Raw genomic sequence first — 112639 nt, 5'->3', positions numbered from 1 at the left:
AAGAAAAACCGAAAAAAGAAATGCCGAAAAAAGAAGAGCCAAAGAAAGAAGAGCCGAAAAAGGAAGAGCCAAAGAAAAAAGAGCCAAAGAAAGAAATGCCTAAAAAAGAAGAGGCGATTGAAATTCCAAAAGTAGAGCCGATGCCAATACTCGATTTTGAAGAATCTTATGAGGACAATGAAAGCTTCGAAATGCCAATGATGAACCAACAGATGCCAGTGATGCCGCAAATGCCGATGCAACATTGCATGCCGGTGCCGTTAACACCAGTAATGCCAGGATGCGGATTTAATTATATACCATGTTATAACCCATGCATGCCGCCGATGCCTGTTCACATGCCAATGAATGCTCCGTATCCGAATACACCATATCCGTATGAACATCAAATGCCTAATATGGGAATGCATTATATGGAGGATGAAAATGATAATGACAGTGATGAATACGTAATGGGAGCACAGCATGATTACATGCCGATGCCACAGCACTACCACCATCCTGTTCAAAATCCATATATGCCAATGCACCACATGCCTGTTCAAAATCCATATATGCCAATGCACCACATGCCTGTTCAAAATCCATATATGCCAATGCCTCACTATGGAGAACAGATGGGAATGCCGTATCACGATCCAAACGAACAGATGCATCAATACGGCATGATGCACGCTCAACAGGAGGATTGTGGGTGTGGTGGTATGTCACAGCCTTATTATCCACAGCCGCAAAGTGAACAAGGATATTACCCACAAAATTTTGCCAATATGGGATATGAGCAGCCAATGCCACAATCGCCAGACCATCAAATGTTCGGTATGCCTCGTTATGAGGAAGACGATGATTAATAATAGGAAATTAGAAAAAGGCGAGATCGTTTACGATCGCCTTTTTCTCTATCTTTTAAAAAAGAAGGGAATCGAAGTTGAAAAAGTAAATCGTATTAGGCCTCATGTTTTGAAATTAGAGTCCAAAACAGGAAGATATGTAATGAAGAGGTACAAAGAAAAGGAAAAGATTATTCACACTTATAACTTATTACAAGAAGCTTCAAAAAAGTCTTTCACCAAAAGTATAAATTTTATTCCTTATCCTGATGGAACGCTCACCTTTTCATATGAGGGAGCGTATTGGGCACTTATGAACTATAGAGAAGGACGAGCGCTTAATTATTATAAGAGAAGCGAGCGAAAGGAAGCACTTAGCCTTTTAAGCTCTTTTCATAACAGCACAAAGGCAAACAATACGTACAATCTTGCACCTTTATTACTTGAGGAGATATGGGAAAAGAGACTCTCTTACTTCGAGCAGAACTCCACTTTTCTTCATCAAAGAGAGCGAGAAGACATTCTATATGATGGAGCTTTTCTTCTTGGAAAAATACGAGAAACTTCATTGATTCACCCTTCTCTACAAGCAATTAATCATGGTGATGTTGCTTCACATAACTTTTTAAAAAGTGCAGATATGGTGCGTTTAATTGATTTTGACCGTGTCCACTATGATTCTGTCTTCTATGATTATTTACAATTGACAAGGCGTTTTTTATGTTATACAAATGCTTCTCTAACTCCTTTATTCCTACATAATGAGCTTCTTTCATGGTTTAGAGAGCCTCGCTTCCTATATGCTTTGCTCTATCAAGATGATCTTTTCAAAGCATGGCCAAAACTTCTTCAAAAAAGCAATCGAAATGAAATAGAAAAATCCCTTATTTTAAATAAATCAAGGAAGAGAATGCTTATGCCACAAATTCAGTTTTTTCTTAGCAGGATTCGGTGAATCTGTACAAATGGATAAAGATATTAAAAGAGGAGAAGCTATAACTAGATTGTTTTTAAAAGTTTTTAAAGAGGTGAAGATACGATGAATCGAACCTATCAAAGCGCACTTCTTCTTTTAAGCTTGTCACTTTTTCTATTTGTAGGTTCACAAGCTTTAGCCAAAAATGGTGAAGGTGAGAAAATGACCATTTTATTAGAACGCATCTATGTAGATGGAGTAACAGAAGAAGAGATTATAGAAGTTAATAGTGAAAATAGAGAAGGAATGTATGACAAATTCAAAAGCTGGGAGCTTATTGACGAGCAAGATGATCAAGTGGTTTTTCAAAAAGAAGTGGATGATATCTCACCGCTTTTAAAAGAGAACGGATATATTGGGATGGACAGAGAAGGAATTCTCTCTATTTATGAAGGTGAACCACACCAGAAATCAACGCGGGTTATTCAATCGTTTTTTCAACTTGATGTAGAAATGATGCAAAGCTTTGATTATAAAAAGCTAGAAGATGGTATTCGAATTCAAACGAAAGAGCAATACACAGCATTGCTTAATTTTTATAAAACCTTCTCCAAAAAAACAACAGCAACAAAAACAGGGTAGTGAAAGACACTGCCCTGTTTTTTGTTGTTTGAAACTACGCTAATATTATGAAGTTATGATAAAATAGAACACAGTGAATGTTAGCTCACACGGACGCACGAGCTCTCAATTTGTTAAAGGAGAGGAATTTTTTGTTTGACTATATTAAAGGATATGTAACATACCTTAATCCTGAATATGTAACGGTAGAAAACGGAGGGATAGGATATCAGATTTTTACCCCAAATCCGTTTTTATTCCAAATTAACGAGATGGAGGAAATTACGGTATATACGTACCATCACGTACGTGAAGATATAAGCGCGCTTTTTGGTTTTTTATCGCGCCAAGATAAAGATTTATTCAAAAAGCTCCTTAGCGTCTCAGGAATTGGGCCGAAGGGAGCGCTTGCTGTCCTTGCTTCAGGTGATACGGCAGGGCTTATTCGAGCGGTAGAAGAAGAAAATGAAAAGTTTCTGGTGAAATTTCCTGGCGTTGGTAAGAAAACGGCTCGCCAGATGATTTTAGATTTAAAAGGAAAGCTAAATGATCTAGCTACAGACGAAACGTTTACACTATTCACTCATGAAAAACATGAGCAAAGAACAGAAAATGAAAAAGCAATGGAAGAAGCAAAAGAAGCGCTTAAAGTACTTGGATATGCAGAACGTGAAATCAATAAAGTACTGCCAACACTTGCAGGAGAGAATTTAGCGACGGATCAATACATTAAGAAAGCATTGCAAAAGCTTTTAAAATAAAGGGTGATTAAATGGACGAAAGAATTGTGACAGGAGATGCTTTGAACGAAGAAGCGCTCGTGGAATATAGCTTACGCCCACAAACTTTACAGCAGTATATTGGACAAGATAAGGTGAAAAGTCATCTATCGGTTTTTATTAAAGCGGCGAAAATGAGGGAAGAAACACTCGATCATGTTTTGTTATATGGTCCACCTGGTCTCGGTAAAACAACACTTGCAGCCATTATTGCAAACGAGATGGGCGTAAATTTACGGACAACTTCAGGTCCTGCAATTGAACGCCCAGGAGATCTTGCGGCTGTATTAACGAGTCTTGAGCCAGGAGATGTTTTGTTTATTGATGAGATTCATCGTCTTCATCGTTCAATTGAAGAAGTTCTTTACCCAGCGATGGAAGATTTCTGTTTAGACATCGTTATTGGAAAAGGGCCAAGCGCTCGTTCTGTAAGGCTTGATTTACCGCCGTTTACGCTCGTTGGCGCCACAACAAGAGCTGGGCTTCTTTCAGCACCTTTACGCGATCGTTTTGGTGTATTAAGCAGATTAGAATATTATAAGGAAGAAGATTTACAAAATATTATTGTGCGTACAGCTCAAATCTTTGATGTGGAAATGGATCCACAGGCTGCTACCGAGATTGCAAGACGGTCAAGAGGAACACCCCGAATTGCTAACCGTCTATTAAGACGTGTTCGAGACTTTGCCCAAGTCGAAGGGGAAGGTGTAATCACAAAAGAGCTGGCAGATACGTCTTTAGAGCTTCTGCAAGTAGACCGTTTAGGCCTCGATAATATTGACCATAAATTATTAATGGGGATTATTGAAAAATTCCGGGGAGGGCCTGTTGGTCTTGATACCATTTCCGCTACAATTGGAGAGGAAGCTCATACGATTGAAGATGTGTATGAGCCCTACTTGCTTCAAATTGGTTTTTTACAGCGAACTCCGCGTGGACGCATTGTAACAAATTTAGTTTATGAACATTTTGGAATTGAGGTTAATGAATAGTGGGCGAAATTGCAAAGTTATTAATGGGTGCTGGAGCAGTTTTACTTTTGCTTGGGATACTGATACAATTTATCGGCAAGCTTCCCGGAGATATCTTGATTAAAAAGGGAAATACAACATTTTATTTTCCGATTGTAACATGCATTATTGTCAGCGTTATTTTATCGCTCGTTTTTTTCGTGATTAATCGATTAAAATGAATATGTAATATAATAGGAACAGGTGAAAGAGATGAAAGTAGATTTATTTGATTTCCACTTACCAGAAGAGTTAATTGCGCAAACTCCATTGAAAGAGCGCGATAAGTCACGCTTAATGGTATTAGATAAAAAAACAGGTGAGCTTGCTCATGATCACTTTTACAATATTGGAGACTACTTACAAGAGGGAGACTGTCTTGTTTTAAATGATACAAGAGTATTGCCTGCTCGGCTTTTTGGCACGAAAGAAGAAACAGGTGCAAATATCGAAGTTCTTCTTTTGAAACAGGAAGAAGGCGATGTATGGGAAACGCTTGTAAAACCAGCAAAACGTGTGAGAAAAGGGACAGTTATTACGTTTGGGGATGGTCGTTTGAAGGCCATTTGCCAAGAAGAAATGGATCAAGGCGGAAGAATGCTAGAGTTTCACTATGAAGGCATTTTTTATGAAGTATTAGAAAGCCTTGGAGAAATGCCTCTTCCTCCATATATTAAAGAACGTCTAGAAGACCGTGAACGATATCAAACTGTTTATGCTCGTGAGCAAGGTTCTGCGGCGGCTCCAACAGCTGGCTTGCATTTCACTGAAAATTTGATTGAACAATTGAAAGAAAAAGGAGTTCATATTGCGTTTATTACGCTTCATGTTGGTCTTGGCACGTTCCGACCTGTAAGTGCTGAAGATTTAGAAGAACATGATATGCATGCTGAATTTTATCAGATGACAGAAGGAACAGCTGCTCTTTTAAACAATGTAAAAGAGCAGGGAGGACGCATTGTGTCTGTTGGTACAACGTCAACTCGTACACTTGAAACAATTGCTTCTAAACACGACGGTCAGTTTGTAGCTTCTTCTGGATGGACGAGCATTTTTATCTTTCCAGGCTATGAGTTTAAAGGGATTGATGGTATGATTACAAACTTCCATCTTCCAAAGTCAACGCTTATTATGCTTATTAGTGCACTTGCAGGGAGAGAAAATGTTCTTCATGCTTACAATAAGGCAGTTGAAGAGAAATATCGTTTCTTTAGCTTTGGTGATGCAATGTTTATTCGATAAAACTTAAAAAGGGAACTTTTGATGAGAAAGGAAAACAGCAATGACAGCAATAAGATATGAACATATAAAAACATGTAAGCAAACAGGAGCGCGTCTTGGCCGTGTGCATACGCCACACGGAACTTTCGAGACGCCAACTTTTATGCCTGTTGGAACACTTGCAACTGTAAAAACAATGTCACCTGAAGAGTTAAAACAAATGGGAGCAGGTATCATTTTAAGCAACACATACCACCTTTGGCTTCGTCCTGGACATGAAATTGTCAAAAAAGCAGGTGGTCTTCATAAGTTCATGAATTGGGATCGTCCAATTTTGACAGATTCAGGTGGTTTCCAAGTGTTTAGTTTAAGTGAATTCCGCAAGATTCAAGAAGAAGGAGTTCATTTCCGTAATCATCTAAGTGGTGAAAAACTTTTCTTATCACCAGAAGGTGCGATGGAGATTCAAAATGCTTTAGGTTCTGATATTATGATGGCTTTTGATGAATGCCCTCCATACCCGGCTTCATATGAATATATGAAGAAGTCTGTTGAACGTACAAGCCGTTGGGCTGAGCGTTGTCTTGAGGCCCATGCTAGACCAAATGATCAAGGGTTATTTGGAATTGTTCAAGGGGGAGAATATGAAGAACTTCGTAAACAAAGTGCGAAAGATTTGATTTCTCTTGATTTCCCGGGTTACGCTATAGGAGGTTTGTCTGTTGGTGAACCGAAAGATGTAATGAATCGCGTACTTGAATTTACAACACCTCTTCTCCCAACTGATAAACCTCGTTATTTAATGGGAGTAGGATCGCCTGATTCACTTGTAGATGGTGCTATTCGAGGCGTTGATATGTTTGACTGTGTTTTACCAACACGTATTGCCCGTAATGGAACTCTCATGACAAGCGAAGGTCGTCTTGTTGTACGTAACGCGAAGTTTGCTGAGGATTTCAGACCAATTGATGAAAATTGTGATTGCTATACATGCCAAAATTACTCAAGAGCATATATTCGTCACTTAATTCGTTCGAATGAAACATTTGGTCTTCGATTAACGTCTTACCATAATCTCTATTTTCTGCTAAAATTAATGGAACAAGTTCGTCAAGCAATCCGCGAAGACAGACTTGGAGATTTCCGAGACGAATTCTTTGAACAATATGGATTTAATAAACCAAACGCTAAAAACTTCTAGGGAACAGCAGGTTACTTCTATAACTAGAGATTGCCTGTTCAAGAATATACTTTCAAGGAGGAAACACCATGCAAATTCTAAATACCATTTGGCCCCTTTTATTGATGTTTGTTATCTTCTACTTCTTGCTGATTCGCCCTCAGCAAAAGCGCCAAAGAGCTGTACAAAACATGCAGTCTGAACTTAAAAAAGGCGATCGTATTGTAACAATCGGAGGCCTTCACGGTTCAATTGATGCAATTGATGAGAACAAAATTGTTGTGAAAAGCCTAGACGGTTCAAAACTAACATTTGATCGTCAAGCAATTCGTGAAGTAACACAAGTTAAACAAGAAGTAACAAATTCATAAAAAAAGCGCAGCCTTAAGGCTGCGCTTTTTATGTTTTATTTGTAGCAATATTTACTCCAATGATGCCACCAAAGCAAGCCGCAACGAGAAAGCCTCCATGATAAAGAAGTTGAAGAAGAGAAAACTGTTCATCATAGCCTAAGAACTGAAGAAGAAAGACGAGGCATGAAAATAAAAGGGCAGTAGCGCCTCCTAAGAGCCAGCCTTTTTCTCCCCCTGATTTTCCGGAAATAAAACCGCCAATAAAAAAAGCGATAAACGAAAGAGCGGTGATTATCCACTGAAGTGAATCTTCTGCAATCGTTGTAAATTTAAGGAGAAAAGCAAACACAATGCTTGTTAAAAAGGCAATCATAAAAATCGCAATAACCCCTTTTAAGATGGCTTGCGGTATTCCTGACCTCTCCATATAAAGCCTCCTTTAATAAAAGTATTCTAGTACGAGCATATTCAGGTGAAAGGGAATTTAGAATTCATGTTTCAGCAGAAAAGGTACAAACTATAAAAAACAGTTGGAAAGGATCGAAAAGATGGAACTTCTTTTACTTGTTGGTCGAACTGTTCTTCTTTACTTAGTCATTGTGTTTATCTTCAGGCTAATGGGAAAGAGAGAAATTGGTGAACTTAGCATTCTAGATTTAGTGGTCTTTCTAATGATTGCAGAAATAGCTGTTATAGCAATTGAAGACACAGAGTCTCCACTCCTTAACAACTTTCTTCCAATGGCAACGTTAACAGTTCTTCAAATCGGATTTGCAGTCTGGGCTCTTAAAAATCAGCATATCCGGAGAATTCTAGATGGCAGAGCTTCTATTATTATTGAAAATGGTCAAATCAGGGAGAGAGAGATGAAAAAGCAGCGTTATAATTTTAACGATTTGCTTATTCAACTTCGTGAAAAAGATATTTCAAATATTGAAGATGTAGAATTTGCAATTCTAGAAACCTCAGGAAAACTCTCCGTAATTAAGAAAGATCAAGATGTGAAATCACTTACTCTTCCTCTAATATTAGATGGGATTATTCAATTTGATCATTTAGAGCGATCAGGCAAAGATCTGTCATGGCTTCAAAAAGAAATGGGGAAAAGAGGATATAGCAGTTTTGAAAAAATTTCGTACTGCAGTTTTAATCAGGGGAAGTTTTACATTGATGAAAAAGACATAGAAACACACTAAACATTTAGCGTTTAGTGTGTTTTTTAATGAACCGAAGCGGAGAAAATCGCCTTAGTTCTTCTTGACTTACAAGCCTAAATCCTTTCAGAAGAATAATGTAGATAAAACTAAGCACAATGATGGAAAAGATTGTTCGTAATGAAAGTGAAACAGATGAGGGAATAGTTTCGTATATATAGTGCCCTGCAACCCCTGTTATCACCATTACAATAAAGCTTTTTATATAATCTCTTATATATACAACAAAAGAGATTGCCTTTATAACAGTTGCAAGATGAAGAAATGTAACAATAGTCATTCCCGCCATAATGCCTAATGCTGCTCCTTTGATGCCAAAATGAGGCTGTGTTGCAATCGCAAAAATAAGGCTAAGCTTAGCAATCGCTCCAATAAGGCTGTTAATCATGGCGGCTTGAGCCAAATTTAAGGCTTGAAGCGTTGCTTGAAGGGGCCCTTGTAAGTAATAGAAAATAAACAAAGGGGCCATAATTTGAATAAAAAAGGCACCATTTACTGTACCATACATAAGCAGCATAATCGGTTGGGCAAAAACGTATAAAACAACAACAGAAAGTCCACCAGTTAGAAAAGATAAGCGTAGTGCTTGATGAAGGCGGTATTGAATAAGTCTGTTTTTATTTTCTGCTGCTGCTTCACTAATAGCAGGAACAAGTGATGTTGAGAGCGAGTTTGTAATAAAGGATGGAAGCATAAGAACAGGAAGAGCAAAACCTGCTAACATCCCATATTGTTTTGTAGCAAGAGCCGTGGCGACTCCTGCAATGGCAAGTGAATGCGTAACAACAATGGGCTCTAGAAACCAAGAAAGGGAGCCAATCATCCTACCACCTGTTGTAGGAAGTGCAATTTTCAATAAATCATAAAGAGGCTCTTTTCCACCTTTCAGAGTATGAAAGAAACGCTTTCGCACCTTTATTCGCTTTTTCTTCTTAAATGTGTATACCATATAGAGAAGAGATGCAAGTTCTCCAAATACCGAAGAAAGCATAGCTCCTGCTGCTGCGTATTCTACTCCATATGGGGCGAAGAGAGTAATACAGAATGCTACGAGCGTAATGCGGACAACTTGCTCAATAATTTGTGAATAAGCAGCAGGTCGCATTTGCTGTCTTCCTTGAAAATAACCACGAATAACGGCTGAGACAGCAATAATAGGAATCACTGGGATAATGGCCATTAGTGGGTAATAGGTTCTTTCATCTGTTAAAAGGGTTTGAGCAATTGCTGGAGCAAAAAATAGCATAGCAGTTGTAAAAATAAGACTAATGCTAAGAGTGATGGAGAGTGAGACAACAAGTACTTTCTTGATTCGTGCTCTATCTCCCTTAATCTCTGCTTCTGCAACCAGTTTTGAAATCGCAACGGGTAGTCCAAGTTGTGTAATGGTGATGGCTAAGATAAATGTGGGCACTGCCATCATATATAAACCAACGCCTTCTTCACCGATGAGTCGAGCAATGACAATTCTGTTAACAAATCCTAATATTTTAGTTATAAAGCCTGCGATGATAAGGATTATTGTGCCTTGTAAAAATTTTGACATATATTCGCCTGCCTTCTCAAACGAATTAATATTGTATACAATAAAACATATGCAATATAATAGGCCAAGCATGACAAGTATGAGGAAATCTTTTTAGATATTAAAGATAAAGTAAAGGTAGGAGAATGCGAGCATGGGACAAGCTGTTAGTAGAACGTCGCGAAGATTAGTAGAACCTGCTATGAGAAGCAAGATGGAAGAATTTCGACTTTTCGGCTATGAAGAGGTAACAGAAGAAATTGTTTGGCAGTTTCTTCAGCAAAAGAAGTGGAAGAACCGAAAAATCGAAGAATTGAAGCTTTATGAACTTGTGAATGATATTCTTGCTGTGAAAATATCTGAAGTGATGAACTTTATGACAATCGAAGTATTCAAGAATGATCGTTCTAAAAAAGGACTTGAAGATATTTCAGACCTTTTGTAAATAAAGCTTGTTTGACACTTTATAATCTATCGAACATAATAGGAATGTTGAGTAAATTTTGCTTTAAATATTCATTTTTTGTAATGTTTGGTACTGATTAGAAAATCATCATGTTTTTTTTACATAACGAAGGAGGATTTTAAACTCATGGTAAAGAGAGGTCGGATTGTCGCTTTCTTTCTTTTGGTTATTTTGTTGTTTAGTACCATGGGATCGACAGTCAATGGGATTGCCAACCGTATTAACTTAGGATTGGATCTACAAGGTGGTTTCGAAGTTCTCTATGACGTCAAGCCAATTGATGGTCAGAAACTGACAAAAGACACCCTAGAAAGCGCGGCAAGTGCGCTTGAAGAGCGTGTTAATGCACTCGGTGTTAGCGAACCGAATATTCAAATTGAAGGAGATCATCGCATACGTGTTCAGCTCGCGGGCGTAAAAGATCAGAATGAAGCACGGGATTTGCTTTCAACGCAGGCGAACTTAACGTTTCGAGATGTGAATGACAAAGTTCTTCTTAACGGTTCTGAAATTGAAGGTGCCAAACAAGCATATACGCAAAATAATCAGCCTAACGTAGTGCTGACGCTGAAGAATCCGAAAAAGTTTGGAGAAATTACGCAAGAGCTATCGCAAAAAGCTGCGACTCGTGAAAACTTACTTGTGATTTGGCTTGATTATGAAAAAGGCAAGGATTCCTATAAAGCCGAAAGCCAAAAGCAAGATCCAAAATATTTATCAGCAGCAAGTGTAAATCAGAAGCTAAGTCAAAAGGAAGTAACGATTGAAGGCGGCTTTGATATTAAGGAAGCTCAAAATTTAGCAAAGCTCATTAATGCTGGTGCTCTTCCAGTTCAGCTTAAAGAAGTATATTCAACGTCCGTTGGAGCTCAGTTTGGTCAAACAGCTCTTGAAACAACGGTGTATGCTGGAATAATTGGTATTGGGCTTGTGTTCTTGTTCATGCTAGCGTTCTATCGCTTCCCAGGATTTATTGCTTGTATTACATTAGCGATTTACGTTTTCCTTATTCTACTCGTATACGATTGGATGGGAGCTGTTTTAACACTGCCAGGAATCGCGGCGCTTGTTCTGAACGTTGGGATGGCCGTTGATGCGAACATTATTACGTATGAGCGAATTAAAGACGAAATTAAGCGTGGCCGCTCAATACCTTCCGCTTACAAAGCAGGTAACAGACGCTCGCTTATCACTATTTTTGACGCAAACATTACGACTCTTTTAGCAGGAGCAGTTCTTTTCTATTTTGGGACAAGTTCTGTTCAAGGTTTTGCAACAATGCTTATTGTCGGGATTTTAATTAGTTTTATTACATGCGTATATGGTACACGTTTATTCTTAGGATTATGGGTGAACAGCCGCGCATTAAATAAAAAACCAAGAATTTTTGGTGTTAATCCAAAAGATATTGAAGATTTATCTGAGGATAAAGGAAATCATTTTCCAAAGACAAAGTTTGATAAAGTGGACTTTGTTAAACATAGTAAAAAGTTTTTCACGCTCTCTATTGTGATTACTATTGCTGGAATTATTCTGCTTTCCACAATGAAGTTGAATCTTGGAATTGATTTTGCAAGCGGTACGCGTGTTGATATTAAAGCTGATTCTGCTTTAACACAGCAAGAGGTTACAAAAGAATTAGCTGAGATTAATATGGAAACAGAGGATATTACCCTTTCAGGTCAAAATAATGAACGTGCAACAGCACAATTCAAAGGAGCTTTAAGTAAAGACGAAATTGCTAAGATTAAAGACCATTTTGATGAGAAATACGGAACAGAACCAAGCATCAGTACGGTTTCTCCAACAATTGGCCGAGAGCTTGCTAAAAATGCCCTTTACGCGGTCTTAATTGCATCGCTTGGAATTATAATTTACGTATCCATTCGTTTCGAATGGAAGATGGCACTTGCCGCTGTTATTGCGTTGCTTCATGATGCATTTGTTATCATTACGCTCTTTAGCTTATTCCAGCTGGAGGTTGATGTAACATTCATCGCTGCCGTTCTGACTATTATTGGGTATTCAATCAATGATACAATCGTATCGTTTGACAGAATACGGGAAAATATGGGGATTTTCAAACCGAAAACAAGTAAAGAGCTTGCAAATATCGTGAACTTAAGTTTACGAGAAACATTTACTCGTTCTATTAACACAATCGTAACGGTTGTTATTACTGTCATTGCTCTTCTTATTTTTGGAAGTGAATCAATTCAGAACTTCTCTATTGCTCTTTTAATTGGGTTAATCATTGGAGCTTATTCTTCACTATTTATTGCTTCTCAGCTATGGTTAGTGTGGAAGAAAAAAGAAATGAAAAAAGGTCCAAAAAAGAAGATAGAAAAAGAAGACACTCTTTAATAGAAAAAGAGCTAAGGAATTTTCCTTAGCTCTTTTTTTTGCTTTTAAGGTCGTTCATTGCCGGACTCTCTTTCCTCTAGTATAATGTATGAGGTTAAGGGGTGAAAAGGAAATGTTACATTCAAAAAAGCGATGGAGAGTACAGGAAACAGACGCTGCAAAGGCAGAGGAGTTAGCAAATCAGCTCTCTGTTTCACCACTTGTTGCCTCTCTTTTGATAAATAGAGATATTACAACAGTAGACGAAGCAAGACACTTTTTATATTTAACAGATGAAAATATGCATGATCCATATCTTTTAAAAGATATGGACATTGTTGTTGAACGCATTCAGCGCGCTATTCGGGATGAAGAAAAAATTATGATTTATGGAGATTACGATGCGGACGGAGTAAGTAGTACCTCTGTTATGTTAACAGCGCTTAGAACGCTTGGAGCTCACGTTGATTTTTATATTCCAAATCGTTTTACAGAAGGATATGGCCCAAATGAAGGAGCTTTCCGTCATATTGGTGAGCAAGGATATACGCTCGTTATCACGGTTGATACAGGAATCTCAGGTGTAAACGAAGCTGACGTTGCCGAAGAGTGCGGCTTTGATCTTATTATTACAGATCATCATGAACCAGGCCCAGAGCTTCCAAAAGCTTTTGCTATTATTCACCCAAAACTTTCTGAACGGTATCCTTTTAAAGAGCTAGCAGGAGTAGGGGTTGCTCTGAAAATTGGTCAAGCTCTTTTAGGAGAAATAAGCCCTGCCCTTGTAGAGCTTGCAGCAATTGGAACTGTAGCAGATTTAGTTCCTTTGCAAGATGAAAATCGTTACATTGTTCAAAAGGGGCTTCACTATCTAAGACATACAAATCGCCCAGGAATAAAAGCTCTTTTGAACGTTTGTGGAGTAAACCAGAAGGAAATTACAGAGGAAACGATTGGGTTTGCCATTGGTCCTCGTATTAATGCTATTGGACGTCTAGACCAAGCAGATCCAGCTGTGCACCTTTTAATGACCACAGATCAAGAAGAAGCAGAAAACCTCGCGGAAGAAATTGATCAATGCAATCAAGAACGAAGAAATATCGTAAAAGAGATTACGGATCAAGCGATTGAAATGGTAAAAACACAGTTTCCTCCAGAGGAGAATGCAGTTCTTGTACTTGCAAAAGAAGGATGGAATCCTGGCGTTATTGGTATTGTTGCTTCAAGACTTGTAAACGAGTTTTATCGTCCAACAATTGTGCTTGGTATAGATGAAGAGGGGAAAATCGCTAAAGGCTCTGCAAGAAGCATCGAAGGGTTCGATCTTTTTGCTAACTTATCAAAATGTCGTAATATTTTACCTCATTTTGGAGGACATCCCATGGCAGCTGGAATGACCTTAGAGCTAGAAAATGTGCCCTTTTTACGCGAAAAAATGAACAAATTCGGTCACGAGCTCCTCAGTGAAGAAGACTTTATTCCAGCAGTGAATATTGATGTGAATGCTTCCCTTGATGAAATTACAACAGAGTCTATTGAGGAATTAAATAAGCTTGCCCCTTTTGGTGTTAGCAATCCAAAACCAAAAGTTCTTATTAAGGATGTCCCGATTTCCTCAATGCGCAAAATTGGAGCGGATAAAACTCATCTGAAAGTTGTTGTAGGAGATTCAGACTGCTCGCTTGACGGAGTTGGATTTGGACTTGGCTATCTTCATGACAGAATATCGCCGCTTGCTCATGTTTCTCTAGTAGGGGAGCTTACCATCAACGAATGGAACAATCGACGTAAGCCACAAATTATGCTTGAAGATGCTTCTGTAGAAGAATGGCAGCTTTTTGATGTAAGAGGAGTTCGGAAAGTATCAACGTTTTTAGCCGACTATATTACAAGAGATATGCTTCTTATTGCATTTAACGAAAAGACGGTTCAAAAAGAAGAGTTTGCTTCATATATTGATCAAGTGAGACTTATAAACTCAACAGAGTACATCAAAGAGCTACAAGGTTATGAAGGAGACATTGTTTTATTGGACGTTCCTCCTTCATTAACGATTTTAAAAACATTAATGAGCGGATGTAAACCAGCTCGAGTGTATATGCTATTTTTAACAGAGGAAGATCATTTCTTAAATACAGTCCCAACCCGAGACCATTTTAAATGGTATTATGGCTTCCTTTTTAAAAAAGGACCGTTTGATCTTAAACGATATAAACAAGATCTTGCCCTCCACAAAGGATGGTCAAAGGAAACGATTGACTTTATGTCACAGGTGTTTTTTGAGCTGGAATTTGCTACAATAGAAAATGGTGTGATTTCTTTAGTGCAACATACACCAAAACGTGATTTAATAGAGTCTGTCACTTATAAAAAGAAACAAGAACAACTAAAAGTGGAAAAAGAGTTAATTTACCGTTCCTACGGTGAATTGAAAGAGCTTTTTGAGCATTTTAGAAAAAGCTCTGTGATCAATGAGGAGGAAATAAGCTAATGGATTTCAAAAAATATATTACCATTGTCCCTGATTACCCAAAGAAAGGTATTCAGTTTAAGGATATTACAACACTTATGGACAATGGCGACGTGTATCGTGCAGCAACAGACGAGATCGTCAAATATGCAAAAGAGAAAGAAATTGATGTGATCGTGGGACCTGAAGCTCGCGGTTTTATCATTGGATGCCCTGTGTCATATGCAATGGGCAAGGGATTTGTTCCTGTTCGTAAAGAAGGAAAACTTCCTCGTGAAGTTGTTAAAGTTGACTATGGTTTAGAATATGGAAACGACGTTTTAACAATGCATAAAGATGCTATTAAGCCTGGACAGCGTGTCCTAATTACAGATGACCTTTTAGCAACAGGGGGCACAATTGAGGCAACAATCAAACTTATTGAGCAACTAGGTGGGGTTGTAGCAGGGATTGCTTTCTTAATTGAGTTAACGTACCTAGATGGCCGTAAGAAGTTAGACGGTTATGATGTATTCACTTTAATGCAATATTCTGGTGAATAAATAAGAAAAGAGTGCCCCTTGGTGCTCTTTTTTTCTTTAATGACTTTACATCTTTGAAAATTTTGATGATAATAGTTACAATATTAATCAAATTGTCATTTTAGGTAGAAATGTGGCGCTCAAAAAGAGAGAAGGCGTAAAACATCTTCTAACCTTTGTCAAAAGTTTAAAATAAAAAGGTGATTGCATGGCAAATGAACAAGTGCTAACAGCGGAACAAGTCATTGACAATGCAGCAAAATATTTAGTAGGTGAAGACTTACTATTTGTTGAAAAAGCATACCAATTTGCAAAAGAGGCTCATCAGCATCAGTATCGAAAATCAGGTGAGCCTTATATTATTCATCCGATCCAAGTAGCGGGTATTCTCGTTGATTTAGATATGGATCCGTCAACAGTAGCGGCTGGCTTTTTACATGATGTTGTAGAAGATACAGAAGTTACTCTTGAAGAAATTGAAAAAGCTTTTACAGCAGAAGTTGCAATGCTTGTTGATGGCGTAACAAAGCTTGGGAAAATTAAATATAAATCGAAAGAAGAACAGCAAGCAGAGAATCATCGCAAAATGTTTGTAGCAATGGCGCAGGATATCCGCGTCATTTTAATTAAGCTTGCAGACCGTCTTCATAATATGAGAACGTTGAAGCACCTTCCACAAGAAAAACAACGCCGCATTTCTAATGAAACGCTGGAGATTTTTGCACCGCTTGCTCATCGATTAGGGATTTCAAAAATCAAATGGGAGTTAGAAGATACGTCTCTTCGCTACCTAAACCCGCAACAGTACTATCGTATTGTAAACTTGATGAAAAAGAAACGTGCAGAACGTGAAGAATATTTAGAAGAAGTTATCGGTGAAGTTCGAGCACAAGTTGAAGATGTGAAGATTAAAGCTGAAATTTCTGGGCGCCCAAAGCATATTTACTCAATTTACCGAAAAATGGCGCTTCAAAATAAACAGTTTAATGAAATATATGATCTTTTGGCTGTCCGCATTATCGTTAACAGTATTAAAGACTGTTATGCTGTGTTAGGTATTATTCATACATGTTATAAACCAATGCCAGGACGGTTTAAAGATTATATTGCCATGCCAAAACCAAATATGTATCAGTCTTTGCATACAACTGTTATTGGACCAAAAGGTGATCCGCTTGAAGTTCAAATCCGTACGAGTGAAATGCATAATATTGCTGAGTACGGGATTGCCGCACACTGGGCGTACAAGGAAGGTAAAGCAGTTGGTGAAGGCTCTTCGTTTGAAGAGAAATTAACATGGTTTAGAGAAATCTTAGAGTTTCAAAATGAATCAACAAATGCAGAAGAATTTATGGAATCTCTAAAGCTGGACCTTTTTGCTGATATGGTATATATTTTCACACCAAAAGGAGACGTCATTGAGCTTCCTTCAGGGTCTGTTCCAATTGACTTTTCTTATCGAATTCACTCAGAGATTGGGAACAAAACGATTGGTGCTAAAGTAAATGGTAAGATGGTGACGCTTGATTATCAGCTGAAAACAGGCGATATTATCGAGATTTTAACATCTAAGCATTCTTATGGGCCAAGCCAAGACTGGCTTAAGCTTGCTAAAACAACACAAGCTAAAAATAAAATTCGCCAGTTTTTCAAGAAACAGCAGCGTGAAGAAAACATTGAAAAAGGACGCGAGCTTGTTGAGAAAGAAATTCGTCAAATGGAGTTTGACTTGAAAGAAGTTCTAACAGCTGAAAACTTAAAGCGTGTTACAGAAAAATTTAATTTTTCAAACGAAGAAGATATGTATGCAGCTGTTGGATACAATGGGATTACCGCTTTACAAGTTGCTAACCGACTTACAGACAAATGGCGTAAACAACGTGATTTAGAGCAGCAAGAAGCAGCTTTGAAAGAAACGGTTGAAGAAGTGAACAGAACGAACAAAGTTCAAAAGAAGAAAAGACGCGATTCGGGTGTACGGGTAAAAGGCGTCGATAATTTGCTTGTCCGCATCTCAAAGTGCTGTAATCCTGTTCCAGGGGACGAGATTGTTGGATTTATTACAAAAGGCCGGGGTGTCTCTGTACACCGTGACGACTGTCCGAACGTGCACGTAGAAGAAGCGCAAGAGCGACTTATTCCTGTTGAATGGGAATCAGATATCAAAGAAGGTCGCGAATTCAATGTTGAGATTGAAATTTCAGGTTATGATCGTGCGGGCTTATTAAATGAAGTGCTTCAAACGGTAAATGAGAGCAAAACAAATATTTCCGCCGTTTCTGGCAAGTCTGACCGTAATAAGATGGCAAGTATTCATATGTCACTGGCGATTACAAACATTAGTCATCTTCATAAAGTAGTCGAAAAAATTAAGCATATTCCAGACATCTACTCTGTTCGTCGGATTATGCATTAAACAAGGAGTTTCGGGATGAAAGTAGTATTACAACGAGCAAAAGATGCTAAAGTAACAGTAGAAGGTGCGACAGTTGGAGCAATAAGTAAAGGACTTGTTCTTTTAGTTGGTGTTACACATGAAGATACAGAAGAAGACGTAAAGTACTTAGCTGAAAAAATTCCTAACCTTCGTATTTTTGAAGATGAAAGTGAAAAAATGAATTTATCGCTTTTAGATGTTGAAGGAGCTATTTTATCTGTTTCGCAGTTTACACTCTACGGCGATTGTCGAAAAGGTCGTCGTCCAAACTTTATGGGAGCGGCTAAACCAGACAAAGCTGAACTTCTTTATGAAAAGTTTAATGGAGCACTTAGAGAAAAAGGAATCATTGTAGAAACGGGAACGTTTGGAGCAATGATGGACGTTTCATTTACAAATGATGGACCTGTAACACTTATTTTAGAAAGTAAAGACAAATAGGAAAAATCCTATTTGTCTTTTTTAATGAAAATAAGCTGCTAGTCCTTCTGAAATAGAGGAGGCCATTTTTCTTTGAAAATCAGAGGAAGTAATCGTTTCTTCTTCTTTTCCATTACTCAAAAAGCCGAGTTCAAGGAGAATGGAAGGTTGCTCATTTTCTCGAAGTACAAAGTAATCACCAAAGCGTGTCTTTCCATCTTTTAATGGGGAATTTTTTACAATCCCTTCATGGATTGTATGAGCTGCACTTGGACTTTCATAATAGTACGTAATAAGCCCGTTAATAGAAGGATTCTTATGGCTATTGTAGTGCAGACTAACAAATAAGTCTGCTTCATTTCGATTAGCTAAAGCAACGCGTTCTTTTAAAGATACTGTTTTGTCACTTGTTCTAGTTAGAATAACATGGGCCCCATGAGTTTCAAGTGTCTGTTTTAAAAGAAGAGCTGTGTTGAGATTAAGCGTTTTTTCATATGTTCCAAATTTCCCTGTTGTTCCTCTGTCATCTCCGCCATGACCAGGATCGATAATAATGGTTTTACCTGAAAGAGCGTCATACGGAATAGTGGGTGATGTTGATGCTTGAGCTTTCCCGTCAAGAAGAGGTGTCATTTCTTTTAAATAAACATTTGATACCCATCCTTTCTTTCCATTCAAAAGTTGAACGTACGACCAGCTTATATCACGTTTAATAAGTGATAAGATATCTCCATTGTGAACAACAGTTACAATGGAATGATCTGTGCTTGGTCCACTTCGAACGTTAAGTGTACTTGCATTAACTGTTAAAAACTCACTTTGTGCCTCAATTGGCTTTTCAACGTTTAGCGTCAAGGAGCAAAAGCCAAGAATAAGGGCTAAAAGAAACAGTCGTCTTAATTTACTCAATCAAACACGCCTCCATTTTTTAAACTCCACATCATATTCTTTTCATTTGTATAAATTCCTGTTAAAAAAGGAAAAATAGAAAGAGTATTTATTCGACATAGAAAAGAGGGGTTTGATGAAATTTAGCGAACATGGAGAGCGGAAGTTTGGATATCATCAGTCATTACACGATATTAATTATCATGAGAAATCACTTGAAAATAACCCACTTTACGTAGGAATGGAGTTTGGGGTCACACCACGAGAAATTCAGAAGTTAAAAAGCCATTTAGAGCGCTCATAAAATTGAAAGGTTCTTGACAATCTTCCTGTTCCTTCGTAATATAGAAGACAATTGCTAGTTTACGAAAAAACAATATTATATATTGCCGTTGATGGAGAAAAGTAGCTATAATCCCACAAGAAAAGAGAGAAAATGCCTTGGGCTGAAAGCATTTTTACTTGCTGTATAGTGAACGAACACTTCTGAGGTTTCACTTTGAAAAGAGTTATTCTTAGTAGGAGATGAACGCATAATTTTTGCGTTATAAAATAGAGTGGGAGCCCAATATGGCTTCAACTAGGGTGGTACCACGAAAATACTTTCGTCCCTACATATATGTAGGGGGTTGAAGGTATTTTTTTTATGGATTTTATAAAGGAGGAACAAAAATGAGCATTGATATCCCAAGAGGAACCCAAGATATTTTGCCAGGAACAGTTGAGAAATGGCAGTATATTGAACAGAAAGCAAGAGAAATTTGCCGTGCGTTTCGTTATCAAGAAATTCGCACGCCAATGTTTGAACATACAGAATTGTTTAAACGCGGAGTAGGGGATACAACAGATGTTGTTCAAAAAGAAATGTATACGTTTGAAGACAGAGGTGGGCGCAGCATTACGCTAAGACCAGAAGGTACAGCAGCTGTTGTACGTTCATTTGTAGAGAACAAAATGTTTGGAAATCCAACACAACCTATTAAACTTTTCTATACTGGTCCAATGTTTCGCTATGAGCGTCCACAGGCAGGTCGTTTCCGTCAGTTCGTTCAGTTTGGAGTAGAAGCAATCGGAAGCAATGATCCAAGCATTGATGCAGAAGTATTGTCGCTTGTGATGAATTTCTATCAATCGCTTGGATTGAAGAAACTGAAGCTTGTTTTAAATAGCCTTGGAGATACAGAAAGTAGAATGGCTCATAGAGATGCGCTTATTAATCACTTCAAACCAAGAATTAACGAGTTTTGTTCAGACTGTCAAAATCGTCTTGAAACAAACCCACTTCGTATTCTTGATTGTAAGAAAGATCGCAATCATGAGCTTATGAAGACAGCTCCATCTATTCTTGATTATCTAAATGATTACTCAAAAGAATATTTTGAAAAGGTACAGCAATACTTAACAGACTTACATATTCCGTTTGAGGTAGATGCAAATCTTGTTAGAGGCCTGGACTATTACAATCACACAGCATTTGAAGTAATGAGCGAAGCAGAAGGCTTTGGCGCTATTACAACGCTATGTGGAGGAGGTCGTTACAACGGTTTATCCGAGCAAATTGGGGGACCTGAAGCTCCTGGGATTGGATTTGCCCTAAGTATTGAGCGTCTTCTAGCAGCTCTTGAAGCAGAATCTGTTGAGCTTCCAATCGAGCAAGGTATTGACTGCTACGTTGTTACACTTGGCGATAAAGCAAAAGATAAGTCTGTTTCACTTGTAAATGATCTTCGCCTAAGCGGAGTTGCAGCGGAGAAAGACTATCAAGATAAAAAAGTAAAAGCACAATTTAAAGCAGCTGATCGACTTAGTGCAAAATATGTTGCAGTCCTTGGAGATGATGAGCTTGAGCAAAATGTTATCAATGTAAAGAACATGGAAACAGGTGAACAAGAAGAAGTTTCGCTTTCGTCATTTGTTTCATATGTGAAAGAAAAATTATTATAGGGGGAATTAAGATGACAAAAAGATCATACTTTTGCGGAGAAGTAACTGAAAAAGCTATTGGCGAAAAAGTACACTTAAAAGGTTGGGTACAAACGCGCCGTGACTTAGGCGGGCTAATTTTTATTGATTTACGCGACCGCACGGGGATTGTACAAGTTGTATTTAATCCAGATCTTTCGAAAGAAGCGCTTCAAACGGCTGAAGGCATCCGAAGCGAGTTTGTCCTACATGTAGAAGGTGAAGTTGTTGCACGTGCAGCCAATACAGTAAACGAGAACCTTGCAACAGGAAAAATCGAAGTTCACGTTCAAAATGTTGAAGTTATTAACAAATCTAAAACACCTCCTTTTGCAATTGATAACAAAGTGGAAGTTTCAGAAGATGTTCGATTAAAATATCGTTATTTAGACCTTCGTCGTCCTGTTATGTTTGAAACGTTCAAAATGCGTCATCAAACAACAAAAGCTATACGTTCATTTTTAGATGATCAAGGTTTCTTAGATGTTGAAACACCAATGCTTACAAATGATACACCTGAAGGAGCGCGAAGCTACCTTGTTCCAAGTCGCGTGCATCCTGGTGAATTTTATGCACTGCCACAGTCTCCACAGCTTTTTAAACAGCTTCTAATGGTTGGCGGCATTGAACGCTATTACCAAATTGCGCGCTGTTTCCGAGATGAAGACTTACGTGCAGATCGTCAGCCAGAATTCACACAAGTGGATATTGAAATGTCATTCCTAGAAATCAACGACATTATCGAACTTGGTGAACAAATGATGAAGAAAGTGATGAAGGAAGTAAAAGGACTTGATATTCCAACACCATTCCCTCGTCTTTCATATGAAGAAGCAATGAATCGTTTTGGTTCTGACAAACCTGATACGCGCTTTGAGATGGAGTTCATTAATATGGGTGAGCTTGCTGCAGATTGTGGTTTTAAAGTATTTAAGAGTGCAATTGAAAATGGTGGAGCTGTAAAAGCTCTTAATGTAAAAGGAGCAGCTTCTAAATATTCTCGTAAAGACATTGATGGCTTAACAGAGTATGCAGCTCGCTATGGTGCAAAAGGTCTTGCATGGCTAAAAGTAGAAGATGAAATTAAAGGGCCAATTGCTAAATTCTTCAGTGATGAAGAAAAAGAACAAATTATCAAACTAGCTGAAGCAGAACAAGGAGATTTATTGCTGTTTGTCGCTGACAAATCATCTGTTGTTGCAAGTGCACTCGGTGCTCTCCGTCTAAAACTAGGAAAAGACCTTGAGCTTATTGATGAAAGCAAATTTAATTTCCTTTGGGTAACAGATTGGCCACTTCTTGAGTATGATGATGAAGAAGGACGCTATTTTGCAGCGCATCATCCATTTACAATGCCTGTTCGTGAAGACGTGGAGAAACTTGAAACAGCTCCTGAAGAAGTAAAAGCACAAGCATATGACCTTGTTCTAAATGGATATGAGCTTGGCGGAGGATCACTTCGAATTTATGAACGAGATATTCAAGAGAAGATGTTCAAGGCACTTGGAATGAAAGAAGAAGATGCACAAGAACAGTTCGGTTTCTTGATGGAAGCTTTCGAATATGGAACACCTCCACATGGTGGAATTGCACTTGGTCTTGATCGCCTTGTTATGCTTCTAGCAGGACGTACAAACTTGCGTGATACAATTGCTTTCCCGAAAACAACAAGTGCAAGCTGTCCATTAACAAATGCTCCAGGACCTGTCAATGAAGCACAGCTTGAGGAATTATCGTTAAAAAGTACCGCTAAAAAAGAAGACTAATTTGCGAGCGTCAACTCTTGCAAAGGGTCATTCTATGTGATACTATACTAATACATTAACAGTCCTGATGTGTTCGTCTCATTGCCTGTTGTTTTGACCGAACAGCTATACATTAGGGAGCTTGAAGTTTTTAACTGGAGTACATGCCTTTCATAAGGACGTACAAAGGTTAGATCAGAGCACCCACCTGCCGAGAGCGGGTTCAAAACTTAGGAACTTAAGGACGGCACGATTGGGACATGTAACTTAACCTATTCAACCCTATGCAATTTAGTTGCATAGGGTTTTCTCATGAATTAGACAAGATGTTATAATAACACTGCTAACTTGACTAATATAAATAACGGAGTGTGAAATACATGCTACACCAGTTTTCTCGTAATGAATTAGCAATTGGAAAAGAAGGACTAGAAACATTAAAAAACAGTACTGTTGCTGTGCTTGGTGTTGGTGGCGTTGGGTCATTTGCAGCTGAAGCACTAGCACGTACAGGCGTTGGAAAAATCGTGCTTGTGGATAAGGACGATGTGGACATTACAAACGTTAACCGCCAAATTCATGCGCTCTTGTCAACAGTAGGGCAACCAAAGGTAGACTTAATGGCGGCACGTATTCACGACATTAATAAAGAATGCGAAGTCGTGAGTTTGAAAATGTTTTATACAGAGGAAACATACGAAGAGTTTTTTGCTCATAATTTGGATTATGTTATCGATGCCTCTGATACCATTTCATATAAGATTCATCTTATGAAAGAGTGCTTAAAACGAAACATTCCGATCATTTCAAGCATGGGAGCTGCAAATAAAACAGATCCAACAAGATTCCGTATTGCAGACATTTCAAAAACACATACAGACCCAATGGCAAAAGTCATTCGCACACGTTTACGAAAAGAACGAATTCATAAAGGGATTAAAGTTGTCTTTTCAGACGAAAGACCAATTGTCATCCGTGATGAAGTGAAAAAATATGTAGGAAAAGAAGACGCGAAGATTCGTAAGGCCCAAATGCCACCTTCTTCAAATGCTTTTGTTCCATCTGTAGCAGGGCTCATTATGGGAGGACATGTTATTAACGATCTTTTAAAAGATATTAAAATTAAGCGTGTTGGTGACGAATAAGCCAGGGGAACCCCTGGCTTATTTTTTATATCCTTTTTTAGAGAGTTCTTCTTCACTCCACTCCCAAAGGAGCTGGGCTAGATAAGGATCTTTAGCTCTTTTTGAAACACGGGCAGGTTTCTGTTTATAAAAGTAGCCTCCTGTTACGTCATCAACTTCAGCACTTTTAGCAAGATAGAGAGCTGTCTCTGCTCCTTTATCAGGAGATTGAAAGAAAGGATTTAATACTTTATAAACGCTTTTTCCAAATCCAGTAGAGCGGTTAATTCCTAAGTTTGTGCTCACTGCTCCTGGGTGAAGAGCATTTACTGTAATATCAGTATGTGAGAGACGTTTAGCTAGCTCTTTTGTAAATAAGATATTGGCGAGTTTAGATTGCCCGTATCCTTTCATAACACTGTAATTAGTTTCTAAATTCATATCTTCAAAGTGAATTCGTCCCCATTTATGGGCACCAGAGGAGACGTTAACAATCCTTGCTTTTTGAGCAGCTTTTAAAGAATCTAAAAGAAGAAGGGTCAACAGAAAATGTCCAAGATGATTAACACCAAGCTGTGCTTCATATCCTTCTTTTGTTACTTTTCTTTTCAGAGAAATAACGCCAGCATTATTTACAAGAACATCTAGCACTCCCCATTTGTTTGTAAACTGTTCGACAAAGTGGGATATACTATCAAAGTCTTCCAAATCACAAAGTAAAAGTTCGATATGAGAAGCTCCGCTTTTTTCCTTTGCTAGTCGAAGCGCTTCTTCTCCGCGCTGTTGATTGCGACAAGCCATTACAACATGTATGTTTTCTTTTGCTAAACCGACTGTTGTTGAAAGCCCCATGCCAGAATTTGCACCTGTTACAACAGCTATCTTTCTTTTCATATTCATCTCCTTCTTACTTCTTTATTTTATTATTAATATTAGCATACACTTGGCTCAAAGCTTGCTCATATTTTCCGGTATGCTTTGGTTTATAATACTGTGCTCTAATAAGTGAATCAGGCAAGTATTGCTGATTTACCCAACCTGATTGAGCATCATGAGGATACTTGTATTCAACGCCGCGGCCGAGTTTTCCAGCTCCTTTATAATGCGCATCTTTTAGATGGAGAGGAATTTCCCCGCTTTTTCCGTTTTTTACATCCTCAATTGCCTTATCAAGTGCTTTGTAAGCTGAGTTTGATTTAGGAGAAAGACACAAGTCAACAACAGCATTCGCAAGCGGAATGCGTGCTTCTGGAAAACCGAGCCGCTCAGATGCTTCAATGGCGGAAAGGGTACGTGCTCCTGCCTGTGGGTTGGCAAGTCCAACATCTTCATAGGCAATAACGAGCAATCTTCTGTTTAAGCTTTCCAAATCACCTGCCACAATAAGGCGAGCAAGATAGTGAAGAGCTGCGTTTACATCACTGCCTCGAATGGATTTTTGAAAAGCAGACAAAACATCATAGTGAGCGTCACCATCTTTATCGTGAACGAGCGCTTTTTTTTGAAGGCATTCTTCTGCAACATCAAGGGTAATTTCAATTTCTCCTTGTTCATTTTGTTTTGTTGAGAGAGCAGCGAGTTCAAGTGCTGAAAGGGTTGCTCGAACATCACCATTTGAAGCTGTTGAAAAATGTTCCAATGCTTCATCAGTAATTATAATTTTCTCTTTACCAAGGCCTTTTTCTTTATCTTCAATTGCTCGTGTTACGGCAAGTTTGATTTCTTGTGAAGAAAGCGGTGTAACCTCAAAGATTTGACAGCGGCTTCTTATTGCTGGATTTATAGCATGATATGGATTGCTCGTTGTTGCTCCAATTAAAATAATCTGTCCGTTCTCTAAAAAAGGAAGCAAATAATCTTGCTTTCCTTTATCAAGTCTATGGACTTCATCAAGAAGTAAAATGACACTTCCAGACATTTTAGCTTCTTCTGCTACAATGGCTAGGTCTTTTTTTGCGTGTACAACGGCATTAAGCTGTCGAAATGGCTTTTTAGTACTTCGAGCTATTGCTGTAGCAATCGTTGTTTTCCCTGTTCCAGGGGGGCCATAAAGAATCATGGAGCGAAGCTGATTTGCTTCAACCATACGACGAATGATTTTCCCTTCTCCAACAAGCTGTTCTTGTCCGATCACTTCGTCAATGGAAGAAGGGCGCATTCTGTAAGCTAATGGGTTGTGATTCATTAAACAATCTCTCCTAATTAAAATGTATTTTGATCCCTTCTCATATAAGGGTCTAAAACATGCACGATATCTTCATAATATGCTATAATGTCAAAGGTTGAAGGCTATAATGAAATAGTATAAAATATATTATTTACATTAACATATTACATTAGCTTAATCATATTAGTTTGTTTATATTGTTTTTTAGTTAAAGATGTGAATCGTTTATAGATAAAAAGAACAAGTGTATATATTAGTGAATTATGAAGGGGTGCTGAATTTGAAAATTTCAACAAAAGGACGTTACGGCTTAACAATTATGATTGAATTAGCAAAAAATCATGGTGAAGGTCCAATCTCGTTAAAAAGTATTGCAAAAGCACATGACTTATCAGAGCACTATCTAGAGCAGCTTATTTCCCCTCTTCGCAATGCGCGACTTGTGAAAAGTATTCGCGGAGCGTATGGTGGCTATTTACTTGCCAAGGAGCCAGGAGATATTACAGCTGGAGATATTATTTCCGTTCTTGAAGGACCAATTAGCCCTGTAGAAGGAATTGAACAGGAAGAGCCAGCAAAGCGAGAGTTATGGTTGCGAATTCGTGATGCTGTGAAAGAAGTGCTTGAAAACACAACGCTTGAAGATTTAGCAAATCACAGCGAAGATGGCGATAATGACGCCTATATGTTTTATATTTAGGAAACTGTTTTTAAGGGAGTGAACCGGAGTGGAAAAAATTTATATCGATCATGCGGCAACATCGCCTCTTCATCCTTCTGTCATTAAAGTTGTAACGGAAGCTATGCAAACAACGTTTGGGAATCCTTCAAGCATTCATTCATTTGGAAGAGAAAGTAGGCATTTGCTTGATGAATCACGCCAAACAATGGCAAGTAGCATTGGAGCAAAACCAGATGAGATTATCTTTACAAGCGGTGGAACGGAAGCGGACAACCTTGCTATTATTGGTACAGCTTTGCATAACAAAGATAAAGGGATGCACATTATTACAACAGAAATTGAGCACCATGCTGTTCTCCATGCCTGTGAATATCTTGAAAAGCAAGGGTTTCGCGTAACTTACTTGCCTGTTGATAATAAAGGAAGAGTAAGCATTGAAGACATTAAAGCAGCGCTTACAGATGAAACTATTCTTGTGTCGATTATGATGGGAAATAATGAGGTAGGGACAATGGAGCCTATTGAAGCTATTGGCGCTCTACTGAAAAACCATCAAGCTTTTTTCCATACTGATGCAGTACAAGCCTATGGTGTTGTTCCTTTCCGAGTAGATGAGCTTGGTGTTGATTTACTGTCGGTTTCTTCTCATAAAATTAATGGACCAAAAGGGCTTGGCTTTTTATATGTCAGAAATAGCGTTTCTTTTACACCGCTTTTATATGGTGGGGAACAAGAGCGTAAGCGAAGAGCTGGTACAGAAAATGTTCCAAGTATTGTTGGGTTTGCAGAAGCAGTGAAAATTGCGATGGACACGTTAGAAAGACGAACAGAGCAGTATAATGAATGGAAAAGATTGTTTATTGATACACTTGTAAAAGAAGAGGTACAGTTTGAAGTGAACGGAAATCCACAATTTTCATTGCCTCATATTTTAAATGTGTCATTTGAAGGAGTAAATATTGAGTCCTTGCTTGTTAATCTTGATTTAGCAGGAATTTCAGCTTCGAGTGGTTCAGCATGTACGGCAGGATCGATTGAACCTTCCCACGTTTTAGTGTCACTATTTGGAAAAGGTTCAGAACGTGTTACATCTTCAGTCCGATTTAGCTTTGGGCTTGGAAATACAACCGAGCAAATTGCTCGCGCAGCGTGTGAGACAGCTGCTATAGTAAAGAGATTAAAAATATAACGGAGGAAGAGAAAAAAATGAATAAAGCACCAAAAGATACCCGTGTTGTCGTTGGAATGAGCGGTGGCGTTGATTCTTCTGTTGCGGCTCTTCTTTTAAAAGAGCAAGGCTATGATGTCATCGGCATTTTTATGAAAAACTGGGATGACACAGACGAATTTGGAGTTTGCACAGCAACAGAAGATTACAATGATGTCATTCGAGTCTGTAATCAAATTGGCATTCCATATTATGCGGTCAACTTTGAAAAACAGTATTGGGACAAAGTATTTACGTACTTTTTAGAAGAATATAAAGCAGGACGTACACCAAACCCTGATGTTATGTGTAATAAGGAAATTAAATTTAAAGCTTTCCTTGATCACGCAATGACCCTTGGAGCAGATTATTTAGCAACAGGTCACTATGCGCGCGTTGCTTATCGTGATGGGGAATACAAAATGTTGCGTGGCATTGATGAAAACAAAGACCAAACGTACTTTTTGAATCAGCTTACACAAGAGCAACTTTCAAAAGTGCTATTTCCAATTGGTGAACTTGAAAAATCACGTGTGCGCGAAATTGCAAAAGAAGCTGAGCTTGCAACAGCAACGAAGAAAGATAGCACAGGTATTTGTTTCATTGGAGAGCGTAACTTTAAAGAGTTCCTAGGTCAATATTTACCAGCACAGCCTGGTGAAATGCGTACGTTAAGCGGGGAAGTAAAAGGCAAACATGACGGCTTAATGTATTATACAATTGGCCAACGTCAAGGTTTAGGTATTGGTGGAAGCGGCGAACCTTGGTTTGTTGTTGGAAAAGATCTTGAAAAAAATATTCTTTATGTTGATCAAGGCTTTCATAATGATCTTCTTTACTCTCATTCTCTTATTGCCACAAATGTCAGTTGGGTAAGTGATAAGGAAATGGGTGATGAGTTAACATGTACGGCGAAATTCCGCTATCGTCAAAACGATTATGGAGTAAAAGTGGAAAAGATTGATGAAAATCATATTCGCGTTGTGTTTGATGAGCCTGTTCGTGCAATAACGCCAGGACAAGCTGTTGTACTCTACAATGGAGACGAATGTCTCGGTGGTGCAACAATTGATGAAGTGTACAAAGAAAGTGAACGACTAACTTACGTATAACAACAAGCCCTAGCCTTTTAAAGGCTAGGGCTATTGTGTATGATAGACATATGGATTTAGAAACTATAGGTATTTACATAAATTTTATTTGGAGTGAAAAATAGTGGGCGATTTAAATGCAAAAGGAATTCAATATATGCAAGAAGGTAAGCTAGAGGAAGCAGCTAAAGCTTTTACAGAAGCAATTGAAAAAGAACCAGGAAACGCGGTTTCTTATATTAATTTTGGTAACTTGCTTGGAGCTGTTGGAGAAAATGAGCGAGCTTTGCGTTTTTTTGATAAAGCACTTGAGCTTGATGAAACAGCAGGAACAGCACATTACGGGGCAGGAACGATTTACTTTGAAGGCGAACAGTTCCAAAAGGCACGTGTAGAGTTTCAAAAAGCGCTTCAAAAAGGGGTAGATTCAAGTGATGTTCACTTTATGCTTGGTTTAACATTCATGAATGAAGATCAAGTGAAACTGGCGCTTCCGTATTTACAGAGAGCAGTTGAATTAAACGAAGAAGATATAGAAGCAAAATTTCAATATGGTTTGTGCTTAGCACGTCTTGAAATGGTAGATGAGGCAATCCAACAATTTTCAAGCGTTATTGAAAAAGATAAAAACCATGCTGATGCTTACTATAACTTAGGTGTTGGTTATGCCTATAAAGAAGATGGAGAAAAGGCATTAGAAATGCTGGACCGGGCGCTTGAAATTGATGAAGGTCACCTGCTTGCAGGCAATGCAAAACGAATTTTAACACAGTCCGAATAGAGGGGGTGTGTGCCATGCAGGAAGAGTTAAAAAATGTTGTAGACAAGAGTGATGACCGTCCATTTGTGAAGGGAAAGATTTCAGCAACTATTTTTCATAATGAGGATAACTTATATACGGTAGCTAAAATTTCGGTTGGAGAAACGAATGTTCATATTAGTGATGACAACCTTACTGTCACCGGTTATCTTCCTCCTTTACATGAAGGAGAACGATATACATTTTATGGACAGTTAAAAGAACATCCACGTTTTGGATGGCAGTTTCAAGCGGATATGTTTCAAAAAGAGCTTCCACATTCAAGAGAAGGCGTTATCTCTTATCTTTCAAGTGACCTATTTAAAGGAATCGGAAAAAAAACAGCTGAAAAAATTGTGGATACACTAGGAGACCAAGCTATTTTACGTATTCTTCAAGATCGTGAGAATTTGCGAGGTGTAGCAAATCTATCAAGTGAAAAAGCTGATGCTCTTTATGAAGCGCTTGTCGAAAACCGTGGTTTAGAAGATGTTATGATCAAGCTTTCTCAATATGGATTTGGCCCTCAGCTTTCCATGAAAATTTTCCAAATGTATAAGCATGAAGCGCTACAGATTATTAATGAAAATCCATATCAGCTTGTGGAGGATATTGACGGGATTGGCTTTAAACGGGCAGATGAGCTTGGAGGAAAACTAGGTATTAAAGGAGCTCATCCAGATCGGATTCGAGCGGGACTTGCTTTTGTAGTTGAAAAACAATGTGTACAAGATGGGCATACGTATTTATCTCAAACACAGCTTTTTGATTGGACTGTTGAACTTCTACGTTCAGATGAGGAAATCAAGATAGAGGATTTAGAACAAGGTCTCGCGGCATTAACAAAAGAAAAGAAGCTTTTTGTAAAAGAAGAAAGAATCTACATTCCATCCCTCTACTATGCGGAAAAAGGAATAGTGAACGTTATTGAGGATATTTTAGCTCAAACTCAGTACGAAGATCAATTCCCAGAGTCGGAGTTTCTCCTAGCGCTTGGTGAACTTGAAGAACGCTTAGATATCCAATATGCGCCGTCTCAGCGTGAAGCAATTCAAAAAGCGCTGATGTCACCAATGATGGTTCTCACAGGAGGCCCTGGAACAGGAAAAACAACGGTTATTAAAGGAATTGTTGAACTGTATGCTGAGCTTCATGGCTGCTCTCTTGATCCAACTAGCTATAAAAAAGATGAACCTTTTCCAGTTCTTCTTGTAGCACCAACAGGTAGAGCCGCAAAGCGGATGAGCGAAGCAACAGGGTTACCTGCTGTTACAATTCATCGACTTTTAAAATGGAATGGACAAGAAGGATTTGATCATGATGAAGAAGATCCAATTAAAGGGCGTCTTCTCATTGTTGATGAAGTCTCAATGGTAGATACGTGGCTCGCCCATCAGCTTTTCCGTGCTCTTCCAGAAGATATGCAAGTAGTTCTTGTTGGAGATGAAGATCAGCTTCCATCAGTTGGTCCTGGGCAAGTATTAACAGACTTGCTAACATCAGATATTGTACCCGTTGTTCGGCTTGTGGATATTTACAGACAAGAGGAAGGGTCTTCAATTATTGAACTTGCTCATATGATTAAAGATGGAAAAATGCCTGATGATATTCGCAAGCCACAAGGAGATCGATCCTTTCTAACCTGTCATCAAGGACAAATTACCGAAGTTGTCAAACAAGTATGTCAGAATGCGATTAAGAAGGGATTTACAGCTCGGGATATTCAAGTGTTAGCTCCTATGTATAAAGGAAATGCAGGAATTGATCATCTCAATGTGGCCCTTCAAGAGCTTTTTAACCCTTCGTCACATAAAAGACGAGAAATTCAGTATGGAAGTGTTTCATATCGCGTTGGAGATAAAGTATTGCAGCTTGTGAATCAGCCAGAAAGCAATGTATTTAATGGAGACATCGGAGAAATTGTATCTGTTTTTTACGCAAAAGAAAATACAGAAAAACAAGATATGCTTGTTATTTCTTTTGATGGAAATGAAGTATCATATACAAAAGCAGATTTTAACCAAATTACTCATGCCTATTGCTGCTCTATTCATAAATCCCAAGGAAGCGAATTTCCAATCGTTGTACTGCCTGTTGTAAGAAGCTATTATAGAATGTTAAAACGCAATCTAATTTATACAGCTATCACTAGAAGTAAACAGTTTCTTATTCTATGTGGGGAAGAAGAAGCATTGAAAATTGGAATAAGTCGAGCTGATGATGGTAAAAGACAAACAACTTTAGCTTCGTTCTTAAAAGCAGACGAGCAAGAGTGGGATGAGAATGAAGCTCCTTTCATGAAAGATGCAATGATTGGGATGGAAAACGTTACCCCATATGATTTTATGGAAGTAGATTGAAAAAAGTCCACAAGGAAGGGGAAACTTCTTTGTGGACTTTTTTATGAAAAATTATTTAATAAAAGAGACACGAGTAGCCCAAGCGAAGTAATAAGTCCTGTTGTTGAACCGCTATCATCATATGCTTCAGGCATCATTGTTGAAGCGACCATTGCAATAATTCCGCCTCCGGCAAATGCGGCAATACTAGCCATAACAGCTTCAGAAGCACCATCAAGAAAGAAATATCCTGACCATGACGCAAAGGTGGAAATAGCAAGAACGGCAATCCATAAAATTAAGATTTTCCGCTTGGAGTATCCGTTATCTTTCATGCCTGCTGTGCTTGAAAGCCCTTCAGGAATATTGCTAATAAAGATGGCAATAACGAGCAGAAAACTTACAGAGTGTCCCTCTAAAAGACTTGCTCCAATCATAATGGATTCTGGTATTGCATCGATAATGGTTCCGATAAAGATAGCAATACCGCCGCTTGTAGCTGCATTTTGTTCTGATTGTTTCCGTTCTGCGGCTCCTTTTCGGGAAACCATATAATTGCAAAAAGTAAAAGTAACAGCTCCTGCTATAAACCCAATGCTTGTTGGAAGCACTCCACCGCTATTGAGGGACTCACCGAGAAGCTCATATGCCGCAGCTCCAATTAAGACACCTGTCCCAAAGGCCATAATATAACCAATTATCTTTTTTTGAATAGGAAGAAGCATCGCAGCTAGCGCGCCGATTAAAACTGCAGAACCTGAAATTCCGCCCCACATTGCTGCATTCCACATATAAATTGACCTCCCCTCAATGTACGAATACCCTGTAATCTTAGAGATAAACGGCTAGAGAGTGCTAAAAGAAATAGAACAAGTACATTTTTATTTTTTTAGGTTACCCTTGTAACATTAAAACATAACGAAATAATCCATATGAATGGAAAAGGTTACAGTACATGATTTTACCCAAATTCCATAACCTAAATGTAATCGAAGAAATAACTTAGGTGTTCAGGTTCTTCTGTTATGTAGTATGTTTTTCCATTATGGTGGAAACAATGGATAACACTTATAAACGAACAAAGAGGTGTTGTACATTGTTACGCTGTCCAAATTGTCAAAGTATTGATGTTGGGAAAATTGGAGTCAATCAATATTACTGCTGGGGCTGCTTCATTGAGATGACAATTTCAAAAGGGAAAATTAATACACATCAAGTTGAAGAAGATGGGAGCTTAAGTTCACTCGATGACTTGTTTTCAGATGAAGATCGAACAATTAATTTTTAATTTGGAGGAGTCGACATGAACAAAGTTTTTTCTTCTGTCCTTGCTTTAGGTGTTGGCTTATATGCATATAATCGTGTTACAGATGGTCAAAGCGATCTTTTTTCAAAACGAAATATGAAAAAAATGCGCAAGCGCGTTATGAAAAATTTTTCTTAACTAAAGCCTTTTGAATCAAAATGATTCAAAAGGCTTTTCTTTTGTGCATGTTTTTTTTCATTTAATCAAAACTATAGTTTGAAGGGAGGGAAGATATGATGAAAGCTGTATCTTTTCGCTGGCTTTATCGATTAAGTGTTTTATTACTACTGTTTTTAACGCTGTTTATCTTTTTTAAATTACAACATATATGGATGCCACTTTTATTTATGTTATTAAAAGTACTGTCTCCATTTATTGTAGCAGCACTTATTACATATTTGCTTCATCCAACAGTCGAGAAATTGCATAAAAGCGGGATTCAAAGACCTCTTGCTCTTTTTATTATTTACTTGCTCTTTTTTGGAGGAGTTGGATATGGACTTTATAAGGGAATTCCACTTTTTCTTGTTCAGGTAATGGAAGTGGGCGACCAGCTTCCTCTTTTTGTAGGAACATACAAGGAATGGGTAAGTGAAGTTCATTACCATACATCTTCCTTACCAGACGGTATTCATACAAAAATTGAGGGAGCAATTGATGATACAGAAAAAATGCTTGAAGGGATATTAAATCGAATTGCAGACAGTATTCGCTCTGCTTTTAGTATGTTTTTTCTTCTCATCCTCATCCCTTTTATTGCTTTTTATATGTTGAAAGACTTTGATAAAATAAAGCACTTTGTTTTTATCCTCACTCCTGCAAAATGGAGAGATAAAGGAAAGAGTTTTCTTAAAGATGTAGACCATTCCCTAGGGAGTTACTTAAGAGGTCAATTTCTTGTCTGTTTTATTATTGGAGCATGTGCAACAATCCTTTTATGGATTTTTCATATGCCGTACCCCTTTTTTCTTGGGACAATTATTGGTGTTACAAACATCATTCCATATTTCGGACCTGTTATTGGAGCGATTCCATCTGCTGTTATTGCTCTTACGATCTCAGTGAAAATGGTCATAATTGTAGTTATTATTATCTTCGTGCTGCAATTTTTAGAAGGCAATGTATTGTCTCCTCTTATTGTCGGGAAATCCTTGCACATTCACCCGCTTCTCATTATGCTAGCTCTTTTACTTGGAGGAGAAATTGGAGGGGTATTAGGATTAATTTTAGCTGTCCCGCTGTTAGCTATATTGAAAGTAACAATCACTTATATGAGATCCCCCTCTCCAAGTGATTGACAACCACATGGAAAGTTGTCTATAATAGCGCCATAATGGTTATAATATATAACAAAACGATGATGGAAAGAGTATGCTAAAGCCCGCTTACAAAGAGAGGAATATTCAAGGCTGTAAAATGTTCCAAGCGAAGAGTAGCAGAAAGCTAATCCGGAGTGTAGGCTTATAAACCTATCGTGCAGGCTACGTTAGTGCTCTATCGAGGTGACGAACGAAAGAGTTCGTAATCAGGGTGGTACCGCGAGTAATGCTCTCGTCCCTGCTATTAATGAGGGATTAGGGCTTTTTTTGTGTTTTCATTTACATAGTATACAAGGAGGAATTAGCATGAAAAAGCTAAGTTCAGCTGAAGTTCGCCAAATGTTTTTAGACTTTTTTAAAGAGAAGGGACACAGCGTTGAACCAAGTGCATCACTTGTGCCGCACGAGGATCCGACGCTGCTTTGGATCAACAGTGGGGTTGCTACTTTAAAGAAATATTTTGATGGTCGCGTTATTCCAGATAACCCTCGCATTTGTAATGCCCAAAAAGCAATCCGTACAAACGATATTGAAAATGTAGGGAAAACAGCACGTCACCATACTTTCTTTGAAATGTTAGGTAATTTCTCAATTGGGGAATACTTTAAAGAAGAAGCAATTGAATGGGCATGGGAGTTTCTAACAAGTGAAAACTGGATTGGATTCCAGCCAGAAAAGCTTTCTGTAACAGTTCACCCTGAAGACCATGAAGCTTTTGATTACTGGAAAGATAAAATTGGAGTACCTGAAGAGCGCATCATTCGTTTAGAAGGGAACTTCTGGGATATTGGAGAAGGCCCTAGTGGACCAAATACGGAAATTTTTTATGACCGTGGACCAGAATATGGTAATGATGAAAGTGATCCAGAACTATATCCAGGTGGGGAAAACGAGCGTTACTTAGAAGTATGGAACCTTGTGTTCTCTCAATTTAATCACAATCCAGATGGCACATACACACCACTTCCAAAGAAAAATATTGATACAGGTATGGGTCTTGAGCGTATGTGCTCAATCATCCAAGAAACAAAAACAAACTTTGAGACTGATTTATTCACGCCAATCATTAATGCAACAGAACAGATTTCAGGCTTGAAATACGGTGAGAATACAGATCATGATGTAGCGTTCAAAGTAGTTGCAGACCACGTTCGTACTGTAGCATTTGCTGTTGGAGATGGAGCTCTTCCATCAAATGAAGGCCGTGGTTATGTATTACGTCGTTTATTACGTCGTGCTGTCCGTTATGCAAAACAAATTAATATTAACCGTCCATTCATGTATGAGCTTGTTCCAACAGTTGCTGAAATTATGGTTGATTTCTATCCAGAAGTAAAGGAAAAAAGCGAATTCATTCAAAAAGTGATGAAAACAGAAGAAGATCGTTTCCATGAAACACTTCATGAAGGATTAGCAATCTTAAATGACGTCATTGCTAAAGAAAAAGAAAAAGATAGTACAGTCATTTCTGGTGAAGATGCGTTCCGTCTTTATGACACATATGGTTTCCCAATTGAGCTTACAGAAGAATATGCTGAAGAACATAACATGACAATCGATTATGAAGGCTTCAAAGCAGAAATGGAAGCACAGCGTACAAGAGCGCGTGAAGCACGTCAAGATGTGGGCTCAATGAAAGTTCAAGATGCACTTCTTGGGGATGTTAAAGAAGAAAGTACGTTTGTTGGTTATAGTCAAGAAAGCCTTCATACAGCTGTATCAGTTATTATTCAAGATGGTGAACTTGTGGAGGAAGCATCAAGTGGCGAAGTTCAAATAATGCTAAATGAAACGCCATTTTATGCAGAAAGCGGTGGACAAGTAGCTGACAAAGGAACAATCACAGGAGAAGGTGTAAAAGCTCTTGTCAAAGATGTTCAAAAAGCGCCAAATGGACAAAACCTTCACACAGTAGAAGTTGTAGAAGGAACACTAACAAAAGGTCAAGCCGTTTTAGCAGAAATTTCGACTGATAAACGCAACAGTATCGTGAAAAACCATACAGCAACACATCTTCTTCATCAAGCATTAAAAGATGTATTAGGTGAGCACGTAAACCAAGCAGGTTCTCTTGTAACACAAGATCGTCTTCGTTTTGACTTTACACACTTTGGTCAAATTCAACCTGAAGAGATTGAAAAAATTGAAACAATTGTTAATGAAAAAGTATGGGAAAGTATTCCTGTAACTATTTCAAACAAATCGCTTAATGAAGCGAAGAAAATGGGGGCAATGGCTTTATTCGGAGAGAAGTATGGTGATATTGTACGCGTTGTTCAAGTTGGCGATTATAGTCTTGAACTTTGCGGCGGTTGTCATGTTGAGAACACTTCTTCCATCGGTATTTTCAAAATTGTTTCAGAGTCAGGAATTGGAGCAGGAACACGTCGTATTGAAGCTGTAACAGGTCAAGCTGCTTACAAAGTGATGAATGAGCAAGTATCACTGTTACATCAAGCAGCAAGTGTGCTAAAAGCAAATCCTCGCGATGTTGTAACGCGTGTAGAAGGACTAAAAGACGAAATTCGTACACTACAACGTGAAAACGAATCTCTTGCAGCAAAGCTTGGAAACATTGAAGCAGGGAACTTAATCAATGAAGTGGAAGAAGTAAACGGTGTGAAAGTGATTGCTCATAGCGTTAATGGAGCAGACATGAATAACTTGCGTACGATGGTAGATGACTTGAAGAACAAAATTGGGACAGGTATTGTAGTCTTAGCTTCTGCTCAAAATGAAAAAGTAAATATTATTGCAGGAGTTACAAAAGACTTAATTTCGAACGGCTATCATGCTGGTAAGCTTGTTAAAGAAGTTGCTGCTGTATGTGGTGGCGGCGGTGGTGGACGCCCAGACATGGCTCAGGCAGGCGGGAAAGACCCAAGTAAAATTCAAGATGCTTTGTCCGCAGCGAAACAGTGGATAAAATCCGTTTAATTCATAGTACTTTTCGTGTACAATGAAAATAAGCATTAAAACTGTTTCTTTTGTTGACGATGAGTGAGGTGGAAAAAATGAGTTCATTTGATCGAACGATGAAATTTGATTTTCATGAAGACCCAGTAGACACAAACGTAAATGAAGTGCTTTTTACGGTTTATGAGGCACTAAAAGAAAAAGGCTACAACCCAATTAATCAAATTGTCGGTTATTTGCTATCTGGGGACCCAGCTTACATTCCAAGACATAAGGATGCACGTAACATTATTCGCAAGCTTGAACGAGATGAATTAATTGAAGAGCTTGTGAAATCCTATTTAAAGAACCACCGAGAGGAAGCGTAAATTGCGAACATTAGGATTAGACGTTGGTACAAGAACAATTGGTGTGGCAGCAAGTGATGCAATGGGATGGACAGCTCAGGGGATTGAAACAATTAAGTTCCCAGAAAACCAGCTGAACAAAGCATTGCCACGCTTGGAAGAACTTATTAAAGAACACGAGGTAAGCAAAATTATCGTTGGATTACCTAAAAATATGAATAATACAATTGGTCCAAGAGGTGAAGCTTGCCTTTCCTTTGCAGAAAAGCTAAAATCAACATTTGACCTTGAAGTTGAAATGTGGGACGAGCGTCTTTCAACAATGGCTGCACAGCGCATGCTTATTTCTGCTGATGTAAGCCGTAAAAAGCGTAAACAAGTAATTGATAAGATGGCAGCTGTCGTTATTCTGCAAGGTTATTTAGATAGCAAGCAATTTTAAAAAATATAATGAGGTGACAAAATGGATCACGGAGAACAACATATCACAGTAATTGACGAAAATGGAGACGAGCAGCTTTGTGAGGTTATTACAACATTCCACTCTGATCAGTTCAACAAAGCGTACGTTCTTTATTCTCCAATTGCTCAATCAGAAGAAGAAGGCGAAGTAATCGTTCATGCATCTAGCTTCATTCCAAATGGAGAAGGCGAAGATGGCGAACTTCAGCCAATCGAAACTGAAGAAGAATGGAACATGCTTGAAGAAGTGCTATATGCACTTGATTCAGAAGAAGAGTAAAAAAGTAAAAGTCGCTTCCTAAGCTTAGGAAGCGGCTTTTTTATGTGCCATAATTTGTATCTTGAGCAGAACAGAGTAAATTTAAGCATAAAGAAAAATTATGCAAGAAGGGAGAGGTGTTTTTTGTCTAATATTGGCGAAAAATAGTTAAAGATGTAGTATAATTAATCGCGGAAAGGGAGGAGTGACGATTGGCACGAAAAAATAAACCGATTGATTTTTCACAAACGTTAATGCAGCAACAAAATGAAGCTAAAAAAGTGCGCAAAGCGGTTTTGTGGGTGTTGTCGATTTTATTTGTTTTATTCGTTGGTTTAGCGCTTGGGCTTTATATTTATATTCACTCAGCTCTAAGCCCTGTAGACGAAGAAAACAAGAAAGAAATTATTGTGTCTGTGCCAACAGGCTCAACAGTTTCTACAATTGCTCACACGCTAGAAGATAAAGATTTAATAAAAAACGCTACTGTGTTTCGCTACTATGCTAAGTTTTCTAACTTAAATGACTTCCAAGCAGGAAACTATGAGTTCACAAAGGCAATGAGTCCAAAAGAGATGATTAATCGCCTGCAAGAAGGAAAAGTATCAAACAAAGCAACTGTTAAAATTACTGTTCCAGAAGGTCGTCAGCTTGATGAAATTTCTACTCTTATTTCAAAGGGAACGAAGTTCTCAAAAGAGGAAATAGAGCAAAAGTTAGATGATAAAGCTTTCATTAACAATATGAAAAAGAAATATCCGGATTTAGTTACATCTGAGATTGATAACGCAAAGATTAAGCATCCTCTAGAAGGCTATTTATATCCTGCTACATACTCTTTTTATAAGAAAGATGTTCCATTAGAGGAAATTCTAGAAGCGATGATTAAAAAAACAAACAATGTGATTGCTCCATATCAACCAGAGATTAAAAAACAAAAAACGACGGTTCATAAAATATTAACAATGGCATCTCTTGTCGAAGAAGAAGCAACAGACCAAACCGATCGCAAAAAGATAGCGAGCGTATTTTATAATCGACTAGAAAAGGATATGCGTCTTCAAACAGATCCAACTGTTCTTTACTCACTAGGAAGTCATAAAGATCGAGTACTTTATAAAGATTTGGAAGTGGACTCACCTTACAATACGTATAAGGTAAAAGGTTTAACACCGGGACCAATTGCAAATGCTGGGAAAGAATCGATTGAGGCTGCTTTATCTCCTGAACAAACGGATTATGTATATTTCTTAGCAACAGAAAGTGGAGAGGTCATCTTTACAAAAACGCTTGAAGAACATAACAAGGAAAAAGAAAAGCATATTACAGAAGAACGTTTTCAAAAATAAATACGACAAAAAAGGTTGTGAATCTTTCACAGCCTTTTTTGTGAGAAAGATTATTTTCGTAGTATAAAGGTTTACTCTATAGGGGAAAACCTTTATAATATTAGAATTGTAGTTCTATATCAATCAACAGGACTGAAATGATCGGAGGAAAGACAAGTGCTTTCTCATGAAATAAACGCTTATATTGAAAATCTAGTTCCAAAAAGAGATGATTTGTTCCTAGAAATGGAGCAGTATGCTTTAGAAAATCACGTTCCAATTATGGAGCTTGTTAGCATTGAGTCTCTTCTGCAAGTTTTACGCCTTTATCAGCCAAAACGCATTTTAGAAATTGGCACAGCAATTGGCTATTCGTCTTTAAGAATGGCAAAAGAGCTTGGAGCAGAGGTTGTAACAATAGAACGTAATGAAGAGCGATACAAGCAAGCAAAACGCTTTTTAGCTCAATCAGATCAACAAGAAAATATTACCCTTATCTTTGGTGATGCTTTAGAAGCTGTGGAAAAAGCAAACGCCAAAGCACCTTATGATGTCATTTTTATCGATGCGGCCAAAGGTCAATATAAGCGTTTTTTTGACGCTTATACACCAATACTTTCTGAACGAGGAATTGTTGTCAGTGATAACGTGCTCTTTAAAGGATATGTAACAGGAGAAATCCAAGCTGAAACACGTCGTAAGCGAAGTTTGATTAAGAAGATAAATGACTATAATGAATGGTTAATGGGTCATTCAGATTTCCAAACGGCAATATTACCAATTGGAGATGGAATCGCAATTAGTACACAAAAGAGGTGAAACACGTGAAGAAACCGGAGATTTTACTTACTCCCACATGTGTTGGGGACATTGAGAGATTAGCTTTAGCAGGAGCGGATGCTTTTTTAATTGGGGAGGCTCGTTACGGTTTACGCTTAGCAGGAGAATTTAAGCGTGAAGACGTTGTAGAAGCTATCAACGTTGCTCATCGGCTTCATAAGAAAGTGTACGTAGCTATGAATGCTATTTTTCATAATGACAAAGTAGATGAATTAAAAAACTATATTTTGTTTTTACAAGATGCAGGTGTTGATGCCATTGTTTATGGTGATCCAGCTGTCTTAATGACAGCACGTGAAGTAGCTCCAACTATGACTCTTCATTGGAGTACGGAAACAACAGGAACAAACTGGTATGTTTGTAACTATTGGGGACGCAAAGGCTCAAAACGTGCTGTTTTGGCGCGAGAGCTAAACATGGATGCTATTGTGGAAATTAAAGAAAATGCAGATGTAGAAATCGAAGTTCAGGTTCATGGAATGACATGCATGTTCCAATCAAAACGCCCGCTTTTAGGTCACTATTTCTTGTATCAAGAAAAAGCGATGGAAATTGAAAATCGAAAAGGTACTAAAAATATGTTTTTGTTAGATAAAGAACGTGGAAATAAGTATCCGATTTTTGAAGATGAAAATGGAACACATATTATGAGTCCAAATGATGTTTGTATTATTGATGAACTTGAAGAAATGATAGATGCAGGCGTTGATTCGTTTAAAATTGACGGGATTTTAAAATCTATCGATTACCTTGTAGATGTCACAAAGAAATATCGTCAAGCTATTGACTTATGTGTTGAAAATCGAGAGAAATATGAAGACATTAAGGAAACATTATTAGAAGATTTAGAAGCAATTCAGCCGAAAAATCGTATGCTTGATACAGGATTTTTCTTTAAAGAAACCGTTTATTAAAGAGGAGTGAAGAGGGAATGGCAATTAAAGTAGCCGAGGTTGTAGATGGAAAACGCGTTATTACTAAAAAACCAGAACTGCTTGCTCCAGCGGGGAATTTAGAAAAATTAAAAGTAGCCGTTCATTACGGAGCAGATGCGGTTTTTATCGGTGGACGTGAATATGGCCTCCGTTCAAATGCAGATAACTTCTCAATGGAAGAAATGGCTGAAGGGGCGGCTTTTGCACGGAAATATGGAGCACGCATCTATGTTACAACAAATATTTATGCACATAATGAGAACATCGATGGTCTTGAAGAGTATCTAGAAGGTCTTAACAAAGCAGGAGTAGCAGGTATTATCGTTGCTGATCCACTCATTATTGAAACCTGTCGTAGGGTAGCTCCATCACTTGAAGTACATTTAAGTACCCAGCAGTCGCTTGCTAACTGGAAAGCTGTCCAGTTTTGGAAAGAAGAAGGATTAGAGCGCGTTGTACTTGCTCGGGAAACAAGTGCAGAAGAAATTCGTGAGATGAAAGAAAAAGTAGATATTGAAATTGAATCGTTTATCCACGGTGCAATGTGTATTGCTTATTCTGGTCGATGTGTATTAAGCAATCATATGACAGCGCGGGATTCAAATCGTGGTGGTTGCTGTCAGTCATGTCGCTGGGACTATGGCTTATTCGAAATGGATGAAAATAACGAAGAAGCTCCTTTGTTTAACGAGGGAGATGCTCCATTTGCAATGAGTCCAAAAGACTTGAATTTAATTCAATCTATCCCTAAAATGATTGAGATGGGCATCGATAGTTTGAAAATTGAAGGACGTATGAAATCTATTCACTACGTTGCAACCGTTGTAACAGTTTATCGCAAAGTTATTGATGCTTACTGTGCAGATCCTGACAATTTTACAATTCAAGAAGAATGGCTAAGAGAGCTTAATAAATGTGCAAATAGAGAGACAGCAACAGCTTTCTTTGAAGGCGTACCAGGACACGAAGAGCAGATGTTTGGAGAGCATAGCAAAACAACAACACATGATTTCTGTGGACTTGTGCTTGATTATAATGAAGAAACGAAAATGGTGACTTTGCAACAACGTAATTTCTTCAAACGTGGACAAGAAGTCGAGTTTTTTGGACCAGAGAGTGGGACATTTACAACAGTTGTAGAGCAAATTTGGGATGAAAAAGGCAATGAGCTTGATGCAGCTAGACACCCATTGCAAATTGTTCAATTTAAAGTAGAACAACCCCTTTACCCATACAACATGATGCGGAAGGAGATTTAAAATGGGGAAAAAACCAGTTGTTATTGGAATTGCAGGAGGCTCAGGCTCAGGCAAGACGACCGTAACAAAAGCAATTTATGAACATTTTCAAGGGCATTCTATTATGCTTTTAGAACAAGACTTCTATTATAAGGATCAAAGCAGTGTACCGCTTGAGCAGCGTTTGCAAACCAATTATGATCATCCACTTGCTTTTGATAATGATCTTTTAGTAGAACAGCTTGAAAGTCTTCTTCGCTACGAGAGTATTGAAAAGCCTGTATATGACTATACAATGCATACTCGTTCTGAAGAAATCATTATTGAAGAACCAAAAGATGTAATTATTGTAGAAGGAATTCTTGTACTAGAAGATGACCGCCTGCGTGACTTAATGGATATTAAACTTTATGTTGACACTGATGCGGATTTACGAATTGTGCGTCGTCTTCTACGTGACATTAAAGAACGTGGTCGCTCACTGGAATCTGTTATTGATCAATACGTACAAGTTGTTCGTCCAATGCACAACCAGTTCATAGAACCAACAAAACGATATGCAGATATCATTGTGCCAGAAGGTGGACAAAACCATGTCGCAATTGATTTGATGTGTACTAAGATTCAAACAATTCTTGAACAAAATGCTATTTTATAATACGATATGGTAGATAACATTTAAAACGTATTTGTATAGAGAAGATGCATATGATAAACGATAAGAATGAAGAATGGCGCCTAATAGGCGCCATTTCACAAATTTTCTTTCTTATAGTACATAGCCTGTTTATTTACAAGCATCTCTTTACAAAGTAGAGACACGCTTATATATGAAGGAGTGAAGAGTTATGGCAACGGAAAAAGAATATCCAATGACTCAAGAAGGGAAAGAAAAGCTTGAGACGGAGTTAGAGCAACTGAAAACAGTAAAACGTAAAGAAGTTGTAGAGAGAATTAAAATTGCACGTAGTTTTGGAGATCTTTCAGAGAACTCAGAGTACGATGCTGCAAAAGATGAGCAAGCTTTCGTTGAAGGTCGCATTTCAACTCTTGAAACAATGATTCGTAACGCTAAGATTATTGAAGGAGACGAAAATTCTTCAACAGTCTCTCTTGGTAAAACGATTACATTTGTAGAGCAACCTGATGGAGATGAAGAACAATATACAATTGTAGGAAGCGCAGAAGCAGATCCATTTGAAGGCCGCATTTCTAACGATTCTCCAATTGCAAAAGCGCTTATGGGCAAACACATTGGTGATGAAGTTCTTGTTCAAACACCAGGTGGAGAGATGCTTGTTAAGATTACAGCTGTAAATTAATAAAAAAATGATTGAAATAAGAACACCTCGTCGACAATTGTAACGAGGTGTTTTTTTATGAAACCATATAAACGAATGAAAAAATTAGCTTTTATCCTCTTATGTTTTATGCTTATTCTTGTAGCACGTCTTGCACAAATACAGCTTATTCAAACAGAATCTTTTTCACGTCATCATATTAATTTAATAGAAGCAAGTGTAAGACAGCGTACTCAAGAAATGGTAATTGATGATGGAAGAGGAAAATTTGTAGATCAAAATGGAGAGCCGCTTACACACCATTCTTCATTATCTCTTGTTATGTTTCCTTTTTTAAAAGAATTGAAGTGGCCAAGTGATAAGGTGGCGTCCTTTGTTGGTATGTCTGAATATGCGCTCAAAGACAAGTTAAACAAAGCAAGTGAGCCTGTTGTCATTGAGAAAGAAATCACAGAAACTGAAATGAAAAGCATCAATAGTTTAAAGATTCCTGGCCTTTTTGCTGTTCCTCTTCAAAAGGATGACGGAGGACATTTTGCAGAACATTTAATTGGTTTAACAGGACAAAACAGAGATCTCCTTGTCGAACGTTATGATGAGAGACTAAAAGAAGGCGAACTTTCTACTCAAACGTCTGTTGGTATTACAGGACTGCAGTCAGCTTTTGATGAATTTTTAATTCAGGAAGAGGAGTCGAAGCTTCTCTATCATGTAGATCGGCAAGGAAACCCTTTGTTTGGCTTAAACGTAAAGTATACAGGAGCTCCTAATCCTTTTTATCCTGTTAAAGTGAAAACAACGCTCAATAAAGAAAAGCAAAGTGCAGTGGAGAGAATTGTAGACAGCAGCGGTTTGAAGCAAGGTGGAGCAGTTCTTGTGAATATTGAAAATAATACTGTTGAAGCACTTGTAAGCCGCCCTGAGATTAATGAGGTCAAGCCTTATGGAGATGGTGGAGTTTATAACCGTATGCTTATTCCTTATACCCCTGGATCTGTTTTCAAAACCGTTATTGCGGCTGCAGCTCTTGAACAATTACCAAACGTGGAAAACCGAACATTTAACTGTTCAACAAATATTTACGGAAAAAAAGCTCAAAAAGATCAAGGCACATTATCTTTTCACGATAGTTTTGCAGAAAGCTGTAATGCCACATTTGGACAGCTCGGAAAAGACATAACGGCAAAAGACGAGCATATGATAGAAACGTATGCTAAAAAGCTAGGATTAACAACGAAGGCAGGATGGAGCGGGGAAGTGTTTCATCTTCAAAACTTTGCACAGCTTCCAGAAGAGAAAAAGGGGATGGTGTGGACAGATAATACGACTAAAAGTCCAAATGCGATTTCCCAAACATCAATCGGACAGCTGAATGTCAAAGCTTCACCATTAGAGCTTGCAAACATGATGGCGACTATTGGACGTGGAGGGAAGGCATATGAAGTGAGAGCGGTTGATAAGATTCAATATAAAAATGGAAATACGCTCTTCTCCTTTCCAAAACAAGAGTTAGAAGGTGGTGGGATTAAGAAAGAAACGGCTGAAAAGCTTCAAACGCTTCTTACTGGTGTTGTAGAGGAAGAGAAAGGAACAGGACGTCGCTTTGCTTCTCTTCCATATGAAGTAGCTGGAAAATCGGGTACTGCACAAATTAGTGATAAAAAAGCGCTTGTTAATAAGTGGTTTGCTGGCTATTTTCCAAGGGAAAATCCAAAGTATGCTCTTGTGGTCGTTGATTTATCTGTAAAAGATGAAGAGGCTAAAACAAATGGTGTATTTTATGATATAGTAAACAATGTGTATGAGCTCGATCAACAGAGTGAACGTAAATGAAATATTACAATTATGCTTCAACTTATTAAAAACCGTTCATGAAGCAGGAATATAATGTTACAATAATTCATTATGTAATGAAGATGGAGGAAAGCAACAAATGGAAAATAGACGATCACAAAGACACGATAAAAATCGTAAAATGAATCGCGTTTATAACGTGCTTATTGCTGTTGTGGCTGTCTTAATTGTCCTTATTGCTGGAACAATGTTTATGAATGGGAAAGACGATAAGCAAAGTACTACAGCGAATAGTGACCAAAAGTCAGCAAACGTTCAAAACGATAAGAGCAATAGTGACGAAGATAACGCAGAGCAAAATAAAGATAATGAATCATCAGATGATTCTTCAACAAGTGATAGTGAAGATGAAGCAACAGATGATTCTTCAGCAAGTGATAGTGAAGATGAAGATCAAGTAGCAACAAACGATGATGAAGACGAATCATCAAATGATGCAGAAGAAGAAAAATCTTCAAAAGAAGATGATGAAACAGCAACAAAAGAGGACGATAACGAAGACGAAAAAGAAGATTCTTCATCAGCCGATTCAAGTAAGGAAGAAATTAAAGAAAATAAAGAAAAAGAAGCAGGAAGTCATACAGCATCATATGACAAAGGTTCTTCTGATTGGAATGCACAGCTTCAAGCTGTAAGTGGAGCAACAGGTGTTTCAACAGATGATATGACAGTTCTTTGGTTAGGACGTAATCCTGGTGGAACTGTTGGAAGTGAATCACAAGCAACAATCAAATCCAAATCAACTGGTGAACAATATAAAGTTCAAATCCGCTGGGTTGAAGGTGAAGGCTGGCAGCCGATTGGAACAGAAAAAGTAAACTAATAGAAATAGCGCAGGAGTATTCCTGCGCTATTTTTTAAATTTAAAATGAACAACCGCTGTATAAAGGCGAGCACCTGTCTCAGGGTGAACGATTGTTTGATGTCCAACATGATGTACTTCTAGAAAAATAGCTCGGTTATTTTCAATTTGCTCATTGATTTTTGATTCGAGTTTTTCGATGCTTGTCTCCTCAAAAAATTCGACTTTATCTTGAATCATTTGTAGCTGTAACCCCATCCACTCTTCACCTCCTGTTTGGTCAGTACGTTTCTTTATTTTAGCATGTGTTTTAGGAAGAAATATAGCGACTTCCTCTTTATAATGTTAGAATAAGCACTATATGCAAAATTTGTTGAAGGAAAGAGGTTAAAAAATGAAAATCGCAATTATTGGAGCAATGGAAGAAGAAGTGACAATCTTACGAGAAAAATTAACAGACCGCGATGTAACGGTTATTGCAGGCTGTGAATATACAACAGGAAAATATGAAGGAAAAGAAATTATCTTACTAAAATCAGGTATTGGAAAAGTAACCGCAGCTTTATCAACAGCTGTTTTACTTGAAAGATTCAAGCCTGATTATATTATTAATACAGGCTCTGCTGGTGGTTTCAATCCAGAGCTAAACGTTGGAGACGTTGTTATTTCTTCAGAAGTTCGCCATCATGATGTAGATGTAACCATCTTCAACTATGAATATGGTCAAGTGCCAAATATGCCTGCAGCATTTTTACCAGATGAGAAGCTTGTTGCTGTAGCAGAGAAAAGTGCGGAAGAAATCCAAGGCATGAAGATTGTTACAGGACTTATTGCAACAGGAGACTCATTTATGAACGATGCTGATCGCGTAGAGTTTGTGCGTTCTAAATTTCCAGCGCTTCAAGCAGCTGAAATGGAAGCTGCCGCTGTTGCTCAAGTTTGTCATCAGTTCGGAGCACCGTTTGTTATTATTCGTTCTCTTTCAGATATTGCTGGAAAAGAATCAAATATTTCATTTGATCAGTATTTACCAAAAGCAGCGAAAAACTCTGCAGACCTTATTTTGAGAATGGTTGAAAAAATCTAATGTCAAAGTTGCCAACAGTGGTGGATATTGCTATCATTTCACACGTATATTCTATGTTATAGTAGAAATAGAGAAATTACGTGGGGTGATTTGATTTGAAAACAAATACAGCACGTCAAGTACGAGCGAAAATTGAAGATTATACACGTTTTATTTATATTTTACTCGCATTGAGCGGATTCTTATATATTGGCACTTTAATTAGCAATCATGAACACCATGGTGGCACAATGACAATTATGATGAGTGGAACTTTTATACTTCTACTCGTTTCTTTTCTATTTAGTTACAAAGTCAAAAAGCTGCGTAGCTCTTTAGAAGAATAAAAAACAGCCTTGAAATTAATCAAGGCTGTTTTTCTTTTTCTTCTTTTCTTTTTCGGCACGATAAAATTCATGAAACATCTTCATTAGAGCTCTCTTCTCAATTCGTGATACATAACTCCTTGAAATTCCGAGCTCTTTTGCAATTTCACGCTGTGTTTTCTCTTTCTTTAAATCAAGTCCGAATCGTCCAACGATCACTTCTCGCTCTCTGTCGTCCAGAATATCGATATATTCACGAATCTTTTCAAGTTCCATATTAAGCTGAATCGTTTCAATTACGTCGTCTGCTTCAGATTTTAACACATCAATTAAAGAAATTTCGTTTCCTTCCTTATCTTGCCCGATTGGATCATGAAGAGAAACATCTTTCTTCGTTTTCTTTAGAGCACGGAGATGCATTAAGATTTCATTTTCAATACATCTAGCAGCATATGTCGCAAGTTTCGTTCCTTTGCCTTGTGAATAGCTCTCAATTGCTTTAATAAGCCCGATTGTTCCAATAGAGATAAGATCTTCTGAGTCTTCTCCTGTATTTTCAAATTTCTTTACTATATGTGCCACAAGACGTAAGTTATGTTCAATTAACATATTGCGAGCATGTGCGTCCCCTTGCTCCATAAGCAGTAAGTATTTTTTTTCTTCTTGCGGCGAGAGAGGTTGTGGAAAAGCGTTGTTCTTAACGTAGGAAACAAGGAAAACGAGCTCTTTAACAAAGTAACCTAAAGTCGTAAAAAAGCCGGGCATCATACCACCTCCGTAGAAATTACCACCATTGTAACGATACTTTATTTATATGTGACAGGAGCCTAGTTTGTGTCTGTACAATGTCCTTTTAAGGGGCTTGGAACTCTCTAAAGAGATATGTCTAGAAAAAAGTTAAAAAGTGTTTAAAATAGAAAAATAAGGTTAAGGTAGTAGTTTATAGTATGAGTATAGTTAAAAAAACGTACATAATTTATACCTGATTTTAAGAAGAGAACGTAATACGTTATAAGCTAGTTAATAAATTTTGTATAATGTTCTATGATTAAGGGATCAATCATGATTATAATAAATACAGAGAAACTTATACCATACTTTGGAAGGAAGGGTACGATGTTTCAAAAAATAGAAGCAAAAGTTCGAGGGGTTTTTATGGCAACAGAGAAGGGATCATTTATTACGGAAGAACGAGCAGAAGTACAGGTGGAATTTGGAGGAATTCCTGGGGATCTTCATTTTGGTTTAACGAAGAAAGCTGGAGAAAGAGAGCCAATGTATGAAAAGGGAACAGAGATCTTTAACCGAAGACAAATTTCTATCGTTTCAGCTGAAGAATGTGCGGAAGTGGCGCAATTATTGAAAATTGAGGAAGTGCGTCCTGAATGGCTTGGAGCAAACCTTATTGTTGAAGGAATCGATGATTTTACACTTTTAAAAGAAGGAAGCCGCATTGTTTTTCCTAGCGGAGCAGCTTTACTTTGTGAAGGGGTCAATCATCCTTGTATCCATCCAGGAAAGGTTATTCAAAGTCAATATCCCGAAAAAAAGATAGCCGGAAAATTTGTAAAAATGGCTTATGATAGAAGAGGAATCGTTTGTATTGTAGAAAAACCAGGCATAATAAAAAAGGGAGACAAGGCAGTTATTCATTCTTATGAACCTTTTAAAGGGAAAGTTGAACTTTCAAATTAGAATAGAGCCAAAATATACATATATGCCTACACGAACTCCATTCCTGTACATAGTATAAAATAAAGAGGTGAATGTACATGTATGGGTATGGAGGGTGCTCGCCATACTGTGGTAGTTATACTCCATATGGAGGAGGCTATGGAGGCGGGGGCTGGGCTTTTGCCTTGATTATCATTCTTGTAGTCATTTTGCTTATTTTCGGTGGATTCTATTATTTTGGATACTTTTTTTATTTATTCATTATTGTAAGAAACAAATAAACATTGTACGCTAAGTTGTGTTATACTTTTTTAAGTTTGAAGTTACTAATCATTAGAACGGATAAAATCACTACGAGAAACATGAAAAGGTGCCCTGGAATCATTTTGTGAAACAAAAAAGAAAATGTGATTAGACAGCCTGCTGCTGTAATAGGAAGACCTGTAAAATATCCGTTGTTTTCTGAAATGTTAAAGCGTGCGAGGCGCATAGCACTGCAGGCTACATAAAAAATTGTAAAAAGAGTGCCAGGTGTTCCATATTCATGTAATACTCCTTGATAAACAAGTAAAGCTGGTGCGATTCCAAATGAAATAATGTCACACATGGAGTCTAGTTGTTTACCAAATTCAGATTCAACACCAAATTTCCGAGCAACCATGCCGTCAAATCTGTCAGCAAATGCAGCAAGAAAAATGAGAAACAAGCTTAATCGAAATTCATGATGAAAAATAGAGATAAGAGCAAAAGTTCCTAAAGACAGATTTATTAACGTTAAACAATTTGCAGAATGGGTCTTAAGCTTTTTTAAAGTATGATCAAGATAATCTAATAAAAACAAATTTTTCACTCCTTAAAGAGCTGACTCATAAAAAATAAAGAAATTATACAGATAAAATTATTGTAAGTCTAAAAAGTAGGATAGTAAAGAAAAACAGTGGGAAAAATTGTGATAGAGAGGAAATTTATGAAAAAAATCCTTTATCAATCTTTTATAGAATTAACAAATAAACCTTTTACTTCAAAGTTAATAGAGCGTTTTTCGTGCTCTCCATTTAGCAGAAAATTCATTCGATCATATGCAAAACTTTATAATGTTAAACAGGAAGAAATGAGCAAGGAACTTAGTGAATACGGAACGCTACACGAACTTTTTACTAGAAAGCTAAAAGATCAAGCTCGCCCATTTTCTTTACAAAAAGAGGTGATTATTAGTCCTGTAGATGGGGAAATCGAACAATACGGTACTTTAACAAATAAGACAGAAATGATTGTAAAAGAAAAGCCGTATTCTGTAAAAGAGCTTGTTGGAAATGAGTATGAACTGCAAAAGTATATAGGCGGTACTTATTTTATCCTATATTTGAGTCCGAGTGACTATCATCGAATTCATAGTCCGGCTGATGCCGATATTATTAAGACATGGACTCTTGGAAATAAGTCATATCCAGTAAATCAGCTTGGTTTAAAATACGGCAAAGCACCGTTAGTGAAAAATTATCGCAAGTTAACAGAACTTGCTTACAATGAGCATCGTTTTTTATTAGTAAAAGTTGGAGCAATGTTTGTAAATAGCATTACAATGACTCATGATGAGAAGTCTATTAACAAAGGAGACGAAATTGCGTATTTTTCGTTCGGCTCAACTGTCATTTTACTTTTTGAAAAAGATTCTTTTGTAACAGATGAATCGATTCAAAAAGGTCAAAAAGTGAAGGTTGGCCAAACGCTCGGTCGATTTCAATCGTGAAGTAATAACTTAGGAAGAAATTTTGATTTTAGCATGAAGAGAACGTCTTTCAATTTCTTTTTCGATAAGCTTAATAAATTCAGGACTTAATTTTAATTCATTTGCTTTGCAATATGATTCAACTAATACCTTATCTGACAGCTTTTCCACTCCTGTCACCTCCTATAGTATGAGAGCATTTTCAAAAAAAGACTTTATCGTTTAAAAAAAATTAGGTTGTTCTATATAAACGTTTTCAGGCATAGATAAGTAGGTTATGTGAATTTGTGTAACCTTAATCTATCATGTTTTAAATGTTAGAACAATCGTTCCGTTATCCACAAAAAAGAGTGGATAAGTTGTGGGTATAATGTTCGTAACTTTTAAGATTGTTGAAAAAACAGGATGTATAGTGTGTATAAAGTTATCCACAAATTTGAAGTAGCTTGAATTTTGTCGAAAAGTTTTTTGGGTATTAATGGATATTGTCGAAGCGTTTGTTTTCTTGTTAGTTGTCTTGTGAGTTGAAGGAATAAGAAGAAAAAGATGATTTGCTCTTTAAAGTAGGGCAGTATATTGAGTATAATAGCAAAATGGAAGTGAACTAGTCGTTAAAGGTGTGATAAGCTGTGTTAAAGTTATTTTTGCCAGATCAGCATGTGAAAAGTGTATTTGAAATAAAACCTGAAGATTTAAAAGAAAGAGGAGTTAAAGGGATTATTACAGATTTAGATAATACCCTTGTTGAATGGGATCGACCTGATGCAACTCCGAAACTTATTGAATGGTTTGAAAACATGCAGCAACATAATATTCAAGTAACTATTGTTTCTAATAATGTAGAAAAACGAGTTCGCCTTTTCTCAGATCCGCTTGGCATTCCGTTTATTTATAAAGCGCGTAAGCCAATGGGACGAGCATTTAAAAAAGCAATTCGGAACATGGATGTAAACCGCAATGAAATCGTTGTAATTGGAGATCAGCTAATGACAGATGTCCTAGGTGGAAATCGTATGAAGTTATATACCATTCTTGTTGTTCCAGTTGCTCAAACAGACGGATTTTTCACAAAATTTAACCGTCAAATGGAACGAAGAATTTTAACATGGATGAAGAAAAAAGGCATGATAAATTGGGAGGAATAATTAGGTGAGTGAACAAGAAATGTACTGCGTAGGGTGCGGTGTTGATATCCAAACAGAAGATCCAAAAAAGCTAGGGTACACGCCGCCATCTGCACTTGAGAAAGAGCAAATTATTTGTCAACGCTGTTTCCGTTTGAAACATTATAATGAAATTCAAGATGTTTCCTTAACAGATGACGATTTCTTAAAAATCCTTCATGGAATTGGAGAATCAGATGGCCTGATCGTTAAAATTGTAGACATTTTTGATTTTAATGGGAGCTGGATTTCTGGGCTGCAGCGTTTTGTTGGCAATAATGATGTATTGTTAATTGGTAATAAAGTTGACTTGCTTCCGAAGTCTGTAAAACAAAACAAAGTAATTAACTGGATGAAAAAAGAAGCAAAAGAAAATGGCTTAAAACCTATTGATGTTTGCTTAATTAGTGCTGTAAAAGGACAAGGTGTTGAGGATGTAGCTCAAATTATAGATCGTTATCGTAATGGAAAAGATGTGTATGTTGTAGGGTGTACAAATGTTGGAAAGTCAACATTTATTAATAACATCTTAAAACAATTTAGCGGAGAAGACAATGTTATTACAACATCTCAGTATCCAGGAACAACGCTTGACTTAATTGAAATTCCGCTTGATGATGGCTCAACGCTATATGATACACCAGGAATTATTAACCATCATCAAATGGCTCACTATGTTGATAAACGTGACTTGAAAATTATTATGCCAAAAAAAGAAATCAAGCCAAAAGTATTCCAGCTTAATGAGGAACAAACGCTCTTTTTTGGTGGGCTTTCTCGTTTTGACTATGTGAGCGGTGGAAGACGCTCCTTTACGTGCTACATTCCGAGTGAGCTTCATATTCATCGTACAAAGCTTGAGAAAGCAGACAAGCTATATGAAGATCACGCAGGAGAAATGCTAACACCACCTCGTCGTGAGCAGCTTGATGAATTCCCAGAGCTTGTTGCACATTCATTTACGATTAAAGAGCCAAAAATAGATGTTGTTTTCTCTGGACTTGGCTGGGTAACAATAAACGATCCGGGAGCTAAAATTGTTGCTCATGCACCTAAGGGCGTTGGTGTATTTGTTCGTCCATCATTAATTTAAGGGCAAGGGGGATACGGTACGTATGAAAGAACTCTACAGTGTTATTGGTTATCCAATCGGGCATTCGCTGTCTCCACATATGCAAAATGCTGTACTGGATCATCATTCTATTGACGGTTATTATCATGCGTTTGAGATAGCACCAGAGAAGGTTGAAGAAGGAATAAAAGGTCTGAAAGCATTAAATATAAAAGGATTTAATGTCACAATTCCATATAAAGTGAAAGTGATGGATTTCCTTGATGAAATTGATGAATTGGCACGTGAAATTGGAGCCGTAAATACGGTTGTCAATGAAAATGGTCGCTATGTTGGGTATAATACAGATGGTGATGGTTATCTTCAATCGCTTTTAACATTTTTAGAGCGACCGTCGCTTCAAGACCAAAGTGTGCTTATTTTAGGCGCTGGAGGTGCAGCAAGAGCACTTCTCTTTACTATTGCAGCAAAAGGTCAAGCGAATTGCATCGACATAGCAAATCGCACGCTTTCTAAAGCACAAGAGCTTATCACTTCTTGTCCAATTGATAATGAGGGAACAGTTTTATCAATAACAGAAGCAGAAGAAAACCTTGGACGTTATGATATTATCATTAATACGACTGCTGTTGGAATGAGTCCAAATATTGAGGAGAGTCCACTTTCTCTTCAACATGTAAAAAAAGGCGCAACAGTTAGTGATATTATATATAACCCACTTGAAACAAAGCTCCTGCGTGAAGCTAAAGAACGTGGAGCTTTAGCCCATACAGGTATAGGAATGTTTGTTATGCAAGGTGCACTTGCTTTTGAAAAGTGGACAGGAGTGCAGCCAAATGTAAAAGTGATGGAAGATGTTGTTTTACGTCATCTACAAAAGAAGTAAAGATGTTACAGGAGGAATATAATGTTAACTGGGAAACAAAAACGTTTTTTACGTTCAAAAGCACACCATCTTAACCCTATTTTTCAAGTAGGAAAAAGTGGTGTTAATGATAATATGATTACTCAAATTGAAGATGCTTTAGAAGCGCGTGAGCTTTTAAAGGTAAGTGTTCTTCAAAACTGTTTAGAAGATCGTGATACAGTAGCAGACAAGCTAAGCAAAGGTACACATGCTGAGCTTGTACAAGTGATTGGAAATACGATTGTTCTTTATAAGGAATCAACAGAAAACAAACAAATTTCTTTACCATAAAGATGAAAGGAGGTAGCGAGTATGAAAAAAGTGGGAATATTAGGAGGAACTTTTAATCCGCCGCATCTAGGGCATCTTATTATTGCCAATGAGGCATTAGAACAATACCAGCTTGATGAGGTATGGTTTATGCCTTCATACTCCCCTCCTCATAAAGAAAAAAAGAAGGTTACGGATTCAAAACACCGCTTGAGAATGACTGAACTAGCAATTGAAGACAATCCTTGTTTTAAATTGCAGCCGATTGAGTTTGAAAAAGAAGGAACGTCCTATACTTTTGAGACAATGAAGCTTTTAAAAGACCGGTATCAAGAGGAACAGTTTTATTTTATTATTGGTGGAGATATGGTTGAATACTTGCCAAAGTGGTATAACATTGAGGAGCTGCTAGAGCTCGTCACATTTATAGGGGTGAAAAGACCTCATCATACGATAAGCACACCATATTCTATTTTAGAAGCAGACGTTCCTCAAATTGAGATTTCATCAAGCCTTATTCGCGAGAAATACGAGAAGCAGAAGAGCATTCGCTATTTTGTTCCAGAAAATGTCCGAAACTACATAGAGGAGCAGGGGTTGTATGAATCGTAAAGAAGCGTTAGAAATCGTAAAAGAACAGCTGAACGAAGCTCGCTATACTCATACAGTTGGCGTAATGGAAACAGCCATTAAGCTTGCTGAGAAATATGGGGAGGATGTAAAGAAGGCTGAACTTGCAGCTATTTTTCATGATTACGCAAAGTTTCGTCCTAAAGATGAAATGAAAGAAATTATTATAGAGCAAAATATGAGTAAAGATTTATTAGAGCATCATCACTCACTTTGGCATGCGCCAGTTGGTGCTTATCTTGTTCAAAAAGAAGTGGGAATAGAAGATGAAGCTGTTTTACGTGCTATTGAGTATCACACGTATGGACGTCCAAACATGACAATGCTCGAGAAGATTGTATATGTTGCGGATTACATTGAACCAGGCCGTAGTTTCCCTGGTGTTGAGGAAGTAAGACAGTCTGCTGAGAACAGCTTGGATGAAGCTTTGTTTTTATGTCTTAGAAATACCATTGTATTTCTAATTGGACGCAAACAGCCAATCTACCCAATGACAATTAACACATACAATAGTGTAGTACAATGAGGAGGTCATTGATATGAAAGAACTAGAACTACTATCTCTTGTTGCGAAAGCAGCAGATGACAAAAGAGCTGAAGACGTAATAGCTCTAGATATGAAAGGAATTTCTCTTGTTGCTGACTACTTTATGATCTGTCACGGAAATTCAGATCGTCAAGTTCAAGCAATTGCGCGAGAAATTAAAGAACAAGCAAACGAGCATGAAATTGAAGTGAAACGTCTTGAAGGATTTAACGAAGCTCGCTGGATTTTAATTGATTTAGGAGATGTTGTAGCTCATGTCTTCCATAAAGACGAACGCGGCTATTATAATCTAGAGCGCCTTTGGGGCGATGCACCGCTTGTTTCTCTTGGAGAAGAATCAAAATAATGAGTTATGAGCGCTTTGCTTCTATCTATGATGAGCTAATGAGCGATGCTCCTTATGATAAATGGGTGGAATATACGAAAAGCGAAATAAGTAAAGCAGGATTACAATCTCCAAAAATCCTAGATTTAGGGTGTGGAACAGGGGCTATGCTACTTCAATTTGCAAAACATGATTTATATGCAGTTGGCGTGGATCTCTCAGATGAGATGCTTATGATGGCTAAGCAAAAACTAGAAAAAAACAGCATTAAACCAGAGCTTTTCCAACAAGATATGAGCGAGTTAGATCTCGGTCAAATGTTTAACTGTATTGTAATTTACTGTGATTCTCTTAATTATTTACAAGATGAAGAACGTGTAAGACAAACCTTTAAGCAAGCGTATAGTCACCTTGAAGAGGGAGGACTTCTTCTTTTCGACGTTCATTCTATCTTTAAAATAGACGAGCTTTTTATTGGTCAAACATTTGCTTATGATGGAATAGAGAATGCTTACATTTGGAACAGTTTTGAAGGAGAATATCCTCACTCTGTCGTTCATGAGCTCACTTTTTTTGCTTGGAATGAGAATAAACAGGCATATGATCGCTTTGAAGAAGAACACTATCAGCGCACATTTTCCATTTCTCAATATATGCAGTGGGGAAAAGAAGCTGGTTTCACCTCTATGGAAGTGAGTAGTGATTTTAAAAATTGCCCTCCTTCTGAAGAAAGTGAACGTCTTTTCTTTTCATTTAAGAAGTGAATAGAAAAAACCTACCAATTTATTGTTGGTAGGTTTTTTATTTTTAGAAGGAATATTGCTTTAGAGCGCGAATTATTTATTGAATTGATAGCCGACTTTTTCTAAATCTTCGTCGTATTTTGTGTGTGTTTGTTGAAATACCTTATTGAACATCTCTCCAACATGTTCCTCAAGCACTTTGATTCCTTCGCCAGTAACGCCACCTTTTACACATACTTTCTCTTGAAGAGTTGGTAATGTATAGAGATTTGTTTCTAACAACTTCCCAAACCCCACAACCATTTCACTGATCATTTTTGTTGCTTGATCTTTTGTAATTTCTGTTTCTTCAACAGCAGAGTCAATAAATCTCTGCAGTAAATAACTAAAGAAAGCAGGACCACAGCTTACAATATCAGATGAAACACGAGTAATATTATTTTCAATTGATAAAGGTGTCGATATTTTTGATAATAAGTGATCTAAAAATAAGCGATAATGCTGTTTACAACTTTCACCATACGTGACAAGAGAAACACCGCTGAACGCTCGATTTGTAATGCTTGGAATAATCCGAGCTACTTGGCAATCTACAAGCTCCTCAAGCTGTTTAACAGAAATAGGGCTTGTAATAGATATAAGACAATGATGTGGCTTTAATAATGGACGTACTTTTTCTAAAAGGGGGTGAATATCCAATGGTTTCACACATAGAAAAATAATATTTGATTTATGAATGACTTCTGAAGCATCTGAAGCTACATGTAAGGAAGGATAGCTCTTTTGTAAACTTTCGGCTTTTGCAAGAGTTCGATTTGTAATGGTAATGTCAGAAGGATTTGCAGCGTTTGACTCAATAACAGACTCGATTAAAATACGCCCCATGTTTCCTGTTCCGATAAATCCAATATTCATCACTTCATCTCTCCTTCAAAACTTTATCTCCTAAACGATATGTGATAATCCCTTGTCTTATGAATATGTGTTAAAAAGGAGTGGACCGAATGGAATGGTTACGAACCCATAAATGGTTGTCTGCTATTTGTGGAGGTCTTGTTTGTCTGCTTCTCTTGTTGTCTATTGTGTTAGGTGGAGACAAAGAAGCGAAAAAACCAGCAACAGGCAGTGAAAGCCTAGTGTTTTCGAAAGAAGAGAAAAATGAAGAGCATCAAAAGAAAGAGGAAGCTGAATTTCCGATTGTAATTGATGTAAAAGGGAGCGTGCAAAACCCAGGTATCTATACAATGGAAGATGGAGAAAGAATTGATGATGCCATTAATAAAGCAGGTGGATTTACAAAAAATGCAGAAGTAACAGCTGTTAATCTAGCTCAAAAAGTAGCTGACGAGATGGTTGTTTACGTTCCTTCTGAAGGTGAGAAAGAATTAACTTCTATTCCGGTTGGAGGAACTGATACAGAGGAGAGCGCCCTTATCAACATCAACAATGCTCAAAGTGAAGAATTGCAAAAGTTAAACGGTGTGGGCCCTTCAAAAGCAGAGGCAATTATTGCTTATAGAGAAGAAAATGGTCCATTTAAAGCTCCTGAAGACATTATGAATGTTAGTGGATTTGGAGAGAAATCATTTGAAAAAATAAAAGAACAAATTACTGTATAACGAGAAGTATATCAACAATTGAAAAGGCTGTTGACGTTTCTCAACTTTTCTCGCTACACTTATAGAAAGAACTTGTATAACGAGAAAGTAGGGAAAGAGATGGAACGAATTTCATGGCACCAATACTTTATGGCTCAAAGCCACTTATTAGCCTCTAGAAGCACCTGTGAGCGCTTGTCTGTTGGGGCAACAATTGTTAGAGATACGCGCATTATTGCAGGCGGATATAACGGATCGATTAGCGGTGGGGTTCATTGTGTTGATGAAGGATGCTACGTTATAGACGGTCACTGTGTACGAACGATTCATGCCGAAATGAACGCTATCATTCAATGTGCAAAATTTGGAGTGAAGACAGAGGGAGCAGATATTTATGTAACACATTTTCCTTGTCTAAACTGCTGCAAAGGAATTATTCAAGCTGGCATCAGCACGGTGTATTACGCAAATGATTACAAAAACCACCCTCATGCTGTCGAGCTTTTTGAACAGTCAGGTGTAAAAACTGAAAAGGTAGAATTTGATACGAGCTCATTAAATAGTTATAACGACGAGCAGCTAGCATTTATTCAAGAGTTATTGCAAAAAGCTGATGAAAAAGAACAAAAAGAGCTACTTGAAAAAGCAAAAAAACTTTTTGCGGCAAAATTTTAATATAACCTTGATAAAAGGAGGAGAGAGCATTTTTCTCCTCCTTTTTAAAAGAAAGGAGTTTTTGTGAAAGGACAGTGGATTTATGTATCGTTGTTTGTAAGTCTAGCTCTTTTTATTAGCCGTTTTTATAATGAAATCACCCTTTATATAGTGTTTATAATGGTTAGTATCTTTGTTATAAAAAGAACAAGCTCCACGACTGCTGTGATTTGTTTCCTCGCTTTTTTTCTTACTATTTTTTATTACTTCTATACTGAAAGTAGAAATAACTCTGTTCTTTCTACTCATCAGACGACTTTCAACGGAAAGCTTTCTTCTATTCCTCGTATAAACGGTAATTTTCTTTCTTTTTCTTTTCAAACAGAACAAGGTGAAACAGTTCAGTCTTATTACAAAATAAGAAATGAACAGGAGCAAAAGTTACTAAAACAGTTAAGGGTAGGAATGAATTGTAGGGTAGAAGGTGCATTAGAAATTCCGAAGCAAAATCGAAATCCAGGCCTTTTTAATTACAGAGAATATTTATATTTTCAAAGAATCCATTGGACAATGACTGTAAGCGACATCCAAGAATGTCAGTATCAACAAAGAACGATATTTTTTGCTGGGCTAAGACAATCAGGAATCCAACGTATGAACACACATATTAGCCCACCTCTTAATGCATTCGTTAATGCACTTGTTTTCGGGAGTCGGGAAGACTTTAATGAAGAAACAATTATGTTATATGAAACACAAGGAGTTGTACACCTTTTGGCCATTTCAGGTTTGCATGTTGGTCTTTTAGTTGGGGGAGCCTTTTTAATTTTACTTCGTCTTGGTTTAACAAGAGAGCATAGTGCACTCTTTCTCCTTTTTACTTTACCAATATATAGTATATTAACAGGAGCTTCTCCATCTGTTGTAAGATCAGTTGTGATGAGTATGATTGTGCTCTTTTTATATATAATAGGATGGAGACGTAAGCTGAGTGGGGTTGATGTTCTAGCTCTCTGTTTTCTAGCCCTTACAATAAATTCCCCATATGCTGTATTTAATGCAGGTTTCCAATTATCTTTTGTTGTTACCTTTTTTATATTATTATCACATCGTATTATCTCCAAATCCTCTCACTTTCTATGGCAGCTTATTGCTCTATCCCTCATAGCTCAGCTCGCTTCCATTCCTCTTTTACTTTATCATTTCTATGAATTTTCGCTTTTAAGTTTTTTCTTAAATCTTTTTTTTGTACCTTTTTTCTCTTTTATACTGCTGCCAGCAAGTCTTTTTCTTTTTTTTACAAGTGGAATAGTGCCTGTTATTCCTCAAGCTGTTGAAACCGTTACCCTCTTCTTTGTGGAATGGAGTACAGAACTGCTTCGCAGCGCAGGGAATGTTCATTTTTCAATCATTACAACAGGAAAGCTGAATGCATGGCAGTTTTGTCTTCTTTATGTAGTTATCTTTTACGTTTGCTTTCAAATTGAAAAAGCACAAAGATTAAAAGATATCCTACCTTCTTCATTACTTCTTGTGATTTGTTTAAGTTTTTACTGTTTTATGCCTTACATAAATCCAAACGGAGAGGTTTCAGTCATTGATGTTGGGCAAGGAGACAGCATTTTAATTCAGCTCCCATTTCGCAAAGCCGTTTATTTAATTGATACAGGGGGCTCGATTTCATTTCAACAAGAAGAATGGGAGAAGCGCCAAACAACATTTAGCGTCGGAAAAGACATTGTTCATCCATACTTAAAATCAAAGGGTATTACTTCAATTACTAAACTTATCATAACGCACGGAGATCATGATCATGGAGGAAGCGCATTAGAGTTGTTAGATCTTGTAGACGTAAAAGAACTTGTTCTTGGAAAGAAAAAATTGTTTTCAGAGCTTGAACAAGAATTGGTAAGAGAAACTATGAAGAGAGGTACTCCATTAACTCTTGTAGGAAGTGGCGATGTTTGGAAAGAAGGAGAACATACTTTTAATGTGCTCGCTCCTTTTGGAATGGAGGAGGATACAAATGAGCAGTCAATCGTTATATATACAGTATTCAGAAATCAACGTTGGCTTTTTACAGGAGATTTAGGTGAGGAAGGAGAGCGAAAATTAATAGAAACGTTCCCTGCTTTGGAAGTTGATGTTCTAAAAGTCGGACATCATGGTAGCAAAACTTCAACATCTACCTTTTTTCTAGAGAAGATACAACCTTCTTACGGACTAGTTTCAGCAGGAGAAGATAATCGTTATAATCACCCGCATCATGAAGTTTTAGAACGCTTAGAACAAAATCATGTGAAAATTTTTAGAACAGATAAACAAGGTGCACTTATTTACCGTTTTTCAAGGAAAGCTGGAACGTTTCAGACGACTTTACCATAGTATGTAGTACAATATAAAAAGCCTCAAGCCGCTGTACATTTACAACGGCTTGAGATGTTTTAGAAATAGAAGCGTTTTCAATTTTTAAGATGCAAAGTAATCAATTAGAGTGCCAATAATAAATATGGTTGCAAAGAAGCCAAAAGAAACAACAAAACCAACAGCTGAATCAACAGCGTCATTTCGCTTACTTTGAACACTTTGTTCAAATTTATTCATTGTACCCCCTCCTAATTTAAGTATAAACATTAAATTGGAAAAAATCTACACCTTTCTCACATACCGAGCTTCCACGTTTAGAAAGAGTTGTCACAAATACTTTCCCTGCAAAAGGTCATGATATGTAGTAAGAATTCTCATTAACTAAAAAGTAACCTAGGGCTTTTCGGTTAATGTTTACTATAGATTTGAGAGCACCTTTTTGAGGTGCTCTCACTTAGTTTATGCAAGAATATTGTAACAGTTGTCAATTTAAAAGGACAAAGCTAAGATAGAAGGAGACGTAGAAAATAAGGGAGACAAAAGTGTGAAAGTACAAGAACTAAAAGAAATAAAGTCACTATCACCGGTTTATTTGCTACAGGGAATTAATTCCTTCTTATTGAAGGATGCAAAGCAGAAAATCATTGAAAAAACACTTACAGAGGAAGAGCAGGAATTTAATTTAGCCTCATTTGATTTAGAGGAAACACCAATTGAAACGGTTATAGAAGATGCGGAAACATTGCCCTTTTTAGGGGAAAAAAGAGTGGTTATAGCAGAAAATGCGACCTTTTTGACAGCAGAAAAGCAAAAAGTTGAGCATAATGTAGATGTTCTTATCCGCTATTTAGAAGAACCTGCACCGTTCAGTGTTCTTATTATTGTAGCACCTTACGAGAAATTGGACGAGCGAAAGAAAGTAACGAAGAAGCTAAAAACGAAAAGCACTCATCTTGAAGCAAATGAATTAACAGAAGGTGAGCTTAAAAACTGGGTTAAAGCAGAAGTAGCAAAGGCTGGACTAACCATAACGGATGAAGCTCTTGCGGAATTTATAGAGCTAACAGGGATGAAGCTAACAATTGTACATATGGAGCTTGCAAAACTCCTCTTATATGGGGAGGAAATTACAGAAGAGCTTGTTCATCAGCTTGTTTCAAAGTCGCTTGAACAAAATGTATTCGCGCTAGTTGAAGCATTCATTCATGGCCGAACTGTTGACACTATTACAATTTACAGAGATTTACTTCGTAATAATGAGGAGCCAATTAAGATTTTGGCTTTGCTTGTATCGCAAATCCGACTTGTTTATCACTCAAAGCGCTTATCGAATCAAGGCTACGGTCAAAAACAAATTAGTCAAGCTTTAAAAGTTCATCCTTTCCGAGTTAAATTAGCTATTGGACAAGGTCGAAGCTTCTCTACAGATCATCTTCTGAATTTGTTAAAAGATTTAGCACGAGCTGATTTCGAGATGAAAACAGGAAAAATGGATAAAGCTCTTTTACTTGAGCTTTTGTTTATGAAAAAATATGAAGCCTAAAAAAACCCCCAACACGAATGTTGGGGTTTTTTTACAATTATGCAGAGATGCTGTTTAATTGTTTTGCTAGACGAGATTTTTGACGAGCAGCCGCGTTTTTATGGATGATTCCTTTACGTGCAGCTTTGTCAATTTTTTTAGATGCTGTTGCATAAGCAGCTTTAGCGTTGTCAGCGTCTTGGTTAGTAACAAGAGCTTCGAAGTTTTTCACTGCAGTACGCATAGCAGATTTAATTTGTGCATTATGAACACGACGAGCGTCGTTTGTTTTAACACGTTTAATAGCAGATTTGATATTAGCCAATCTTTTCACCTCCTAGAAAGATAAAAATCGAGGTTTAACCGCTCGATGTTATTGCAATAAGAACAAGTGATATTCTATCAAACACCGCATTAGAATGCAATAGAAAGAAAAATGGAAAGAAAGAAATTTATTTAAAAAAGGGTTTCAAACTGTAAAAAGGGTGTCTTAAAAAAGGAGGAGAAGTGCATGAACAGATTCTAATAGGTGAAACTATCCATATGATTCGCAAGAAGGAGGAAAAAAAGTGAGCGAAAAATTAGATTTAAGTAAATATGGAGTCAGAACGGATTTAGCTATTGAAGAACATGAGATGCTTGTCCAAGAACGAGAAACAAAAGCAAATGTTAAAGAAAGTGAAGGTGCAATAGAAGGAGTTATTATCAAAGAAAGAGAAGATGGCGGCGTAAAAATTACCTCTGTAGAGATTACAGAAGAAGGCGCTGAAAAAATGGGGAAGAAGAAAGGGCAATATTTGACACTTGAAACAGTTGGAATTCGTAATCAAGATACAGAACTTCAGGAAGAAATGGAGAGGGTATTTGCTAAAGAGTTTCATCATTTCTTAGAAGGAATTGGAGTCACAAAGGAAATGAGCTGTCTTATCGTTGGTTTAGGAAACCGAAATGTTACTCCTGATGCGCTTGGTCCTCTTGTAACAGAAAATCTCGTCATTACACGTCACTTATTTAAAATCGAGCCTGAAAGTGTTGAAGAAGGATTTAGATCAGTAAGTGCGCTAACTCCAGGAGTGATGGGGGTGACGGGAATTGAAACAAGTGACATTATTGACGGAGTTATAAAAAAGGTAAATCCTGATTTTGTTGTGGCTATTGATGCACTTGCTGCACGTTCTCTTGAAAGAGTGAATGCAACCATTCAGATTGCTGATAGCGGGATTCATCCAGGCTCTGGAGTTGGCAACAAACGAAAAGAGCTTAGCTATGAGACGCTTGGTATTCCTGTAATTGCAATCGGCATTCCAACGGTTGTAGATGCTGTTTCTATTACAAGCGATACAATTGATTTTATCTTAAAGCATTTAGGGCGCGAACAAAGTGAACAAGGAAAACCGTCTAAATCGCTTGTTCCAGCTGGTATGACATTTGGAGAAAAAAGAACGTTAACAGATGAAGATTTGCCAAGTGAACAAGAAAGACAAACGTATATGGGAGTTGTAGGGACACTTGAAGAAGAAGAGAAACGTCGCCTTATTCATGAAGTTCTTTCTCCACTTGGGCACAATTTAATGGTCACCCCAAAGGAAGTAGATTCTTTTATTGGATCAATGGCTAATGTATTAGCAGGTGGACTGAATGCGGCTTTACATGAAAAGATTGATCAAGAAAACTTCGGCTCATATACCCATTAAAAATCTATGAGATGTTCTACTCTTTCTATTTCTCACATAGTTATGATAGAGAAAATGAGAGAGTAGAACATTTTGGTATGTTTAAGGTGTTAACACCCTGCTATCCTCTCATGCTTTTGTATGAAAAAACCGTTGATTAGTCATAATGGAAAGTAAATCACAAAAAGTGGGGGCGAAAAAATGTTTCGTTTTTTTATAAAATGTTTTTTTATCACGCTTTTGCTTGCTTTTGGGGTATTAGTTGGAATGCAGGTGTCTAATGAAGGGCTTATCAAAATGAAGGGCTATGATGATCCTAACTTCTCAAACGCTTTAACCGTAGAGAAAAACGACCGAGGATATGCAGAAGCCGAAGTGTTAGGAGAGAATGTAGAGCTTCTTGACATTGAAGAGAAGCAAAGAATGCTTGAAGAACGAAAAGCATTCAACATCTTTTCTTCTACAGGTCAGCATCTATCAAAAATGGTAAAAGGCGGAGTTGATGCCTTTTTTAATTTTATTGATGGAATTGTATAAGATGCAAAACAGTGCACCCTACGTTGAATAAGATTGAATCTTTACCAATACACTGTTATAATTTATGCTAGTGTATTGTGTAGTTTAGTAGGAGTGTGGATACGTATGGATAAACAAGCAAAGCTAGAGCGTCAGTCACGCATTCGAAACTTTTCCATTATTGCTCATATTGATCATGGAAAATCGACGCTAGCAGACCGGATTCTAGAGAAAACGAATGCGCTGTCACAGCGTGAAATGAAGCAACAACTTTTAGATTCAATGGATTTAGAACGTGAACGCGGGATTACAATTAAGTTGAATGCCGTTCAGTTAACATATAAAGCTAGCGATGGTGAGGAGTATATCTTCCATTTAATCGACACGCCTGGACACGTCGATTTTACATATGAAGTATCGCGAAGCCTAGCTGCTTGTGAAGGGGCCATTCTTGTTGTAGATGCAGCACAGGGAATTGAAGCTCAAACGTTAGCGAACGTTTATTTAGCACTTGATAACGATCTTGAAATTTTACCTGTTATTAATAAAATTGATTTGCCAAGTGCAGAGCCTGAGCGCGTTCGCCAAGAAGTAGAAGATGTAATTGGTTTAGATGCATCAGAAGCTGTTCTTGCTTCCGCAAAAGCGGGAATCGGAATCGAAGAAATTTTAGAAGAAATCGTTAAAAAAGTTCCTGCACCAACAGGAGATCCGTTCGGTCCGTTACAAGCTCTTATCTTTGATTCATTATACGACCCCTACAGAGGGGTTGTTGCCTACATCCGAATCGTAGAAGGTTCTGTTAAAGTAGGAGACAAAATTAAAATGATGGCAACAGGCAAGGAATTTGAAGTAACAGAGCTTGGAGTTTTTAATCCAAAACCTATTGCAAAAGATGAGCTAAGCGTTGGGGACGTAGGATTCTTGACAGCAGCCATTAAAAATGTAGGAGATACACGCGTAGGGGATACGATTACTCACGTGAAAAACGGGGCATCGGAACCTCTTCCAGGTTACCGTCGCTTAAAGCCAATGGTGTTCTGTGGGCTTTATCCTGTTGATTCTGCAAGATACAACGACCTTCGTGATGCGCTTGAGAAGCTTGAATTAAATGACTCAGCGCTAGAATTTGAGCCTGAAACATCACAAGCGTTAGGGTTTGGTTTCCGATGTGGATTTTTAGGACTTCTTCATATGGAAATCATTCAGGAGCGTATTGAGCGTGAATTTAACATTGATTTAATTACAACAGCGCCAAGCGTAATTTATGAAGTGCATACAACAAGTGATGAGCGTTTAACCATTGACAACCCATCTAATATGCCTGATGCGCAGAAAATCAATCATGTTGAAGAGCCTTATGTGAAAGCAACAATTATGGTTCCGAACGATTATGTCGGTCCAGTTATGGAACTTTGTCAACGTAAACGTGGTGATTTCATTGATATGCAATACTTGGATGAAAACCGAGTGAACGTTGTATATGAAATTCCACTTTCTGAAATTGTTTATGATTTCTTTGATCAGCTTAAGTCAAATACAAAAGGTTATGCTTCATTTGACTATGAGTTGATTGGATATAAAGAATCTAAGCTTGTGAAGATGGATATTTTGTTAAACGGTGAAAATGTTGATGCTCTATCCTTTATCGTGCATAGAGACTTTGCATATGAACGTGGAAAAGTCATCGTTGAAAAACTGAAAAAATTAATTCCTCGCCAGCAGTTTGAAGTTCCAATTCAAGCTGCCATTGGTCAAAAGATTGTAGCTCGTTCAAACATTAAAGCAATTCGTAAAAACGTATTGTCTAAATGTTACGGAGGAGATATTTCTCGTAAGCGTAAGCTGTTAGAGAAACAAAAAGAAGGTAAGAAGAGAATGAAACAAATCGGATCTGTTGAAGTACCACAAGAAGCTTTCATGGCTGTACTTCAAATGGACGAAGACGATAAATAAGAAAGACGAATACCGCAGAGCCTGCTCTGCGGTATTCGCTATGTTTTAATCATATAAAGAGGTGAAACCGTATGATTCACGCTGCATACTTGCATATTCCGTTTTGTCATCACATTTGTCACTACTGTGATTTTAATAAAGTCTTTTTTGAAAATCAGCCTGTTGAACAATATTTAGAAGCTGTAAATAAAGAGATGCAAAAAACAATGGAAAACTTTCCAACAGATTATTTTAAAACGATCTTTGTTGGAGGAGGAACACCAACAGCTTTAACAGGAGAGCAGCTTGAAGTGTTTTTACAAGGAGTAAAAAAATACTTACCGTTTGATGAAGAAACAGAGTATACATTTGAGGCAAATCCAAATGAATTAACAGTAGAAAAGCTTCAACTGATGAAAAAGTATGGAGTAAATAGATTAAGCATCGGTGTACAAACATTTAACGAAGAGCTTTTAAAAAAAATTGGGCGTGTGCATACTAACAGTCAAGTTGAACAAGTTATTGCACAAGCAAAAGAGCATGGGTTTCATAATATAAGCATTGATCTCATGTATAACTTACCAGGTCAAACAATGGAAGACTTTAAGCAGTCTATTGAAAAAGCCGTTTCACTTAATGTTCCTCACATCTCTTCTTACTCACTTATTGTAGAACCGAAGACTGTATTCTATAATTTGCATCGAAAAGGAAAGCTTCACTTGCTTCCTCAAGAAAAAGAAGCTGAAATGTATGAATACTTAATGGATACACTAGCAAGTGAAGGATATGAGCAATATGAAATTAGTAATTTTGCGAAAAAGGGCTTTGAAAGCAAACATAATTTAACGTATTGGGAGAATAACGAATATTTTGGAATAGGTGCTGGTGCACATGGGTATATGAATGAGGTACGCCGAGCGAATGCAGGACCTTTAAAAAAATATATTCATGCTGTGGAAGAAAAAGGACATGCTTATATTGAAGAGCATAAAGTAACAGAAGCTGAAAAGATGGAAGAGGAAATGTTTCTTGGGTTAAGAAAAGGCGAGGGCGTGAACAAAGCCATTTTCGAAACAAAGTTTTCTCGGTCAATGGGTAGCATTTTCTATGAACAGATTGAAGATTTGAAAAAGAGAGGGCTTCTTGAAGAAGATGAACAACGCGTATTTCTAACTCGTCAAGGAAAACTTCTTGGTAACGAAGTTTTTTCACAATTTATTGGTGTTATCTAAATTATTGACAGCCACAATCTGATTTGGTAACTTAATAATAGATTTAGCACTCATCTAACTAGAGTGCTAACAGAGGTGATGTCAAGTGCTTACAATGCGTCAATTATTGATTCTACAAGCAATTGTTGATGACTTTGTTCAGTCTGCTCAGCCAATTGGATCAAGAACTCTTTCTAAGAAAGATACTATTCAATTTAGTTCTGCAACGATTCGTAATGAAATGGCGGACTTAGAGGAGCTTGGATTTATTGAAAAGACCCACAGCTCATCTGGGCGGGTTCCAAGTGAGAAGGGCTATCGCTATTATGTTGATCATCTGCTGTCTCCACAGCTTTTAACAGGATCAGAGATGAAAGTTGTTAAATCACTTTTTGCTGAGCAAGTTTTTGAACTTGAAAAAGTAGTTCAAAATGCAGCAACAATTCTTTCAGAGATGACGAATTTAACGTCCATTGCTTTAGGACCTAGTGCAGTGAGTCACAAAGTACGTCAGCTCCAAATTTTACCTCTTTCAGAAGGAATGGCTGTTGCAATTATTGTAACGGATACAGGATATGTAGAAAGTAAAACTATTACATTACCTTCTGCTGTTCACTCAAGCGATTTAGAAAAGATGGTAAATATTTTAAATGAACGACTTGTTGATGTTCCAATTAGTGAATTGCATGATAAGATTTACAAAGAAGTTGCTACTCTGTTAAAATCGCACTTGGAAAACTACGAAGAAACAATCGAAATGCTTGATGGTATTTTGACGTTTCCAAGTTCTCAAAAGATTTATATTGGGGGCAAAACTAATATTTTGACACAGCCTGAATTTCACGATGTGTCTAAAATGCGTTCTCTGCTTGAAGTGATGGAAAAAGGAGATCCTTTTTATCCTTTACTTCACACAGATGAAGCAGGGATTCAGGTGAAAATAGGTCGTGAAATTAATATGGCCCAAATGGATGAATGCAGTTTAATTACTGCCACGTATTCTATAAAAGCTCAGCAGTTTGGCACAATTGCTATCTTAGGGCCAACAAGAATGCCGTATGGACGTATTATTAGCTTGTTACAGCTTATTACAAGTGACCTTTCTAAAGCATTAACACACTTGTATCAAAAAGAGTAACAAGGGAAATATTGATAAAAGTTATTTTAGCCATTAGAGGGAGGTGAACAGGCATGTCAAACGAAAAAAACGTAATCAATGAAGAAGTAGAAGCTAAAGATGAAGTACAAGAGGATATTGAAGCTGAAGCAAACGAATCTCAGCCTGTTGAAGGACAGGAAGAGGGCATTGAAGAACAAGAAGCTGAAGAAAGCGAAGTTGAAGAGCTTAAACGTAAGCTTGAAGAGCAAGAAAACCGCTATCTTCGTTTACAAGCTGACTTCGATAACTCACGTCGTCGTGCTAAGCTTGATCTAGAAGCAGAGCGTAAGTATCGTGCTCAAAGTTTAGCAGAAGACATTTTACCTGCTCTTGATAACTTTGACAGAGCGCTTAGCGTTGAAACAGACGACGAGCAAACACAGTCTATTCTAAAAGGAATGACAATGGTGTACAATCAGCTTGTTGAAGCGCTGAAGAAAGAAGGCGTAGAGGCAATTGAAGCTGTTGGGCAACCATTTGATCCATATCAGCATCAAGCAATTATGCAAGTTTCGGATGATTCTTTTGATTCAAACGTTGTAGTAGAAGAACTACAAAAAGGATACAAATTGAAAGATCGCATCATTCGACCTGCAATGGTAAAAGTAAACGAATAAAAACTTACATATTTCAAGGAGGGAATCTTAAGTGAGTAAGATTATTGGTATTGACTTAGGAACGACAAACTCATGTGTTGCAGTATTAGAAGGTGGGGAACCAAAAGTAATCCCTAATCCAGAAGGTGGACGTACAACTCCATCTGTTATCGCGTTTAAAAATGGTGAGCGTCAAGTAGGGGAAGTTGCAAAACGTCAAGCAATTACAAACCCTAACACAATCATCTCAATCAAACGTCATATGGGTACAGATCATAAAGTGGAAGTAGAAGGAAAAGAATATACTCCACAAGAGCTTTCAGCTGTTATTCTTCAGTATTTAAAATCATATGCAGAAGACTATCTTGGCGAGCCTGTAACAAAAGCTGTTATCACAGTACCTGCTTATTTTAACGATGCAGAGCGTCAAGCAACAAAAGATGCTGGTAAAATTGCTGGGCTTGAAGTTGAGCGTATCATCAATGAGCCAACAGCAGCAGCTCTTTCTTACGGCTTAGAAAAAACAGACGAAGATCAAACTGTTTTAGTATATGACCTTGGTGGCGGTACTTTTGACGTATCTATTCTTGAATTAGGAGATGGCGTTTTCGAAGTACGTTCAACAGCGGGTGACAACCGTCTTGGTGGAGATGACTTTGACCAAGTAATCATTGATCACTTAGTAGAAGAATTCAAAAAAGAAAACGGCATTGACCTTTCTAAAGATAAAATGGCTCTACAACGTCTAAAAGACGCTGCAGAAAAAGCGAAAAAAGATCTTTCAGGTGTATCTTCAACACAAATTTCTCTACCATTCATCACAGCTGGAGAAGCAGGTCCACTTCACTTAGAGCTTACATTAAGCCGCGCTAAGTTCGAAGAGCTTTCAGCACACCTTGTAGAGAAAACAATGGGTCCTGTTCGTCAAGCAATTAAAGATGCTGGCGTTACAAAAAATGAAATTAATAAAGTTATTCTTGTTGGTGGTTCAACTCGTATCCCAGCTGTTCAAGAAGCAATTCAAAAAGAAGTTGGTCAAGAGCCACATAAAGGTGTAAACCCTGACGAAGTTGTAGCACTTGGTGCAGCTGTTCAAGGTGGAGTTTTAACAGGTGATGTTAAAGACGTTGTTTTACTTGACGTAACACCACTTTCACTTGGAATTGAAACAATGGGTGGCGTGTTCACAAAACTTATTGAGCGTAATACAACAATTCCAACAAGCAAATCACAAGTGTTCTCAACAGCTGCTGATAACCAAACAGCTGTAGATATCCACGTACTACAAGGTGAGCGTCCAATGTCTGCTGACAATAAAACATTAGGTCGTTTCCAATTATCAGATATTCCAGCAGCACCACGCGGAGTACCACAAATTGAAGTATCATTTGATATTGATAAGAATGGTATCGTAAACGTAAGTGCAAAAGACCTTGGTACAGGTAAAGAACAAAACATCACAATCAAGTCTTCTTCAGGTCTTTCTGATGAAGAAGTAGAACGCATGGTAAAAGAAGCAGAAGAAAATGCGGATGCTGATGCAAAACGTAAAGAAGAAATTGAATTACGTAATGAAGCAGATCAACTTGTTTTCACAACTGAGAAAACATTAAAAGATCTTGAAGGTAAAGTTGATGAAGCTGAAGTAACGAAAGCTAATGAAGCAAAAGACGCTCTAAAAGCTGCAATTGAGAAAAACGAACTTGAAGAAATCAAAGCGAAGAAAGATGAACTTCAAGAAATCGTTCAAGCTTTAACAATGAAGCTTTATGAGCAAGCACAACAAGCACAGCAGCAAGCTGGTGGCGATGCTTCTTCAGCTCAAGACGATAACGTTGTTGACGCTGAGTATGAAGAAGTAAAAGACGACAAAGAAAGCAAATAAGAGTGTGATTGAAAAGTCAAAGTCAGGCTTGCCTTGACTTTGGCTTTTTTTTTGAGATAGGAATTAGAATAAAAGGAACCATTTAATCATCACAAAAGAGGTTTTTTTAATGTTGCCACTATGTTTGTTTTGGTGATACAATTACCTCTATGTGAAGAATCGGGAGTGAGAACGAATGAGTAAAAGAGATTATTATGAAGTACTTGGAGTAGGGAAATCTGCTACCAAAGATGAAATTAAAAAATCGTATCGTAAGCTCTCAAAAAAGTATCATCCGGACATTAACAAAGATGCGGATGCACCTGAAAAATTTAAGGAAATTAAAGAAGCTTACGAAGTATTAAGTGATGATCAGAAGCGTGCCCACTATGATCAATTCGGCCATACCGATCCAAACCAAGGTGGATTTGGCGGCGGAGGAGACTTCAGCGGCGGGTTCGGCTTTGAGGATATTTTTAGCTCGTTTTTCGGTGGCGGTGGAGGCAGACGTCGTGATCCAAACGCCCCTCGACAAGGAGCAGATTTACAATATACAATGACGCTTTCTTTTGAAGAAGCAGCATTTGGAAAAGATACAACAATTGAGATTCCGCGCGAAGAAACGTGTGACACATGTGATGGAAGCGGTGCTAAACCAGGATCGAAAGTTGACACATGCTCACACTGTAACGGAAGCGGTCAGTTAAATGTCGAACAAAATACACCATTTGGTCGCATTGTTAATCGTCGTGTTTGTCATCATTGTAATGGAAGCGGAAAAATTATTCGTGATAAATGTTCAACATGTCATGGAGCAGGGAAAGTTAAAAAACAGAAGAAAATCAGCGTGAAAATTCCAGCAGGCGTTGATGATGGTCAGCAGCTGCGTGTTGCAGGTCAAGGTGAACCAGGGGTGAACGGTGGGCCTCCAGGAGATTTATTTGTTGTATTCTCAATTCGTGGGCATGAATTTTTTGAGCGCGAGGGAGACGACATTTATTGTGAAATGCCAATCACATTTTCACAAGCAGCACTTGGTGATGAAGTAGAAGTACCAACACTGCATGGAAAAGTAAAACTTAAAGTACCAGCAGGAACCCAAACAGGTACAAACTTCCGACTTCGCGGTAAAGGTGTGCCTAATGTGCGCGGATATGGCCAAGGAGATCAACATGTTGTTATTCTTGTTATTACGCCAACAAAATTGTCTGAAAAGCAAAAAGAGCTTCTCCGCGATTTTGCTGAAGAGAGTGGCGAAACAGTTGATGAACATGAAAATTCATTCTTTGACCGTGTGAAACGCGCGTTCAAAGGTGAATAATATAAAAATAAAAGAGAATTTAGAATGGAATGGAGTTGGTAGATATGAAATGGTCTGAAATTTGTATTCATACAACGAATGAAGCAATTGAACCGATTTCGAATATTTTACATGAAGCAGGTGCAAGTGGGGTCGTAATTGAAGACCCTACGGATTTAGTGAAGGAGTATGATACAACTTTTGGTGAAATCTACCAACTCAATTCTGAAGATTATCCAGATGACGGGGTTATTGTAAAAGCCTATTTACCTCTAAATAGTTTTCTTCCTGAGACAGTAGATGGCATTAAAGAGTCTATTAATGGTCTTTTATCTTATAATTTTGATCTTGGCCTGAATAAAGTGACAATTAGTGAAGTTCATGAAGAAGAATGGGCAACAGCTTGGAAAAAGTATTATCACCCAGTAAAAATCTCACAGCGTTTTACTATTGTGCCAACGTGGGAAGACTATGAGCCAGTAAGTACAGATGAACTTATTATTGAATTGGATCCAGGGATGGCTTTTGGAACGGGAACACATCCAACAACAGTTATGTCTCTTCAAGCACTTGAAGCAACAGTTCAAAAAGATGATACGGTAATTGATGTTGGAACAGGTTCTGGTGTATTAAGTATTGGAGCAGCCCTTCTTGAAGCTTCGCATGTGCGAGCGTATGATTTAGATGAAGTAGCGGTGAAATCAGCACGTGAAAACATTGAGCTAAACAGTGTGAATGAAGTCGTAACAGTTGGTCAAAACAACTTACTGAATGGTGTGGAAGGACAAGCTGATATTATTGTGGCCAATATTTTAGCTGAAATTATCGTTCGTTTTGTTGACGATGCTTATAAGCTTGTGAAAAACGGCGGTACGTTTATTACATCAGGTATTATTATGAACAAGAAAGAAGAAGTGAAAGAAGCATTAACAAAAGCAGGCTTCCTTATTGAAGAAGTTATGGTGATGGAAGACTGGGTAGCGATTATTGCGAAGAAAGAACAGTAAGTGGTGTAAATATGCAGCGATATTTCGTAGAAAAACACGTTGATAATAAATTTGAGATTTGTGGAGAAGATGCTCGTCATATTGTAAAAGTGATGAGAATGACGAGCGGTGATAAAGTGCTTTGCTGTACGAAGGAAGGCAAAACAGCGCTAAGTATAATTACAGAGATAGCAAATGATTGTGTTCTTTTAGAGGTAGAAGAGTGGCAGGAAGAAGAAAAAGAGCTTCCTGTTTCCGTAACGATTGCGAACGGGCTGCCTAAAGGGGATAAGCTTGAGCTTGTTATCCAAAAGGGAACTGAGCTTGGTGCAGCCGAGTTTATCCCTTTCATTGCTGCTCGTTCAATTGTTAAATGGGATAGTAAGAAAGCTTCTAAAAAAGTAGAGCGTTTCAAAAAGATTGCAAAAGAAGCAGCAGAACAGTCACATCGTACTGTTGTTCCAAGTGTTGTTGAACCATGCTCATTGAATAAGCTTATAGAGGTTAGTGAGACGTATACACATAAGATTGTCGCGTATGAAGAAGAAGCAAAACGTGGTGAGAAAGCTAATTTTGCCTCCATTTTGTCACGTCTTCAAAAAGGCGATTCAATTATTATTGTTGTTGGGCCTGAGGGCGGTCTAACAGAGGAAGAAGTGGAAAAGTTAAGGCAAGCTAACTTTGTTCCATGCAGCTTTGGACCAAGAATATTACGTACAGAAACAGCTCCTTTTTATGCACTTTCTGCTGTTTCCTACGAGACTGAATTAATGAGGTGATTACAATGCCAAAAGTGGCATTCCATACATTAGGTTGTAAAGTAAACCATTACGAAACAGAAGCAATTTGGCAGCTTTTCCAAAATAACGGATATGAGCGCGTTGAATACGAGCAAACATCAGATGTATATGTTATCAATACCTGTACTGTGACGAATACTGGAGACAAAAAGAGTCGCCAAGTTATTCGTCGTGCCATTCGCAAAAATCCTGACGCAGTTATTTGTGTAACAGGATGCTATGCTCAAACATCACCAGCAGAAATTATGGCTATTCCTGGTGTTGATATTGTTGTGGGAACACAAGATCGTATTAAAATGCTTGAGTATATTGAACAATATAAAAAAGAGCGCCAACCAATTAACGGTGTAACAAATATTATGAGAAATCGTGTATATGAAGAGCTAGACGTACCGGCTTTCACAGACCGTACGCGTGCGTCATTAAAAATCCAAGAAGGATGTAATAACTTCTGTACGTTCTGTATCATCCCTTGGGCTCGTGGTCTTATGCGTTCTCGTGATCCAGAAGAAGTCATTCGTCAAGCTCAGCAGCTTGTTGATGCAGGTTATAAAGAGATTGTGTTAACAGGTATTCATACAGGTGGATATGGTGAAGATATGAAAGATTATAATCTTGCAGCTCTTCTTCGTGATTTAGAAGCGAGAGTAGCTGGATTAAAGAGAATTCGTATTTCATCTATTGAAGCAAGCCAGATTACAGATGAAGTAATTGACGTTTTAAACAACTCTAACATTGTTGTGCGTCATTTACATGTGCCTCTTCAGTCAGGATCTAACACTGTTTTAAAAAGAATGCGTCGTAAATATACAATGGAATTCTTCGGTGAAAGACTTGATCGCCTTCGTGAAGCTCTTCCTGGCGTTGCCATTACTTCTGACGTTATCGTTGGCTTCCCTGGTGAAACAGAAGAAGAATTTATGGAAACCTATAATTTTATTAAAGACTACAACTTCTCTGAGCTTCATGTTTTCCCATATTCAAAACGTACGGGAACACCAGCAGCTCGCATGGAAGATCAAATTGATGAAGAAATTAAAAATGAGCGAGTTCATCGCCTTATTGAACTTTCAGATCAGCTAGCAAAAGAATATGCTTCAAACTATGAAGGTGAAGTGTTAGAAGTTATCCCAGAAGAAGTGGATAAGGAAAACCCAGAAAGTGGCCTTTTCATTGGCTATACTGATAATTATTTGAAAGTAAAATTCCAAGCAACAGAAGATATGATTGGTAAACTCGTTCGTGTAAAGATTACGAAATCAGGATATCCATATAATGAAGGACAATTTCTTCGTGTTGTAGAAGATACGCTTACTTCTGAACATATAAAACTAAGCTCATAATAAAAACTCTGTGTCCATATTCTGGATACAGAGTTTTCTTTTCGTAAATATTGAATTCGACTCGTTTTTTTGTGGAGAAAATGATAGAATCAACAGGTACGGACAACTATAAGGTGCTTTGAAAGGAGCAAATATTATGTCAAAAGAGATTGCTAAAATGATTGATCATACACTGCTAAAAGCAGATGCTAAAAAAGAGGAAATTGAAAAGCTTTGTGAGGAAGCGAAAGAACATCATTTTGCTTCTGTGTGTGTTAACCCAACATGGGTAAGTTTATCTTCTTCTCTATTAGAAGGAACAGATGTAAAAGTATGTACAGTTATTGGTTTTCCACTTGGAGCTAACACGCCTGAAGTGAAAGCGTTTGAAGCCCAAAATGCTATCTCAAATGGAGCAATAGAAGTTGATATGGTCATTAACATTGGAGCTCTTAAAGATGGAAATGATCAAGAAGTAAAGCGTGATATTCAAGCAGTTGTTGAAGCATCAAAAGGTGTTCTTGTAAAAGTTATCATTGAAACTTGTCTATTAACAGAGGACGAAAAAATTCGTGCATGCAAACTTGCAGTTGAAGCAGGAGCGGACTATGTTAAGACGTCAACAGGATTCTCAACAGGCGGAGCAACTGTAGAAGACGTAGCATTAATGCGCAAAACAGTTGGACCAGACGTTGGTGTGAAAGCATCTGGGGGTGTACGTAATGCAGAAGGAGCAAAAGCAGTAATTGAAGCAGGAGCTACCCGTATTGGTGCAAGCTCAGGCATTGCCATTGTAAACGGATATACAGCAGATACTGATTATTAAGGAGGAGCGGCTTATGCCATACCTCCTTTTTTATGTTGGTCGGTAAGGACTTTTTCTCTCTCTAACATAAATAATCAATTTTATGAGTGGAAGAAATAAAGCTGCTAAAAAAATGTGAGAACCTAAGAAAAATAAGCGTAACAATTCTTCTTCTGTGAAAAATAGCATCGAGAGTATGTGATGAAATGCATAGAATAGCGGAAGAAAGATACTTGTTCCTAACGTGTTGATTAGTATATAAAATAAAGCCAAAAATTTTCCTTCCTTATTACTCCCAATACTTGCTACTAAAGGAAAGAGAGAGGTGCCAATACTAATTCCCCAAAGCAGAAAAAGAGAAGATTTAAAAGGTAAGGCTTGTTCTTTAATAGCCTCCAGCACAATTTCAAATAGAAATGTATGGGACTGAATAATTCCGCCTAATAATATTCCAATAATTGAACCAAGAAGTTCGTTTGATGACAAAGCATTCATAGAGTCTTGTACAAAAGTGAGGGGAAAAAGGGTATGTGAAAGCGACTTGCATCCACTTAGAGCGACTGTTAAACATCCTAATCCAAAGAGAATAACGCCAATTGAAAAACTTTTTCGAGATGATAACATAATAAGAAATGTACCGAGAAGTAAAAGTGGTAATACCAAATTTGAAACAGGAAAGAAGACGAAGCTAGGAATCCAAGCTCCAATGTTTGCTCCTAATGTAACAGATAGTGCTTTACGAAGGGGGAGAAATCTAGCTGAAACAAGCACAATGGCAATGATTATAACAACAGAACTGCTTTGAGTAATAAATGTAATAAGTATCCCTGTAAGGAAACTGTGTGCAGATGTTTTGGTAAGAAAGGAAAGCTGATTTCTTAAAGGTTGGTTCTCGAAATTTTGAAGTCCTATCTTTAAAAGAAGCATTCCAAAAAGAAAAATTGTCAAAAAAACAGCGAAAAAAGAAAGCACTTCAATCATAAATTTCACCTCTTCTCATTATAGTGAAAAGAGATGTTTTTCTATGCCAACTTTTTAGGACAGAAAAGACGTTATTTTCTCATTCAACTTATGTGCGAATACAGTTGACCTTTAAAATCATTTGTATTATAATTGCAAAAGACATGTTTTTTCACATGTAATTAATCGATGGTAGTGGTTTGTTCGGAGGGAGGGAAATAGAATGTCAAAAACGACCGTTCGTAAAAACGAATCGCTTGAAGATGCTCTTCGACGCTTTAAACGTCAAGTATCAAAAACTGGTACTTTGCAAGAAGCACGTAAGCGTGAATTCTATGAAAAGCCTAGCGTAAGACGCAAGAAAAAGTCTGAAGCTGCACGTAAACGTAAATTTTAAAAGAGGGTGTATTTATGAGTCTTCTCGATCGTTTAAATGATGATATGAAACAGGCGATGAGAGATAAAGACAAGCAAAAACTCTCTGTTATTCGTATGACCAAAGCAGCTCTTCAAAATGAGAGCATTAACAGTGGGTCACCTTTAACAGAAGATGATGAGTTAACCATTCTTTCTCGTGAGGTAAAGCAACGTAAAGAATCCCTCCATGAATTCGAACAGGCAGGTCGGGGCGACCTGGTTGAGAAAATAAACCACGAGCTTGCTATTTTAAAGCAGTATATGCCTGAACAGTTAACTGAAGAAGAAGTGGCTGAAATTGTGAAAAAAGCAATTGCCGACGTACAAGCTTCTTCTAAATCAGATATGGGAAAAGTAATGAGCGCTGTAATGCCGAAAGTAAAGGGCAAAGCAGACGGATCACTAGTAAATAAGCTCGTTCGTGAGCATCTTTCATAAAAGCATCTTACATTATGTAAGATGCTTTTTTCATTTGTAAAAATAAATTTAGAAAAGTGGGAACCTAAACAATGTTCATTCGTATATAAAGATAGCTAGAAGATATAATGGTAAAAAAGGGAGGTGAGCATTTGAAGAGAAAAGCCCTATTATTTTTCACCATTATTTTCTCTGTTCTTTCTTTCTTTTCTTTTACAAGTCAATCACAAGGGGCTTCAAAGAAAGTATACGTTATTCCACTTGAAAACGAAGTTGGAAAAGGAATGTATAAATTTTTAAATAGAGGACTTCATGAAGCAGAAAAGGCTGAAGCTGATTTAATTGTTATCAAAATGGACACACCTGGAGGAGCGGTTGATAGTGCTATTGATATTGGAAAGCGCTTTTCTAACGAAAAAATTCCAATCGTTACATTTGTAGATAATGAGGCCCTTTCGGCAGGAGCCTACATTGCATTAAACACAGATGAAATTTATATGACAAAATCCGCTGTTATGGGAGCCGCTGCACCTATTACAATGGATGGAAATACAGCAGGTAAAAAAGCACAATCACGCTGGAACGCTGCAATGGAATCTGCTGCAAACAGCTATGGAGTTGATTCAAAATATGCATTAGCAATGGCGGATGAATCTGTGAATGTACCTGAGTATGGAGCAGGGGAAGATAAATTGTTAACATTAACAGCTAAGAACGCACTCGAAGTTGGCTATTCAAAAGGAACAGAAGAGAATTTAGACAGTTTACTACAAAAGCTTGGTTATAGTGATGCTTCGATTACAACAGTTGATGAGTCCGTTTCCGAAAAGATTGCTCGCTTTGTAACAAATCCAATTATTGTACCTATTTTACTTTCAATAGGGAGTTTAGCCCTTATTATTGAGCTTTTTACGCCAACATTTGGATTAGCTGGATTTGTAGGAATTGTATCACTTCTATTATTTTTCTTTGGTCATATGATTGCCGGATTTGCAGGAATTGAAACAATCGTTCTCTTTATTATTGGGCTTGTTCTCCTCTTTTTAGAAGTTTTTCTACCTGGAGGCATTATTGGAATTATTGGTTTAGGCGCAATATTTACAAGTTTCTTTATGGCTACAATAAGTTACATGCTTATGGCTATTTCAATTGCGATTGCTGCTATTGTAGCGATTGGGGGGGCATTTATATTAATGAAGTTCTTTAAACGTAGATTAAATGGGTTCCGAAAGCTTGTGTTAAGTGATTCCACAAGCACTGAAAAAGGCTATATTTCAAGCCGGGATCGCAAAGATTTAATAGGACAGCAAGGGATTACAACAACGCCTCTCAGGCCGTCTGGAACCGTTCTTTTAAACGAAGAATATCTAGACGTCGTAACAGAGGGAGGCTACGTTGGTTCAGATATAAAAGTGAAAATTATAAAGGTAGAAGGCTCACGTATTGTTGTAAGACCCATCAAAGAAGAAATAGAGGAGGAATAAGATGGACATTACCGTACTTATTTTAATTGGATTAGGGATTATTCTATTAGGGGTTTTCTTCACCTTTGTTCCAGTAATGCTGTGGATTTCAGCATTAGCTGCAGGTGTGAGAGTGAGTATTTTTACTCTTGTAGGAATGAGGCTTCGCCGCGTTATTCCGTCACGCGTTGTGAATCCGTTAATTAAAGCAAAAAAAGCTGGGCTAGAAGTAACGATTAATCAGCTTGAAAGTCACTACTTAGCAGGTGGTAACGTTGACCGCGTTATTAACGCGCTAATTGCTGCACACCGTGCTAATATTGATTTAAGCTTTGAACGCTGTGCAGCTATTGATTTAGCTGGACGTGATGTTCTTGAAGCCGTACAGATGAGCGTTAATCCAAAAGTTATTGAAACGCCGTTTATTGCAGGGGTAGCGATGGATGGAATCGAAGTAAAAGCGAAAGCAAGAATAACGGTTCGTGCAAATATCGATCGCCTTGTTGGGGGAGCTGGAGAAGATACAGTGATTGCCCGCGTTGGTGAGGGGATTGTTAGTACAATTGGTTCACAAATAGATCATAAAAAGGTGCTTGAAAACCCGGACATGATTTCTCAAACTGTATTAAGTAAAGGGCTTGATTCAGGGACAGCATTTGAAATTCTATCGATTGATATTGCAGACATCGATATTGGCAAAAATATTGGGGCCGTTCTGCAAACAGATCAGGCTGAAGCAGATAAAAACATTGCGCAAGCCAAAGCAGAAGAGCGTCGTGCAATGGCCGTTGCTCAAGAGCAAGAAATGCGTGCACGTGTAGAAGAAATGCGTGCTAAAGTTGTTGAAGCGGAAGCGGAAGTTCCACTTGCAATGGCAGAAGCGCTTCGTTCAGGTAACATTGGTGTAATGGATTACATGAACATTAAGAATATTGACGCAGACACAGATATGCGTGATTCATTTGGCAAACTAACAAAAGACGATGATGAAGATCAATAAACAGTATAGTCATGGTTATGATGGAATGGAGGTGGAGAAGTGGATACACTCATTGACTTTCTGTTAAGTAATATCGTAATTGTGATTGCAGTTCTTGGCTTTATTTGGGGAATTATTCAAAAGGCGCTTGGAAAAACCGAAGAGCAGAGAGAACGACAACCTGTTGAAATGAAAGAAGAACAGAAAAGAGAGGTATCACAGCCACATCGTGTTGAAGAAACACACTCCGCTTTTGAGCGTGAAAGAGAAGAACAGCAGAAAAGACTTCGTGAAGCAAAAGAACGCTACAAGAGTGCTCTTAAAAGCGTTGAGAAAGCGTCTACTCTTTCCACTAAAACATGGAGCAAAAAGCCTAAAATAGGGCTTTCGAGGAAGAAAGCTGTTGAAGGAATGATTTGGTCTGAAATATTAGGTAAGCCAAGAGCAAAACGAAAACATAATTTACGGTGATAATTTCCCCCTTTTTTCATAAATATGAGATGAAAGGGGGTTCTTTTATGCCTAAAAAATGGAGACAGCACTTGGAGAGATGGATGACTCGACAAATGGAACTACCCCAAGATGTAACGATGGATTTGGCGCGTATTACGATGGTGGGCCATATCCACATTTACATAGAGAATCATAAAGGACTCTTAGCATTTTCAGATAAAGAAATTCGGATCCTCTTAAAGTATAACCAACTTATTATAAGAGGTGAAGATCTTGTTATAAAAGCGATTTTACCGGAAGAGATCATTGTAGAAGGGAAGATCGATCAAGTTCTTTATATTGATCAATAGGAGGTTCTTCATGAAAAATCAATGGCTGCATTTTTGGGTAGGAAAAATTCATTTAAAACTAACTGGTGAAGGTATTGAGCGATTTTTGAATGACTGTACAAGACAAGATATTTCAGTTCTTAACGTACAGTTTAAAAATGAAGGAGAAGTAAGAGCCACTTTTTTATTGAAAGATTTATCAAAAATTCGTACAATCATCCGCAAGCACCCTTGCAAAATTCACTTTACTAAAAGTGAGGGTGCTCCTTTTTGGCAAAAACGCTTGTTAAAAAACGTTGGGTTTGTATGTGGTACGCTCCTGTGCTTATTTGTCATCCTCTTTTTATCAAACATGGTGTGGAGTATAGAGATAAAAGGGGCTAACCCTAAAACAGAGCATGAGATTATGAAGAAATTGGACGAACTTGGCGTGAAAGTAGGAAAAAGTCAGTTTGCAATTGACGATCCTGAAACCCTTCAAAAAAAGATCACGGACGGCATCGAAGATATTACGTGGATTGGAGTTGAGCTACGGGGAACTTCTTATCATTTTCAAGTTGTAGAAAAAAAGGCTCCAAAAGAATCAAAAGGATCTTCGCCTCAAAATCTTATTGCGAAAAAGAAAGCGATTATTAACTATATGTTTGTTGAAAAAGGACAACCAATCGTAGAAGTGAATGAACATGTAGAAAAAGGACAAACTCTTGTTTCAGGCGTGATCGGAAATGAAAAAGAAAGCAAAGCCATCTCTGCCAAAGGGGAAATACTTGGTGAAGTATGGTATAAATCAACAGTAGAAGTGCCAATCAAAACAGAATTTGAAGTATTGACAGGAGAAAGCAAAACAAAACATTCAGTGAGCTTGTTTGGAGGGAAACTGCCGTTTTGGGGCTTTTTTGATGATGATTATAAAATGAAGAAAAAGGAGAAGATTGTAAAGCCTGTCTACTTTTTTAATTGGAAAACACCTTTAAAGTATGAAAAACAGGTAATTCGGGAAAACGAAAAAGTAACCCGTCAATATACAAAGAAAGAAGCTGTGAAACGAGGCCTCCAAATTGCTCGTGAAGATTTACTGAGCAAGGTTGATGGAGAGGTTAAGATCGTGGATGAAAATGTTTTGCACCAAACGACGGACAGTGGTAAAGTAAAATTAGTGGTTTATTACCAAGTAATAGAAAACATTGTTGGCACACAACCAATTATTCAAGGAGACTAAAGAATGGCAGAACAGCTAGTTACGATGAATTTACAGGTTGATAACCCAAATGAAGCTGTTGCTTTGTTTGGTACTCAAGATGCAAACTTACGACGTATTGAACAAGAAATGAATGTGTCTATTGTGACGCGCGGTGAAACGGTGAGCGTTTCAGGCGATGCGGAAGCAGTACAAGTAGTAGAAGAAGTACTAAAAAAACTGTTAGCCGTAATTAGAAAGAATATAACAATCTCAGAAAGAGATGTTGTATATGCCATTGAAATGGGTAAAAAAGGATCGCTTGAATTTTTTGTCGATCTTTATGAAGAAGAGATTGCTCGTAATGTAAAGGGAAAACCAATAAGAGTTAAAACGCTTGGACAAAGACACTACATTTCAGCAATGAAGCGAAATGATCTTGTATTTGGCATTGGACCAGCCGGAACGGGGAAAACATATTTAGCCGTTGTAATGGCTGTTAATGCTTTGAAAAATGGACATGTAAAACGCATTATTTTAACGAGACCCGCTGTTGAAGCTGGAGAAAGTTTAGGATTCCTGCCTGGTGATCTTAAGGAGAAAGTTGATCCTTATTTACGACCGTTGTATGACGCTCTTCACGATGTATTAGGAACAGAGCATACAGGTCGATTAATTGAGCGTGGGGTTATTGAAATTGCTCCTCTTGCTTACATGCGCGGCAGAACGCTTGACGATGCGTTTGTTATTTTAGATGAAGCTCAAAATACAACACAAGCACAGATGAAGATGTTTCTAACTCGCTTAGGATTTGGTTCTAAAATGGTTATTACAGGAGATATCTCTCAAGTTGACTTGCCAAAAGGAGTAAAGTCATCAGGTCTTGAAGCAGCTAAAACATTTTTAGCTTCCATCAAAGGCATCTCTTTTATATACTTAGAACAGTCTGATGTTGTCCGTCATCCGCTTGTTGGGAAAATTATTGAAGCCTATGACAAGCACAGCTAAGACCCTTCCCTAAGGATAGGGTCTTTTTTACATAATGAAGTACAGTACAGCGTTTGTTTTTACTTTAAAGGGGGAACAAGGTTGTGTTAAAGCTATGGAAACAAATGATGGAACAGTTGAATAAACTGAAATTCATCCAGATTGGTCTGTACGCCTTGTTAGGAATATTTCTATTTTCCATAATGTATAACAACGTAAAGCCAGAAGAGCTTGATTTACGAAAATTCACCATCTCAAAACAAACTGTGTACGCTCCTATTACGATAGAAGACAAGGAGAGTACAGAGAAAAAGCGTGAGGAAGCAAAGGAATCTGTTGCAGATGTATATACGTTAAAAACGGAATATGCCCAAAATCGAATAGACCTTGTAGAGTCCATTTTTAACGCTGTAGATGATTTCAAGAAACAAAACAAAGGAATTACGGATGAAGAAATTGTAGATGTTAAAAGTCAGCTCAAAGAGACGATGCCAAAGGAAGCTTCTCGAGGCTTATCAGAAGATGTATTTGAAACGCTTGTTAAAACTGATAAAGAACAGCTTTCAGCTGCTAAGGATACCATTATTACAGCTATCCATCAGACGATGAAAAATCGCGTCACTGTTCAAGATATTAGCAATAAACGCAAAGATACAGCAAATCAGCTTATGTATGCAAATGTTGATGATAATGTGAAAGAAGCGATGAGAGCTATTGCTGAATTTGCTGTTGTTCCTAATGTAGTTTATGATCCGAACAAAACAAAAGAAAATCGTCAAGAAGCATTGGAAAAAATCGACCCTGTTCGTATTAAGCAAGGCCAAATTCTTGTTGAAGAAGGTCAGCTTATTACCTCTGATATTTATCATCAGCTACAACTTGTGGGATTATTAGATAATAAGCATCTTATTCCACCGTTTGTTGGGCTTGGCTTGCTTGTCGTTATCATGATTAGTGCTATCGTATATTATTTAAAAGAATTTCATCAAAAGGCGTATCAGCCTCTTGTTCTTTATGTAATCGTAATGATGATTACGATTACAATCATAAAACTTGTTAGTTTATTTCAGGAACAAGAGATATCTGATCTGGGATATTTAGCTCCTGTCGCAACAGGAGGACTTTTATTAAGGCTTCTTTTAAATGAGAAGGTAGCTGTTATTTCAAGCATTGTTGTAGCTATTTGTGGGAGTATTATCTTTAATCAAGAAGTTACAAACGTTTTTAATATGCCAATGGCTCTTTATTTCCTTATTAGCTCTATAGCTGGTATCTTATTTATCAATCACCAGCAGCGGAGATCACAAATTTTACAAGCGGGTTTATTTATAGCTTTTATGAACATTGTGGCGATTTTTGCGATTGTATTTCTGAAAAATGGTCAGATTGATAATATGGAGGTTGGTTATTATAGCTTGATGGCCGTTTCTTCTGGTATTATATCTTCAGTCTTAACAATTGGAATTCTACCTTTTTTTGAAGCAGGATTTGGTATTTTATCAAGCATCAAGCTTATTGAGCTTTCAAATCCGAATCATCCGTTGTTAAGAAAAATCTTGACTGAAACACCAGGAACGTACCATCATAGCGTAATGGTAGCAAACTTAGCTGAAGCTGCTTGTGAAGCAATAGGAGCAAACGGGCTTTTAGCAAGGGTAGGCTCTTATTATCATGATATCGGAAAAACAAGGCGTCCTCACTATTTTATTGAAAATCAGATGAACATCAAGAATCCACATGACCGTCTACCTCCAGAGGTTAGTAAAAATATTATTATTGCACATGCTGTTGATGGAGCGGACATTTTACGGAAACACAAATTCCCAAGAGAATTTGTAGATATTGCCCGGGAGCATCACGGAACAACGTTGCTTAAATTTTTCTACTACAAAGCAGTAGAAAAAAGCGAAAAAGAAATATCTGAGTGCGAGTACCGTTATCCAGGTCCAAAAGCACAAACAAAAGAATCAGCAATTATTGGCATTGCGGATAGCGTTGAGGCTGCTGTAAGATCGATGTCAAATCCAACCCCTGAAAAAATTGAAAACTTAGTTTCAAATATTATTAAAGATCGACTTCAAGACGGACAGTTGAACGAATGTGATTTAACACTACGGGAGCTTGGAACTGTATCGAAAGCACTTTGTGAAACATTAAATGGTATTTTCCATTCGCGCATTGAATATCCGGATATGAAGAAAGAAAAGGAGAATGAAGATGACTCTAGCAGTTGATTTTATTGACGAAACAGGAAACGTAACGGAAGAACAAGAAACAAAAATTCACGGATTATTAAAGCTTGCAGCTCAAATGGAAGAAGTGAGCAATGCAGAACTGTCATTGACATTCGTAGACAATGACGCTATTCAAGATATCAATAGAGAGTATCGGGGGAAAGATAAGCCAACAGATGTAATCTCATTTGCTATGGAAGAAATGGGAGAAGGAGAGCTTGAAATTGTTGGTGAAGATTTACCACGAGCTTTAGGAGATATTATCATTTCGATTCCAAAAGCAGAGGAACAAGCAGAAGAATATGGTCATTCCTTTATGAGAGAGCTAGGGTTTTTAGCTGTGCATGGTTTCTTGCATTTATTAGGGTATGATCATGAAACAGAAGAAGAAGAGAAAGAGATGTTCACTAGACAAACAGAAATTTTAGAACGCTATGGGCTTACACGATAAACATTCGTTTCTCAAAAGCTTCTCTTATGCTTTCTCAGGGATAAAGACCTCTTTTCAAAGTGAGCTACATCTTAAAATCCACTCGTTCGCGGGAATCTTAGCTTTGGGCGGTGGTTTCTACTTCGGGATTACAAAAATAGAGTGGATTGTGATTATTCTTTTGATTATGGGAATGTTCAGTTTAGAAATGATGAATACAGCCATAGAGAAAACAGTCGATTTGGTTACAAGAGATTATCACCATCTTGCTAAAAAGGCAAAGGATATTGCTGCAGGAGCTGTGCTTGTGTATGCAATAGGAGCTGTGGTTATTGGCATAATTATTTTTTGGCCATATCTAGGAATTTAAAGTTGTGAGAGAAGATAGTTTTTGATAGTATTTATTTTACTACTGAGTGAATAGGGGAATGAATATGGATAAAATAGCGTTGATGGAAGAAGCCAAAAAAGCAAGAGAACTTGCTTATGCACCGTATTCAAAGTTCAAAGTTGGAGCTGCTTTGCTAACAGAAAACGGTGATGTATATAAAGGATGTAACATTGAAAATGCAGCGTACAGCTTATGTAACTGTGCGGAGCGAACGGCGCTGTTTAAAGCGTATTCAGATGGGAATAAACAATATACAGCACTTGCTGTAGTAGCAGACACAGATCGTCCTGTTTCCCCTTGTGGTGCATGTCGACAAGTTATCTCAGAACTGTGTCCAAGCGATATGAAAGTATATTTAACGAATTTAAAAGGCGACGTAGCAGAAATGACAGTAAGCGAACTGCTGCCAGGCGCATTTACAGCGGAGGATTTACATGAGTGAACAAAAGTTTAAATCAGGTTTCGTGTCAATTATCGGTAGACCAAACGTAGGGAAATCAACGTTTTTAAACAGAGTAATTGGCCAAAAGATTGCGATTATGAGTGACAAACCTCAAACAACCCGAAACAAAATTCAAGGAGTATATACAGACAACGATTCACAAGTCATTTTCATTGATACGCCAGGGATTCATAAACCAAAGCACAAACTTGGTGACTTTATGATGAAAGTGGCTCAAAATACGCTTCGTGAAGTTGACCTTGTTTTATTTATGATGAACGTTGAACAAGGTTTTGGGCGCGGCGATGAGTTTATTATCGAGCGTTTAAAGGAAACAAACACTCCTGTCTTTTTAGTGATGAATAAAATTGACCAAATTCATCCAGACGAGCTTTTTCCCCTTATTGAACAATATAAAGAACTTTACGATTTTAAAGAGATTATTCCAATTTCAGCATTGGAAGGAAACAATGTTGATACATTGCTAGAACAAGTAAAGCGCTATGTGCCAGAAGGTCCTCAATACTATCCAGCAGATCAGGTAACAGACCATCCTGAGCGTTTTATTATTAGCGAACTTATTCGTGAAAAGGCGCTTCATTTAACACGTGAAGAAATTCCTCATTCAATTGCTGTTGCGATTGAAGCAATTGAACGACGTGAAGGTGGAAATGCTGTTTATGTTAGCGCAACAGTTGTTGTTGAAAGATCTTCGCAAAAAGGGATTATCATTGGGAAACAAGGGAAAATGTTAAAAGAGATTGGAAAACGTGCTCGAGTAGATATTGAGAACTTGTTAGGATCTAAAGTATTTCTAGAGCTTTGGGTAAAGGTTCAAAAAGACTGGCGCAATCGTTCCACGCATCTTAGAGATTTTGGATTTAGAGCCGACGAATATTAAGTGGGGATTTACTAAATTTTGTGTTACATGATTTACTTTTGAAATGGCTATTCTAATCTTAAGCAACTTGAAATTGTAAGCCGATGATTAGGAGGGGTATTTCATGTTAAATCTTACCTGGAAAGTATTTGAGAACACAGGTAATATCGACGCTTATCTTCTTTTTAAGGAAATGGAAAAGAAGGTGGAAGAACCCACATCACAGACGGAACTGTCCGAGGATGATAATATAACAATGTTGTAGAGCGTTTGTGCTATAAACGAATAGGTGAGCGTATTGTTAAAAAAATGTGAAGGTATTGTCATTCGTGCAAATCATTATGGTGAAAGCAATAAAATTGTAACGCTTTTTACAAGAGAGCTAGGAAAAATCGGGGTTATGGCAAGAGGAGCTAAAAAGCCAAGCAGTCGCTTGTCAGCCCTTACACATCCATTTACTTATGGTAGTTTTTTAATACAAACTGGATCAGGATCAGGTATGGGAACTCTTAGTCAAGGAGAGATCATAGCCTCAATGCGAAGCATACGTGAAGATATCTTTTTAACCGCGTATGCTTCTTATGTTGTTGAATTAACGGACCGGGCAACAGAATCTAGAAAAAGCAATCCATTTTTATTTGAACTGCTTTTTCAAACTTTAACATATATTGATGAAGGATATGACAAAGATGTTCTTCTTTCTATTTATAAACTAAAAATGCTTGATGTATTAGGGATTGCACCACAGCTAAACAGATGTGCTATTTGCGGTGCAAGCGATGGCGTTTTTGCATTTTCTACAAAAGAGGGAGGACTACTTTGCCATCGTTGCTATGAACACGATCTGTATCATATTAAATTATCGCCTATGCTTGTTAAGCTGCTCCGTCTTTTTTATTATATGGACTTAAAAAGGTTGGGAAGTATTTCATTGAAAGAAGAAACGAAAAAAAGGCTCGCTTTTATTATTGATACGTACTATGCTGAATTATCTGGTTTAACGCTTAAATCTGAGCGTTTCTTAAAACAGATGGATTCTTTACGTGATACTTTTTCTGATGACGTAAATGAAAAATCATAATGCCACTTCTTATGAATTTATAGACTACCTAAGCATTTCCCTTTCATAACTGTTAAATTAGTATATAATAATGATAGTCGAGTATGGCATATATTGTTTTTTGAATTAAGGTGGTGATTAAGATCGAACTCAATCACAGACAAGAGCATATTTTACAAATTGTAAAAGATAACGGCCCCATTACAGGAGAACAGATTGCCGAACGTCTTAATTTGACGAGAGCAACGTTAAGACCAGATTTAGCAATTCTTACGATGGCAGGATACTTAGAAGCAAGACCCCGAGTAGGCTATTTCTATACGGGGAAAACCGGGTCACAGCTTCTAGCTGATAAAATTCGTAAAATAAAGGTAGAAGAATATCAGTCGATTCCTGTTGTTGTAAATGAATCTGTTTCAGTCTACGATGCGATCTGTACAATGTTTCTTGAAGATGTGGGAACGTTATTTGTAGTAGATAAAAGGTCTTATCTTGTAGGAGTTTTATCACGAAAAGATTTATTAAGAGCAAGCATGGGGAAACAGGAATTGAATTCGATTCCTGTTAATATTATTATGACAAGAATGCCTAATATCACCTATTGTCTTAGAGATGATTTACTTGTTGAAGTTGCAAAAGGTTTAATTGATAAACAAATTGACGCCGTCCCTGTTGTGAAAGATCATCCTGATGGATATGAAGTTGTCGGCAGAATAACGAAAACAAATATCACAAAACTTCTTGTTGCTTTAGCAGAAGATGATCAATAAAAATTTCATGAGTGAAAAAGGGGATGTAAATGTTGATGAATAATCCATTTATATATGTGCTATCAGACTCAGTAGGAGAAACAGCTGATTTAGTTGTGAAAGCAGCAACAAGTCAATTTCATCAATCAGAAGCGATCATCAAAAGAATTCCTTATGTAGAAGATTACGCAACATTATCCGAAGTAGTAGCACTTGCTAAGTTAAATGATGGCATTATTTGTTTCACGCTTGTAAAACCAAAAATGAGGGCTTTTCTTTTAAAAGAAGCAGAAGAAAATGGAGTTCCTGTATTTGATATTGTTGGTCCTTTAATCGATAAAATCCAGACATCTTACAAACTTCAGCCACGTTATGAGCCAGGGCTTGTTCGCAAGCTTGATGATGACTATTTCAAGAAAGTAGAAGCGATTGAGTTTGCGGTTAAATATGACGATGGACGAGATCCGCGCGGTATTTTAAAAGCTGATATTATTTTAGTTGGTGTTTCAAGAACGTCCAAAACGCCGCTTTCTCAATTTCTTGCCCATAAACGTTTGAAAGTAGCTAATGTGCCTATTGTTCCTGAAGTTGAGCCTCCTCAAGAGCTTTTCCAAGTTTCAGCTAAAAAATGTATCGGTTTAATGATCAGTCCAGAAAAGCTTAATAATATTCGACGAGAGCGTCTAAAATCTTTAGGCTTAAATGATGGAGCTATTTATGCAAATATCGAACGAATTAAAGAAGAGCTTGATTTCTTTGAAAAAGTCGCAGGGAAAATTGGCTGCCAAGTTATTGATGTATCAAATAAAGCTGTAGAAGAAACAGCAGGAGTTATTTTAAACAAATTATATAAGCGCTAAGAAGGCATTTAGTTTGTAATTGTCTATTCACTTCGTGTCTTCAACAGATGGACAACTTTGTAATTTCCTGTAGAAAATATTAATAATTTGTATTATAATAAAAAATTGTGATAAAAAGATTGGTTTTAGGTTTAGACTCCGTCTATAACGAATAAACTAGTGGTATGAAGCGAAACTTCCTAACATGGGATTTTTTCATTCTCAAGTGGGAATTCACCACGTATTCTGTATATAAATAGACGGAAAGAGAAAAAAGATTTTTAGAAGGATTCTCTGGAGGGATGTAGAATAGAGAAATATAGCCGTAGAAATTCCAGAGTTTTTGTCGATGGTGATGCTTGTCCAGTGAATAAGGAGATTGCGAAAATCGCCAAAATGTACGACCAAGACGTCCTATTTGTCGCTTCTTATGCACATATGAGAAAAGACGAAGGCCAAAATGAATGGAAGTATGTCGACAGCGAAGCAGAAGAAGTTGATCTCTATATTTTGAATATGGCCCAAAGAGGAGATATCGTCGTTACCCAAGATACAGGGCTTGCAAGTATGCTCATTGGGAAAGGTGTTTATGTTCTATCTCCACGTGGGAAATACTATAATAAAGAGGATATGGATCAAATTCTATTTTTTCGCTACGCATCTGCTAAAGAAAGACGTGCTGGACGTTACCCAAAAGGGGGGCCATCTTCCTTTAGTGAAAATGATCGTCAAAATTTCAAGGAATCCTTCATAAAATTATTGTCGAACCTTAAAGGAATTTAAAGATTTATGAAGAATATGAATTAAGGTGGAGCTGTTCGAAATGGGAGGAAAAATTCCTGAAGAAGTAATAGAACAGATTCGACGTTCCATTGACATTGTAGATGTTGTGGGCGACCATGTTCAGCTTAAAAAGCAAGGAAAAAACTATTTTGGTTTATGTCCTTTTCATGGTGAAAATACACCATCTTTTTCAGTTTCCCCTGACAAACAGATTTATCACTGCTTTGGCTGTGGGGCTGGTGGGAACGCCTTTTCTTTTTTGATGGATATTGATGGGCTTTCTTTTACAGAAGCTGTAACTAAGCTAGCTGGTAAAGTGGGAATTCAAGTTGAACAAACTAACAATTCCGAGACAAAAGAACAGCAGCCATCAAACAGAATGATAGAAGCTCATGAGCTTCTAAAGAAATTCTACCATCATTTACTCGTGAACACAAAAGAGGGTCAGGAAGCTTACGATTATTTACTTCAACGTGGTTTTACAGATGAGTTCATTAAACGTTTTGAGATAGGCTATACCATTAATTCTTGGGATTTTGCTGTTAAATTTCTAACAAAGCGTGGTTTTAATCTTGAGGAGATGGAGAAATGCGGTCTTCTCATTAAGAAAGATGATGGAAATGAATATTTTGATCGCTTTCGTAATCGGATTATGTTTCCAATCCACGACTTGCAAGGAAGAACAATCGCTTTTTCCGGAAGAATACTTGGGGAAGGACAGCCTAAATATTTAAACAGTCCAGAAACTCCTATCTTTTTAAAAAGCAAAACAATTTACAACTTTCATGCTGCTAAAAAAGCAATTCGAAAGCAAGAACAAGTATTGCTTTTTGAAGGTTATGCAGATGTTATTGCTGCAGTTGGAGCGGAATGTGAAAATTCTGTAGCCACAATGGGAACGTCTTTAACTGTAGAACAAGCGAAAATCATTCGCCGTAATGTAGAATCGGTTATTATCTGTTACGATGGAGATGGAGCAGGGATAGAAGCAACTGTTAAAGCTGCCTCAATTTTACAGGAAGTAGGGTGTCATGTGCAAGTTGCTCCCCTTCCAGATGGATATGATCCAGATCAGTATATCCAAGAGTTTGGAGCTTTGAAATTTAGGCAGAGCGTAATTGAGAATAGTTTAACATACACATCCTTTAAGCTACGATATTTGAAGAGAGGAAAAGATCTTCAAAACGAAGCAGAACGAATGCATTATATTGATTCCGCTCTTAAAGAAGTAAATACTTTAACAAAAGCAGTAGAAAAGGAGCATTATTTACGACAGTTAAGTGATGAGTTTTCTATTTCACTCTCTGCTTTAAAAGAGCAGGAACTTCAAATAAACAAAGTTCAGAAGCAAAAAAAGGATAATGCACAAGGAAATAGAAATAATATAGCTAGAAAGCTTTATACGCAAACGCAGTTATTACCATCTTATCAGAAAGCAGAGCGCTTTTTGCTGGCCTATATGCTTCGAGATGCTATTGTATCTTTACGTGTACAAAATGCGGTGCAAGGCAAGTTTAACGTTGATCTTCACCAAGCATTAGCAAACCATTTGTACGCTTTTTACGAAGAAGGCCACGAAGCTGATTTGAGCGTCTTTGTTCAGTATATATCAGATAAAGAACTAACTCGCTTAGTTTCTGAGCTTGCAATGATTCCACTTCAAGAAGAATTAACAGAACAAGTTTTTAACGATTATCTTTTTGAGATTTTGTCTAAGAAATCTGCTCATGATGAGATTCAAATGAAAAAGCAGGAGCAGATAGAAGCAGAACGCAGTAAAGATTACAGAAAAGCAGCAATGATTGCGAAAGAAATTTTAGAGATGACAAAAACTTTAAAAAAGCGATCATTATAAAATGCACCTTAACGTTTGATATAGTGTAAATATTGGAAGGAGGGGGCTAAATGGCTGAAAAGTCAGCTCGTTCTAAACAACTTGAACCTGAATTAACCCTCGATCAGGTAAAAGAGCAACTTTTGGAAAATGGTAAAAAACGAGGCGCACTAACATATGAGGATATCGCAGAACGCCTGTCAAGCTTTGAGTTAGAGTCGGAACAAATGGATGAATTCTATGAGTATCTTGGTGAACAAGGAATTGAAATTCATGGGGAAGCAGAAGAAACAGCAAGCGCTCCAAACATTCAAGATCTTGCTAAAGCTGAGGATTCAGAATTTGATTTAAATGACTTAAGTGTTCCTCCTGGAGTTAAAATCAATGATCCTGTACGTATGTACTTAAAAGAGATTGGTCGTGTTGATCTTCTTTCTGCTAAGGAAGAGATTGAGTTAGCTCATCGAATTGAAGAAGGAGACGAAGAAGCAAAGCGTCGCTTAGCTGAAGCAAACCTACGTCTTGTTGTTAGTATTGCAAAACGTTATGTTGGGCGAGGAATGCTCTTCTTAGACCTTATTCAAGAAGGAAACATGGGTCTTATTAAAGCGGTAGAAAAGTTCGATTACCGTAAAGGATTCAAATTTAGTACGTATGCAACATGGTGGATTCGTCAAGCAATTACTCGTGCTATTGCTGACCAAGCAAGAACAATCCGTATTCCAGTTCATATGGTTGAAACAATTAACAAGCTTATTCGCGTACAACGTCAGCTTCTTCAGGATTTAGGTCGTGAGCCAATTCCAGAAGAAATTGCTGAAGATATGGATTTAACACCTGAAAAAGTGCGTGAAATCTTAAAGATTGCTCAAGAGCCTGTATCACTTGAAACACCAATTGGTGAGGAAGATGATTCACATCTTGGTGACTTTATTGAAGATCAAGAAGCAACATCACCTTCTGAACATGCGGCATATGAGCTTTTAAAAGAACAACTTGAAGATGTTCTTGATACACTAACAGATCGTGAAGAAAATGTTCTGCGTTTACGTTTTGGTTTAGATGATGGCAGAACACGTACACTTGAAGAGGTTGGTAAAGTGTTTGGCGTAACACGCGAGCGTATTCGTCAGATTGAAGCGAAAGCTCTTCGTAAGCTTCGCCATCCTAGTCGTAGTAAACGTTTAAAAGATTTCCTTGAATAGAATACAGACAGCTTAGAAAAGGTAGTTTGCTTCTTTTGGGAGTAAACTATCTTTTTTAGCTATATGTTTGGTCATATTCTCTTTTTTAAAAAGGCTTTCAATGCTTCTTCTTGTTATTTTTACCATATTCTCTTCTTGACTTTTATTTTACTCAATTAGAAAACGATTTGCAAACTCTCTAAGCAAATATTTATTTACTCTTTACAATTATAATCGAAAGCGTAATCATTTTTGAAGAGAAAAGGAATAAAATAGATAAAAAGGACATGTAGAAAATAAAATTAATAATCTATACAAGTTTTTCTGAATTGTCCAAAAAGTTAGCGTTATCTTATTGGTAACCCTTTCAAAACATGCTGTTTTCAAGTAAAATAAAATTGTCTGTTGTAAGGAAGCTTGTCGCTACATATAAAGGGGAGGGAAGCGGATATGAATCGTAATCCACTTGTACCGTTTTTTTTCATCATGGCATTTGGCATTTTACTAATGGTCATCTTAGGCTTTAAAGGCAATGGAGATCAAAAAGAGCTTGCCCAGGAAAAGGAAGGTGGGGCAAAGCAGGAAGAAACAGCTGCAAGTCCAGAGGAAATATATAAGCAAACCTGTATTAGCTGCCATGGAGAGCAGTACCAAGGTGTATCAGGCCCAGCATTAAAAGGGGTTGGCGAGAAGCTTTCACAAGAGGAAGTTAAGAAGATTATTACACAAGGAAAAGGTGGTATGCCAGCAAACCTTGTTCCACAAGAAAAAGCAGATGAAATGGCAAAATGGGTTAGGAAGATAGAGTAGCAAGATAGAGTAGCTGATAACGCTCCTTTTACATTCAAAAGGGGCTTTTTTATGTTCTTTTTTTCTTTGAACTTGAAAGAGAGCGCTGAAATCTTTATTATGAGAGAAGAAAATAACATGAGTAGGTGACATGATTGACGACAGTTAAATTATCAAATCGTCTTAAGCAAGCGGTAGAATTTATTCCAAAAGGAGCCGTTATTGCTGATATTGGATCTGACCACGCATATCTACCTTGCTATGCGTATGAGATGGGATACATAAAAGGAGCCGTAGCTGGAGAAATTACGGACGGTCCGTTTCAGTCGGCTTTAAATCAAGTGAAAAATTTAGAGCTCAATGAGAAGATTAGCGTTCGAAAAGGGGACGGCCTTGAAGTGATCTCTAAAGGAGAAGTAGACTGTGTTGTAATAGCAGGAATGGGCGGTGCATTGATTACAAACATTCTAGAAGAGGGAAAACACAAATTAGAAGGCGTTACTCGTCTTGTTTTACAGCCTAATATTGGGGCAAGAAATGTTCGTAAATGGCTTATTAATAACGACTGGGAACTTAAAGGAGAACATATCCTTGAGGAAGATGGACACATTTATGAAGTGTTAATGGCAGAGAGAGGAAATCCTATGTCTCCATATGGTGACGCATTAGAAAAAGGCCTTTTGCTTGGACCTTTCTTACGTGAAGAGAAAAATGAAACATTTATAAAAAAGTGGATTCATGAAGAAAGCCACCTTGAACGGATTATTAAGCAGCTTGAAAAAAGCACTTTAACACAAGAAAACTTGAAAAGAAAAGGGGAAATGGAACAAGATTTAAAATCGATTAGGGAGGTTTTATAGTGGCAAAGGAAGTAAGCGGCCAAAAAATTATTGAAGTATTTGAATCATTTTCACCAAAGAACTTAGCGGTTGAAGGAGATAAAATTGGTCTTCAAATTGGAACGTTAAGCAAACCTGTAAAGCGTGTAATGGTTACATTAGATGTTATGGAAAATGTGGTAGATGAAGCAATTGAAAAAAAAGTGGATTTAATTATTGCTCACCACCCGCCAATCTTTCGACCTTTAAAAACAGTAACAACAGATGGAGCAACCGGAAGAATTGTAGAAAAATGTTTGAAACACGATATTGCTGTTTATGCTGCACATACAAACCTTGATGTGACAAAAGGCGGCGTGAATGATTTATTAGCAGATGCTCTAGGAATAAAAGATACGACCGTTCTTGTTCCAACGGGTGAAGAAGCATTGAAAAAGCTTGTTGTATTCGTTCCAAAAAGTCATGCTGATGAAGTAAGACATGCTCTTGGAACCTCAGGTGGGGGGCATATCGGTAACTACAGCCACTGTACATTCAATACAGAAGGAAAAGGAACGTTTCTTCCACTAGAAGGCACAGATCCTTATGTAGGGACAACTGGTGAACTTCATGAAGAAGAAGAAGTACGAATTGAAACAGTATTCAAAGCTTCAGATGAAAAGAATATTATACGAGCAATGAAAAAGACACATCCATATGAAGAAGTTGCTTATGACGTCTATGACCTTAGCCAAAAAGGAGAAGAGTACGGTTTAGGACGGATGGGCAAACTTGAAGAGGAAACAACGCTAGGGGAGTTTGCTGAGCGTGTTAAACGTGTCTTTGGTGTGAGTGGTCTTCGCGTTGTTGGAAATCTTCAAGACAAAGTACGTAAAGTAGCTGTTTTAGGCGGGGACGGTAATAAATATATGCATACAGCTAAATTTAAAGGTGCCGATGTTTATGTGACAGGAGATTTATATTTCCATGTTGCTCAAGATGCAATGAATGTAGGACTTAATGTTATTGATCCTGGTCATCATGTTGAGCAAATCATGAAACAAGGCGTTACAGACAAGTTAACAGCTCTGTTTAAGGACGAAAATATTCTATGTGAAGTATTTCCATCTGAAGAAGATACAAACCCATTTCAATTCATGTAAAAAAGGTGAGGCATTAATGCCTCACCTTTTTTAATTATGAGCGCGAAAGTTCCTGCGCTGGTTTTGGTTGTTTAACTTTTGGTAAAATTTTAGAAAGCGGAACTTTCTTTTCATTTTTCCATGTTGTTTCATCATGTTCATCGAACTGATCAATAAACTGAATAACTTCACGCACAATTGGAGTTGGCGTAGAAGCACCAGCTGTAACAGCAACTTTCTTAGCTCCTTTTAGCCAATCAATTTTAAGCTCTGAAAGATCTCCAATTCTATAAGCTGTTGTGCCAGCGATTTCTTCTGAAACTTGTGCTAGACGATTTGAGTTGTTACTTTTTGGATCTCCAACAACAATCGTTACATCTGCTTCACCAGCTTGTTCTGCCACAGCTTCTTGGCGAACTTGAGTAGCAAGACAAATTTCTTTATGCTGCTCAACGTGTGGGAATTTTTCTTGCACTTTTTCCATTACGTCTAATACATCCCATTGGCTCATTGTTGTTTGATTTGTAACAATGATTTTGTCGCTTTCAATATTCAAGCTTTTCACATCTTCAGCTTTTTCAACAAGATGGACGATATCAGGGGCAACACCAAGTGCTCCTTCTGGCTCTGGGTGATTTTTCTTTCCGATATAAATCACTTGATAGCCTTCTTTTTTCTTCGCGCGAATTAAATCATGCGTTCTTGTTACATCAGGGCAAGTAGCATCAATAGTTGTAAGCCCCTTTTCTTTCGCGCGTTTTTTAACTTCTGGAGATACACCGTGTGCTGTGAAAATGACAGTTCCATTTTCAATTCCTTCTAAAATCTCTAAACGGTTTGCTCCATCAAGCGTAATAATGCCGTCTTCCTCAAACGCATCTGTTACATGCTTGTTGTGTACAATCATCCCTAAAATATAAATGGGACGAGGTAGACTTTTATCTAAAGCGGCATTGCGGGCAATAACCATAGCGTCTACAACCCCATAACAATATCCGCGAGGTGCAATTTTAATTATTTCCATCATCAATCCTCCTCGTTAAACTAGAAAGAGCAGGTACTCTTGTTTCATTATAAAGGAGGATACTGCAGAATACAAAGAAAGAAATGTGGAAGAGCTAAGTTAAATATAAAGTTTGGGCTGGGAAGTTTTAGCCTTTGCTTTTGTTTGGTTAGAAGTTTTGGCACTTGCTTTTGTTTGAGTAGAATTTTTAGGTTGTTTTAATTTCTGAACCTTTTTTACTTCTTTTTTAACAACGGGCTCTTCAACATCACTTGGCGTTGATTGATCATCAGTGGTATTATCATCTTTAAGGGCTTTGTAAATTTTAAACATAGCCGGCACGTTTCTGACCATTGGTCCGTATTGCTGTACCATTGGTGTTACGCGCTCAGCAACACCTAAGACTTTTTGGACGTTCGTCATCACAGACGTTAGGTTGAACGCTTTCGGAGCGGCTGCGGCGTTTTGGACGCTAGACAGGCCAGCGTTTCGACCTAAAATTTTTGCTAAGATACCTCCGCCAGACGATGGTTGCGGCATGTTTGGTACCCCTCTTGTCATTTGAAAAGGGACCATTCCTCCTCGAGTCATTTGCGGTGGGAAAGATCGTCTAGGAAACAATGAATACACCTCCTTTAATAAACTTTCTATACTATATGCACAAAAAAGGGAGTTGCTTATTGAGAGGGACCTTAATGAAGATGTTTTTGAAGGGGAGTATAGACTTTATAAGCATACTCGCTTATAATCATATACAGTTTGCTTTAGGGTAAAAAGAAAAGGAGATTAACATGAAACAAACCAAATTTGAAAAATTCTCGTTTCAACCGTTTTTAATAGAGGCGATAAAGGATTTAAACTTTTATGAGCCAACTGAAATTCAGGAGCGTATCATTCCCTCTCTGTTAAATGGGGAAAGTGCGATTGGACAATCACAAACTGGAACAGGGAAGACACATGCATATTTACTTCCTATTTTAAATAAGATTAATCCGCATAAAGATCATGTACAAGCTGTGATTATGGCACCAACGCGTGAACTTGCTCTGCAAATTCACGAAGAAGTACAAAAAATTACGATCTTCACAGAAGAAGATGCGAAGATAACGTCTAAATGCTTAATTGGTGGAACAGACAAACAGCGTACAATTGAGAAGCTTAAGCAACAGCCACATATTGTTGTTGGAACACCAAGTCGTATTCATGATTTGATGCAAGAAGGAGCTCTTTCTGTTCGCCAAGTGGATACAATTGTAGTTGATGAAGCTGATCTTATGCTTGATCTTGGCTTTATTGAAGATGTAGACCGCATTGCAGCGGCTATGAAGGAAGATGTTCAAATCCTTGTTTTCTCAGCTACAATTCCTGAGAAACTTAAGCCATTCTTAAAGAAATACCTAGATAATCCACGCTATACACACGTTGCACCAAAACAGCTTACAGCAGCAAAGCTTGAGCATATTTTAGTTCCACAGCGTCATCGTGATAAAAAAGAGCTTGTTTATAATATGTTAACAAACCTTAATCCATATTTAGCAATCGTTTTTGCTAATACGAAGAAAAGTGCAGACGAGCTTGCAGACCACCTTTTAGAAAAAGGCCTAAAAGTAGCTCGTATTCATGGTGGCTTAGAGCCTCGTGAACGTAAACGCAGTATGAAGCAAATTCAAGACCTTCAGTATCAATACATTGTAGCTACAGACCTTGCAGCACGCGGAATTGATATTCAAGGAGTAAGTCATGTTATTAACTATGAAATTCCACAAGATTTAGACTTCTATGTGCACCGTGTTGGAAGAACGGCTCGTGCTGGTTATGATGGAACGGCCATTACAATCTATGAACAAGGTGACTATGAAGCACTTATGAGCTTAGAAAACAGAGGCATCGAGTTTGTGAACAAAGACTTAGAAAGAAATGAATGGGTTGAAGTTGATGATCGCAACAAGCGCCGCAAGCGTGTGAGACAAGAAGATGAAGTCGAAAAAACAGCTCATAAGTTCATCCGTAAACCAGCTAAAGTAAAACCAGGATACAAAAAGAAACGTCAGCGTGAGATTGATCGTTATGTAAAAAAACAAAAGCGAAATACGAGAAATGCACGTAAGAAATAAAGTAAGGAAAAGACGCTCTATGTAGCGTCTTTTTTGATTGAAATGCTGCTTTTATGATAAAATAAAGCGTACTAAATTAGGACGCGATGAAAAGCAGCTGAGAAATATTTACGTAGTGGAGGTAGCAATATGCTTAAGATAGGCTCACACGTTTCTATGAGCGGGAAAAAAATGCTATTAGGTTCTAGTGAAGAAGCATCTTCATATGGAGCTAATACATTTATGATTTATACAGGCGCGCCACAAAATACAAGGCGTAAAAAAATTGAAGAACTGAACATTGAAAAAGGTCATATTCATATGCGTGAAAATGGAATCGACAACATTATCGTCCATGCTCCGTATATTATTAATATTGGGAACACAAAAAACTCTGATACGTTCCAGCTAGGTGTTGATTTTCTACGTTCTGAAATTGAGCGTACAGCAGCGCTAGGGGCCCGTCAAATTGTTCTTCATCCAGGAGCACATGTTGGAGCCGGAAGTGAAGAAGGTATTTCACAAATCATTAAAGGTTTAAATACAGTGCTGACGGTAGAGCAAGATGTTCAAATTGCTCTAGAAACGATGGCTGGAAAGGGCTCTGAATGTGGACGTTCCTTTGAAGAAATCGCTAAAATCATTGATGGTGTTACACACAATGAAAAGCTTTCGGTTTGTTTTGACACATGTCATACACATGATGCTGGATATAACATTAAAGAAGACTTTGATGGAGTATTAGAGGAATTTGATAAGATTGTAGGAGTTGAACGCATTAAAGTTGTTCATCTTAACGACAGTAAAAATGAACAAGGAGCAGAAAAAGACCGCCATGAAAACATTGGTTTTGGGCATATCGGTTTTAAAGCGCTCCACTATGTTGCGAACCATCCTACACTCGCACATGTACCTAAGATTTTAGAAACTCCTTATGTTGGCGAAGATAAAAAAAATAAAAAGCCTCCATATAAAGTTGAGATCGAGATGCTTCGTTCAGGAGAATTTGATCCAGAGTTTAGAGAGAAATTGTTCCATTAAAATAAGCCAGGAGAACGACTACTGAGTTCCGGAGGGTTGTTCTCCTGATTATATGCATTACTTTGCGATTAGTTCTTGAATGAGCTGATTAATCTTACGTGCTGTTTGTTGATCTGTTACTCGTGCAATTTTTTTTATTAACTCTTTTCTTTCCTCTACATTAAAAATGTCAACTTTTTTTTCCTTCATAATATTAACAAGGGTAGCTGCCTGTGTATCCGTCAAGCTAACGTCATATTTTTTGCTATACTGCATTAGTTCTTTTACAGACATACGATTGATTTTATTGTTCACAATCTGTTTGAAAATACCCATTCAAAAGCCTCCTTATTCTCGTTGTTACAGTCTATGTTTATGAAGGGCAAACGTGTCTTAGTGCACAAAACGTGATTTCATAATGCATCCTAATAAAGTAAAGCCTTGGTTAATCAAAGAATCACAGAGAACTTTTGTGCATTTTAAGAAGTGGACCAAGAAGGGGGAGCCAAAGTTATTATGAAACAACATAAAAAAGAAAAGCTGTCACACTTTTTAATGCGCTATTTTTTAATTGTTATTGGAGCAGGTCTAGCTGCTGTTGCGATTGAGCTTTTTCTTGTTCCCAATGATATTATTGATGGTGGCGTTATTGGAGTATCGCTTATTTTGAGTCACCTTAATGCGGGAGCTATCCCATTTGTAAACTTTGCAACGCTCGTTATTATCATTAACCTGCCGTTTATGTATTCTGGGTACAAATATATTGGCAAAACATTCGTCTTCTCTTCAATTTTCGGAATTGTATGTCTAGCTGTTATTGAATCACAGCTTCACCATGTAGAGGCTTTTACAACACAGCCTATTTTAGCTACCGTTTTTGGAGGGCTCATTCTTGGTGCTGGAGTTGGATTAGTTATTCGAAATGGTGGTACAATGGATGGTACAGAAATTTTAGGTATCCTTTTAACGAAAAAACTGCCGTTTTCACTAGGTGAATTTGTAATGTTTGTGAACATTTTTATCTTTATTTGGGCTGGCTTTGTATATGGTCCTGAACAAGCGATGTATTCTGTAATGGCTTACTATATTGCATTTAAAACAATTGATACTGTTATACAAGGACTTGATGAAACAAAAGCTGTGATTATTGTATCTGATCATTATGCAGATGTTTCTGATGCGATCTTAGATCGTCTTGGCCGAGGAACAACAAAGTTAAAAGGAAAAGGTGGCTATACAGATGAAGATAAGGAAGTTATTTATGCTGTTGTAACACGTCTTGAGGTAACGAAGCTAAAAGCAATTGTACATGAAGTGGATCCAAAAGCCTTCATTACGATTATGAATACACAAGAAACAAAAGGAGCGCAGTTCAAGTCTGCCATCCACTAAAAAGGGCAGCCGCATCGATTTTGGAAAAAGATGTTGGCGTCTTTTTTTCTTTAAAAACCTTTGTATTTACAAAAATAGTGTGTTCCTGTATACTACATAAGTACCCAAATCGTAATGATTCTTATAAAAAGTATGGTGAAGAACATTGACTCAACAATATGCACTTGAAGTAAACGATATGTCCTTTCGATATGATCGAGAAACAGTGCTAGATAATATTAACTTAAAAGTGCCACAGGGCGCTTTTTTAGGGTTGGTTGGACCAAATGGTTCTGGAAAATCAACGCTTATCAAAAGTATTCTAGGATTGCAAAAACCTTATAAAGGTTCTATTAAACTGTTTGGAACAGATGTGAATAAATATAAAGACTGGAGTAAAATAGGGTTTGTCTCTCAAAAGGCAAACAGCTTTAACTCAGGCTTTCCTGCAACTGTTTTTGAAGTTGTCTCAACAGGACTTACATCAAAAATTGGTTTATTTAAATTTATGAAGAGCGAGCATAAAAAGAAGGTAGAAGAAGCAATCCGAGCTGTTGGAATGGAAGCTTTTATGAAACGTAATATTGGGGAGCTTTCAGGAGGGCAGCAGCAAAGGATTTTTATTGCGCGTGCCCTTGTAAGTGATCCTAATCTATTAATTTTAGATGAACCAACAGTTGGGGTAGATGCGTTGAATGTTCAAAACTTCTATGATTTACTTTCTTATCTCAATAAGGAAAAGGGAATCACGCTTTTACTTGTTACACATGATATTGGCACAATTACAGAAAAAGTTACTCATGTGGCTTGTTTAAATAAGCATCTTCATTTTCATGGAAAAACAGCAGAGTTTGAGAGTTTAAAAGATAAGGACCTGTCCGCACTTTATGGACATCACGTTCACGTTCTGTCTCATGAACATGGAGGACAACCGGTATGATCGCAAATTTATTTCAGTTTGAATTTTTACAAAATGCATTTATTACAGGGATATTAATTGGCTTTCTAGCGCCGCTTCTTGGTGCTTTTATCGTTGTAAGACGATTATCTCTTATCGCCGATGCGCTTAGTCATGTGACCCTTGCGGGGATTTCAGCAAGCTTGCTGTTAGAAAAAAAGCTTGGTTATCAGCTTAATCCTCTTTACTTTGGTATGATTTTTTCTGTAGCAGGTTCACTTTTTATTGAGAAACTGCGCGGCCTTTACCGTCACTACCAAGAGCTTGCTATTCCGATTATTCTATCAGGCGGAATTGGAATTAGTGTTATTTTCATTTCGCTTGCAGATGGCTTTAATAGCGATTTATTAAATTATTTATTCGGAAGCGTGAGTGCTGTAAGCCGAACAGATCTATGGACTATTGTGGGGGTTGCGATTGTTGTTACGCTTGCCATTATTATCTTTTATAAAGAGCTATTCATTTTATCATTTGATGAAGAGCATGCAAAAGCATCTGGCGTAAAAGCAAAAGCTATTCATTTTCTATTTATTGTCATGGTTGCTCTTGTTATTGCAGCAAGTATGAATATTGTTGGTATTCTGCTTGTGTCTGCTTTAATGACTCTTCCAGTTGCAGCAAGTATGCGATTAGCAACAGGGTTTAAGCAAACAATTATTTTATCAATCATTTTTGGAGAAGTTTCCGTAATTGGTGGACTCATTTCTTCATATTACTTAGACCTTGCTCCAGGTGGAGTCATCGTTGTAATTGCCATTCTTATTTTGTTAGGGTCTATTTTAGTAAAAAAAGGGTGGGGAAGAAAACATGAACATTGATGATGCAATACGGATTTTAAAAGATGAAGGATACAAACATACAGGAAAACGCGAAGATTTGCTTACACTGTTTGCTGAAACAGATAAGTACTTAACAGCAAAAGATGTGTTAGAGAATATGAAAGATGCGTATCCTGGATTGAGTTTTGATACCATTTATCGTAATTTATCTCTATTTACAGACTTGAATATTCTAGAAGTAACAGAGCTCGCTGGTGAGAAACACTTTCGCTTTCAGTGTGCTGCTGGCCACCATCATCATCACTTCATTTGTTTGGACTGTGGGAAAACAGAGAAACTTGCAGCATGTCCAATGACAATTGTGGATGATTCATTAGATGGTTTTCAAGTAACAGGTCATAAGTTTGAAGTTTATGGTAAATGTAAAAAATGTGCGGTATAAGAAAAGGGACAAGCCTAGCTTGTCCCTTTTTTTGTTTGTTAAAAAAATGGGAGGATAAACATGGCGATAAGGAGGGAAACAATTCCGACTCCAATGGCCCATGTACCAGCGCCCCTTGCACCTTTACGACGAGCGATAAACCCTAACACAATCCCTGCGATACTAAGGATAACCGGAAGGAAGAAAAACGAAAGAACAGAAAGGATAAGCCCTAAACGTCCATAGCCAATTCCTTCACGACCATTTTGGTTGCTACGATCTTGACTTCTATCAGTACGTTTTTGCTCAATATATCGTTCATTACGAACATCTCCGCCTAATTCTGCTGCTGTTTCTTCCATGAAGGGTTCTTCATATTCTCGGTCTTTATACGGTGTATCTAAATCTTTTCGATATTGGTCTTTCTCCATTGCAATCCCCGCTTTCTGTAATCTTGAATGCTCAAGATAACGTGTAATAAAGCTTGATGGATGAACTTATAAGAGATGGAGAGCCTCCCATAAGTAAGACACATTCTTCATTATCTCAACGAAGTATTTGCCTTATCAGCATAAAGCTGATTACTTATAGTATGGAGCAAATGCTCGTAATTATAGGAATTAAACTTTTCCATTTTTGGGACTATAGCTTGTATGCTACACTGTACATAAGGAGTGATAAAACGTGAGGAAAAAGCGATTTGGGATTGATATTGACGGAACTGTAACATCACCAGAAACATTTATACCGTACTTAAACGAAGCATTTCAGCTTACGTTAACAATTGATGATATTAAAGAATACGATTTGGTTCCATTTGTAAATGTAAGTAGGGAAGAGCTTGGCCAATGGTTTGAAGAGAATGAACGAGACATTTATAAAAATGCTCCATTAGCTCCATATGCAAAAGACATTTTAGCGGAATGGAAAGAGGACTACGAACTTTTTTACATAAGTGCACGACATGATAAGCTACTTGACGTAACAAAAGGGTGGTTTGATGAGAATGGAGTACATTTTCATCACATTGATTTAATTGGGTCACATGAAAAAGTGGAAACAGCTAAAAAATATGAGGTAGATGTCTTTTTTGAAGATAAGCATGATAATGCATGTGAAATAAGTGAGGAATGTGGAATTCCTGTTATTTTGTTTGATACACCATATAATAGGCTGCCTGTTCCTCAAAATGTTCATCGTGTAACAACATGGTATGAAGCAAAGGAACTTATTGATCAGTGGTTTGGAAAATAAAAAAAAGCGCCGTTTGGCGCTTTTTTTATACGTTTGCTTCTTCTTCTTGTTTTGCTGCTTTTTCTTTTGCGTAATGCTCTTCAGCAATTTTGTCGATTTCTTTTTTCAGTTCTTCAACCATTGTTTCTTCAGGAACTTTACGCACTGTTTTTCCTTTACGGAATAAAAGACCTTCACCACGTGCGCCAGCAATTCCGATGTCTGCTTCACGCGCTTCACCAGGTCCATTTACAGCACAACCAAGTACAGCAACCTTAATCGGTGCTTTAATTGTAGAAATATATTCTTCAACTTCATTTGCAATGCTGATAAGATCAATTTCAATTCGTCCACATGTAGGACAAGAAATTAATGTTGCAGCATTTGCAGCAAGACCAAATGATTTTAGAAGCTCACGAGCTACTTTGACTTCTTCAACAGGATCAGCACTTAGTGAGATACGAAGTGTGTTTCCAATCCCTTTTGAAAGAATAGCGCCAAGTCCAGCAGCACTTTTTACCGTTCCAGCAAACAGCGTACCTGACTCTGTAATACCTAGATGTAGAGGATAGTCAAAAGCTTTTGCTGCTTTTTCATATGCTTCAATTGCTAAGTTAACGTCTGACGCTTTCATAGACACGATAATATCATGGAAATCAAGGTCTTCTAAGATTTGAATATGATGAAGTGCACTTTCAACCATTCCATCTGCAGTAGGGTAGCCGTATTTATCTAAAATACGTTTTTCAAGAGAGCCAGCGTTAACGCCAATTCGAATTGGAACTCCACGTTCTTTTGCCGCTTTTACAACTGCTTCTACTTTCTCACGACGCCCGATGTTACCTGGGTTAATTCGGATTTTATCTGCTCCACCTTCAATGGCTTTAAGAGCTAATCTATAGTCGAAGTGAATGTCTACAACAAGAGGAATGTTGATACGTTTTTTAATTTCGCTAATAGCATTTGCCGCACGTTCGTCTGGACATGCTACACGAACAACTTGACAGCCTGCCTCTTCCAAACGTTTAATCTCTGCCACTGTTGCCTCGACATCGTGGGTTTTAGTTGTTGTCATACTTTGAATTATTACTTCATCGCTACCACCGATTGTCAAATGACCGACTTTAACAGGGCGAGTCTTCGTGCGATGTATGATTTCACTCACGTGTTAACATCTCCTTTTAGTAAAGTTCACATTTCAAACATTATTCCTTAATAAGAATAACGTGTTATTGAAAAAATAACTAGTAGTAAAAGTAAGTTGAATACATTTCTTTCTTCCGTGAATGGAAATACTACTAAGGAATGTGACTTTGTTCTTATATTTTAGCAATGAAAAGGGGAAATTGACAAGAAATATACTAAGAGGAGCTGTAAATTGGAAATTTGTACTTCTTTCCAACTTGAATATTCTCAGGTGAGAGATTATCGTTTAAGCGTCGAAAATCTTGGCTGATTTTCTCAATATTTAAATTGGAGTCTTCCTTTTGTAGTTGACTAATAATGGATAGTACAGTATCGCCCTGTTGGACCACAACAGTTTGATAATCTTGTTTTTCTGATTTTTGAACAGCTGCTGTTTCAACAGCTTGTGGAGAAGAGGCTTTCAGCGTTCCTACACTAATATCGTAATAAGCAACATACCCGATAAATAATACGATAAGAAGTACGCCTAGTTTTTCCATATATTCCTCCTTGCCTTTTGTACATACTCTTTTTAACTTATGTTAGAAAAACCATCATCATGATGAGAAAGAAGGAAAAGAAATGAATGATCAAAAAATTACTGTGATGCTTGGACTCCTTCCTTTTATAATGGTTCTTGGGAATTCTTCTTTAATACCAATCCTCCCTGAAATTCAGCAAAATCTTAACTTAAATGATACGCAAACAAGCTTTATTTTAAGTGCGTTTTCATTGCCAGCTGCGCTTGCTATTCCTTTTGTAGGCATCCTTTCTGACCGATATGGAAGAAGAAAACTCATTGTTCTATCACTTATATTAGTGATACTTGGAAGTTTGATTGCAGGAGTTAGTGAAATTGTAGGGTCTCAATATAGCTACTCCTTGCTTACGGTTGGGCGCATCATCCAAGGAGTGGGAGCGGCAGGTACTACGCCTTTAGCAATGGCATTAGCGGGTGATTTGTTCAGTGGTGACAGAAGAGCAAAAGTGCTAGGTATATTGGAAGTATATAATGGTATCGGAAAAGTAATTGCTCCTATTATTGGGGCTGTAATTGCTCTTATCGCTTGGTATGCGCTTTTTTTTCTTTTTCCACTAGTAGCTATTATTCCTCTTATAGGGGTTGCAAGATATGTGAAAGAAGAAAAACAGAAAAGCACGGTCTCTTTTTCAACTTATATTAAGAAGCTTGGGAAAGTTTTAAAACGAGAACAGCGCTGGCTGTATCCAATGTTTTTTTTAGGCGGTCTTTGTCTCTTCTTATTATTCGGCTCTCTTTACTATCTTTCCTTTCTTATTGAAGAAAAGTATAGGATGGATGGTTTTTTCAAAGGAACATCTTTTGCCATTCCACTAGGAGCGATGACAATTACTTCTTATTGGACAGGGAAAAGAATTAAGGAAGACAAGATTCTTATGGGGAAATTAATAATCGTTGGAATTACTTTTTTAATTTCTATGTTTTTTGTTATGGTTCTTTTTCATTCTCTTTCTGTATTGATGTTTTGTTTAACAATAGCACTTGGTGGATTAGGTTTTTTGCTTCCGTGTATTAATATGCTTGTCACTTCGTCAGTAAGAGATGAAGAGAGGGGATTTATTGTCTCAATATATGGTATGGTAAGATTTATAGGGGTTGCTCTAGGTCCTATTATTTTTGAAGTGTGGATGAGTGATGTGGAAACGATGTTTTATTACGCTTTTATGCTTATTGTAATAGCAAGCTTATGGGTGATGTTAAGAACGCGTATTCGTTCACCATTTCTACGGCAAAAGGTTATTAGATAAGAGAAAATAATGTATTGATTACACGAAAATATCAAGATTCTGTTGTCTTTTGGACCTGTTATCGTCCATACTTATAAAGAAGTTTCTTCCGTCGGAGAACAAAGGGAAAGCATCATGATGCTAAAGGAGGGGAAGCGGTGGAAGTAACGCTCCAAAAGCCAATTTTCGAATTTATTGGAGGTCTTGGCCTCTTTTTGTTTGCGATTACATATTTAGGAGAAGGGTTACAGAAATCAACAGGGGAGAGGCTTAGGAAAATCATTGATACGTTTACGAGCAATCCCATTATCGGTGTTTTTGCCGGAATGATTTCAACCATTCTTGTTCAAAGCAGTTCTGGAATGATTATTATTGTGCTTGGCTTAGTAAGTGCCAGATTTATGACATTAAGACAATCTATTGGTGTAATAATGGGATCAAATATTGGCACAACACTGACAGCTTTTATTATCGGTATCAATTTTAGTTCTTATTTTCTTCCTATACTAGCTATTGGCTCAATGCTTATTGTGTTTTTTTCTAGTAAGAAAGTTAACTATATAGGACAAGTTATCTTTGGGTTTGGTGCTTTGTTTCTTGGGTTAGAGCTTATGGGAGATGGTATGAAGGGAATTGTTTCTTTAAATGTATTTCAAGCCTTTGTTTTAAGTATGGGAAATAATCCTTTCTTTGGTGTAAGCATGGGAACGATTTTTACAGCTGTTGTCCAAAAATCAAGTGCTTCAATTGGGGTATTACAGGAACTGTATAAGCAAGGTTCTATTAGTTTAACAGCTGCACTTCCTGTTTTATTTGGTGCGAATATAGGTACGACTATTACGGTTGTTTTAGCCTCTTTAAGTGCTTCTGTTCTAGCGAAAAGAGCTGCTTTAACACATGTTTTATTAAATGCTTCAGGTACACTTATTTTTTTAGCTTTTCTGCCTGTTTTTACAGCACTTATATCCCTTGTTCAAGCCTATTTTCATATTAATGGAGCTATTACGATTGCTGTTGCACACGCTATTTTTAACATTGTTACCACACTAATTTGGCTCCCGTTTGTAGGTATTTTAGTATACTTAGTGACAAAAGCTCTTCCGGAGAGAAATGCTTTTCTAACTCAAGATCATGGATACCTTGACAGACAGTTTATTGAGCAAGCACCAACTGTCGCTCTAAATCAAGTGAAAAAAGAAATGATCGAAATGAGTCATCTTGCTTTAAAAAGTTTCACAGAAGCTCACAGTTATTTAGGAACAAGAGATCGCATGTATGCCCGAGAAGTCACAAATGTAATGGAAAGCTTAGAAGAAAAGGAAAGAAAGCTAAAAGCCTATTTTCTACTTCTATCTGAAAATGCTTTATCAACGCTTGAGAGTGAAGCTTACTTTAGACGTCAAGAAGAATTACATTATTTAAAAAGGATAGGAGCACATAGTGAAAATATTACAGAATTTGTAGATTACCAACTTGCTAACAAAGTTCTTTTTACAGAGGAGGCTGCTTTTGACTTAGAAGAAATGTTTCAAAGTACGTTAAAGGCTCTTTCTGGAATGATAAAAGCTTTAGAAAACAACGATATAAAGAGTGCCAGAAGCGTGCTTGAAATGGAAGATCAGATTGACAGAATGGAAAGGGTACTGCGCAAAAAGCATATTCTACGTTTAAATAAAGGAGAATGTTCAGGAGCAGCTGGTATCTTATTTGTGGATATTATTAATAATTTGGAGAGAATTGGAGACTATGCTGAAAAACTATCTCAGCACATTTTAGAACAAAACAATGCCTAATTGTTAAGGGTGAGAGTTGAATATAAAATAAAAGCTATCATCCTTAACTTTAACATTATTTTTTTTCTTGAAAAACGATTGACAAAAGCTTGTCTTGATGATAAATTAGATATTGTCCTATTTAATGTTCCACAGTAGCTCAGTGGTAGAGCTATCGGCTGTTAACCGATCGGTCGTAGGTTCGAATCCTACCTGTGGAGCCATTTGGCGGTGTAGCTCAGCTGGCTAGAGCGTACGGTTCATACCCGTGAGGTCGGGGGTTCGATCCCCTCCGCCGCTATT

Annotated in this window: 120 protein-coding genes, 2 tRNA genes, 1 other RNA gene, 1 pseudogene and 1 other annotated feature; of the genes and pseudogenes, 104 read left to right on the top strand and 20 right to left on the bottom strand. The window is 37.5% G+C overall.

What is annotated here, in order from left to right; all coding sequences use genetic code 11:
- The 9 genes and pseudogenes from MOC86_RS16885 to yajC all read left to right on the top strand — a co-directional run.
- Nucleotides 1-851 (top strand): annotated as a pseudogene (locus MOC86_RS16885) (hypothetical protein); the annotation flags it as partial.
- The gene (locus MOC86_RS16880; RefSeq protein ID WP_268585174.1) at nucleotides 844-1785 is read left to right on the top strand and encodes a phosphotransferase; all 942 of its coding nucleotides are present in this window, start codon (nucleotides 844-846) and stop codon (nucleotides 1783-1785) included. The pseudogene MOC86_RS16885 and the gene MOC86_RS16880, both read left to right, overlap by 8 nt.
- A gap of 84 nt (nucleotides 1786-1869) precedes the next feature.
- Nucleotides 1870-2388 carry a BofC C-terminal domain-containing protein gene (locus MOC86_RS16875; RefSeq protein WP_268585173.1) on the top strand — a complete coding sequence of 173 codons (519 nt, stop codon included), beginning with the start codon at nucleotides 1870-1872 and terminating at the stop codon, nucleotides 2386-2388.
- 131 nt (nucleotides 2389-2519) lie between these two features.
- A complete protein-coding gene (ruvA, locus tag MOC86_RS16870; protein WP_268585172.1) occupies nucleotides 2520-3128 on the top strand; it encodes a Holliday junction branch migration protein RuvA in 609 nt (202 codons plus the stop codon).
- Nucleotides 3129-3139: 11 nt separating this feature from the next.
- Nucleotides 3140-4138: a Holliday junction branch migration DNA helicase RuvB gene (ruvB, locus tag MOC86_RS16865; protein WP_268585171.1), complete on the top strand. Its 999-nt coding sequence runs from the start codon at nucleotides 3140-3142 to the stop codon at nucleotides 4136-4138.
- Nucleotides 4138-4338, top strand: coding sequence for a DUF2905 domain-containing protein (locus MOC86_RS16860; protein WP_019391353.1), 201 nt, complete (start codon nucleotides 4138-4140; stop codon nucleotides 4336-4338). The genes ruvB and MOC86_RS16860 overlap by 1 nt, the downstream gene beginning before the upstream one ends.
- Before the next feature lie 31 nt (nucleotides 4339-4369).
- Nucleotides 4370-5398, top strand: coding sequence for a tRNA preQ1(34) S-adenosylmethionine ribosyltransferase-isomerase QueA (queA, locus tag MOC86_RS16855; protein ID WP_268585170.1), 1029 nt, complete (start codon nucleotides 4370-4372; stop codon nucleotides 5396-5398).
- 40 nt (nucleotides 5399-5438) lie between these two features.
- Nucleotides 5439-6578: a tRNA guanosine(34) transglycosylase Tgt gene (gene tgt, locus MOC86_RS16850; protein ID WP_040056842.1), complete on the top strand. Its 1140-nt coding sequence runs from the start codon at nucleotides 5439-5441 to the stop codon at nucleotides 6576-6578.
- Between the two features lie 68 nt (nucleotides 6579-6646).
- On the top strand, nucleotides 6647-6928 hold the full coding sequence (gene yajC / locus MOC86_RS16845; protein WP_243517457.1) for a preprotein translocase subunit YajC: 282 nt from the start codon (nucleotides 6647-6649) through the stop codon (nucleotides 6926-6928).
- A gap of 28 nt (nucleotides 6929-6956) precedes the next feature.
- Here the strand turns inward: yajC and MOC86_RS16840 are convergent, their stop codons facing one another.
- Complete coding sequence (locus MOC86_RS16840) at nucleotides 6957-7337, bottom strand: TIGR04086 family membrane protein (RefSeq protein WP_061802084.1); 381 nt, start codon at nucleotides 7335-7337, stop codon at nucleotides 6957-6959.
- 121 nt (nucleotides 7338-7458) lie between these two features.
- Here MOC86_RS16840 and MOC86_RS16835 point away from each other — a divergent pair, with 121 nt between their 5' ends.
- A complete protein-coding gene (locus tag MOC86_RS16835; RefSeq protein ID WP_268585169.1) occupies nucleotides 7459-8106 on the top strand; it encodes a DUF421 domain-containing protein in 648 nt (215 codons plus the stop codon).
- 4 nt (nucleotides 8107-8110) lie between these two features.
- Here MOC86_RS16835 and spoVB read toward each other — a convergent pair whose 3' ends face one another.
- Nucleotides 8111-9670 carry a stage V sporulation protein B gene (gene spoVB / locus MOC86_RS16830; RefSeq protein WP_268585168.1) on the bottom strand — a complete coding sequence of 520 codons (1560 nt, stop codon included), beginning with the start codon at nucleotides 9668-9670 and terminating at the stop codon, nucleotides 8111-8113.
- Nucleotides 9671-9803: 133 nt separating this feature from the next.
- Between spoVB and MOC86_RS16825 the strand changes: the two genes are divergently transcribed.
- From MOC86_RS16825 to dtd, 6 genes are all read left to right on the top strand, one after another.
- Nucleotides 9804-10094 (top strand): post-transcriptional regulator, encoded by a 291-nt coding sequence (locus MOC86_RS16825; RefSeq protein WP_268585167.1) that lies wholly within the window; start codon nucleotides 9804-9806, stop codon nucleotides 10092-10094.
- 147 nt (nucleotides 10095-10241) lie between these two features.
- The gene (gene secDF, locus MOC86_RS16820; protein ID WP_268585166.1) at nucleotides 10242-12479 is read left to right on the top strand and encodes a protein translocase subunit SecDF; all 2238 of its coding nucleotides are present in this window, start codon (nucleotides 10242-10244) and stop codon (nucleotides 12477-12479) included.
- 112 nt (nucleotides 12480-12591) lie between these two features.
- Nucleotides 12592-14949 (top strand): single-stranded-DNA-specific exonuclease RecJ, encoded by a 2358-nt coding sequence (gene recJ / locus MOC86_RS16815; protein WP_268585165.1) that lies wholly within the window; start codon nucleotides 12592-12594, stop codon nucleotides 14947-14949.
- Complete coding sequence (locus MOC86_RS16810) at nucleotides 14949-15470, top strand: adenine phosphoribosyltransferase (protein ID WP_019391363.1); 522 nt, start codon at nucleotides 14949-14951, stop codon at nucleotides 15468-15470. Before recJ ends, MOC86_RS16810 begins: the two co-directional genes overlap by 1 nt.
- Before the next feature lie 187 nt (nucleotides 15471-15657).
- On the top strand, nucleotides 15658-17865 hold the full coding sequence (locus MOC86_RS16805; RefSeq protein WP_268585164.1) for a RelA/SpoT family protein: 2208 nt from the start codon (nucleotides 15658-15660) through the stop codon (nucleotides 17863-17865).
- Between the two features lie 15 nt (nucleotides 17866-17880).
- On the top strand, nucleotides 17881-18327 hold the full coding sequence (dtd, locus tag MOC86_RS16800) for a D-aminoacyl-tRNA deacylase (RefSeq protein WP_268585163.1): 447 nt from the start codon (nucleotides 17881-17883) through the stop codon (nucleotides 18325-18327).
- Between the two features lie 21 nt (nucleotides 18328-18348).
- Here the strand turns inward: dtd and MOC86_RS16795 are convergent, their stop codons facing one another.
- A complete protein-coding gene (locus MOC86_RS16795; protein WP_268585162.1) occupies nucleotides 18349-19215 on the bottom strand; it encodes an N-acetylmuramoyl-L-alanine amidase in 867 nt (288 codons plus the stop codon).
- Between the two features lie 115 nt (nucleotides 19216-19330).
- Between MOC86_RS16795 and MOC86_RS16790 the strand changes: the two genes are divergently transcribed.
- From MOC86_RS16790 to MOC86_RS16770, 5 genes are all read left to right on the top strand, one after another.
- Nucleotides 19331-19498, top strand: coding sequence for a hypothetical protein (locus MOC86_RS16790; RefSeq protein ID WP_268585161.1), 168 nt, complete (start codon nucleotides 19331-19333; stop codon nucleotides 19496-19498).
- 79 nt (nucleotides 19499-19577) lie between these two features.
- Nucleotides 19578-19810 (top strand) — a binding site (T-box leader).
- A 56-nt stretch (nucleotides 19811-19866) separates the two neighbouring features.
- On the top strand, nucleotides 19867-21138 hold the full coding sequence (gene hisS, locus MOC86_RS16785; protein WP_019391368.1) for a histidine--tRNA ligase: 1272 nt from the start codon (nucleotides 19867-19869) through the stop codon (nucleotides 21136-21138).
- A gap of 11 nt (nucleotides 21139-21149) precedes the next feature.
- Nucleotides 21150-22922 (top strand): aspartate--tRNA ligase, encoded by a 1773-nt coding sequence (gene aspS, locus MOC86_RS16780; protein ID WP_268585160.1) that lies wholly within the window; start codon nucleotides 21150-21152, stop codon nucleotides 22920-22922.
- A gap of 58 nt (nucleotides 22923-22980) precedes the next feature.
- Nucleotides 22981-23165: non-coding RNA, 6S RNA (ssrS, locus tag MOC86_RS16775), on the top strand.
- A 116-nt stretch (nucleotides 23166-23281) separates the two neighbouring features.
- Nucleotides 23282-24046, top strand: coding sequence for a tRNA threonylcarbamoyladenosine dehydratase (locus MOC86_RS16770; protein ID WP_019391370.1), 765 nt, complete (start codon nucleotides 23282-23284; stop codon nucleotides 24044-24046).
- Nucleotides 24047-24064: 18 nt separating this feature from the next.
- Here MOC86_RS16770 and MOC86_RS16765 read toward each other — a convergent pair whose 3' ends face one another.
- Nucleotides 24065-24919: an SDR family oxidoreductase gene (locus MOC86_RS16765; protein ID WP_268585159.1), complete on the bottom strand. Its 855-nt coding sequence runs from the start codon at nucleotides 24917-24919 to the stop codon at nucleotides 24065-24067.
- Nucleotides 24920-24932: 13 nt separating this feature from the next.
- A complete protein-coding gene (locus MOC86_RS16760) occupies nucleotides 24933-26210 on the bottom strand; it encodes a replication-associated recombination protein A (RefSeq protein ID WP_268585158.1) in 1278 nt (425 codons plus the stop codon).
- 262 nt (nucleotides 26211-26472) lie between these two features.
- Here MOC86_RS16760 and cymR point away from each other — a divergent pair, with 262 nt between their 5' ends.
- The 5 genes from cymR (at nucleotide 26473) to MOC86_RS16735 (ending at nucleotide 32331) form a co-directional block, all read left to right on the top strand.
- Nucleotides 26473-26892 carry a cysteine metabolism transcriptional regulator CymR gene (gene cymR / locus MOC86_RS16755; protein ID WP_019391373.1) on the top strand — a complete coding sequence of 140 codons (420 nt, stop codon included), beginning with the start codon at nucleotides 26473-26475 and terminating at the stop codon, nucleotides 26890-26892.
- Between the two features lie 28 nt (nucleotides 26893-26920).
- A complete protein-coding gene (locus tag MOC86_RS16750; protein ID WP_268585157.1) occupies nucleotides 26921-28063 on the top strand; it encodes a cysteine desulfurase family protein in 1143 nt (380 codons plus the stop codon).
- Between the two features lie 17 nt (nucleotides 28064-28080).
- Entirely contained in the window at nucleotides 28081-29193 is a 1113-nt protein-coding gene (gene mnmA / locus MOC86_RS16745) for a tRNA 2-thiouridine(34) synthase MnmA (RefSeq protein WP_243517490.1), read from the top strand.
- Between the two features lie 103 nt (nucleotides 29194-29296).
- A complete protein-coding gene (locus MOC86_RS16740; protein WP_268585156.1) occupies nucleotides 29297-29953 on the top strand; it encodes a tetratricopeptide repeat protein in 657 nt (218 codons plus the stop codon).
- A gap of 14 nt (nucleotides 29954-29967) precedes the next feature.
- A complete protein-coding gene (locus tag MOC86_RS16735) occupies nucleotides 29968-32331 on the top strand; it encodes an ATP-dependent RecD-like DNA helicase (protein WP_268585155.1) in 2364 nt (787 codons plus the stop codon).
- A gap of 41 nt (nucleotides 32332-32372) precedes the next feature.
- On the opposite strand, the gene MOC86_RS16730 is transcribed toward MOC86_RS16735, so the two are convergent.
- Entirely contained in the window at nucleotides 32373-33101 is a 729-nt protein-coding gene (locus MOC86_RS16730) for a ZIP family metal transporter (RefSeq protein WP_268585154.1), read from the bottom strand.
- A 305-nt stretch (nucleotides 33102-33406) separates the two neighbouring features.
- On the opposite strand from MOC86_RS16730, the gene MOC86_RS16725 reads away from it, so the two are divergent.
- The 15 genes from MOC86_RS16725 (at nucleotide 33407) to MOC86_RS16655 (ending at nucleotide 47238) form a co-directional block, all read left to right on the top strand.
- On the top strand, nucleotides 33407-33598 hold the full coding sequence (locus MOC86_RS16725) for a hypothetical protein (RefSeq protein WP_040056833.1): 192 nt from the start codon (nucleotides 33407-33409) through the stop codon (nucleotides 33596-33598).
- 15 nt (nucleotides 33599-33613) lie between these two features.
- Complete coding sequence (locus MOC86_RS16720; RefSeq protein WP_019391380.1) at nucleotides 33614-33754, top strand: YrzQ family protein; 141 nt, start codon at nucleotides 33614-33616, stop codon at nucleotides 33752-33754.
- A 95-nt stretch (nucleotides 33755-33849) separates the two neighbouring features.
- Complete coding sequence (locus tag MOC86_RS16715; RefSeq protein WP_268585153.1) at nucleotides 33850-34914, top strand: AI-2E family transporter; 1065 nt, start codon at nucleotides 33850-33852, stop codon at nucleotides 34912-34914.
- A gap of 327 nt (nucleotides 34915-35241) precedes the next feature.
- Nucleotides 35242-37872 (top strand): alanine--tRNA ligase, encoded by a 2631-nt coding sequence (alaS, locus tag MOC86_RS16710; RefSeq protein WP_268585152.1) that lies wholly within the window; start codon nucleotides 35242-35244, stop codon nucleotides 37870-37872.
- Nucleotides 37873-37949: 77 nt separating this feature from the next.
- Nucleotides 37950-38219, top strand: coding sequence for an IreB family regulatory phosphoprotein (locus MOC86_RS16705; protein WP_019391383.1), 270 nt, complete (start codon nucleotides 37950-37952; stop codon nucleotides 38217-38219).
- A gap of 1 nt (nucleotide 38220) precedes the next feature.
- Nucleotides 38221-38640 carry a Holliday junction resolvase RuvX gene (ruvX, locus tag MOC86_RS16700; protein ID WP_061802065.1) on the top strand — a complete coding sequence of 140 codons (420 nt, stop codon included), beginning with the start codon at nucleotides 38221-38223 and terminating at the stop codon, nucleotides 38638-38640.
- Between the two features lie 21 nt (nucleotides 38641-38661).
- Nucleotides 38662-38940 (top strand): DUF1292 domain-containing protein, encoded by a 279-nt coding sequence (locus MOC86_RS16695; protein ID WP_019391385.1) that lies wholly within the window; start codon nucleotides 38662-38664, stop codon nucleotides 38938-38940.
- A 233-nt stretch (nucleotides 38941-39173) separates the two neighbouring features.
- Nucleotides 39174-40268: an endolytic transglycosylase MltG gene (gene mltG, locus MOC86_RS16690; protein ID WP_268585275.1), complete on the top strand. Its 1095-nt coding sequence runs from the start codon at nucleotides 39174-39176 to the stop codon at nucleotides 40266-40268.
- 156 nt (nucleotides 40269-40424) lie between these two features.
- Nucleotides 40425-41066, top strand: a complete 642-nt coding sequence (locus MOC86_RS16685; RefSeq protein WP_268585151.1) for an O-methyltransferase — start codon at nucleotides 40425-40427, stop codon at nucleotides 41064-41066.
- A gap of 5 nt (nucleotides 41067-41071) precedes the next feature.
- Entirely contained in the window at nucleotides 41072-42001 is a 930-nt protein-coding gene (locus MOC86_RS16680; protein ID WP_268585150.1) for a peptidase U32 family protein, read from the top strand.
- A gap of 17 nt (nucleotides 42002-42018) precedes the next feature.
- Nucleotides 42019-43281 carry a peptidase U32 family protein gene (locus tag MOC86_RS16675; RefSeq protein ID WP_268585149.1) on the top strand — a complete coding sequence of 421 codons (1263 nt, stop codon included), beginning with the start codon at nucleotides 42019-42021 and terminating at the stop codon, nucleotides 43279-43281.
- Between the two features lies 1 nt (nucleotide 43282).
- On the top strand, nucleotides 43283-43918 hold the full coding sequence (udk, locus tag MOC86_RS16670) for a uridine kinase (protein ID WP_019391390.1): 636 nt from the start codon (nucleotides 43283-43285) through the stop codon (nucleotides 43916-43918).
- A gap of 190 nt (nucleotides 43919-44108) precedes the next feature.
- Nucleotides 44109-44582, top strand: coding sequence for a transcription elongation factor GreA (greA, locus tag MOC86_RS16665; protein WP_268585148.1), 474 nt, complete (start codon nucleotides 44109-44111; stop codon nucleotides 44580-44582).
- Nucleotides 44583-44639: 57 nt separating this feature from the next.
- Nucleotides 44640-46394: a peptidoglycan D,D-transpeptidase FtsI family protein gene (locus tag MOC86_RS16660; protein ID WP_268585147.1), complete on the top strand. Its 1755-nt coding sequence runs from the start codon at nucleotides 44640-44642 to the stop codon at nucleotides 46392-46394.
- Between the two features lie 100 nt (nucleotides 46395-46494).
- Nucleotides 46495-47238 carry a YrrS family protein gene (locus MOC86_RS16655; RefSeq protein WP_268585146.1) on the top strand — a complete coding sequence of 248 codons (744 nt, stop codon included), beginning with the start codon at nucleotides 46495-46497 and terminating at the stop codon, nucleotides 47236-47238.
- Between the two features lie 27 nt (nucleotides 47239-47265).
- Here the strand turns inward: MOC86_RS16655 and MOC86_RS16650 are convergent, their stop codons facing one another.
- A complete protein-coding gene (locus MOC86_RS16650; protein WP_019391394.1) occupies nucleotides 47266-47475 on the bottom strand; it encodes a DUF2536 family protein in 210 nt (69 codons plus the stop codon).
- 136 nt (nucleotides 47476-47611) lie between these two features.
- On the opposite strand from MOC86_RS16650, the gene mtnN reads away from it, so the two are divergent.
- On the top strand, nucleotides 47612-48304 hold the full coding sequence (gene mtnN / locus MOC86_RS16645; RefSeq protein ID WP_061802058.1) for a 5'-methylthioadenosine/S-adenosylhomocysteine nucleosidase: 693 nt from the start codon (nucleotides 47612-47614) through the stop codon (nucleotides 48302-48304).
- Between the two features lie 95 nt (nucleotides 48305-48399).
- On the top strand, nucleotides 48400-48630 hold the full coding sequence (locus tag MOC86_RS16640) for a YrhC family protein (RefSeq protein ID WP_268585145.1): 231 nt from the start codon (nucleotides 48400-48402) through the stop codon (nucleotides 48628-48630).
- Nucleotides 48631-48645: 15 nt separating this feature from the next.
- Here the strand turns inward: MOC86_RS16640 and sigK are convergent, their stop codons facing one another.
- Nucleotides 48646-49374 carry an RNA polymerase sporulation sigma factor SigK gene (gene sigK, locus MOC86_RS16635; RefSeq protein WP_061802056.1) on the bottom strand — a complete coding sequence of 243 codons (729 nt, stop codon included), beginning with the start codon at nucleotides 49372-49374 and terminating at the stop codon, nucleotides 48646-48648.
- Between the two features lie 351 nt (nucleotides 49375-49725).
- On the opposite strand from sigK, the gene MOC86_RS16630 reads away from it, so the two are divergent.
- Nucleotides 49726-50304: an MOSC domain-containing protein gene (locus MOC86_RS16630; RefSeq protein ID WP_268585144.1), complete on the top strand. Its 579-nt coding sequence runs from the start codon at nucleotides 49726-49728 to the stop codon at nucleotides 50302-50304.
- A 77-nt stretch (nucleotides 50305-50381) separates the two neighbouring features.
- On the top strand, nucleotides 50382-50564 hold the full coding sequence (locus MOC86_RS16625) for a sporulation protein YjcZ (protein WP_326847735.1): 183 nt from the start codon (nucleotides 50382-50384) through the stop codon (nucleotides 50562-50564).
- A gap of 20 nt (nucleotides 50565-50584) precedes the next feature.
- Here MOC86_RS16625 and pssA read toward each other — a convergent pair whose 3' ends face one another.
- On the bottom strand, nucleotides 50585-51124 hold the full coding sequence (gene pssA, locus MOC86_RS16620; protein ID WP_268585142.1) for a CDP-diacylglycerol--serine O-phosphatidyltransferase: 540 nt from the start codon (nucleotides 51122-51124) through the stop codon (nucleotides 50585-50587).
- Nucleotides 51125-51250: 126 nt separating this feature from the next.
- Between pssA and MOC86_RS16615 the strand changes: the two genes are divergently transcribed.
- Nucleotides 51251-52033, top strand: coding sequence for a phosphatidylserine decarboxylase (locus MOC86_RS16615; RefSeq protein WP_268585141.1), 783 nt, complete (start codon nucleotides 51251-51253; stop codon nucleotides 52031-52033).
- A 9-nt stretch (nucleotides 52034-52042) separates the two neighbouring features.
- On the opposite strand, the gene MOC86_RS16610 is transcribed toward MOC86_RS16615, so the two are convergent.
- A complete protein-coding gene (locus tag MOC86_RS16610; protein ID WP_019391402.1) occupies nucleotides 52043-52183 on the bottom strand; it encodes a sporulation histidine kinase inhibitor Sda in 141 nt (46 codons plus the stop codon).
- Between the two features lie 458 nt (nucleotides 52184-52641).
- Here MOC86_RS16610 and MOC86_RS16605 point away from each other — a divergent pair, with 458 nt between their 5' ends.
- Genes MOC86_RS16605 through MOC86_RS16570 form a run of 8 tightly spaced genes read left to right on the top strand, consistent with a single transcriptional unit; the run spans nucleotide 52642 to nucleotide 57690 of the window.
- Nucleotides 52642-53157, top strand: a complete 516-nt coding sequence (locus tag MOC86_RS16605) for a YqeG family HAD IIIA-type phosphatase (RefSeq protein WP_019391403.1) — start codon at nucleotides 52642-52644, stop codon at nucleotides 53155-53157.
- Between the two features lie 19 nt (nucleotides 53158-53176).
- Entirely contained in the window at nucleotides 53177-54268 is a 1092-nt protein-coding gene (yqeH, locus tag MOC86_RS16600; RefSeq protein ID WP_206765278.1) for a ribosome biogenesis GTPase YqeH, read from the top strand.
- A gap of 22 nt (nucleotides 54269-54290) precedes the next feature.
- Nucleotides 54291-55133: a shikimate dehydrogenase gene (aroE, locus tag MOC86_RS16595; RefSeq protein WP_268585140.1), complete on the top strand. Its 843-nt coding sequence runs from the start codon at nucleotides 54291-54293 to the stop codon at nucleotides 55131-55133.
- Between the two features lie 21 nt (nucleotides 55134-55154).
- Complete coding sequence (gene yhbY, locus MOC86_RS16590; RefSeq protein WP_019391406.1) at nucleotides 55155-55445, top strand: ribosome assembly RNA-binding protein YhbY; 291 nt, start codon at nucleotides 55155-55157, stop codon at nucleotides 55443-55445.
- A gap of 21 nt (nucleotides 55446-55466) precedes the next feature.
- Nucleotides 55467-56036: a nicotinate-nucleotide adenylyltransferase gene (locus tag MOC86_RS16585; protein WP_268585139.1), complete on the top strand. Its 570-nt coding sequence runs from the start codon at nucleotides 55467-55469 to the stop codon at nucleotides 56034-56036.
- Nucleotides 56026-56580 (top strand): bis(5'-nucleosyl)-tetraphosphatase (symmetrical) YqeK, encoded by a 555-nt coding sequence (gene yqeK / locus MOC86_RS16580; protein WP_268585138.1) that lies wholly within the window; start codon nucleotides 56026-56028, stop codon nucleotides 56578-56580. Before MOC86_RS16585 ends, yqeK begins: the two co-directional genes overlap by 11 nt.
- 13 nt (nucleotides 56581-56593) lie before the next feature.
- On the top strand, nucleotides 56594-56947 hold the full coding sequence (rsfS, locus tag MOC86_RS16575; protein WP_019391409.1) for a ribosome silencing factor: 354 nt from the start codon (nucleotides 56594-56596) through the stop codon (nucleotides 56945-56947).
- Nucleotides 56947-57690, top strand: coding sequence for a class I SAM-dependent DNA methyltransferase (locus MOC86_RS16570; protein WP_268585137.1), 744 nt, complete (start codon nucleotides 56947-56949; stop codon nucleotides 57688-57690). The genes rsfS and MOC86_RS16570 overlap by 1 nt, the downstream gene beginning before the upstream one ends.
- Before the next feature lie 72 nt (nucleotides 57691-57762).
- On the opposite strand, the gene comER is transcribed toward MOC86_RS16570, so the two are convergent.
- Entirely contained in the window at nucleotides 57763-58584 is an 822-nt protein-coding gene (gene comER / locus MOC86_RS16565; RefSeq protein WP_268585136.1) for a late competence protein ComER, read from the bottom strand.
- Nucleotides 58585-58673: 89 nt separating this feature from the next.
- On the opposite strand from comER, the gene MOC86_RS16560 reads away from it, so the two are divergent.
- The 3 genes from MOC86_RS16560 to MOC86_RS16550 all read left to right on the top strand — a co-directional run bounded on the left by MOC86_RS16560 (nucleotide 58674) and on the right by MOC86_RS16550 (nucleotide 62306).
- Nucleotides 58674-59288 (top strand): helix-hairpin-helix domain-containing protein, encoded by a 615-nt coding sequence (locus tag MOC86_RS16560; protein WP_268585135.1) that lies wholly within the window; start codon nucleotides 58674-58676, stop codon nucleotides 59286-59288.
- Between the two features lie 99 nt (nucleotides 59289-59387).
- Nucleotides 59388-59942, top strand: a complete 555-nt coding sequence (locus tag MOC86_RS16555; RefSeq protein WP_113713889.1) for a ComE operon protein 2 — start codon at nucleotides 59388-59390, stop codon at nucleotides 59940-59942.
- Between the two features lie 63 nt (nucleotides 59943-60005).
- Nucleotides 60006-62306 carry a DNA internalization-related competence protein ComEC/Rec2 gene (locus MOC86_RS16550; protein ID WP_268585134.1) on the top strand — a complete coding sequence of 767 codons (2301 nt, stop codon included), beginning with the start codon at nucleotides 60006-60008 and terminating at the stop codon, nucleotides 62304-62306.
- Nucleotides 62307-62390: 84 nt separating this feature from the next.
- On the opposite strand, the gene MOC86_RS16545 is transcribed toward MOC86_RS16550, so the two are convergent.
- Nucleotides 62391-62525 carry a YqzM family protein gene (locus tag MOC86_RS16545; protein WP_019391415.1) on the bottom strand — a complete coding sequence of 45 codons (135 nt, stop codon included), beginning with the start codon at nucleotides 62523-62525 and terminating at the stop codon, nucleotides 62391-62393.
- A 307-nt stretch (nucleotides 62526-62832) separates the two neighbouring features.
- On the opposite strand from MOC86_RS16545, the gene holA reads away from it, so the two are divergent.
- Entirely contained in the window at nucleotides 62833-63831 is a 999-nt protein-coding gene (gene holA / locus MOC86_RS16540; protein WP_268585133.1) for a DNA polymerase III subunit delta, read from the top strand.
- Nucleotides 63832-63868: 37 nt separating this feature from the next.
- Here the strand turns inward: holA and rpsT are convergent, their stop codons facing one another.
- A complete protein-coding gene (rpsT, locus tag MOC86_RS16535) occupies nucleotides 63869-64135 on the bottom strand; it encodes a 30S ribosomal protein S20 (RefSeq protein WP_061802041.1) in 267 nt (88 codons plus the stop codon).
- A 244-nt stretch (nucleotides 64136-64379) separates the two neighbouring features.
- Between rpsT and gpr the strand changes: the two genes are divergently transcribed.
- The 12 genes from gpr to deoC all read left to right on the top strand — a co-directional run bounded on the left by gpr (nucleotide 64380) and on the right by deoC (nucleotide 77998).
- Nucleotides 64380-65504, top strand: a complete 1125-nt coding sequence (gene gpr, locus MOC86_RS16530; RefSeq protein ID WP_019391418.1) for a GPR endopeptidase — start codon at nucleotides 64380-64382, stop codon at nucleotides 65502-65504.
- Nucleotides 65505-65684: 180 nt separating this feature from the next.
- Entirely contained in the window at nucleotides 65685-66020 is a 336-nt protein-coding gene (locus MOC86_RS16525) for a YqxA family protein (protein WP_019391419.1), read from the top strand.
- Between the two features lie 105 nt (nucleotides 66021-66125).
- Nucleotides 66126-67955, top strand: a complete 1830-nt coding sequence (lepA, locus tag MOC86_RS16520) for a translation elongation factor 4 (protein ID WP_040056822.1) — start codon at nucleotides 66126-66128, stop codon at nucleotides 67953-67955.
- Nucleotides 67956-68026: 71 nt separating this feature from the next.
- On the top strand, nucleotides 68027-69166 hold the full coding sequence (hemW, locus tag MOC86_RS16515; RefSeq protein ID WP_268585132.1) for a radical SAM family heme chaperone HemW: 1140 nt from the start codon (nucleotides 68027-68029) through the stop codon (nucleotides 69164-69166).
- Between the two features lie 85 nt (nucleotides 69167-69251).
- Nucleotides 69252-70283: a heat-inducible transcriptional repressor HrcA gene (gene hrcA, locus MOC86_RS16510; protein WP_019391422.1), complete on the top strand. Its 1032-nt coding sequence runs from the start codon at nucleotides 69252-69254 to the stop codon at nucleotides 70281-70283.
- 53 nt (nucleotides 70284-70336) lie between these two features.
- Nucleotides 70337-70921 (top strand): nucleotide exchange factor GrpE, encoded by a 585-nt coding sequence (grpE, locus tag MOC86_RS16505; protein ID WP_019391423.1) that lies wholly within the window; start codon nucleotides 70337-70339, stop codon nucleotides 70919-70921.
- Between the two features lie 31 nt (nucleotides 70922-70952).
- On the top strand, nucleotides 70953-72785 hold the full coding sequence (gene dnaK, locus MOC86_RS16500) for a molecular chaperone DnaK (protein ID WP_040056820.1): 1833 nt from the start codon (nucleotides 70953-70955) through the stop codon (nucleotides 72783-72785).
- Nucleotides 72786-72960: 175 nt separating this feature from the next.
- Nucleotides 72961-74085 (top strand): molecular chaperone DnaJ, encoded by a 1125-nt coding sequence (gene dnaJ / locus MOC86_RS16495; protein WP_268585131.1) that lies wholly within the window; start codon nucleotides 72961-72963, stop codon nucleotides 74083-74085.
- A gap of 44 nt (nucleotides 74086-74129) precedes the next feature.
- Nucleotides 74130-75071: a 50S ribosomal protein L11 methyltransferase gene (prmA, locus tag MOC86_RS16490; RefSeq protein WP_268585130.1), complete on the top strand. Its 942-nt coding sequence runs from the start codon at nucleotides 74130-74132 to the stop codon at nucleotides 75069-75071.
- Nucleotides 75072-75082: 11 nt separating this feature from the next.
- On the top strand, nucleotides 75083-75829 hold the full coding sequence (locus MOC86_RS16485; protein WP_268585129.1) for a 16S rRNA (uracil(1498)-N(3))-methyltransferase: 747 nt from the start codon (nucleotides 75083-75085) through the stop codon (nucleotides 75827-75829).
- A gap of 5 nt (nucleotides 75830-75834) precedes the next feature.
- Nucleotides 75835-77193, top strand: a complete 1359-nt coding sequence (gene mtaB / locus MOC86_RS16480) for a tRNA (N(6)-L-threonylcarbamoyladenosine(37)-C(2))-methylthiotransferase MtaB (protein ID WP_268585128.1) — start codon at nucleotides 75835-75837, stop codon at nucleotides 77191-77193.
- Nucleotides 77194-77329: 136 nt separating this feature from the next.
- A complete protein-coding gene (gene deoC / locus MOC86_RS16475) occupies nucleotides 77330-77998 on the top strand; it encodes a deoxyribose-phosphate aldolase (protein WP_268585127.1) in 669 nt (222 codons plus the stop codon).
- Between the two features lie 30 nt (nucleotides 77999-78028).
- Here the strand turns inward: deoC and MOC86_RS16470 are convergent, their stop codons facing one another.
- Entirely contained in the window at nucleotides 78029-78958 is a 930-nt protein-coding gene (locus MOC86_RS16470) for a Na/Pi symporter (protein WP_268585126.1), read from the bottom strand.
- Between the two features lie 202 nt (nucleotides 78959-79160).
- Between MOC86_RS16470 and rpsU the strand changes: the two genes are divergently transcribed.
- From rpsU to MOC86_RS16355, 23 genes are all read left to right on the top strand, one after another.
- Nucleotides 79161-79334, top strand: a complete 174-nt coding sequence (rpsU, locus tag MOC86_RS16465) for a 30S ribosomal protein S21 (RefSeq protein WP_019391431.1) — start codon at nucleotides 79161-79163, stop codon at nucleotides 79332-79334.
- A 14-nt stretch (nucleotides 79335-79348) separates the two neighbouring features.
- Entirely contained in the window at nucleotides 79349-79792 is a 444-nt protein-coding gene (locus MOC86_RS16460) for a GatB/YqeY domain-containing protein (RefSeq protein ID WP_019391432.1), read from the top strand.
- Between the two features lie 131 nt (nucleotides 79793-79923).
- Nucleotides 79924-81255 (top strand): NfeD family protein, encoded by a 1332-nt coding sequence (locus MOC86_RS16455; RefSeq protein WP_268585125.1) that lies wholly within the window; start codon nucleotides 79924-79926, stop codon nucleotides 81253-81255.
- Nucleotide 81256: 1 nt separating this feature from the next.
- Nucleotides 81257-82234, top strand: coding sequence for a flotillin-like protein FloA (gene floA / locus MOC86_RS16450; protein WP_061802026.1), 978 nt, complete (start codon nucleotides 81257-81259; stop codon nucleotides 82232-82234).
- 39 nt (nucleotides 82235-82273) lie between these two features.
- Entirely contained in the window at nucleotides 82274-82684 is a 411-nt protein-coding gene (locus MOC86_RS16445) for a hypothetical protein (protein WP_268585124.1), read from the top strand.
- Between the two features lie 47 nt (nucleotides 82685-82731).
- Nucleotides 82732-83016 (top strand): sporulation protein YqfC, encoded by a 285-nt coding sequence (gene yqfC, locus MOC86_RS16440; RefSeq protein ID WP_268585123.1) that lies wholly within the window; start codon nucleotides 82732-82734, stop codon nucleotides 83014-83016.
- Nucleotides 83017-83026: 10 nt separating this feature from the next.
- Entirely contained in the window at nucleotides 83027-84214 is a 1188-nt protein-coding gene (yqfD, locus tag MOC86_RS16435; RefSeq protein WP_268585122.1) for a sporulation protein YqfD, read from the top strand.
- Between the two features lie 3 nt (nucleotides 84215-84217).
- On the top strand, nucleotides 84218-85180 hold the full coding sequence (locus tag MOC86_RS16430; protein ID WP_061802023.1) for a PhoH family protein: 963 nt from the start codon (nucleotides 84218-84220) through the stop codon (nucleotides 85178-85180).
- A gap of 104 nt (nucleotides 85181-85284) precedes the next feature.
- Nucleotides 85285-87393, top strand: a complete 2109-nt coding sequence (locus MOC86_RS16425; RefSeq protein WP_268585274.1) for an HD family phosphohydrolase — start codon at nucleotides 85285-85287, stop codon at nucleotides 87391-87393.
- Nucleotides 87377-87844 (top strand): rRNA maturation RNase YbeY, encoded by a 468-nt coding sequence (ybeY, locus tag MOC86_RS16420; protein WP_268585121.1) that lies wholly within the window; start codon nucleotides 87377-87379, stop codon nucleotides 87842-87844. Before MOC86_RS16425 ends, ybeY begins: the two co-directional genes overlap by 17 nt.
- Nucleotides 87828-88193: a diacylglycerol kinase family protein gene (locus MOC86_RS16415; RefSeq protein ID WP_268585120.1), complete on the top strand. Its 366-nt coding sequence runs from the start codon at nucleotides 87828-87830 to the stop codon at nucleotides 88191-88193. Before ybeY ends, MOC86_RS16415 begins: the two co-directional genes overlap by 17 nt.
- A 64-nt stretch (nucleotides 88194-88257) precedes the next feature.
- Nucleotides 88258-88656, top strand: coding sequence for a cytidine deaminase (locus MOC86_RS16410; protein WP_111921918.1), 399 nt, complete (start codon nucleotides 88258-88260; stop codon nucleotides 88654-88656).
- A complete protein-coding gene (era, locus tag MOC86_RS16405; protein WP_019391443.1) occupies nucleotides 88649-89557 on the top strand; it encodes a GTPase Era in 909 nt (302 codons plus the stop codon). Before MOC86_RS16410 ends, era begins: the two co-directional genes overlap by 8 nt.
- 103 nt (nucleotides 89558-89660) lie before the next feature.
- Nucleotides 89661-89801, top strand: a complete 141-nt coding sequence (locus tag MOC86_RS16400; protein ID WP_019391444.1) for a YqzL family protein — start codon at nucleotides 89661-89663, stop codon at nucleotides 89799-89801.
- A gap of 33 nt (nucleotides 89802-89834) precedes the next feature.
- The gene (gene recO / locus MOC86_RS16395; RefSeq protein WP_268585119.1) at nucleotides 89835-90617 is read left to right on the top strand and encodes a DNA repair protein RecO; all 783 of its coding nucleotides are present in this window, start codon (nucleotides 89835-89837) and stop codon (nucleotides 90615-90617) included.
- A gap of 110 nt (nucleotides 90618-90727) precedes the next feature.
- Nucleotides 90728-91366 carry a helix-turn-helix transcriptional regulator gene (locus tag MOC86_RS16390; protein WP_026009479.1) on the top strand — a complete coding sequence of 213 codons (639 nt, stop codon included), beginning with the start codon at nucleotides 90728-90730 and terminating at the stop codon, nucleotides 91364-91366.
- 35 nt (nucleotides 91367-91401) lie between these two features.
- Complete coding sequence (locus MOC86_RS16385; RefSeq protein WP_268585118.1) at nucleotides 91402-92205, top strand: pyruvate, water dikinase regulatory protein; 804 nt, start codon at nucleotides 91402-91404, stop codon at nucleotides 92203-92205.
- Between the two features lie 345 nt (nucleotides 92206-92550).
- Entirely contained in the window at nucleotides 92551-92967 is a 417-nt protein-coding gene (locus tag MOC86_RS16380) for a YaiI/YqxD family protein (protein ID WP_231573073.1), read from the top strand.
- A gap of 40 nt (nucleotides 92968-93007) precedes the next feature.
- Nucleotides 93008-94822, top strand: coding sequence for a DNA primase (dnaG, locus tag MOC86_RS16375; protein WP_268585117.1), 1815 nt, complete (start codon nucleotides 93008-93010; stop codon nucleotides 94820-94822).
- A 50-nt stretch (nucleotides 94823-94872) separates the two neighbouring features.
- The gene (rpoD, locus tag MOC86_RS16370; RefSeq protein ID WP_019391450.1) at nucleotides 94873-96006 is read left to right on the top strand and encodes an RNA polymerase sigma factor RpoD; all 1134 of its coding nucleotides are present in this window, start codon (nucleotides 94873-94875) and stop codon (nucleotides 96004-96006) included.
- A gap of 429 nt (nucleotides 96007-96435) precedes the next feature.
- Nucleotides 96436-96795: a cytochrome c550 gene (cccA, locus tag MOC86_RS16365; protein ID WP_243517617.1), complete on the top strand. Its 360-nt coding sequence runs from the start codon at nucleotides 96436-96438 to the stop codon at nucleotides 96793-96795.
- A 134-nt stretch (nucleotides 96796-96929) separates the two neighbouring features.
- Entirely contained in the window at nucleotides 96930-97634 is a 705-nt protein-coding gene (locus tag MOC86_RS16360; protein ID WP_243517619.1) for a tRNA (adenine(22)-N(1))-methyltransferase, read from the top strand.
- Entirely contained in the window at nucleotides 97634-98755 is a 1122-nt protein-coding gene (locus MOC86_RS16355) for a Nif3-like dinuclear metal center hexameric protein (protein ID WP_268585116.1), read from the top strand. The genes MOC86_RS16360 and MOC86_RS16355 overlap by 1 nt, the downstream gene beginning before the upstream one ends.
- A 34-nt stretch (nucleotides 98756-98789) precedes the next feature.
- Here MOC86_RS16355 and MOC86_RS16350 read toward each other — a convergent pair whose 3' ends face one another.
- Entirely contained in the window at nucleotides 98790-99758 is a 969-nt protein-coding gene (locus MOC86_RS16350) for a 4-hydroxy-3-methylbut-2-enyl diphosphate reductase (RefSeq protein WP_268585115.1), read from the bottom strand.
- A gap of 99 nt (nucleotides 99759-99857) precedes the next feature.
- Complete coding sequence (gene vrrA, locus MOC86_RS16345) at nucleotides 99858-100358, bottom strand: VrrA/YqfQ family protein (protein WP_268585114.1); 501 nt, start codon at nucleotides 100356-100358, stop codon at nucleotides 99858-99860.
- 170 nt (nucleotides 100359-100528) lie between these two features.
- Here vrrA and MOC86_RS16340 point away from each other — a divergent pair, with 170 nt between their 5' ends.
- Together MOC86_RS16340 and MOC86_RS16335 are read left to right on the top strand one after the other, a co-directional pair.
- Nucleotides 100529-101851 (top strand): DEAD/DEAH box helicase, encoded by a 1323-nt coding sequence (locus tag MOC86_RS16340; protein WP_243517631.1) that lies wholly within the window; start codon nucleotides 100529-100531, stop codon nucleotides 101849-101851.
- Nucleotides 101852-101980: 129 nt separating this feature from the next.
- Nucleotides 101981-102871 (top strand): deoxyribonuclease IV, encoded by an 891-nt coding sequence (locus tag MOC86_RS16335; protein WP_268585113.1) that lies wholly within the window; start codon nucleotides 101981-101983, stop codon nucleotides 102869-102871.
- Nucleotides 102872-102928: 57 nt separating this feature from the next.
- On the opposite strand, the gene MOC86_RS16330 is transcribed toward MOC86_RS16335, so the two are convergent.
- The gene (locus MOC86_RS16330; RefSeq protein WP_268585112.1) at nucleotides 102929-103186 is read right to left on the bottom strand and encodes a DUF2624 domain-containing protein; all 258 of its coding nucleotides are present in this window, start codon (nucleotides 103184-103186) and stop codon (nucleotides 102929-102931) included.
- Between the two features lie 180 nt (nucleotides 103187-103366).
- Here MOC86_RS16330 and MOC86_RS16325 point away from each other — a divergent pair, with 180 nt between their 5' ends.
- The 4 genes from MOC86_RS16325 to MOC86_RS16310 all read left to right on the top strand — a co-directional run bounded on the left by MOC86_RS16325 (nucleotide 103367) and on the right by MOC86_RS16310 (nucleotide 106400).
- A complete protein-coding gene (locus MOC86_RS16325; protein ID WP_019391459.1) occupies nucleotides 103367-104242 on the top strand; it encodes a YitT family protein in 876 nt (291 codons plus the stop codon).
- A gap of 178 nt (nucleotides 104243-104420) precedes the next feature.
- Nucleotides 104421-105161, top strand: a complete 741-nt coding sequence (locus tag MOC86_RS16320; protein WP_268585272.1) for a metal ABC transporter ATP-binding protein — start codon at nucleotides 104421-104423, stop codon at nucleotides 105159-105161.
- Entirely contained in the window at nucleotides 105158-105997 is an 840-nt protein-coding gene (locus MOC86_RS16315; protein WP_040056810.1) for a metal ABC transporter permease, read from the top strand. Before MOC86_RS16320 ends, MOC86_RS16315 begins: the two co-directional genes overlap by 4 nt.
- Nucleotides 105987-106400 carry a Fur family transcriptional regulator gene (locus tag MOC86_RS16310; protein ID WP_019391462.1) on the top strand — a complete coding sequence of 138 codons (414 nt, stop codon included), beginning with the start codon at nucleotides 105987-105989 and terminating at the stop codon, nucleotides 106398-106400. The genes MOC86_RS16315 and MOC86_RS16310 overlap by 11 nt, the downstream gene beginning before the upstream one ends.
- Nucleotides 106401-106438: 38 nt before the next feature.
- On the opposite strand, the gene MOC86_RS16305 is transcribed toward MOC86_RS16310, so the two are convergent.
- Nucleotides 106439-106810: a DUF4190 domain-containing protein gene (locus MOC86_RS16305; protein WP_061802004.1), complete on the bottom strand. Its 372-nt coding sequence runs from the start codon at nucleotides 106808-106810 to the stop codon at nucleotides 106439-106441.
- A gap of 253 nt (nucleotides 106811-107063) precedes the next feature.
- Between MOC86_RS16305 and MOC86_RS16300 the strand changes: the two genes are divergently transcribed.
- Entirely contained in the window at nucleotides 107064-107633 is a 570-nt protein-coding gene (locus MOC86_RS16300) for a 5' nucleotidase, NT5C type (protein WP_268585111.1), read from the top strand.
- 25 nt (nucleotides 107634-107658) lie between these two features.
- On the opposite strand, the gene ispG is transcribed toward MOC86_RS16300, so the two are convergent.
- Both ispG and MOC86_RS16290 read right to left on the bottom strand, forming a co-directional pair.
- A complete protein-coding gene (gene ispG, locus MOC86_RS16295) occupies nucleotides 107659-108777 on the bottom strand; it encodes a flavodoxin-dependent (E)-4-hydroxy-3-methylbut-2-enyl-diphosphate synthase (protein ID WP_243517637.1) in 1119 nt (372 codons plus the stop codon).
- A gap of 196 nt (nucleotides 108778-108973) precedes the next feature.
- Nucleotides 108974-109297, bottom strand: coding sequence for a LysM peptidoglycan-binding domain-containing protein (locus MOC86_RS16290; protein WP_268585110.1), 324 nt, complete (start codon nucleotides 109295-109297; stop codon nucleotides 108974-108976).
- Nucleotides 109298-109379: 82 nt separating this feature from the next.
- Between MOC86_RS16290 and MOC86_RS16285 the strand changes: the two genes are divergently transcribed.
- The 4 genes from MOC86_RS16285 (at nucleotide 109380) to MOC86_RS16270 (ending at nucleotide 112637) form a co-directional block, all read left to right on the top strand.
- Nucleotides 109380-110585 (top strand): MFS transporter, encoded by a 1206-nt coding sequence (locus MOC86_RS16285; RefSeq protein ID WP_268585109.1) that lies wholly within the window; start codon nucleotides 109380-109382, stop codon nucleotides 110583-110585.
- A gap of 137 nt (nucleotides 110586-110722) precedes the next feature.
- Nucleotides 110723-112357 (top strand): Na/Pi cotransporter family protein, encoded by a 1635-nt coding sequence (locus MOC86_RS16280; protein ID WP_268585108.1) that lies wholly within the window; start codon nucleotides 110723-110725, stop codon nucleotides 112355-112357.
- A 128-nt stretch (nucleotides 112358-112485) separates the two neighbouring features.
- Nucleotides 112486-112560, top strand: a tRNA-Asn gene (locus MOC86_RS16275).
- Nucleotides 112561-112563: 3 nt separating this feature from the next.
- Nucleotides 112564-112637: transfer RNA gene (locus tag MOC86_RS16270), tRNA-Met, on the top strand.
- Nucleotides 112638-112639 lie beyond the last annotated feature (2 nt).

Source organism: Priestia endophytica (assembly GCF_026790145.1).
In the GTDB taxonomy this organism is placed as follows: domain Bacteria; phylum Bacillota; class Bacilli; order Bacillales; family Bacillaceae_H; genus Bacillus_I; species Bacillus_I endophytica_A.
The sequence above is the reverse complement of the archived record's forward strand: the minus strand, read 5'-3'. Positions and strand labels throughout refer to the sequence as shown.

Excerpts from the sequence above, each read along its gene's own strand:
- MOC86_RS16880 (WP_268585174.1), top strand. The coding sequence starts at position 844 with ATGATTAATAATAGGAAATTAGAAAAAGGCGAGATCGTTTACGATCGC.
- MOC86_RS16875 (WP_268585173.1), top strand. The coding sequence starts at position 1,870 with ATGAATCGAACCTATCAAAGCGCACTTCTTCTTTTAAGCTTGTCACTT.
- ruvB (WP_268585171.1), top strand. The coding sequence starts at position 3,140 with ATGGACGAAAGAATTGTGACAGGAGATGCTTTGAACGAAGAAGCGCTC.
- queA (WP_268585170.1), top strand. The coding sequence starts at position 4,370 with ATGAAAGTAGATTTATTTGATTTCCACTTACCAGAAGAGTTAATTGCG.
- tgt (WP_040056842.1), top strand. The coding sequence starts at position 5,439 with ATGACAGCAATAAGATATGAACATATAAAAACATGTAAGCAAACAGGA.
- yajC (WP_243517457.1), top strand. The coding sequence starts at position 6,647 with ATGCAAATTCTAAATACCATTTGGCCCCTTTTATTGATGTTTGTTATC.
- MOC86_RS16840 (WP_061802084.1), bottom strand. The coding sequence starts at position 7,337 with ATGGAGAGGTCAGGAATACCGCAAGCCATCTTAAAAGGGGTTATTGCG.
- MOC86_RS16835 (WP_268585169.1), top strand. The coding sequence starts at position 7,459 with ATGGAACTTCTTTTACTTGTTGGTCGAACTGTTCTTCTTTACTTAGTC.
- spoVB (WP_268585168.1), bottom strand. The coding sequence starts at position 9,670 with ATGTCAAAATTTTTACAAGGCACAATAATCCTTATCATCGCAGGCTTT.
- MOC86_RS16825 (WP_268585167.1), top strand. The coding sequence starts at position 9,804 with ATGGGACAAGCTGTTAGTAGAACGTCGCGAAGATTAGTAGAACCTGCT.
- secDF (WP_268585166.1), top strand. The coding sequence starts at position 10,242 with ATGGTAAAGAGAGGTCGGATTGTCGCTTTCTTTCTTTTGGTTATTTTG.
- recJ (WP_268585165.1), top strand. The coding sequence starts at position 12,592 with ATGTTACATTCAAAAAAGCGATGGAGAGTACAGGAAACAGACGCTGCA.
- MOC86_RS16810 (WP_019391363.1), top strand. The coding sequence starts at position 14,949 with ATGGATTTCAAAAAATATATTACCATTGTCCCTGATTACCCAAAGAAA.
- MOC86_RS16805 (WP_268585164.1), top strand. The coding sequence starts at position 15,658 with ATGGCAAATGAACAAGTGCTAACAGCGGAACAAGTCATTGACAATGCA.
- dtd (WP_268585163.1), top strand. The coding sequence starts at position 17,881 with ATGAAAGTAGTATTACAACGAGCAAAAGATGCTAAAGTAACAGTAGAA.
- MOC86_RS16790 (WP_268585161.1), top strand. The coding sequence starts at position 19,331 with ATGAAATTTAGCGAACATGGAGAGCGGAAGTTTGGATATCATCAGTCA.
- hisS (WP_019391368.1), top strand. The coding sequence starts at position 19,867 with ATGAGCATTGATATCCCAAGAGGAACCCAAGATATTTTGCCAGGAACA.
- aspS (WP_268585160.1), top strand. The coding sequence starts at position 21,150 with ATGACAAAAAGATCATACTTTTGCGGAGAAGTAACTGAAAAAGCTATT.
- MOC86_RS16770 (WP_019391370.1), top strand. The coding sequence starts at position 23,282 with ATGCTACACCAGTTTTCTCGTAATGAATTAGCAATTGGAAAAGAAGGA.
- MOC86_RS16765 (WP_268585159.1), bottom strand. The coding sequence starts at position 24,919 with ATGAAAAGAAAGATAGCTGTTGTAACAGGTGCAAATTCTGGCATGGGG.
- MOC86_RS16760 (WP_268585158.1), bottom strand. The coding sequence starts at position 26,210 with ATGAATCACAACCCATTAGCTTACAGAATGCGCCCTTCTTCCATTGAC.
- mnmA (WP_243517490.1), top strand. The coding sequence starts at position 28,081 with ATGAATAAAGCACCAAAAGATACCCGTGTTGTCGTTGGAATGAGCGGT.
- MOC86_RS16735 (WP_268585155.1), top strand. The coding sequence starts at position 29,968 with ATGCAGGAAGAGTTAAAAAATGTTGTAGACAAGAGTGATGACCGTCCA.
- MOC86_RS16730 (WP_268585154.1), bottom strand. The coding sequence starts at position 33,101 with ATGTGGAATGCAGCAATGTGGGGCGGAATTTCAGGTTCTGCAGTTTTA.
- MOC86_RS16720 (WP_019391380.1), top strand. The coding sequence starts at position 33,614 with ATGAACAAAGTTTTTTCTTCTGTCCTTGCTTTAGGTGTTGGCTTATAT.
- MOC86_RS16715 (WP_268585153.1), top strand. The coding sequence starts at position 33,850 with ATGATGAAAGCTGTATCTTTTCGCTGGCTTTATCGATTAAGTGTTTTA.
- alaS (WP_268585152.1), top strand. The coding sequence starts at position 35,242 with ATGAAAAAGCTAAGTTCAGCTGAAGTTCGCCAAATGTTTTTAGACTTT.
- MOC86_RS16705 (WP_019391383.1), top strand. The coding sequence starts at position 37,950 with ATGAGTTCATTTGATCGAACGATGAAATTTGATTTTCATGAAGACCCA.
- MOC86_RS16695 (WP_019391385.1), top strand. The coding sequence starts at position 38,662 with ATGGATCACGGAGAACAACATATCACAGTAATTGACGAAAATGGAGAC.
- mltG (WP_268585275.1), top strand. The coding sequence starts at position 39,174 with ATGCAGCAACAAAATGAAGCTAAAAAAGTGCGCAAAGCGGTTTTGTGG.
- MOC86_RS16675 (WP_268585149.1), top strand. The coding sequence starts at position 42,019 with ATGGCAATTAAAGTAGCCGAGGTTGTAGATGGAAAACGCGTTATTACT.
- udk (WP_019391390.1), top strand. The coding sequence starts at position 43,283 with ATGGGGAAAAAACCAGTTGTTATTGGAATTGCAGGAGGCTCAGGCTCA.
- greA (WP_268585148.1), top strand. The coding sequence starts at position 44,109 with ATGGCAACGGAAAAAGAATATCCAATGACTCAAGAAGGGAAAGAAAAG.
- MOC86_RS16660 (WP_268585147.1), top strand. The coding sequence starts at position 44,640 with ATGAAACCATATAAACGAATGAAAAAATTAGCTTTTATCCTCTTATGT.
- MOC86_RS16655 (WP_268585146.1), top strand. The coding sequence starts at position 46,495 with ATGGAAAATAGACGATCACAAAGACACGATAAAAATCGTAAAATGAAT.
- MOC86_RS16650 (WP_019391394.1), bottom strand. The coding sequence starts at position 47,475 with ATGGGGTTACAGCTACAAATGATTCAAGATAAAGTCGAATTTTTTGAG.
- mtnN (WP_061802058.1), top strand. The coding sequence starts at position 47,612 with ATGAAAATCGCAATTATTGGAGCAATGGAAGAAGAAGTGACAATCTTA.
- sigK (WP_061802056.1), bottom strand. The coding sequence starts at position 49,374 with ATGCCCGGCTTTTTTACGACTTTAGGTTACTTTGTTAAAGAGCTCGTT.
- MOC86_RS16630 (WP_268585144.1), top strand. The coding sequence starts at position 49,726 with ATGTTTCAAAAAATAGAAGCAAAAGTTCGAGGGGTTTTTATGGCAACA.
- MOC86_RS16625 (WP_326847735.1), top strand. The coding sequence starts at position 50,382 with ATGTATGGGTATGGAGGGTGCTCGCCATACTGTGGTAGTTATACTCCA.
- MOC86_RS16615 (WP_268585141.1), top strand. The coding sequence starts at position 51,251 with ATGAAAAAAATCCTTTATCAATCTTTTATAGAATTAACAAATAAACCT.
- yqeH (WP_206765278.1), top strand. The coding sequence starts at position 53,177 with ATGTACTGCGTAGGGTGCGGTGTTGATATCCAAACAGAAGATCCAAAA.
- aroE (WP_268585140.1), top strand. The coding sequence starts at position 54,291 with ATGAAAGAACTCTACAGTGTTATTGGTTATCCAATCGGGCATTCGCTG.
- yhbY (WP_019391406.1), top strand. The coding sequence starts at position 55,155 with ATGTTAACTGGGAAACAAAAACGTTTTTTACGTTCAAAAGCACACCAT.
- MOC86_RS16585 (WP_268585139.1), top strand. The coding sequence starts at position 55,467 with ATGAAAAAAGTGGGAATATTAGGAGGAACTTTTAATCCGCCGCATCTA.
- yqeK (WP_268585138.1), top strand. The coding sequence starts at position 56,026 with ATGAATCGTAAAGAAGCGTTAGAAATCGTAAAAGAACAGCTGAACGAA.
- rsfS (WP_019391409.1), top strand. The coding sequence starts at position 56,594 with ATGAAAGAACTAGAACTACTATCTCTTGTTGCGAAAGCAGCAGATGAC.
- MOC86_RS16570 (WP_268585137.1), top strand. The coding sequence starts at position 56,947 with ATGAGTTATGAGCGCTTTGCTTCTATCTATGATGAGCTAATGAGCGAT.
- comER (WP_268585136.1), bottom strand. The coding sequence starts at position 58,584 with ATGAATATTGGATTTATCGGAACAGGAAACATGGGGCGTATTTTAATC.
- MOC86_RS16560 (WP_268585135.1), top strand. The coding sequence starts at position 58,674 with ATGGAATGGTTACGAACCCATAAATGGTTGTCTGCTATTTGTGGAGGT.
- MOC86_RS16555 (WP_113713889.1), top strand. The coding sequence starts at position 59,388 with ATGGAACGAATTTCATGGCACCAATACTTTATGGCTCAAAGCCACTTA.
- MOC86_RS16545 (WP_019391415.1), bottom strand. The coding sequence starts at position 62,525 with ATGAATAAATTTGAACAAAGTGTTCAAAGTAAGCGAAATGACGCTGTT.
- MOC86_RS16525 (WP_019391419.1), top strand. The coding sequence starts at position 65,685 with ATGTTTCGTTTTTTTATAAAATGTTTTTTTATCACGCTTTTGCTTGCT.
- lepA (WP_040056822.1), top strand. The coding sequence starts at position 66,126 with ATGGATAAACAAGCAAAGCTAGAGCGTCAGTCACGCATTCGAAACTTT.
- hemW (WP_268585132.1), top strand. The coding sequence starts at position 68,027 with ATGATTCACGCTGCATACTTGCATATTCCGTTTTGTCATCACATTTGT.
- grpE (WP_019391423.1), top strand. The coding sequence starts at position 70,337 with ATGTCAAACGAAAAAAACGTAATCAATGAAGAAGTAGAAGCTAAAGAT.
- dnaJ (WP_268585131.1), top strand. The coding sequence starts at position 72,961 with ATGAGTAAAAGAGATTATTATGAAGTACTTGGAGTAGGGAAATCTGCT.
- prmA (WP_268585130.1), top strand. The coding sequence starts at position 74,130 with ATGAAATGGTCTGAAATTTGTATTCATACAACGAATGAAGCAATTGAA.
- MOC86_RS16485 (WP_268585129.1), top strand. The coding sequence starts at position 75,083 with ATGCAGCGATATTTCGTAGAAAAACACGTTGATAATAAATTTGAGATT.
- mtaB (WP_268585128.1), top strand. The coding sequence starts at position 75,835 with ATGCCAAAAGTGGCATTCCATACATTAGGTTGTAAAGTAAACCATTAC.
- deoC (WP_268585127.1), top strand. The coding sequence starts at position 77,330 with ATGTCAAAAGAGATTGCTAAAATGATTGATCATACACTGCTAAAAGCA.
- MOC86_RS16470 (WP_268585126.1), bottom strand. The coding sequence starts at position 78,958 with ATGATTGAAGTGCTTTCTTTTTTCGCTGTTTTTTTGACAATTTTTCTT.
- rpsU (WP_019391431.1), top strand. The coding sequence starts at position 79,161 with ATGTCAAAAACGACCGTTCGTAAAAACGAATCGCTTGAAGATGCTCTT.
- MOC86_RS16460 (WP_019391432.1), top strand. The coding sequence starts at position 79,349 with ATGAGTCTTCTCGATCGTTTAAATGATGATATGAAACAGGCGATGAGA.
- floA (WP_061802026.1), top strand. The coding sequence starts at position 81,257 with ATGGACATTACCGTACTTATTTTAATTGGATTAGGGATTATTCTATTA.
- yqfC (WP_268585123.1), top strand. The coding sequence starts at position 82,732 with ATGCCTAAAAAATGGAGACAGCACTTGGAGAGATGGATGACTCGACAA.
- yqfD (WP_268585122.1), top strand. The coding sequence starts at position 83,027 with ATGAAAAATCAATGGCTGCATTTTTGGGTAGGAAAAATTCATTTAAAA.
- MOC86_RS16430 (WP_061802023.1), top strand. The coding sequence starts at position 84,218 with ATGGCAGAACAGCTAGTTACGATGAATTTACAGGTTGATAACCCAAAT.
- MOC86_RS16425 (WP_268585274.1), top strand. The coding sequence starts at position 85,285 with ATGATGGAACAGTTGAATAAACTGAAATTCATCCAGATTGGTCTGTAC.
- ybeY (WP_268585121.1), top strand. The coding sequence starts at position 87,377 with ATGACTCTAGCAGTTGATTTTATTGACGAAACAGGAAACGTAACGGAA.
- MOC86_RS16415 (WP_268585120.1), top strand. The coding sequence starts at position 87,828 with ATGGGCTTACACGATAAACATTCGTTTCTCAAAAGCTTCTCTTATGCT.
- MOC86_RS16410 (WP_111921918.1), top strand. The coding sequence starts at position 88,258 with ATGGATAAAATAGCGTTGATGGAAGAAGCCAAAAAAGCAAGAGAACTT.
- era (WP_019391443.1), top strand. The coding sequence starts at position 88,649 with ATGAGTGAACAAAAGTTTAAATCAGGTTTCGTGTCAATTATCGGTAGA.
- MOC86_RS16400 (WP_019391444.1), top strand. The coding sequence starts at position 89,661 with ATGTTAAATCTTACCTGGAAAGTATTTGAGAACACAGGTAATATCGAC.
- MOC86_RS16385 (WP_268585118.1), top strand. The coding sequence starts at position 91,402 with ATGAATAATCCATTTATATATGTGCTATCAGACTCAGTAGGAGAAACA.
- dnaG (WP_268585117.1), top strand. The coding sequence starts at position 93,008 with ATGGGAGGAAAAATTCCTGAAGAAGTAATAGAACAGATTCGACGTTCC.
- rpoD (WP_019391450.1), top strand. The coding sequence starts at position 94,873 with ATGGCTGAAAAGTCAGCTCGTTCTAAACAACTTGAACCTGAATTAACC.
- cccA (WP_243517617.1), top strand. The coding sequence starts at position 96,436 with ATGAATCGTAATCCACTTGTACCGTTTTTTTTCATCATGGCATTTGGC.
- MOC86_RS16350 (WP_268585115.1), bottom strand. The coding sequence starts at position 99,758 with ATGGAAATAATTAAAATTGCACCTCGCGGATATTGTTATGGGGTTGTA.
- MOC86_RS16340 (WP_243517631.1), top strand. The coding sequence starts at position 100,529 with ATGAAACAAACCAAATTTGAAAAATTCTCGTTTCAACCGTTTTTAATA.
- MOC86_RS16335 (WP_268585113.1), top strand. The coding sequence starts at position 101,981 with ATGCTTAAGATAGGCTCACACGTTTCTATGAGCGGGAAAAAAATGCTA.
- MOC86_RS16330 (WP_268585112.1), bottom strand. The coding sequence starts at position 103,186 with ATGGGTATTTTCAAACAGATTGTGAACAATAAAATCAATCGTATGTCT.
- MOC86_RS16325 (WP_019391459.1), top strand. The coding sequence starts at position 103,367 with ATGAAACAACATAAAAAAGAAAAGCTGTCACACTTTTTAATGCGCTAT.
- MOC86_RS16320 (WP_268585272.1), top strand. The coding sequence starts at position 104,421 with ATGTCCTTTCGATATGATCGAGAAACAGTGCTAGATAATATTAACTTA.
- MOC86_RS16315 (WP_040056810.1), top strand. The coding sequence starts at position 105,158 with ATGATCGCAAATTTATTTCAGTTTGAATTTTTACAAAATGCATTTATT.
- MOC86_RS16310 (WP_019391462.1), top strand. The coding sequence starts at position 105,987 with ATGAACATTGATGATGCAATACGGATTTTAAAAGATGAAGGATACAAA.
- MOC86_RS16305 (WP_061802004.1), bottom strand. The coding sequence starts at position 106,810 with ATGGAGAAAGACCAATATCGAAAAGATTTAGATACACCGTATAAAGAC.
- MOC86_RS16290 (WP_268585110.1), bottom strand. The coding sequence starts at position 109,297 with ATGGAAAAACTAGGCGTACTTCTTATCGTATTATTTATCGGGTATGTT.
- MOC86_RS16285 (WP_268585109.1), top strand. The coding sequence starts at position 109,380 with ATGAATGATCAAAAAATTACTGTGATGCTTGGACTCCTTCCTTTTATA.